This window comes from Sporomusa aerivorans, assembly GCF_041428895.1.
Classification (GTDB): Bacteria; Bacillota; Negativicutes; order Sporomusales; family Sporomusaceae; genus Sporomusa; species Sporomusa aerivorans.
The window spans coordinates 2052953-2168295 of record NZ_CP156926.1 but is presented as its reverse complement, the minus strand read 5'-3'; the positions used below and the strand labels follow the sequence as shown (position 1 = coordinate 2168295).

The window sequence follows — 115343 nt, the reverse complement described above, 5'->3', positions numbered from 1 at the left end:
GATCTGTCCTTCAAGTACTGAAATGGTTTTTCCCTTAGCTTCTCCAAGTAGTTCTCTGACAAACTCCGTGGTCGAATCAAGAAAAGCTTCTGCGGAAAAATTGTTTTTAGCGATGCGCGCAAGCTTGTCCTCCCAAATTGCCGTTATATCGGGATAAGCCAGTGATTTCGGCAATGCGTCAAACAGCTTCTCTGCAATATCCGTTGCATACAGCATGTTTTTTTCGATACGCAGGAATTTCCCCTGTACGAGTTCATCTAAAATTCCTGCCCGCGTTGCCTCTGTTCCGATACCGGAGCATTCTTTCATCTGCGCCTTTAAAGTCTCTTCCCGAACAAAATGGTGGATATTTTTCATGGCTTCAATAATGCTGGATAAATTGAACCGCTTCGGTGGCTTTGTTATTTTCTCTTGTACATTCATTTCCCGTAAGCTTACTTCATCCCCATTTTGCAGATCCGGTAAAACGGCTTCCTCATCTGGCCTTTCATTATCTGGTTCTGCCTTATACAATGTCTTCCAGCCTTCTTCCAGGACCACTTTCCCGGTCCCCTGAAAAGTATGGTTACCGATACGAATACGAAGTGTAGTCTTCGAGAAGCGATGCGACGGATAGAATTGTGCAAGATATGAACGGGCAATTAAGGCGTAAATATCTTGCTGTTCTTTAGTAAGTCTTGCCTTATCGCACAAGAGCGTCGTCGGGATAATCGCATGATGCGCCGAAACCTTTTCATCGGCCCAGGCCCGGCTTTTTCTGTTGACATCTGCGCCTGCCACTTCTGCCTGCCAGCCGGCCCATGCCAGATTATCAAAAATGACTTTTGCATCCTTGAACTGGCTTGCCGGCAAATAATCGCAGTCGGAACGCGGATAGGTCGTCAATTTTAACTCATATAGTTTTTGCGCTAGATCCAGGACCTGCTGCGGCGTATAGCCGAGTTTACCAGCTTGAATCTGCAGTGCGGATAAGCTGAGTGGAAGAAGCGGTGCCTCTGTGGATTCCTTTTTGGTCACATCTTCAATCCGAAAGGGTTCGCCATTTTTTACGAACTGGAGAATTTCCTGAGTAACATTCTCCACCAGTTCTCGTTTTAATATCCGCCCTTCACTATCGCAGCCGGGAAACTCCTCCGGTATCAGCCATACTGCCGAAAAGCATTTTCCCGTTTGTTCAAGATTCGCTTTAAGCCCGTAATGCTTGGTCGGCCGAAATGCCCGGATTTCCCGCTCGCGCTTCACGACCAGCGCCATGGTCGGCGTCTTGACCCGGCCAATCCGCATGACCTCCTCATAACCCGCTTGCCTGGCCATGGCCGTATAGGCGCGGGTTAAATTCATACCAATCAACCAATCCGCGCGACTGCGAGCGAGCGCCGATTCTTTGAGCGGCTGAAAGTCGGCATTATTTCTCAAATTCCGCAAAGCGCGGTTGATCGAGATTTCATCCAAAGCATTCAGTAAAAGCCTTTTCACCGGCCTTTTATTTTTCAAATACTCCAGCAACTCGTCCACCAGCAATTGGCCTTCCCTGTCCGGATCGCCTGCGTGCACGACTTCGTCCGCCTGTTTTAATAAATCCTTGATAGTTTGAAACTGTTCTTTTGCTTCCGCCTTAACGAACAGCTCCCATCTTTGGGGCACAATCGGCAGCAACGCAGGCGACCACGAATTATAAAGCGGATCATACATCTGCGGCGTTTTCTGTTGCAGAATATGCCCAAACACCCAGGTCACCACATCACTTGTCCCAGCAATTTCAATGTGTCCACTCTTTTGCACCCCCTTCCCTAAATATTTGGCCAGTTCTCGCCCAACACTTGGTTTTTCGGCAATCCAAACTCTCATTCGGCCTTCCTCCCAACTTCCTGGTTAAGCGGATTTTCCGGCAAGGGCGAATCTGCCGACCGCGAATATTCACCACGGTTGGCCGCCACCATTTGGGCGACCTTTTCCATATCCACCTGCCCTGGGGAGAGATTTTCCTGTGCCAAGCGCAAGCCGAAGTCTCGGCACTCGCGGGTAAACTTTGTCTCTTCCAAATCCCTGATTTTCTTTTGCAGAGTTCTCATTTCCGCAGTCGACTTTTTCAGCCGCTGCTCCGCTTTCTGCCGGCGCCGGTAAAGAATGCCAAGCCGATCTTCCATCTCTTCCATCGTTTTTGGTTTTGCCGCTGTCATCACCCATCCCCCTCTTTCTTTGCTGCTTCGCCTGTTGCAAAGTGCAGATAAAGGCGGCGATCAGTTTCAGAAATAGCACGGCATTTCAAAGCACGCAGGAATCCGATTAGCAATAAAAATTCTTCCTCGCTCCACTCCGCTTTACTCTGCCAGCCGGCCTGTTGCAACGCATCGTTGAAAATACGAACGTTATATTTATGCAGTAAGAACCGGTTGGCCTTATCCAACCGCTTTAAAGCAAGTTTCCCTTGTTCGATTTTCTTCTCAACTGCCGCTAGCCTATCCATGTTCTCCCACCGCCTTTTTTTCATTATACGAAGCCCGTAACCCCTAGAATAGACGGTGTGCGCAACTCCTACAGCAGCGTGCAACATGATTTTTTCGCAGCCATGCTACAATGAAAATGAAACAATAGACCGAAACAGAGACAGGCGCACTTATGACTTGACGATTTCGTCAAGTCGCGCCAAACCCATCTGCCGCTTGCCTTCGGCTGCGCTGAACCTGCGGTTGGCAAATTCCTCTCAGGGAGGGACACGGAGCATGGCGCTTTATCATTTTACGATCAAAGACAACAAAACACCGGGCGGACGCATCATCCTGGCCAGCGATCACGCCGAATACAATCACCGCGAGGGAAAGTATGCAAACCTTGATCAAAAGCGTGCTGGCCATATCGCGGCTACGGATCACTTCGACTATATTGCGCGGCAGGAAAAACACAGCCAAAAAGAAGGTTTTATTTGTGGTGGACACCATCTCCCCGAGTGGGCGAAGAATTCGCCGAAAGCCTTCTTTCGGGCCGCAGACGCTTATGAAACTTCTGTCCATACCTATAAGGAAATTGAATTTGCCCTGCAAAGCGAACTGACGCTGGAACAAAACCTTGTACTTGCTCAGGAATTTATCGGCAAACATTTCGGAACAGACTATTATTACTCATATGCCATCCACAACAAGCTGGCCGCTATGGGCGAAGGCGAAGAAAACCTGCACTGCCATCTTATGTTTTCACCGCGAAAACTAGATGCCTTGGAAAAGGAAAGCGAGCGCCAGCCACGCTGCTTTTTTCAAAAGGCCCGCCGGCTCTATACCCGTAAAGACGGAAGCGTCGTGGACCGGCGCCGCGAAGGTGGCTGCGCCGTTGCTCCCGTCTGGAATAAACAACTAGAAGGCCGAAACCATCTGTTATATCTGCGCGAGGATTTTGCCAAATTGACGAATACGTCGTTGGTAAAATATGGGCATGTGGAACACGTCGACCACCGCTCCTATCGCGCCCGCAGGCAGGAGGCCGCCCAGAAGGGGGATGCCTTGACGGAGAAGCTCTTTTCCCTGGAACCGGAAAAACACATCGGCCCAACGGTTGCGAATACCCCGGATCATCCGCTGGTAATTGCCATAAAAGAGCGCCGTACTCTCCGCAAAGAGCTTTGCCAATTAATTGAATCGGCCGACCGTCTGCAGAAATTACAAAACTATAAAAATGAGCGAAAATTAAAAAAGCTAACCGCGCAAGCGGATGTCCAACTATACAGCACATCTGATGAATCGCCCCTGTCTCCTCCCCTTGACCTCGCCACTGCTCAAAAAGCAACGGATCTTGCCTGCCGAAACATCCGGAATTTTGACGACTGCCTGGCTGCCGAGCGTTTTTCCGAAATGAGCCAGCAGGAAAAAGCGGTTTTTTCTACGATAAAAGAAGTACACCGCGACAGACGGTCTTTATCCATTGTCCTCGAAGCAATACAGGAAAAATGCAGTGAAGAGAAAAAACATCTATCCGGCTTACAAAAACAAGAGAATAAAACCTTGTCCCAGCAAATTGCCTACTGCGAATCAGCTCTGGCCATCTTGCAGTTTAATGAAGAGGAAACACTTCTCGGCCAGGCCCTCGAAGACTGTACGAGAAAAGCATGCCAAGCGGCCAAAGCGCTTCGTTCCATTTCCTCGCTCGCGAATAAAAAAGATCGACTAGATAGGGCTTGTCTTACCTATTTGCAACAGGCACCACAGCTTGAAGCATTTGAGCAAGCTGCCCTTATAGAGATTTCTTTGCAAAAAGAAGAACTTAAAAAGCAGGCCGCAGTTTTAGTAGATAGGGAAAAGGATCGTCTTACCTATCCACAAGCAATTCGCAAAGCCCAGGAAGACTACATTAGAGTACTCAATAATCCGGATTTTTTGTCCGCATGGCAGAAGGACACGCAGTTCTCTGAAAATCTTTTTTTCCTAAAGCGCGCTCAGAAAGATATAGAAAGCCGCCTTAAAACGGCTTCTTCGCCCAAAGAGACTACCGCACTTCATACTGAGCAAAAACGTCTGGAAAATATAGCGGAATCCAATGCGGCGGAGCGCCAAAAGCAACGCAGCACACTACAGGAACTCCGCAAAAAACTTAACACACCAAAAGCAAAATCCTATGTCACCCGCAAAGCAAATGCGATTCTGCTTACACAAAAACCGCAGCAAGACGCCTACCGTATAATGCAGGATAAGCTAAGCGAAACGACAGACCGTATCCGCCAACTCATACTTTTTCGCTTAAAACTAATTAAGGAAACAGCTCTGGTCAAAAAGCTGTCAGCCAAAGAAACACCACAAGAACAGCGCTATACCGCGCGGGAAGTTCAGGGTATTTTGCGTATCGCACTCTATTCCTTACGCGCTGAACAAAAGCGCATTACAAAAGAGATACAAGCACTGCGCCCGCTCTATATTTCCGAAAAGCGTGCCCAAACTATTGCACTCTATCGTCTGAGTGAAGGAAGAATTCAGGCGCTTCAAAAACTAAAAAAAGAGCTATCCAACTCAGAACGCGAAAAACGCAGCGCAGAAGATTCTCTCCTTTCCCGTGAATACGCATTGACCATGCTGCATAAACCGAAATGGTATGATAAAATCCTAAGCACCCAAACCCACCACCAATATCAAAATGCTCAAATAGCTGCTAAAACACAAAAGATGCAAACCCTTGCCGCAACTCATACGCATACTGCCTTAAAGGAACGCATCTCGTTTCTGGAAAAAGAAATTGAACAACTAACTGCAACGCCACAGGCTAAAGAAAAGCTATCCGCTATCACAGCCGGAATTTTAAAGAAAAACCAATCCATAGGAAAAGAAATGCAGCGCCTGACAAATCGTCAGGCCGAACTAAGAAACCAGGAAAACGAGCTGGCTCATCTTCTTGCAGCCACAGAAAAACAGGTGCTTACCGCTCAGCGGCAAAACATCCGCTACGCTGCCAAAGGCATATCCACTTCTGCTGATGCAGTTTCCCTAATTGCCCATTCCTTCGCTGCTGAACCAGCCGCTTGCGCGGCTGTTGCCAGGATTTCCGAAGAGGATAATTGCCTATTTGATTCTTCGGCCAAAACGGCAGCCGAGCGGGAAGAAAAGCAACGTAAGATTGCCTGGAAACATGATGAATTCTAAAGGCCCTGATAAAACTCATTTTCGCGAATTGCTGGTTGAGCTTCTTTTCATTGGACTGCAAACTAATTTCGAAACACTCTTGACAGTATCGAGCCGGGATACTGCACTGCTCGATCAAGTCGACCAGAATGCTGGCCGGAGATTGAGCTGCCTTTTTTGTAAATTTTTTTTTGCCGCTGGCAGACTTTTATAGAGGCCACCAGCGGCGGCGAGTAACGAAACTCCAGACCAAGCTAAGAAATTTAAGCCAGTTCCAAATTAGGATGGTGATTTCACAAATTCGTGCAATAGTATTTTTTCATACTCTTGAAATGAAACCTGCAAGTCAGGTTCTAAAATGAGAATGGTCTGCATTCAGACAACCTGCATTTGCTAAACTATGATACAGAACAGGCAAAAGATAAACAGCAGTAGCTTGCGACCTGGTTTGTTCGGTGCGATTGTATTTTGACGCCTCATAGATTAAGCCTAAAGCAAAAAGCCCAAGGCTGACCTCCAGGGAAGTTCACCTTACCTTGGACTTAGTGTCGGTAAAGAGAGTTTAGAAACGCAAAAGTTATTGGAATGGTGTTACTCATTTCTCTAAAAAATTATGATAATGCTCCCTCCAAATTTCATTGTAGGGAGCATTATCTCCAACCTTATTTAGTTCTGATACCGTTCTTTTTTTGAAATTCAAGTCCCTGTTTATTCATCATCCATGCCAAGAACTTCTACCTGTATACCCTTCTTAAGAAATTTTTCTTTTGTCCTTATCAATACCTCATCAAGTGGTGTCTCAAATTCCTGCTGTAACAGCCCCATTTCTTTACCTTTAGCGATTCCCATATTATGATAAGGCAATATATTTACTTTTTTTAAACCGTTTGCAATCATGAAATTACAAAGCTGTTCCACATTTTCCGCATCGTCATTGACATGATGAATGAAAGGCACTCGGATCGTTATTTTATTTCGGATATTCGGATCTGCTGCCAGTTTTTCTAGGTTTTTCAATATCAATTCTGTGGAAACACCTGTATACTTTTTATGCAGTTCTGAATTCATATGCTTTATATCAAAGAGAATATCATCGCATATTTCTGCTAATGCACGCAACTCTTCGTATTTACCAAAACCGCTTGTTTCAACTGCTACAGCTATGTTTCTCTTTTTCGCTACCTTTGCTACAGCGATCGCATACTCACTGTTTGCTAAAACCTCCCCTCCGCTTAAAGTGATTCCGCCGCCTGAATTATCAAAGAATTGTTTATCCTTTTCAAATTCAACGATTAAATCCTCCAAACTGTATTCATTTGACTTTGTATATAGTGCACCGGAGCAACAAAATTCAATACATTTTCTACATGCTATACATGTTTCTCTGTCGATGACAATTTCATGATCCCCTGCGGATATGGCATTTACCGGACAGACTTCTATACAGCGACCGCATAAAATACATTTGTTTTTTTTGTAGTGAAGATAAAACGATGCACTGGACAATTCCGGATTATGGCACCACGCACAAGCTAACGGACAGCCTTTAAAGAAGATGGTTGTACGGATACCCGGACCGTCTTCCGTAGAGAAACGCTGCAATCCCCCAATATAATTTGCCTTGTTCATCGCTAGCAACTAATTCGGTTCATGCGCTGTTCTCGATATGATATTATCCTGTACATCACGATCAAGTTCAGTAAAGTAAGCAAGATATCCGGCTACACGCACTAGCAAATCGCGATACTTTTCAGGTTCATTCTGCGCCGCTTTAAGGGTTTCGTTATTTACAACGTTAATTTGAATGTGTTCTCCCATATTATCAAAATATGTCTTCACTACACTTTTTAAGACTTTTCGACCTTTTATCCCTTGAACGCTCCTGGGTTCAAATCTGATATTATATAAGCAGCCATCCTGTGCATTCTTTTGATCCAATTTCGCTACCGATTTAACAGCTGCTGTCGGACCGTTCACATCTCTTCCCATTACAGGGGAACAATTATCGTTCAATGCTTCTCCAGCAAATCTTCCGTCAGCAGAAGCCAGGACACACTTGCCTTGAGATACGTTCATAGACTGAGATTCTACTACAACTACATACTTTCCGCCTCTGGAATCACGATATCTGGATAAACTCTCTCTATAATGCTTAACAATGTCAGCCGCAATCGCATCCACATAGTCATTGTCGTTTCCATATTTGGGAGCTTTATTTAAAAGCGTAAGCCGGATATCTTCTTTCCCTTCAAAGTTTGCATGCAATGCATCCATCAGCTGATTCATATCGAGTACTTTCTTCTTAAATACTAAAGTATCAATTGCTGCCAATGCATCGGTTGCATTTCCGATACCGCAAATAAATGCTCCGGATTCGGAATACCTTGCTCCTCCGTGTTGGACGGATTTTCCTTTTTCAATACAATCATTAATCGTCATGGACGCAAAAGCTACCGGTTCACGGTTTGCATGCATAGAGCCTACCACATTGAAACCTTTCAGCATGAGATCTACAAAATAATCGATTTGTGTATAAAATGCCTTTGTCAATTTTTCTAAGCTATCTAAAGTATTGAGCTCGCCTGTTTTGGGTCCAAGCTGTTCGCCATTTACCGGATTTACCCCATTGTGCAGAGCTAGTTCTATACACTTCAAGAGGTTTACATATCCTACAGTCGGACGTCCGTCAGAATATCCGGCAACACATGGTTGAACACAACCTTGAATCCCCCAGTTTCTTGCTTCTTCAATAGATACTCCCATCTTATCCATAACGATCGGCACAACCAAGTTATCATTGAAGAATGCCGGCGTAGCCAATCCATCCTGAATCATTTTCAATGATTCTTCCATCAGTTCCTCTGAAAGGGCGTCGAAGTAACGTACAGAAGCGGTAGGCTGGGAAGTCTGAACACCACGGTTAGCTTTTAAAACTAAGAAAGAAGTTTCATTGGTTGCATCCTTTCCGTCAGCTGTTTGTCCTCCGATAATAAGATTCTGCCAAATCGGATATCCGGCAAAGGACGCACTGTAGAACTTATCGCGAAGTTTGATAATATCCGTAATCTTGATGAAGAAGCATTGTAAAATTTCTATCGCTTTTTCTTCAGTGATACGGCCTTCGGCCAAATCCTTTACATAGAAATCATTTACATATTGGTCAAATCGGTGGAATGAAGTACCGTGACCGTTTGCCTCAATGCTGATGATGAGATGTATGAACCATACAAACTGCACGGCCCCCAAAAAGGTCTTTGCTGGGTTTAAAGGTACATTTTTGCACGCTTCACTGATTTCTAGCAATTCCTGCCTTCTAATCGGATCAAGTTCTTCTGCCGCTAATTTGCCCGCCAATTCACTATAACGTTTTGCGAATTCACCGGCCGCATCAATAGTGATGATAACGGAGTTCCAAAAATCTACCTTTGCCAGGGTCTCGGGAGAATCAACTTCAGTCTCTGCAATTTTCTTCTGACATTTTTCCTTATAATAATTCAAGCCGTTTCGCAAAAGATTGTAGTAATCCGGATTGAGGTGTCCCGTTCCGCACTCTCGGTTTCCGATCGTCATAACTCCGCTTTCTTCAGCGTTTTTTGCCTCCTCGGATAAATGTCTTGCAACGATTTTGTCAAAACTTCTGTCTTTCCATTTAGGCAAAATTTGCAGCAATCCTTTTTTATCTTTCTCTAACAATACAAGAGGATCACTTGGCCTGGTTTCAAAGTCATCAATTTCTTTCACAATCCATTCTGAATTATATTCAGGGAAAACCGGAGCACAGCGCGGCTTATCCGTATGATTGCCTACAATTAATTCGCCTTCCTGCATAAAAATTGTCGTATTTTTCAAAATGTGCGCTAACATATAGGCTTTTTGCAATACCGGTGGCTCCGCTGCATATTGCTCAATGGCCTCCGTAGCAAGTCTTGCCCTTTCCGAACTCAAGCTTGGCTTTACACTATTTTGCATTTGCTTTAGCTTCCTAACGCGTTCTGTCAACATAATACCATTCTCCCCTCAATTTAAAATTCAGGCTTTAGGATATTCCTATCCCATATATTCCTTTGTCATAAGATTATTAAAATTCGATCATTTAGTAAAAAGAGTCTTCTTCATATTGACTATTAGTACTTCTCATAGTATATTAATAATTTTACCATTTCCTCCTCCGTATAGCGCAACCTCTCTATTTTGACACAAAAAAATGCAACCATCGTCCGACGATAGATGTGTGTCCAGAACCAGGAGCCAAACATAAAACCTATTCATGAGAATTATGGAGGATCATCATGGTTAGGCGAATCACTAATAGCTGCACCCCATCTCATTAGTAGCGGGTTGCAGCTTTAAATATCCGTTTACTCTTACTTAGGTACTTTTACAGGGAGTTCGGAGTTCAAAATATCGCCTAAGCACAGCCCTATGGTAGCAGTTCAAAGGACAAATTCGCGCATGGCCTTCGAGCTTACCAATCTCAAATACAAATTTGGCAATCACCATTTCTGGTGTATGGGTAATGAAAGCACGGTCGACATCAATGAGATGTCAACAGAAAAAGGAAAACGTAAAAGTGGCCCTGTAATCAATGCAGAAGAAGGTATCACGCCTCTTCAGGCGCAGTTGTGATTTAACCATTTCCACTTTTTTTCAGCAAAACATCCTTGGTACATTTAATAAACCGCTCCATAGCCGGAGAAATATTTTGAAAAGAACGAACAGCCAACCCCAGTTGACGATATAAAGGAGGAAAAAGAGGTTTTGTCACCACATTGATGCTGTAATTGCGAATAATTTTCTCCAAGATCAACTCGGGCATCATACTGATTCCCAAATTATGTTCTATCATAAACACAACGCTGAAATCCGAACTACAAGAGTACTTTGATTTTAGCGGTATTCCGATTCTCTTGAAATAACTGCTTATATCCCGATCCGGCCCATCTAAGGATCTAAACATGAGAAAAGATTCTTCCACGAAAGCTTCTACCGGTACCTGCTCCTGTTTTGCCAAAGGATGCTTCGACGGCACAACCGCCAAATACGGATCTTTTTTCAAGTCAATCCATTCAAAAGTATGATAAGGCTGTTTACTGAAAAAGCATATGTCGATGAAACCTTCCTGTAGCCATTCTTCCAAGCGCCATATGCTGTTTTCCTCAAAAAGTTCAATTTGAATGCCCGGATATTTTCCCTGAAAGGTTTGAATCACTCTTGGTAGCCAGGCACAGGCCACTGTAACAAAGCTGCCAATCCGCACCTTACCGGTCTCCAATCCTTTGATTAAATCAATTTCCTGATTCAGTTTATTATTGAAGTTCACCAGTTCCCGTATTGTAGGGAGTACCTTTTTCCCTTCCGGTGTCAGCTGTACCCCTTTATTACTTCTTTGCAAAAGCGGAAACCCGATCTCATTCTCCAGGTTATTCATCATATGGGTAATGCCGGACTGAGTATATCCCAGATCCTCACAAGCCCTAAGAAAACTTCCTTTATCAATGGTATGGAGTAAAACTTCATATTTTTTAATATCCATTTGTTTCTCCTCCTCCACTGCAATTTTCACCATTTTGTAGAAATAACAACACTACACTTCCTTACTTGCTATCATCGACGCTAATGGCTTAAACTCTTCTTTTTAAACCTTCCCCCATCCCATTGGAAAACCCCGCCTGTTTTGATAATTCTAATAGTTCCTTGCGCCTTATGGCATGCGTTATTCTCCAAACTGTTCTCTTCTACTTTAAGTACGGTGTTAAGATTGATTTTAGATATTCCAATAAAAAGCACGCTACACATAACTGCCGTTCTGCTTTGCTATGCATTTATTTGCTACTCTTTTTTGATTTTTCTCTTGACTTGAGTTAGCAGGTCTTTTAGACTTGCACAGTAAAAATATACCTGTTATAATATTCCCGTGATAATAATTAATATAATAATCCAAAGCTAGCGTTGAAACTTGAGACTAATTAAGGATTTCCTAGCGCATCCAATTATGAGGAGTAATCTATGAGTAAACAAAAAAGAACAGATAAAGCGGTAAAAGAAACATCTACACTGGCTGTCAAGCGTGCCTACGACTACATAAGAGACATGTCCATTGATTTCGCCATACGTCCGGGAAAGCAAATCAACGAAGTCGACGTTGCCGATATTCTGAAAATCAGCCGGGTGCCTGTACGCGAAGCACTCAACCGTCTGGTGGTGGGTGGCTTTGCCTACTTTGACCCCGGCAAGGGCTTTTTCTGCCGCAAATTCAGCGAAACAGAGATGAGAGAGCTGTACAGTGTACGGTTTGATCTGGAATTGGGGGCTGTACGGCAGGTTTGTCAGGAAGGAACCGACAATGACATCTCTTCCATCTTGTCTGACTGGGAAAAAATTGAGGACACTTATACAAGTGTTTCACAAGAAAAGTTGATCCAGCTTGATGAATTATTCCACATGCGAATTGTTGCATTGAGCGGCAATTCGGAACGAATTGCTTTTTTACAGAATGTCTACGAAAGAATCCGGTTTGTCCGTAAAATAAATATTGAGACAGATTCGGTACGCGAGACACTGGTACACGCTCATCTTAATCTTGCCCAAGCCATTTTAAAACATGACGAGGCTCTGGCAACCAAATTGCTGGAAGATCACCTTTGGGTCAACTCGCAGGCACTGAAAGAAAACATCCGCACCGGAATGTTGCGCATTTATGCCGATGACATGAGTTAGCTTAGACTTCGGGAGTGCCCGAACCATTTGAAATGCTTCCTGTCTTTTACACGGCAATTGTGCAAAAGACAGGAAGCATTTTTTACTTAACTCATTCATTTACCAGTCACTGAATATACTGGCTCGTGAACTATCACGAAAGATGATTATTGCATATGTGAGGGGTATCGAACCCAAATTCCATCGCATTCCTATACACCATTGAGCCGGTATGTGCAACTGCTTGGTTTTCCATAGTTGCATCTCCTCTTTTTTAAATTTTCTTACTATTTCAACTTTGTCCATAGTTGAAACAGGCACATCTTATTACAGAACTGTGATGCATTCAATCTCGATCCCTGCGTCCTTGGGCAGCCTTGCAACCTGAACTAATGACCTTGCCGGTGCTTCACCTCCTTGAAAGAAGCTTGCATAGACCGCGTTGATTTTGTCAAAATCGTTCATATCCCGGACAAAAACCGTCATCTTTACGGCTTTTTCCAGGGATGTTCTCGCCGCTTGAAGAATGGCGGCCACATTTTTCAGTGAACCTCGGTCTAGACAGCGATGTCATCAGGCATCATCCCGGTTTTAAACATCAATTGGCAGCTGACCTGAGGTAAATACAAAACCCTCTGTCAGTTGGGAATAATGGCCAATGGCAGCGGTACCCAGTACTTTTCTCATGTTGATTCCTCCCATTATGATTTTGTGCGCTCCCGGCAAAACCGGAAGCATTTATAGTTCAAGGCTTTATGCCCTGGACTTTTTGTTTTTTTCTCCGAGAATTGGCTTATTCAATCGAAGCAGCCAGAAAAGACTCAATATTGGCGATGACCTTTTGCGCCAACCGCTGCTTTGCCAGCGCTGTAAGCCCGGCGGAGCGGCTGCCACAAAAGGCGTTCGGCAGAGAAGCGATTTCTTCACCCAGACCGGCTACAGTATCGCTGATGGCATAGTTGCCGGAGGTTTGCAGCCAATCCCGCAAGGCGGGTATTTCATGGGAAGGGCTGATCGAGGTGTTCATCAAGATTTTTCCGGAACCAAACAGGCCAAATTCCCGCCGTCCTAACAAAACTACATTTTTATTAAGGCAAGTAATCAGAATCTCGGTTTTGGCAAGCAGTTCATCCAGAGGGAGGTAAGTACAGTTATTGATAACTTCAAACGCCGGTTTGCGGGTGCGGCTGAAGTAGTAAACATTTGCATCAAAAAACTGGAAGGTACGGGCAAGCATACTACCAACGGTGCCTAATCCCACGATGCCAATGTTAAGGCCCGTCAATTCCGTCGGCTCATCTTTCCACATAACGCCGCCGCGTCCATGGATCAGCCTTACCAATTCGCTGACGGCATATTCCTTAACACCTTCATCGCCATAATCCCGAACGCCGGTGACAACGATCCCTTTAGCATTTGCGCTATGAATATCAACATTGGCACTTTCCGGAGCGTAGAGGCTGCAGCACATGCCAATATACCGAATTTTGGGGCAGGCATTAAGCACTACCCGGTCAATGCTTGTTGTATAGCTGAGCATAACACATTCAGCGTTGCCGATCCGCTGAATGATTTGGCTGTCGCCTTTCGGAATGTCCTGATAAAACTCTGCTGCTCTCGCATAACCAGCCAGACGCTGGTCCCATTCCGGCGGAAGTTTGGTTGGCTCGATAGCAACCATTTTTTCAAATCTATCCATTATTACAGCCCTCATTATAAATATTATTATAATAATACAATTCATAATATTTAATGTCAATATGTATCTTCAGATTAATAACTTATCTTAATAAAAAAAAGCTGCCGCAAAATTTTTTTCAAAAACGTTTTGCGGCAGCTTTGCCTAAAAATGCTATTTCTTTATTCGTTTAATAATACGTTTACCACGCTTGAAGGCTACTTTTTTTAATGATGGAGTTATAAAATGATTTTATTAACTAAATTATTATATTTATTATTATAAATCATATACACAATATCATAATAAATTCTGTCTGTCAACTACAATCTAGCAAGAGGATGCAAAATCTGCTTCGCAGCAACACTTGATTATGCCGCTAAAGGAGGATCAGGATCCGGGTGAACAACAGAAATAAAGTGTACGTCCCGACAACTCCCCCTGATTGATAATTTCTTTTTGAAATAAATCCAGAAATCCTCGTTTCGTGCTATTTCCCAATAAAACTTACCTTGCGTTTTTCCAAGAAAGCAATCATACCTTCTTTCTGATCGCTAGTGGCAAAACATAGGCCGAACACTTCTGCCTCATAAGCCACACCGAATTCCAAGTCAGAATTCAGCCCAATATTCACTGCCGTTTTGCAGCCTTGAACTGCGAGTGGCGCCTGGGACATGATCTTATGAGCCATAGCAATGGCGGCACTCATCAATTCATCAGGTGCAACCACTTTATTAACCAGTCCGATGCGGTATGCTTCAGGCGCATCAATGATTTCACCTGTAAACAGGATTTCTTTTGCTCTGCCTTTACCAACCAGTCTTGGTAACCGTTGAGTTCCGCCAAAACCCGGTATAATACCCAAAGACACTTCCGGCTGCCCAAATTTAGCCTTGTCAGAAGCGATTCGTATATCACAAGCCATAGCTAGCTCACAACCGCCACCCAGTGCAAACCCGTTAACTGCGGCAATAACTGGCTTAGGTAGGTTTTCTATCTTACTGAAAACGGCCTGCCCTAGTTGCCCCCAGGAACGTGCTTCAATCGCCGTCATAGACTGCATTTCGGTAATATCGGCTCCTGCCACGAAGGCCTTGTCCTTACCAGTGATGATGACCACTTTTACGTTTTCATTCTTAGTTAGTTCATCTGCCACTCGATCCAATTCGTATACCGTTGCAACGTTCAATGCGTTAAGAAACCTAGGCCGATTGATAGTTACGATACCAATGTTGTCGGCAACTTCTAATAAAAGGTTAGTATATTCACTCATAGTTATCATGTTCCTCCATACAGCGCGCTGCTTTCATGAAAGTCCCGCAGTATTTTTCCTCTGCTCTATTCTGACTTGAACGTTTGTTACCCCTAGTACGGCTCGTAGTGTGTTGGGAATCTTAACATCCCAGGTTCCGGCACCATAACCATTTTTCTCACTAACAAAGTCAGTCGGCATTCCCTGGGTGTTCGTACATAAAGTGGCAACCAATGCTGCACCGGTCGGCGTCACCATTTCTCTTTCTATTTCACCCGGCTCATATGGAATACCACGTAATAATTCCGCAGTAGCCGGTGCTGGTATTGGCATTACTCCATGGCTGCATTTTACGAATCCTTTACCCGTATACAGCTTAGAGGCAAAAATTTGTTCAATTCCTAGAAAGCGAAGTCCGAAAACTGTACCAACGATATCGACGATAGTATCTACAGCACCAATTTCATGAAAATGAACTTTATCAACAGCAATACCATGGACTTTTGCTTCAGCTTCAGCCAGTCTGCAAAATACATGTTTGCTTTTTACCTTTATCTGTTCATCCAACGGAGCATGATTAATTAGTTCCAAGATATCAGGTAAATACCGATATTTACGGGGAAACCAGCCTAATTTCACATTAAAGTATGTAGCCTGTATGCCCAATTTAGTAACTTTTTTAATAACCAAATCATAGCCGCCAATAGGTAATTTAGCTAATTCTTTACGTAATTGCTCTTCCGGCACCCCTAAATCTAACAGCGCTCCTACAAACATATTCCCGCTAATGCCAGCAAAACAATCCAAATAAAGTGCCCGCATATTATTCCCTTTCAATAAAGATTACTTTTCAAGTACCTGATTCATACTGCCCGCTATGTACCCGGAAAGATCCAATGTAACAAACGTAAATCCCAGTTTTTTAAGTTATCAACAATACTGCGAACTATGTCCTTATTATCCAAAATACTCATTTGCTCATCTTCTATCTCAATCCGTGCCAAATTGTCATGATATCTTACCCTTACCTGACCCGTAAAGTATTTTTTTAGTATTTCTTCGGCAACCTCAACCTGCCGCATTCGCTCAGAGGTAATCGGCAAACCGTAGGCAATCCGCGAAGACAAGCAGGCTGCACTTGGCTTGTTAAAAGTTGGTAGCCCCCATTCCTTCGAAACATCTCTTATGTCTTGTTTGCTGAATCCTAATTCCAATAAAGGACTTCTCACCGTTTCCAGTTCATGGATCGCTCTCATTCCCGGACGGTAATCGTTCACGTCATCCGCATTTGAACCTTCAAGAACCCATTTATAATTTTTGGTTATAGCCCAGTCCGCTAATGTTGAAAAGCGTTTTTTTTTTACAATAATAGCAACGGTCTGAATCATTTTTTACAAAATCGGGACTCTCTAGCTCATTGATAGGGATAAGTTTATGCTGAATCCCAATTGACCTTGCAAAGCTTTCCGCTTCGCGGGCTTCCCGTTCAGGCAGTGTTGCTGAACATGCGGTTATGGCAATTGCTTTGTTTCCTAAGACCCTTTGAGAAGCAGCTGCCAAAAAGCTACTGTCCACTCCGCCGGAAAACCCGACTACAACACTACCATCATTCGAAGCATATCGATAAGCCGGTCTAGTTTTTGCTGAAGCTCTTTCATGGCTCTCCCCCCCCCTTTTATCTAAAGCCGCATCAACGCATAGAATTAATAATACTGGCTAGCCGACCGGCCCCAAAGCCGTTATCTATATTGACAACACCAACTCCTGCCGCACAACTGTTAAGCATGGACAATAGGGCGGAAAACCCATGCAAATTAGCACCATAGCCCACACTGGTTGGAACAGCGATAACAGGCTTTGCCACCAAACCGCCAACCACACTGGCTAGAGCACCTTCCATGCCTGCAACCACAATACAGACATTCGCCTGATAAATTATCTCATGTTGGTCAAACAGCCGATGAATACCCGCCACGCCGACGTCATAAAGCCGTTTTACCTTATTGCCCATAATCTCCGCAGTAATAGCTGCCTCTTCCGCGACAGGCATATCACCGGTTCCGGCGGATATGACTACTATATACCGCTCTGGATCGGCCACCGCTTTTTGGCGCTCCACCGTAATGAATCGGGCGATTTCGGAGTAGCAGGCTTCAGGTACCCGCTCTTTAACTGCTGCAAACATTTCTGCATTTGCCCGAGTTCCTAATACATTAGGGGATACAGCTGCCAGTCTGTGCATGATCTCAGCGACCTGCGACACAGTTTTCCCCTGGCAAAATACCACTTCCGGAAACCCCTGCCGCACCGCCCGGTGATGATCAATCCTAGCATAGCCGATATCCTCGTAAGTATATGTTTTTAGTTGATTCAGTACCTCTTCCATAGTAACTTGCCCATTACGGAAAAGCTGCAGAGTATTCTTCATGTTATTAATATCCGTACCCTGTCACCTCTGACTTAATATCCGTGCAGCCGAAAAAAATCGGTTGCACTATTTTCTGCAAGTGATTATGAGCTATACGTTTCCTGATTACTGTGCTATTTTCTTCCTTAAAATACGATTACCCAGCTTTAATCTTCCTAAACTTTTCCGTCAGCACTGGGAGTACTTCGCAGAGATCGCCTACGATCCCATAGTCGGCCATTTTGAAAATCGGTGCATCGGGATCCTTATTGATGGCGATGATAATATCCGAGGATGACATGCCGGCCAAGTGCTGAATAGCTCCGGAAATACCGCATGCAATATAAATTCTGGGGCCAACCGTTTTACCTGTTTGTCCAATTTGATGCATCTGAGGTTTCCAGCCGGCGTCCACTGCTGCGCGTGATGCGCCTATTGATGCGCCCAGGACGTTTGCCAGGTCTTCCAAGTAGCAGAAGTTCTCCGGTTTGCCGACACCTCTGCCGCCGGAAACAATAATTTCCGCTTCTTCAAGATTGCAGGCCGGACCGGTGCAAACTTGAAGAAGTTTAAGAAATTCAGTTCGAATATCTTCGGCTTTTACCTTGCTGGGCACACGAATCAACTCACCGCTTTTAGCATAATCCGGAACTGGCCGCTTAAATACCGATGGTCTGACAGTTCCCATTTGCGGTCGGTGATCCGGGCAGAGAATTGTCGCCATAATATTGCCGCCAAATGCCGGTCTCGTCCAGGCAACCAATCCTGTTGCCTCGTCAATGCCAAGACCGGTGCAGTCGGCGGTCAGACCTGTCCCGACACGACAAGCCACGCGCGGTCCCAGGTCTCGTCCATCATTAGTTGCTCCCAGCAGAATAACAGACGGTTTGTATGATTTAATCAGATCAACGATAACGGCGCTATAGCCATCTGTACTATATCGTGCCAGTTCCGGGGCTTGCACCAGATACACAGTATCTGCACCTGCGGCAAAAATTTCTTTCGTTAGTCCTTCAACATTATCCCCAATAAGCACACCCGCCAGCTTCTGCCCCATTGCGTCTGCAAGCTTGCGCCCCTCTGCCAAAAGTTCCAACCCAACGTTGCGAAGTTTCCCTTCCGAAACTTCGATATAGACCCATACGTTTTTATATTCGTTTTTATCCATACTGACTGCTTTGCTTTCTCCCTGCCGGACAATGGCCTGTACCGGACAACTATCTATACAAGCACCGCACTGAGTACAGCTATCGGTAATACATGCCTTATCTTCCGGCATTTCAATAGCGCCGAATGGACATGCGGACTGGCAGGCACCGCAGCCGATACATTCTTCTGTTACTAATACAGCCATGCTCTGTTTCCCCTTTCGTTACACAATCTTGGCATCAGTAAGTTTTGCTAAGAGTTCGTCTACGGCTTCCCCCACCGTATCCTTTTGGATCACGATTCCCTGCCCCCGCTGCGGCGGGGTGAAAATCCTCCGCACTTGCGTCGGTGATCCTTTAAGCCCCAGTTGCGTCTCTGCAACACAAAGGTCTGCCGCTGTCCATACAGCTATTTCAGCCCGATTCGCTTTCATACTGCCTTTTACTGTCGGATAACGCGGCTCATAGTTAAGGGTCTTAATAACTGTAATCAGGGCTGGCAGTTTCACTGCAAGTACTTCATACCCTTCTTCGTGTTCACGCTCAACCTTGGCAGTATGGCCTTCGACTGCAATTTTAGCGACAAAGGTTACGTGCGCAATCCCTAAATGCTCGGCAATTTCCGGCCCGACTTGCGCGGTATCCCCGTCTATGGCTTGTTTTCCGCAAAGAATGATATCATATTTATCAAGCTTGCGAATTGCCGCCGCCAATGTATAGCTGGTTGCAAGCGTGTCTGCACCGCCAAACGCCCGATCACTGACCAAGATTGCTTTATCGGCTCCCATTGCCAGGCATTCTTTCAAGGCTTCCTTGGCTTGCGGCGGCCCCATTGATACTACGGTTACGTTGCCGCCATATTGTGCTTTCAATTGCAACGCCGCTTCCAGAGCGTTTTTATCAAACGGATTGACGATGCTCGGCACACCTTGGCGGATAAGCGTATTGGTGACCGGATCGATCTTTATTTCAGTAGTGTCAGGCACTTGCTTAACACAGACGATGATTTCCATTCTTGTCTTTAGCCTCCTTATCTTAACAGTGCGCTGGAGACGACCATGCGCTGTACTTGGTTCGTGCCTTCATAGATTTGAGTGATTTTGGCGTCACGCATCAAGCGTTCTACTGGATATTCCTTGCTATAGCCGTAGCCGCCGAAGATTTGTACGGCGTCGGTGGTAACTGACATGGCCGCATCGCCAGCGTACATTTTGGCCATGGCTGATTCCTTGGAATAGGGCAAACCTGCTTGCTTGAGATACGCAGCCCGGTAGGTGAGCAGTCTGGCGGCATCAACTTTGGTAGCCATGTCGGCAAGCATAAACGCAATAGCCTGATTGGCGGCGATAGGTTTGCCAAATTGCACCCGCTCTTTCGCATACTTGACGGCATGGTCAAGGGCTGCCTGGGCGATACCGAGAGCCTGGGCAGCGATGCCAATCCGGCCGCCGTCCAGTGTGGCCATGGCAACTTTAAAGCCTTCGCCTTCTTTGCCTAAGAGGTTTGCTGCCGGTACTTTGATATCCTGGAAGATAAGCTCCAGGGTCTGTGAGGAACGAATACCCATTTTGTGTTCTTCTTTACCGAAAGAGAAGCCATGCATGCCTTTCTCAAGAATGAACGCACTGATGCCTTTTACGCCCTTGGTTTTGTCAGTCATAGCAAAGATGACATAGGTTTCGGCCTCACCGCCATTGGTGATAAAGAGCTTGCTACCATTGATTATGTAGTTGTCACCATCACGGACAGCTACCGTCTGCTGTGAGGCAGCATCCGTACCGGCATTGGCCTCAGTCAGGCCAAAAGCTCCCATTGTCCGGCCTTCCACGAGCGGTACAAGGTATTTCTGTTTTTGTTCTTCGGTGCCAAAGGCATAGATTGGCCAGGCGCAGAGCGATACTGACGCTGATAAAACGGTATTCATGCCGCTGTCAGCCTTAGCAATCTCTTCAAGCACAAGCATGTAGCTAATATAGTCACCATCGGCTCCGCCGTATTTTTCCGGAAAGCAGATGCCGGTAAAACCCATTTCCCCCATGGCATTGTAAAGCGCACGCGAAGTTTGGCTCTTTTCATCCCGCTCAGCCGCGCCTGGAGCCACCTCTTTCTCAGCGAACTCCCGCGCCATTTTTTGCATTATTTTTTGCTCTTCGTTCAATTCAAATTGCATGTAGATTCCTCCTCGTTTTAAATTAATTTACTGTCACTCAGAACGCAGTGAAGCAATCTCCTAGTGCCAGGCAATGCAGGAAGAAGGTTGCTTCGTCGTGCCTCCTCGCAATGACGAGTAAAGAATGGTTATTGGGTCCATAATCGTTCTTGTTTTCTAACCGCAAAAGCACAAAGAGTACGGGTAAAAACTTATAAAAGCCCTTCTGCCCTAGCCTGACTGGTTAATAGCTCACGGAATTCCGGATGGCTGATATTGATTAAGGCTTGGACGCGCTGGCGCAAGCTCTTGCCTCTAAGCTCGGCCACACCGTACTCTGTCACCACATAATGAACATCATTGCGGGATGTCGAGACAGCAGCGCCGCGGTCAAGCTGGCAGCAAATGCGGGATATTTTGCCGCCGTTTGCTGTGGATGGCAGGGCAATAATGGACTTTCCGCCATGTGAGCGGCTTGCACCGCGAATAAAATCAACCTGTCCGCCAATACCGCTGAATTGCTTATTGCCGATCATTTCCGCATTTACTTGCCCCATTAAATCTACCTGTATTGCCGAATTGACTGATATCATCTTTTCGTGCTGACCAATGATGCAAGGGTCATTAATATAGTCAACAGGGTACATCTCTACATCTGGATTGTTATGGACAAAATCATACAGCTTGCGTGTCCCCATAAGGAAAGTGGCCAAAAGCTTCCCTGCATGAATAGTCTTTTTCCGGTTGGTAATAACACCTGCTTCCACTAAAAAGACAACTCCGTCGGAAAACATCTCCGAATGAATGCCTAAATCTTTTTTATCTTTCATAAACAACAGTGCCGCATCCGGAATTGCCCCGATGCCCAGTTGCAGTGTTGCTCCATCCGGAACAAGGTCTGCTACCGTTTCCCCAATTCTTTTTTCTATATCCCCGATGGAGGGAGGATTCAATTCAACCAGTAGTTCATCTTGCTCAACAATGAATGTCAATGCATCTAAATGAATTCTGGCACCACCGGTTCGCGGCATGTGGTTGTTGATTTGAGCAATGACCACCTTAGCACATTCAGAGGCCGCTACTGTATAGTCTGCAGATACCCCATAACTACAAAATCCCTGCTCGTCAGGCGGTGAAACCTGCAGTAAGGTTACATCCAGCGGCAGAAGCTTGGCTTTGAACAATCGTGGTATTTCAGAAAAAAAGCAGGGTGTATAGTCTGCCCGTTTCTCACCCACCGCTTTTCTGGTGGACTGGCTGACAAACAGAGAATTATTACGAAAACTGGGTTCCATACCTGGACTTATATACCCAGCATTGGGCATTGTTAACATATTAACGATTTCAACATCACGCAGTACTGATTTTCTATCAATTAATGCCTCAATCAATGCACCTGGCGCACCGCAAGCACAACCAAGCGCCACCCGGTCTCCGGAATTTACACTAAGCAAAGCCTCTTCCGGCGAAACTAATTTGGAGAGATAGAGGCTTCTCCAGTTATTCATTACTAAAACTCCTTCCTTGCCGAGTAGTCATAGAAACCGCGGCCAGATTTGCAGCCTAGCCAGCCGGCATCGACATACTTCCGGAGCAGCGGGCAGGGGCGGTATTTAGAGTCACCGTAGCCTTTATACAATACATCCATCACAGAAAGGACGGTATCAAGGCCGATCAGATCGCAAAGGGCTAAGGGCCCCATCGCGTGATTGTAGCCGAGTTTGGCGCAGGCATCAATATCTTCAATGGTGGCCACTCCCTCCATCAGGGCATAAACCGCCTCATTGATCATCGGAACCATAATGCGATTGGCGCAAAAACCGGGGTAATCTTCGATCCTGACCGGGGTTTTCTTAAGCGACAATGCTAAATCGCGGGTGGTCTCATATGTTTCCGTCGATGTCGCCATGCCCATGATGACTTCCACCAACTGCATAATAGGCACCGGGTTGAAAAAATGCATCCCGATGACTCTGTCGGGGCGCTTGGTAGCAGCGGCGATCTGAGTTATCGGTAAAGAAGAAGTATTGCTGGCAAGAATGGCACCGGCAGGAGCAGCCTGGTCAAGGGTAATGAAAATTTCTTTTTTGATGTCAAAATTTTCAGTTGCCGCTTCTACCACAAAATCGATGTCGGCAGCGGCAGCGGCCAGGTTTACTTCGCCCCATATTCGTTCCAGCGCCATTTGCTTATCACTTTCTGCTATTTTACCTTTCTCGACAAGCTTGGCAAAATTCTTTTCAATGCCCTTAAGGCCGCGATCAATGAATTCCTTTTTGATATCCTGGATGATTACTTCTATACCGGCAGCAGCGGCCACCTGGGCAATGCCGCTGCCCATCTGGCCGGCACCAATCACTAAAAGCTTTTTTACAGGCATTTTGAGACCTCCTCGACTGATCATCACTTCTTGAAATCTGCATTGGAATGAACAAGTCCGCTTATACAATGCACAAATGTACTCGAAGTAACTTATTCTAAGAGCGCTACAGCTTTTCAATGACAGCAGCAATGGCTGGCCCGCCACCCACGCACAACGAAGCAACACCGTAACGTTCACGGCGGCGGCCCATTTCATAGATGAGAGAAACAATAATCCGGGCGGCAGTACAGCCTACCGGGTGACCGAGGGCGATGCCTGAGCCGTTGGCGTTAACTTTGTCGAAAGAAATCTCCAATTCACGGTTGACGGCCAGAAACTGCGCGGCAAACGCCTCATTAATTTCGTAGTAACCGATGTCTGCTGCCGTAAGCCCGGCATATTTTATTGCTTTTGGCACCGCATATACCGGACCGATACCCATGATTTCGGGTGCTACACCGGCGCTGGCAGTGGCCAGCAGTTTGGCCAGCGGCTTAATACCCAATTCTTTAGCTTTGGCGGCGGTCATGAGAACCAGCGCGGCAGCACCGTCGTTTACCCCCGAAGCGTTACCGGCAGTAACAGTACCATCCCTTTTAAACGCCGGTTTCATGGCCGCCAGTTTTTCTAGCGCAACATCAACACGGGGATGCTCATCAGTGTCGATGACGCTCTGCCCCTTGCGGCTCTGAACAGTGACAGGCACTATTTCCTCTTTGAATGTACCTTCTTTGATCGCTTGAGTGGCTCGTTGATGGCTCATGAGAGCCAGTTCGTCCTGTTCCTGACGGGTTATGTTGTAGCGTTCAGCGAGATTCTCGGCCGTTAGGCCCATGTGGTAGCCCATCATGGCACAAACGAGGCCATCGCAGAGCATTGAGTCATATATTTCACCATTGCCCATGCGGTAGCCCTCACGCGCCCCTTTTAAAAGGTAGGGAGCCTGGGACATGCTTTCAACCCCAACCGCTACGGCAATGTCCGCTTTGCCGAGCAGGAGTGACTGACTGACCAATTCAACGGCTTTCATGCCTGAACCGCATTGCTGATCAACGGTGTAGGCGTAGCCGCTCTCAGGCATACCGCATTGAAGCTGTATCTGGCGGCCAGGATTTCCTTTGACGCCAGCCTTATAGATCATACCGCAGGCTAGTTCATTGACCTGTTCGGGCTTTACTCCGGCCTGGGCGAGGGCGGCCTGTACGACTGTGACACCCAAGTCGACAGGGCCGACGTTTTTGAAGGAGCCAAGAAAATCGCCTATCGGCGTCCGTTTAGCGCCCACAATAACTACTTCACGCATACTTAACCTCCTCTATTACAGTTTTGTGTACCTAAAGACAGTACCGCATCTTGCAATGCAACTAAGACGACATTCGGCAATTCTTCCTTTGTTACCGGCCAGTGATCGACACTTTCACTGGTGACTACGATCACTCGTCCGCCAAACAGCAGACGAGTGGCGCAGCCTATGCTGCAGCTATTCAGCACCAGTAAAATATCATATTCTCCTTTATCCCAACGGCCAAATGTCAGCCCGTCAACCTGTGCCGCCAGTTCGGTTACTAATCCCGGCATGTCATAATGCGGATTGCAATTGCCGCAGAACTTTACACCGATCTTAACTACTGCCATTAAGCTTATTTGCGTTTACTGGCAGTTACTGCTTGTAGTTCCTTGGCAACCTCAGCCGGTACACCGGCAATATCCAGGGCGCAACGTTTTTTATGCTCCAGGTTGGAAAGCTTGGAATACATTACTTTTTGCGCCTGCGGCGAGCCGGCTCCATGCATACTTTCAACAAGCGCAGTACCGCCGGTCATATTTTCAATCAGGCGGGCTATCCGCATACGGTATTCTGTGGGAACGGTAGACACGCCTTTGAAGTACTTTTCAACATATTTCCCGATCTCCGGGTTCTTTAGGTCTGATTCAGAAGGCAAGGTTGCGGTAAGTCCGCCGCCGATGTCCTGGGCAATACGATCAATATCATAAATTAAGCGGGTTACATTGTGCTTGCCCACATTGGCGAGCAGCGGGTCAACAAAGTAAGCACCTGATGCGGTAGGCCGTCCTTCAGCTGAACAAGCAATAGAGCAGGCATAGAGTGATTCTGTCAAATGGATCATTTCATTGAGTTTTTCTTTTATATGGTTAGCCTTGCCGTAGCCGCTCATATCGGCCATAACAGCTGCCGCACCGATGACAACGTCAGACACGCCGCCTTTGCAACCGCCATAATTCTGGCGGTGGTAGCAGGCAAACCGCTCTACCAACATCCCGGAAAACTCGGTCTCACCGCACATGAACACCCGGTCCCAGGGGACAAATACATCCTCCAGTACAGTGAGACATTCCCCGCCGACAATGCCGTAGCGGGCATTGCCCTGGTCGATTTCCCCTTCACTTTTCCGGTCATCATTGGTCTGACGGCCAAAGATGTGGATAATACCTGGTGCGTCAACCGGGATGGCGCAGGATACCGCATAATCGGCATCCTCGGCGGCCATGCCCATTGTCGGCATAATCAGCATTTCGTGGGAATTAACCATGCCAGTCATATGCGCCTTAGCACCCCGGAGAACAATGCCTTTATCATTTTTTTCTACTATATGCACAAAAAGATCAGGGTCTGCCTGCTGTCCCGGACGGAGGCTGCGGTCACCTTTCGGATCAGTCATGGCACCTGCTACCATCAGATCATTTTCCTGCCAGTACTCCAGGAACTTCTTTAGCCGCTCATGATACTCTGTTCCCAGTTTCTTGTCCATTTCGTAGGTTACACTATACAGTGAGTTAATGGCGTCAAAGCCGACACAGCGCTGATAGCAGGTGCCTGTTTTCTGAGAAATCATGCGCAGCATCTTTACCTTTTTCATGAGATCGTCAACACTTTGATGAATATGGGTAAACCGGTTGATCTTTTTACCGGTTAGATGAGACGTAACGGTCATCAGGTCTTCATAAGCCGGGTCATGAGCCAGATCATACGTCAAGGCGGCGGAATTGACATGACCGCGGATAAAAGGGTGGTCAATCACTTCATTGCTTTTTAACAGTTGACCTTTTACATACACTTTGATATTTCGCTGGCGCAAGCTATCCTTGTATTGTTGACCTGTCTTCATTGAATTACCTCCCTTATCGTCATATTACTTAACCCAATTTTTACGGATTTTTTCCCATTTGGCATCTCTGAGCTCACTAATAACGGCAATGTCGGTTTCTTTCAAATGAGAAAAGCGTCCTTGTTTGGCCAAATAATCCTTAGTGGACGTGAATTCTTTCGGATTGCGATTGAGGGTAAACGCCCCGGCCTCATATTCGGCTAAATACCAGAGGCCGCAATCAACTGCTTCTTTGGCAAGGGCAATAGACACCTCTGACGCAGTACCCCAGCCGGTGGGGCAAGGAGCCATAACATGCAGGAAGGATGTGCCCTGAACGTCTTTGGCCTTTTCCAGCTTGCGCAGGAAATCTTCCGGATACCCCACGCTTACTGTCGCGGCATAGGGTATATCATGGGCGGCCATGATTTCAAAGATGTTTTTCTTGGGGCGGATAGCTCCCGGAAAACGCTCTCCAGCCGGTGTCGTTGTGGTCTTGGTGCCATAGGGCGTCAGGCCGCTTTTTTGGACGCCGGTATTCATGTAAGCTTCATTATCATAGCAGATATAGATAATGCGGTCGTTCCGGTCAACCGCGCCAGATAATGCCTGCAGGCCAATATCGGCAGTCCCGCCGTCACCGGCAAACCCCACCACATGGTAATCCTTCAGCCCCAGTGCCTTGGCTCCGGCAGCAATGCCGGACATTACGGCAGCTGTCGCCCCAAAGGGTGGAATCATTCCATTCACGGTAAAGGGCATGTTCGGATAGATAAAGCCAACAGTCGACATGCAGTTGGGCGGCACTACGGCAACAGACCTTGCCCCTAACACTTTGAGCGCCAATCGTATTGCCAGGCTGCCGCCGCAGCCACCGCATGCTTTATGTCCGTAAAAATATTCTTCATTTGTTAAGGTTTGTGCATTAACGGCCATCGTCTTCACACCTCAGCTTTACAAATTCTACTACCGACTCCTCACCTTTGCCTTCGGCCTGGCGCAAAAGTTTGGCAAACATTCCGGCGATATCACTCTTGGAAATGGTTCTGCCGCCTAAGCCAGCAACAAAATTATAGGTCTTAGGCTTATTCTCAAGCCCGGTCAGTGCAGAATTCACATTGGTGAATACTACTCCCTCATAACCAAAGCTGATATCTCTCTCCAGTACCCCCGCTGCCTTGGCGGTTTTTAAGATAGCGGTAACTTCGTCCTGGGGAAAGGGGCGTATGCAGCGCAATTTCAACAAGCCGACTTTTTTACCCTGGCTCCTAAGCTCGTCTACCACAATCCTTGCCGTACCGGTAACACTGCCCAGTGTCACCAAAATAACCTCGGCATCATCACACCGATAGTCTTCTACCATTCCCCCGTAGGAGCGGCCAAACGCTTTGGCAAACTCAGTATCAATAGCCTTGACTTTTGCCGCAGCCTTCAATGTGGCGACATGCTGCTGGTAGCGAAACTCAGTATTCCAGTCCGGCCCTGCCGTAATACAGGTGCTTTTGGGATTCTCAAGCTCCATTTTATTGGGGAAGTCTTGATAGGGTATAAATTTATCTACATCAGCTTGGTTGGGAATATCAACAACTTCATAGGTGTGGGTCAAAATGAAGCCATCAATATTTACCATAACCGGCAGCATAATCTCCGGGTCTTCTGCCAGGCGATACGCCTGAATGGTAGCATCAAGCGCCTCTTGCGCATCCTCGGCATAGATCTGAATCCAACCAGATTCAAGCTGTGACAGCGAATCCCGTTGATCGCCGTAGATATTCCAGGGAACAGCTGTTGACCGGTTGGCATTCATCATGACAATCGGAAAGCGCGCCCCGCTGGCATAGTGCAGACATTCGCACATATATAATAGCCCCTGGGAAGAAGTAGCGGTAAAGGTACGCGCCCCAATGGCGCTTGCCCCCATCACCGCCGACATGGCACTATGCTCTGACTCTACATACAGATACTCACACTCTAAGCTTCCGTCTTCCACATAATCGCTCAACCGTTCCACAACAATGGTCTGGGGTGTGATTGGATAAGCCGCGATAACATGGGGTTTGGCTAACTTAACGGCAACAGCTATTGCTTCATCGCCTGATATAAACTGCTTAACGCTCACGCTTCTCCCTCCTTTTTCATCTGGATCGCCTTGGGTTTACATTCGTGGGCACAAATGCCGCAGCCCTTGCAGTAGTCATAGTCTACCTCAAGCACATCGCCAGATTTATCAATAACTCCGTCAGGGCACAAGAGAAAGCAGCGCAGGCATTTCACGCATTTTTCCGTATCAATAACCGGGCGAAAGGTTCTCATGCCTGAATTGATTTCTACCAAGTGCCCGGAACGAAACGCCGGTCCCAATGGATATTCGGATAGCTTCTTCGGTGCGGTAAAGCGCACAGGTTTCGGCCGATTCATGCTACTTCCCCCCCTTTGCATGTTCAAATGCCCGTTTTAGCAGTTGTTTGTTCTTTTCTCTGATTTTGGGCGGTAGTTGCTCATCAATGGCCATGATCATGGATTCCAAACCCGCCACCCCGGATACAGCCGCCAACGCCCCCAGCATGGGAACATTGGTTATTGGCCGCTTGAGTACCTCAAGTGCCAGAGCCGTTGCATCTAGCGTCACAACCCGAAAGCCTGAGCTTTCAAATTGATCCGCAGCTTTAGTAGAATTAATTACCATTATTCCGTCTGGCTTCAAACCGGCCGTAACAGCAGGCCCATATAAGGTATCATCTAACACAACTACATAGTCGCAGCTTTCCACTTCGCTGCGGTCAGTGATCTTCTTTTCATTAATCCGCGTAAAGGCCAATACCGGCGCACCGCGGCGTTCCGGCCCGAAGGATGGAAAGGCCTGAACATACTTATCTTCATAAATGGATACGGCATGACCCAATAGCCGGGCAGCGGTAAACGCCCCTTGGCCGCCGCGTCCATGCCAGCGAACTTCTAACATAACTGACCTCCTCATATTCAAGCATTTAGTCCAATAACAATACCAATGAAAATAAACATTATTACATGAGAAATATTGACTTCATTCGAAGCTGTCATAACTAATAGCATCACAGCAGTGAGCACCAGTATATTGCGGATAACTTTACTTGCTGCCATACATTAGCCTCCCAGCAGAAAAATCGTAAACGGCCAAAAGCATCAAAATTTATCCGATTTCTTTTGGCCGTTATCGTACCTTAATTAGATGTTTCTCAGTTTTTTCAGTTCATCAATTCTTTTCTTGGCATAAAGGTCGGCTGCATCCATCGGCGTAATATTTTTTTCTTTGGCTATTTTAAAGACTGTCTTAGTGGTGTCATACACCTTCAGTACGTTTTGAACAGCCCGTTCCTTGTTGTGTACGCCCGATACACCTAATCTGTCTGTATCAAAAATGGTTCCGCCAGCGTTGACAATGTAATCTGGTGCGAACAGGATACCTTTTTGTTTTAAGATCTCGCCATGTCTCTCTTCTTTCAATGTGTTATTGGCAGCACCGGCAATAATCGTGCATTTCAGTTTGTCGATGGTCTGGTCATTAACAGTAGCTCCCAATGCGCAAGGGGCGAAAATGTCGCACTCTGTTTCGTAAACCAGTTCAGGTTGGATAACTTGCAGCTTGTACTCATCTCTGTACTTTGCCACCAGTCTCTCGTCAGTATCAGCAATAAGGATTTTGGCCTTGGCATCGGTCAAGAGCTTAATTAAGTTGCCCCCTACCTTTCCCAAACCCTGTACGAGCACGGTTTTTCCTTCCAGCGAGTCAGAACCGTAGATTTCATTTGCACTTGCTTTAATGCCTTGGAAAGTACCTAATGCAGTATAAGGCGCAATATCACCCGCACCGCCGTAGGATTCCGGAACGGTTACGATATGAGGGGTTTCGGTGCGGATATACTCCATATCCTGCATGGTTGTCCCCACATCGGCACCAGTGATATATCTGCCGCCTAGGCGGTTAATAAATCTGCCTAATGCTCTAAACAGAGCCTCGGTCTTATCCTTATAAGGATTACCGATAATGACGGTTTTGCCGCCGCCCAGGTTAATACCGGCTGCAGCATATTTGTAGGTCATACCTCTGGCAAGTCTGAGCGCATCCTCAATGGCGTCATCCTCATGATCATAGATCCACATTCTGCAACCGCCAACCGCAGGGCCAAGAGTAGTATCATGAATAGCTATGACGGCCTTAAGCCCAGTCTCTTTCTCCTGACAAATGAACAGATTTTCGTAATCATACTTCTCCAAATAATCGAACAACTTTGCTTGCATACGATCTCCTCCAATTTAATTTTTTCTTAATTCGGGAAACACACGGGCGAAACGGCGGAATCACCCCCTTATTACTTAGATTATTATATTCATTATTATGATTATAATAATTAACTATATACAGAATATCATGACAACTTTCGTCTGTCAACCACAAAAAACAAAGAACGAATCACATAATCGCGATTCGTCCCTTACGATTTTATTTTTCTTGTTCATGATATAGATGTATCTCTGCAAGTTTCTTAACTTCGTCAATTCTCGCAAACAACGGTTTGGTTTCATTCATTGCAGTCCCAACTATCGTTCCGGTAAAGGTTTTTACAGAAACCCAATCTGTATGCTTGGCATTAATCTGCTTTTGTATCTCGGTTGCCGTGTCAGGAATAAAAGGTAGCAACAGTACCGAAGCAATCCTGATGCTTTCCATTAAGTTATACAACACCGTAGCCAATCTTGCTTTTTTGCTTTCCGTTTTCGCCAGCAGCCACGGCTCGGTTTCATCAATATACTTATTGCACCTTTTCAATAAGTTAATGACCTCATCCAAGGCTTCGGCCACCTTGCATTCGTTCATCCTTGCCTCAACTCGGGCAGGGGTTTCAAGTGCAAGTACAATAAGCTCCTCGTCTATGTCCTCCCTATGGGACGGAGCAGCGACAACACCTCCGAAATACTTGTTTACCATTGCTATTGTCCTATTTACCAAATTACCCAGCGTATTGGCTAAATCAGTGTTTATTCTGTTAATCATGCGTTCGTAGGTAATGCTGCCATCCTGGGCAAAAGGCATTTCTTTTAACAAATAGTATCTTACGGCGTCCACGCCAAAAAATTTAACAAGCTCCTCTGCATAGATTACATTACCTTTTGATTTTGACATTTTGTCCGCGTCAATCAACAGCCACGGATGCCCATATACCCGTTTAGGCAATTCCAAGCCTAATGCCATGAGCATTATCGGCCAATATATTGTGTGAAATCTGACTATATCCTTGCCGATGATTTGCAAATCAGGCGACCACAGCTTTTTGAACAAATTGCCGCTTTCACCATAAGGATTGTATGACAAAGCCGTAAGATAATTCGCCAGCGCATCTATCCAGACATACACAACATGTTTGCAGTCAAAGGTTACAGGAATTCCCCAATCAAAAGAGGTTCTTGATACGCAAAGATCCTGAAGACCCGGCTTTAAAAAATTGTTGATCATTTCATTCTTTCTAGACTCCGGCAAAATGAAGCCAGGATTATCTTCAATATGCTTTATCAACCGATCAGCATATTTGGATAATTTGAAAAAGTAGACTTCCTCACTAGCTAGTTTTACTTCACGTCCGCAATCCGGGCAATTCCCTTCCACCAGTTGCGTTTCGGTATAGAAAGATTCGCAAGGTGTACAATACCAGCCTTCATAAGCACCTTTATAGATATCTCCTTGCTCATAGAGCTTCTGGAAAATTTTTTGGACAATCTCTTTATGCTGCTTATCGGTGGTGCGAATGAACTGTGTATAGCTAACATTCATAAAATCCCAAATACGCTGTATCTCAGCAGCAATTTTATCCACATGTTCTTGCGGTTTTACACCATCTTTTTCCGCCTGTTCCTGAATCTTCTGCCCATGTTCATCAGTTCCGGTAAGAAAATAGGCATCAAATCCTGTCAACCTTTTGAATCTTGCGAGAGAATCGGCCAGTACCGCCTCATACGTATTTCCTATATGGGGAATTCTTGACGTATAAGCAATTGCTGTTGTAATAAAAAATTTATTGTCACTCATCGTATTTACCCCTTTTACAATTCTTGCAGAAACTTTTCCCACAGCACAAAAATTTTCGTAAGACCGAATAGTTATACCAAAGTCGAGAGGAGCGCTCCTCTCGACTCAGCCTCAAACCACTATAAAAACTTTAGGATTTCAGCTTAATGCCAGGTCTGTATCTGTCTGATATTTCCCATACTCAGAGATATGCAAATTAGTCATTTGCTCCTTCTTCAGTTGCATATCTTCTGCCGACTTCCAGCCTATCTCCCGCGACAGCGCTTACTACCCAGATATTATTGGGAGGACAACCCTTTACATGTGTTCCGTATTTCTCCAAATGCCTTGTACATAAGCCGACCAATATCAAATCTTCTTTCTTTACATCTTTCGGAAGTTTCTCTTCCGGCAACGGCCCGATGACAATGGTCTTGCCCTCTAGTATCCATTCTATTTTATCGTTCTTCATATCCATGATTGCACTAATCAGCGTGGTTTTGCAACCGGTACAGGCACGCTCATCTTCAAGTTTTGTAAAAGGCGGAACGCCCTCTATTTCGACCTCACTGGCGCGTTTAAAATGACGCTTTACACTGGCTATTGATTCGCCTTTTACTTCGATTTTGTCAAGGTTCAGCTCACCTAAGCCGCGTTCATGCGCTATTTTGGTTATTTTAACATCCTGCGGCTCATAGCCCATGAGTGCCGATCCAACTGCATCGGCTGCGACAACATCCTTTGAGGCGACAATTACTCCCAGCTCGACCGGTTCGCCAAATACTGGGCCAAGGCCCTCCTGGCCGATCGTCCCATCCATGATGGTCAACTTTGGTTTGAGACATTCAATGATATCTACCACACCTTCGAAAACACCAAGCGTATGGAACTTTTTCTTCTGTTTATCCTGAATCAATCCCTTTAGATTCTTAATTCCCAGCGTTACATCAGTTTGGTCATGTGTCTTCATTATGGGTACACTGACGATAACATCGGCTTTGGCAACTAATTCCCAGGAATCCAAGGTTTGAACAATTTTACCATTTTCTATCCTTATTTCCTGACGAGTTGCCTTTTTCAGATCAACTACCTGATACCCTTGTTCCCGCAACTTGTCATACTGACCAAATACGATTACCTTTTCGGTATCAACACCGGCTGCAGAAGACTCGGCAATCACAGGTTCTGCTCCCATTTCTTTGACAACATCCGCAATGGCCTTACATATTTCATAACGGGTAATGGCACCGGACAGCCGATCTTTTCCCGGAGCTACCAGATTAGGCTTAATCAAAACCAAATTACCTGGCTTTACCGTGTCAGCCAAACCACCGATCAACTCAAGGGACTTTCTTACAGCTACATCAATATCCTTTTCAGTGTTTCCAGTGGTTTTTACTATCGATACTACACTTTTAAGATTACTCATGATTTCTCTCCTCCTTGTTTAGGCATATTTATAAAATATTTAATTGAGAACCGTTAGCCATTAAAGTCTGCGTTAGTTTTACCATACTTATCTTTTAATTGTTTAACAATCATACATACTAAAAAGATAATACCTACATACCCTGAAATAGGATATAAAGTATTTACCAACACATCAAAAGGAATTACCTGTCCAAAAAGCATTCCAATCCCTGCAAGCACTGTTGAAATAATATAAAATTTTTTAGTTCGATCCTCAGCAAACTTTCTAACAGTTCCCCAAAGATAGGAAGTCGCCGTTGAGTAAATACACAAGATGATTAATACTGAAAATGTCGCCCCCAAGATCGGGGAAATTTTTTCAGCAACAACTAATGTAGGAACTTGCTTGCCGACAATGGCTTGAATATTCATCAATTCAGCTACAACGAGCATAAAAACTGAAAACATAAATCCGCTAATGCCAGTAACACCGGCAATAATTGATTCTTTTATATTTGTAGCAGATGCTCCGCAAGCGACCATAAATGGTATTGCAGTCATAACATAAAGACACGGATATATTATTCCTGCCGTCACCCAATTGGATGAAGCTTTTTTTAGTTCTAATGTTGGTATTATCTTGTCAACTTCCAAAAATGCTGCCGGAGAGGAAAACATAGCAAGGAGAGCAGGAACGCCCACTATTACTATAAATAGCACTTTAACTGGGCCAATCAGGCCTATTATGTTTATAAGCTTGTCTATTCCCAGCACCACAGTACCTAGCGTAAGAATGCCCATAGCCCAAACGCCGGCATAAATGGGAACTCCGTAATATTGATTAATTGTCGCACCCGAGCCAGTCAGCATTATCATAAACACTCCGTACATTAATGCCACAATATACCAAACAAGAATCCGACCTAAAATTTTTCCGCAATAATATTCTAAAATATCATACGGATCATTAAAATTCTGCTCCTTTGCTACCTTATAAATTACGTATGTGAAATATATAAAGAGAATCCAAGACATTGCTATTGATACAAGCCCCATGGTTCCAAGAGATGTAAAAAATTGCAAAACTTCCTGCCCTGATGTAAACCCAGCTCCCATGTAACACGCACATAAAGATCCCGCGAGAAGAAAAGTTTTTTTCCAATTAACAGATTCTGTTGTCAATTTTTCAACTCTCCTTATTTCCTGATTATTCTTGCCCATTGGGTAATGAGATTTTGATCTTAATTCTTATAGTAATCGCAAAGATATTCAACGACCTCGTAACATCTGATGTTATAGTTGCTGTTAGCGATGACCTCAAATGAATCAGGTGCACTCACTCTGCGCCATTCCTTTTCCGTTGGCAGAAGTATTTCAGCAGTCCCTGCAATCAGTCGTACAATTTCTCTGTCTCCCACGGAGAAGGTATAAGTGCCAGGTGTGATAACACCGAGGGTGAATCTTGTTCCGTCCTCTTTATAGCAACTTCTGCTCGACACGCGACCATCAAAATACACGTTTGCTTTTGAATCAACCGAAAGGTTTTTTAAAGTCTTTTCTATCATTTTAAAAATCCTCCTCTTATCAATTTCCAATCTCTTCCTATACCCGTAACCCAATATGATGGTTCACCCACTGCCACTAACAACAATCACATAAAAAGCAATCATAAATCATCAAGTCATACCGTCCATTTAACACCTCTCTTTAATTAAAAACATAAATATTCGTCATTTTAAAAATATATATTAAAATGGTACTCCGTACACACCAGAATATTTCCTTATCGACGGGGCACCATAATCAACGTTATTATTATATATATCATTATATTAATTATTATGAATTATATACAGAATATCATGACAATTTCCATCTGTCAACTACAAAAGCAAGGAGCCGTGTTGAAACGTAAAAGTTTCAGCACGGCTCCTTTCACTATTTTAGACTCTCTAATCAGTAGAAATTCGGATTGATTTCATGTCAAAAATAAAAAGCTACCACCTATGCGTTGGCGGCAGTCAATTTCCTCATATTATGAGCTATTTCCGAAGACACTTTTGACTTCAATCGGCCGTAGGCTGCGCATTTGCAAGCCATATTCACTGGTTAGATGCGCCTTTGTTCATTTCCTCGCCTGTCTCATCGCCGGCTACAAAGCCTGCTAATGCCGATTCGTTTAATGTTGGCGGATGATCAATGATGACAAAATCGACTTCTTCCAATCGATCATTTTCGAGATAATGAAACAAGATTCCCTCACTGCCCTGAAAGTCAAAATGCACAATATCTTTGCTTCCTGGAATGAGGTATAGGTTCTCTACGACTTCTAAGGAAGCATTATCCAGACTGCATTATTGCCGGAGCAGGTGAAAGTCGATTTTCTTTATCCCAATGAAACACTGGAAGTGAAGACTCTTTCTCTCCAATATCCCAATATCCCAATATCGTTTTGGAAAATGCATTTCTGCATGTTCTGCGTTACATATATTCATAAAGTGCTTTCCATTCTTTTTAAGTGCATTTGCAATTACATCAAATATCTTTAGATTTTCTTCATCATTTTCAAGATAGCCAATTGCACCATTTTTCATGAACATGGCACCTTTGTCATGTCAAAATGGAACCAAAATAGAACTCTGGCTTCACGAGCATTTCCATCTTCCAGTACATGCTATTAACATATCGCTCAAATCCATAATTTATTTGACTTGGTAGCTTATAAGAATTAGTCAATAAGGTGACCAACGACCGTTTATAAAGTAAGTGCCTATTTCCGCCAACATTCTTATTTTATAGACGATAAATTAAAAAACTTCGATAGTATTGCGCCCACTGGCTTTTGCTTTATAAAGAGCCTTATCTGCATTACTAATAAATTCGAGTACCTTATTACTTGGTGAACATTTTGTAGTTGCAACTCCCAGACTAATTGTAACATAATCAGAAACCGTAGAACCATTATGGTGAATATGTAGACGCTCAACACCTATTCGCATTTTTTCAGCAATCACTTTCGCACCTTCTATATCTGTTTCTGGCAACATACAAATAAATTCTTCCCCTCCATACCGGGCAATAATATCTGCAGGACGACAAGCACTGCCGGCTAATACTTTCGCAACTTGCTGAAGACAATTGTCCCCGCAAAGATGTCCATAATAGTCATTAAATTTCTTAAAATAATCAATATCAATCATAATAAAAGATAACATTAACCCATAACGTGATAACCGATCATACTCTAAAGACATTATTTCATCGAAATAACGCCGGTTAGCCAAATTAGTTAATCCATCTATATTACTTAATACTTCAAGTTTTTTAATCGCACTTTCCAGTTGTTCTTCGATTAGTTTTCGCGAATGAATATCAGTAAGCATGATAAATGATCCAGTATAGTAACCTTCATCATCCATCATAGCTTTTACAGAAATAATCACCCAATGCTTCGATCCATTTTTCCTCCGTAAATATCTCTCATATATTGCATCTTCTTCCCGCATTTTTTTTTGTAGTTGTACCACAAATTCACCCAAGTGTTCTTCAAATAATAATTGTTTGAAACTGTTTCCTATTAATTCTTCTATTTCATAGCCAAGCATAACCGCTAATTTATTATTAACAAATGTAATTATTAAGTCACGGTTCAAAATTAAAATTCCCTCACTGGCAGTCTCAACAATGAATCGATAAAGAGCTTCGCTCTCTTTTACTTTTTCCTCTGCTTTTTTTCGGTCAGTTATATCAGTTCCAAGAACAATAAACGAACTAACATTTCCTTTATTATCAAATTCAGGTATATAGTCCACCTTAACCCAACGCTTCCCAATTGATACATCAAAATAATGTTCATAGGTTTCAGCCTTACCCATTCTAACTTCTTCAATATATCTAATTGCATTTTGGTAGTTTTTCTCGGGAAGTATTTCATTCATATGGCTACCTATAATTTGCTCCCGCGGAATATTATATGCTCGGGCAAACGCCTTATTAACAAATTCATACTGTAAAGTACCAGCATTAATATATGTTATATAAACAGAAATGCTATCCAATATAAAATACAATTTTTTATCCAATTTCTTTTTAAGCTTTCTTCCCTTCAAAATATGTAAAATATCTTCTATCTCGCCGTCAATATTTCTATGTGAGAAACATTTTTGTGCCAAACATCTCACTCCTTACACGATTAAAGAAGCCATCGCGCCTATCTATGATTTAAGCAATTTTGTTTATATTTTTTGTTTAATATGAATGCAAGATATTAATATCTCTTAGTGATGCTAATAGTTAGCTTCCAAACCACCGCTAACATAATTTTACCCGTTAGGATACTGTTCAAATGAAAATAGCCCGAAGGCTTTCCCCTAGGGCTTCATTGATATCTTTATGATAAATACATTATCGTAATTTGTCAAATTATAGCTTTTAATAAAAACTTTGTCTAGGTTTTGCATGAACATGAACATATTCCTTTAATGTACATGACACCAGTGGCACGTACTATAGCCACAACTAAAAAATACTGGTTTATCCTCTTCTCTGGCCTTGGCAAACGCTTCTTCGCCCCACGGATACCAATCTATCGGATTATGCGCGTGCTGCAATAAATACGGACTCTTCTCATTCGCCAGGTGGTTAACGTGCTTCTCAGACATTCGCTTCACCTCGTTTTCATAGCTATCTTTTAGGATTTGCTTGAGGGTGGGTTTACATACGCAAAATAACGGATAGTCATCTATCCTCAAGTCATTATCCATCCGATCATATAAATCCGATCAATCAACAACTTAAATGCTTGATTCTCTTCATTGAGATTAATCCACACCACCATTAAAACAAGAAATCTACCTCAAACTTCCGGCAATGATTTGCCAAAAGTTCCGTAATCTTCATTTGGGTTCAATCACATTACCGATTATCTATTTGATAATGTTTACAATTAAAATTATGAATTTCCTATGCATATGGAAGCAATTAAAACGGCATAGCTTCTAATATCAAATTTAAATCATTCTTATAGTTAAATACCCCTTTATTAGTTATAAATCTAATACCATAATAGCCGCTAACATCATACCGTGTTTTAATCTCATCACCACACCATTTCTCAGCAAGTTTACGTGTTCCTATTACTTTAATTTGAGCCCACGAACCCGAGGGTATTTTAGATACTGGTGATTTAATGAAGTAACAGAATTTATATGGTGGAAAATCTGAAGTAGTTTTAGGACATTCATTACTATCCTGAGTAAAATTCCAATCATTCCCAGAATATAAATAAATGCCTTCAATATCAGGCGATGATCTATTAGAATTATTATGCATACTAATTCTAAACTCCACAGAGGCAAGAGCCCTATAATCATCAGTAACCAAAGTGCCACTCTCTTGAGTAACAAGTTTAATCTGGCTTTGTCTTATATTTTCCACTTCGGTTTTTGCCCATTCAAGAGTTTTAGCCAGTTCATCTTGAAGTTGTGTTAGAGTACTATAAACTATATGCCGCCGCTGTTTTAAGTCAAATGGTATATCGCTCGCATTATCAGTAAGAAGAATACAGATTTTCTCTTTTGCATGAGCATAACCAACTTCGTAAAAAACATTAGGGTTTTTCCCTGACATATTTGCAATAATAATATCAGCTATATCTATTTGTCTATAGATACGTTCAAGCATACCTTCATTAAATATCTGCTCGTCTAGTCGTTGTGCTTCAATCCCGACTCTTGCAGCTGCAGCTTTTATTCCTAATTGATAGATATCATTGAAACTATCCGCAAATGGCATTAATACAAAAGCAAATATTGGCTTATGAGATGACAATATATTTACCTTCTTTCCATCTACTAATCTTCTCTACTTCGCCCCGCATCTACCAAATTCCCCAATAAGTTAAAGTTGGATTAACCTAAGTAGAAACTGGATTATTCGCCTTGTTTCCTTGGCCTAAACACCTGCGTCAATCCTATTCCTCGTTCTTAAGATTCTGTTAATATTCGAGAACCTCCTGCTAAATAAATACAAATTTTAGCAGGAGGTTCTCAATTTATTACATTTGCAATTATTTATATAAAATATCCAACCTCAAACCAATATCTTCCCTATCATACACTATTTTCTCAATCAACAACTTAAATGCTCGATTTTGTTCATTAGGATTAATAGCATTAGTCCACAGTGACTTAAAATAGGAAATCTACCTCAAACCTCCGTCAATGCTTTGTCAAAGGTCCGTTATAAATTTAACTATAAAACCATATTCTGTCTACTCTACATAATCGGGTGAACTTAATTTTAAATGACTTATTAAAAAATTATCATTTAATGATATGAATTGATTTATATCATTAAATCAGCGACATTGCAATAAATCTATTAAAATCAGGTTTCTTCCAACTAAGGAAGTATTGTACTATGCCATTACCAAATATGCACAAAATTCCAAATGTCATTTAGAAGAATCCAGAATGTCACCTGGAAAAAATCCCAAATGTCTCGCATTGCTAGATTTAATTATTACTAGAACTTACTATTTCTCACTACGTTCGAAATAGTAACTGCGAGACAAGCTCGCAGTTAAATCGTGCTTCTTTTTTTAAAAAACAAACTAGCTGTTAATCACTGGACAGAAACTGGAACGAGGTGGAAGTTCTTCAGACAATACTTGTTTGGGTTTCATCATTAAAATAGCTCTTGATACAAAAAAGATATAACTTAAATGATTACTTGTAAGCAGTCAATCAAAATGCAGAGTTTTCCGCCACAAAGTGCAGAGTTTTTCAAGTAATACTTTTGCGGTGCTTTAAGCGATAACTGTCACCAGTCATATTGATAATCTCGCAGTGGTGGATTAGGCGGTCAAGAATGGCTGTTGTAATCGTTGCATCGCCAAGGAACTCAGCCCACTCGTCGAACCCTTTGTTTGATGTAATAATCATCGAAGTACGCTCGGCCATAGAAGACACAAAGCTAAAGAATAAATTAGCCTCTGCCGGGGAGAGTGGCATAAACCCAACTTCGTCAACAATCACCAGAGCAGCCTTACTTAAATATCTGAGTCGACGTTTGCTGGCTCTGGAAATTTCGGACGTTTTTAGAATCTTCATAAGGGTATCCAAGGTTTCAAACGCCACTGCATAACCCAAGTTCAGCCCCTTCACCGCCAGGGACAAAGCAAGATGGGTTTTACCAACGCCGGGAGGCCCCAACAAGCAAACATTGTATGCTTGTTCAACCCACGTCATATCACTTAGCCGCAACATCTGTTCCTTGGAAACACTGCGTTGAAAACCGAAATCAAAAGAATCCATGGTTTTCTCAGCAGGCAGGCTTGCTCTGCGGCGGCGTAGCAGATTCTGTTTTTGTACTCGAAGCCGTTGCTGTTCCAGTAAAAACAGTTCTACACTCTCCACGGGTGTTAGTGAATTTTTACCTGCAAAAAGTGCTTCAAAATCCACGGGAGTCATGCGTAAATCAGAAAGTAGTCCAGTTACCCGGTCAATTGGCCGCATCATCATCGGTCACCACTTTCCTTGGCATAGACATCAAGCGAGCGCTTTTGCGTTGTCACATGATACTTTGCATTGCTCATCGGAAGGGGCAACTCTGGCGGCTGGGGTTGTTTAAAGGCATTGTGTTCCAGATAGTCTTTTATGTAATTCGCGCTGTAAAGGTTACTGTACTGGCAAAAACCTACAGCTTCCAGGACAGCGTCTACAGCATATTGGTCGCAGAGCGTATGGATCAGCTTAAATTGATCTCTGGCATACCGGGATTTCTCTGTACGGATCGTTTGGAGAAAGTCATCCGCCTTGGCAAGAAGAAGCGTACCCAGTGCAACCTGCATCTGGTTCAGAGAGCTGGTTCTGTCGCGCTGGTGGCTTCTGCTTTGGATGAGCAGACCCCGACCGTTGGAAATGCGATGTTGGCAAATGCGATCGCCAAATACAGTCTGAATGTATAAAATGCCATCTTTGGGCACAATACAAACCTCTTTTTGCGCATTGTAAGTGCCAAGTGGAACGGAATAACGGTTGCTGTCATAAATAACGGTATTGTCCTTGCGGACAGTTCTACATAGGTGAGCGCCGTTATTTTCTGCGCAATCGACCAGCGGCCGTAAGTATTCCCGTTCTTCGGCAAATACTTCGGCAGGCACACGCTTTGTTGTTCCGTGAATTTTTGCGTTTGCGGTACGCTCCAACCAATCCAGGCAGCTGCTGTTTAGAATATCATCATCCACGTAAAGCCGGTTTTCCAGAAAATTGCCTTTCACATATTTCACGGTGCTTTCCACCTTCCCCTTGCTTTCAGGGTCAGCACCACGGCACATATAAATACTCAGTTTGCACTCCTGCCGAAGTTTTTCAAATTCATAAGTATGTATGATATCACCGGCATTTTCTGCCACGCAAACGATACTATCCTGGTCAAAAACCATCTCTTGCGGCATTCCGCCCATATACCTGAAGCATTGGTGACATACTCGCACCAAATCCGAAGCGGTGTAGGGGCGGCTCTGTAATTCGGCATATTTAAAACGGGAATGTGCCAGAACAAAAGCTGCAGCATAGACCTTGATGCGGCCACCGTCTACATTTTTCAGCCACTTCTCGCCAAAGTCTACTTGCAATTGCTGCCCCATTGGCAATTCAGGAACAGCTGCATAATCTCGTTGATTGAGTGCTTTGCGCAGATCATACTCATTCCGCAGGTTCTTTACATACCGAGAGACCGTTCGTTCGCTAAAGGTCGCGCTGTAGTGTTCTTTTAACCAATCACAAACCTGTGCTGCGCTAAGCGTAGGATAATCCCGTAGCCAGCTGATGATTGTGTCCTGGTAATCGTCTAGCAGCCTGACCTTGCAGACCGTGGCGACATTAGATTCATACTCATCCACCGTCATATTCCAGTAGCGGTCCACTGTTCTCCAGTTGATGCCAAGACTTTTCGCCACGGTATCTTTTCGGAATCCGCGTTCTTTTAGTTGATGTATTTTGCTATACACAGAATATCCCTTCATTTCTAGCAGCCTCCATACTCAGCGTGCTTCTATTGTATCAGCTGACTGGAAACTGTGTAGTTATTGGCGAAAAACTGTGTGCTTTGTGGCGAGAAAGTTTGTAGTTCTACTGGCTTAAAACTCTGTATTTTAGTTTACCATTTACATTACTATTTAAAGACATATTTTGATTTATACTGCGCTTTTATAGTTTCGTGGTAAAATTACCATTTATTCCAATTACTGCAGTTAGCTTATCTAATAATAAAGATGTTGTCGCCAATCCCGTTCCCCATAAGATACCTTCAAATAGTAACTACCCTACGGATATGACTACAGCTTCCTCGCTTTAAAAACAGCTGTTAACGGAACCATTTGCGATTTTTTCTTCAAATCGTTAAGTTCGCCTGTTAATTGCAAAGTTTCGTCATTTGTCTGCTCAATCAATTGCTCAATTACAAAACCAGCCTTCGCCAATGCGTTTACGTAAGTTGATATTCTTCGGGAGCAAAGTAAAATATTTTTCCCGTCAAGTTCCCGCTCAGACCATGTTTCATCAAAATAGCTATTTTTAAAAAAGGCTTTACCATCTTCAAATGCCACGCACATATGGATATGGTGCGACCAGCTGAATATAAACATGCCACCCTTTTTTAAATAAGATGCAACCTTATTAAATGTACCCTGTAAATCCGTTGTCCATCCAATTGCATAAATTGAATAAATATAATCAAAATAATCTATTGGTAGTCCGCATTCGTCCTCCATTGCCCCACAAATCAGCTTTGCTGCATAGCCACTTTCCGATAGACATTTCGCTGCCTTCTCAATCTGGTTTTTAGAAATATCTAAGCCCCAAAGCTCGGCGGCCTTGTTATTGCCATGATATTTAAGAGATTCACCGTTACCGCAACCAATATCTAAAAGTTTTTTGCCAGCTACGTCACCAAATAAGTTTAATTCATTTTCCGTTAAAGTATTACAACCGTAATAAGGCAGTACAATAGCTCCTAAAAAATCGTTACCATTCTCGTCCCAATAAATCTTGTTCGTGTGATGTGTATTGCTAATATCAGTTTTGTTCATATGAGATTACCTCCCACTTAATATAAGCCCGGTCTGTGTCCCCTTATATTATTTACCCCAACGCGTGAACCTCTGTCAATCGCCTGACAAAGGTTGTGTATTATCAGATTTTAAATTTCGCTTATAGCTGTCTCCAATATTTTTTTAATTCTATTTGATTTTCCAGCTTCATCCGGCGAACCATATCTAAGAAATTATTTAATAAACGCGATTTTCTTGGAATAGATGTAATCTTATCAATTTGATCTACATCTGTATATTGAAAGTCATATCCAAAGGTATTAAGAAAAGCCATTATTGTAATATGGAGAATTTGAAGTCGATCCCATCTTAATCTGTCTTCATTTGGTGATATATCATTTAGAAAATTACAAACAGGTATAATCTCATCAATGTAAGCATTAAAATTTTTACAGAAATCCGTAAAATCACAAACTCTATCTTCCGTTATAAATTTTTCAGCAAGATTCTCAAGTTGTCCCCGAAAAAAATGATCTGTAGCCATACTACGTTCATACGAATATCCTTTATATAATTCTGCATCATACAAAATTTGAGGCAATAACCTTAAAAACTTTATAAAATCCAAATCTTCCTGCAAAGCAAACGTAGTATCTAAATATACCATTTCTTTCTCAATTTTTCGTACCCATGCAAATACTGCTATAAATCGGTAAATAAAAGATACAAAATAATAATGCTCATAAACATCAATAACATCTATTTTATGCCATTTTTTTAGATAATTCTCACCATAGAAGTTCCATAGGCGATGGTTTAGCTCTTCACAAGCATTAAGCAACTGAATTTTATTTTTAGATAAAATCTTCTTTACTTCTTTTCTCTGTTCATATTCATGTTCTGATTGGAGCTTGAATAATTGGAATTGTCGATCAAAAAGCTCTTTAAGCTTAGGTGTAAATAACGCTATTATTAAAGTAATCAAGGTTGTAAATATTGATATAAAAGCCGTTACTATCCATATTGATTAAATGCCTTGAGTGCTATAATGGATGGCTTGTTAACCTCTGTGATGATAATTTGTTGTTGCATAAATATATAACCCCTTTCAGTTTTGGGGTATCTAACTGAAAGGGGTTCATTTTTTTAACTTTTATTTTTCAAATGGCACAAATAACTTAAATGCTGTTCTTCTCGATGAATTCACGCTCTGCTTTCTTCAAATAGCGAATGGATTTGTCAAATGTGTAAAAATAAGTTTTCTTTAACAACGCCAATTTCTCTATTGATTGCTCAATAATAGCCTTCTTTAAAGCAGGAATCATTTGGCTATTGCTAACTCCGTACCGACCTGGTTCAATAATATCTTCGATTTTAAGTTCACCGTTGGTTTCAGCCATTACAGGAGCTTCTGTAGCATCATCAGAAACCGTATTCTCACTCGGTTCCTGGGATTCGGGATTATCCTGCTCTGCTTTTTCTTCCTCAGTGGTTGTGTTAGCTGTTCCCTGCTCCTGCTCCTGTAATTCCTCTTGTTCGAAATCATCCATCACTTGTTTACCGACCTCCATAAAAATTGTTTGTTTGAATTGACGTTTCACGGCTAAAATAGGTTGACTATTGGCTGGCCTGCATTTGACGCATAAACCAGAACCATCCTCATCACTGGACGAATAGAGTTTTTTACATATCCCACAGCGGGGAGTGATAGGTGTTACATTCTTTTTCATGTTCTCACCTTCTTTATTATGTAAACTTATCTATTATATCGTATCCTCTTGCTCACCCTGCGTAAACGGCTGTTTTGCATCTTCATACAAAAAAATAACCTCTGTCAAATCATTGACTAAGGTTATTTCATACGCTGGTTTATGTACCTTCTAAAGATTAACTATGTAAAGCATCGCAGTATACAAATAGATACTATAATACTCCAAAGTACCTACTTGTTATTTTTATCAATACATCCTATTATTACATTATTACAACTACAAATTAATGGAAATCAGGGAGTGATACCATGGATTTGATTTATGTTGATCAAAAAAAATGTACTCAGTGTGGCATTTGTGTGGATATATGTCCACCTAGAATTATACAGATGGAGAAGAATGGTCCTATCTTATCTAATCCTGAATCATGCATAGCTTGTGGACACTGTGTTGCCATATGTCCGCATACAGCAATAAATAATGTTAAAACACCCCTATCTAATCAAATTCCTTTAGAAAAATTTCCGGTAATTGATAGCGATAGCGCTTATCAGTTCATCCGGTCTCGTCGCTCCATTCGTTGTTACAAAAATCAAAAGGTTCAACGTGATCTACTATTAAAATTAGTTGATATCGCCCGCTTTGCTCCTACTGCTAGTAATAAACAGGGAATTTCATATATTATTGTTGATGATACAGAAATACTACAAAAAACAACTCAAATGGTAATCGAATGGATGGAAGAAAATCAATCCCTTTGGTGGAGCTTTCCTATACATATTCGTGCCTATAAAGAGCATGGAATTGATGGGATTTTCCATTCCGCTCCTAACCTCATCGTAGCAACTGCACCAAAAGATTTTAAAAACGGTCGTGAAAACACAATTCTATCGTTTTCTTATTTAGAATTATTCGCTAATACCTTGGGACTTGGTTCTGCATGGGCGGGTCTCTTTGAAATGTGCGCTTTCTCAAACTATCCCCCTTTATTAGACTTATTAAAAATCCCGGAAAGTAAGTCAATAACTGGAGCAGTCATGGTCGGTTATCCAAAATATAGTTTCAAACGTCTCGTAGATAGAAATCCACTTGATGTAACTATATTAAGCAATGATCTAGTAAACAATTGAAAAGAAGCTATCCTCACCAATATAAGAATTACAGAATAAACGCATTATAAAATCACCTCTGTTAACAAAGACAAGAGGTGATTTTTTTAATATTCTCTGGCAACAGCATCATACAATATTCTCCACTATCCATAGCCCATATTAACCTTTGTCAATATTTTTTTGACAAAGGTCTCTTTATAAAGTGTCAGAATCACCCGGAACCCTTGCAGTCAACAAAAATTTTATAGTTAATGTAATATATCAATTTAGTGAATTCCGTTGCTATAATGATACGATTCTCCGTATCGAGTATAGCGGCGAAAAAGGGCTATGATTTGCCCTCATTGCCCTAAACCTATTATGATTATATCATAGGTTGAAAAACCTTCAAATGAATCAACACAAATAACTAAATAATTCAAGCCTGACCCCAATGCCCCACTCTCATACCTCTTCATCTGGCTTTTTTTCTGGTTCTATTCCTAAAAAGTCGTTTAACCCGAAAAAGAGGAAGTGTAGCATGGCAAATTTTTGCTGCTTCTCTTTCATCTGTTTTTGATTCAAGTATTTTTTTTCAGATGAACCCGTAGTGTCGTTTTTTGAATTAGATTGTTTATTTATATCTTCTTCATTGTCATCTATGACAGTGATTTCCACATCTTCATTGTCATCTATGACAGTGACTTCCACATCTTCATTGTCATCTATGACAGTGACTTTCACGTCTTCATTGTCATCTATGACAGTGACTTCCTCGTCTTCATTGTCATCTATGACAGTGACTTTCACGTCTTCATTGTCATAGATGACAGTGACTTCCTCGTCTTCATTGTCAATGTTATTACCCACGGTAATTCCTCCATTTATTATATGCCGTAAAGGGCGGGCATTAATTTAACTTGACTTTGCATAATGTCTTTAGTCTAAGTTTAATCTCTCATCGAATCGTTTTGCCAAAAATCTTTGCTCAGATAATCATATCGTCCGTATCACTATCGGATGCAAATACTAATAAAGCCAATACTGCCGCTGCTACAGTACCTCCAACGCCCACGCCAATTTTTTCTTTGGTAGTAAGGCTATTCCAAAAACCACCATCTTCCACTGAATTTAATATATCTACATATTTCTTAAATTTATTTTTCGCATATTCTTTCATGTCGCCAAAAGCAGCTTCAGAAATTTTTTTTTCATCGAAAAGAATCACGGATTTATAACCAAGCCAGCCATATCGGAATCCAAACTGATCAAATTGCCATTTCAAGATGTTTTTACTCAACATCTCGCTTTCGGGAAAGTTGCCTATGTAGATAATTTTTTGATTGACAGACTTATTTTCCGGAGGGAGTTTTGCAAATATTTTTTCAGGGTACAAAACAGCACTCATTTTACCCTCCCCTTCTTTTACTACTTCACCAATCAGCCCCAATAAAAATTCCGCGCATTGTTTTGTATTTTTATCATACACAATCGCTATATCAGTATTCGTTTTTTCACTTACCTCTGAACTATCAAAAGGTTGTTCTGCTTTGCGATTATCATCGACTGCCGAATCTTGTTCAGACGTATATTCTGGAGTGGAAAATTCCCTACACATTGCAAATTTATCTATAGCGTCACTCTGAATATCATCATAAAACTCGTCAACGTTACAATCTTCGTTTCCGGTCAAACCGCAATTTCTTAACGATATTTTTACGACATTATCTTTTATAATCTTTCGATGCGATTTTGGTTCGAAGTGGTATTTTTCAATTAAGCAACAAGCAAATTGAATAAACTTAAATTTTGTGTGGTTTTGAGCAAATAAATAAACTTGACCGATAGATTCTTCCGGCAAAGCAAGAATCTGTTCAGTGAAAGCTCCAATACTAACGGTTTGGGCAAATACAAACCCGTTTGTTTCCATTGTTTCTTTGATTCTAATCAGATCTTTATTATCAGATGTCGTTCGTTTATCAAGGAGCGAAAGGATTTCGAGTAAGCTGACAAAGTTCTTTTTAGGATCATACTTATTATTTTGAATATCGGTTATTAAATTTTGATAAGTATTTACGCTATCAATTTTCTCGTTTAACTTATTTACAAATTCATACATTATCTCTTGTAATTGCAAATGCGATGAGTATATCTCGTTCAACCGAATAGTAATGTTTGAAATAATGGCATCAGAGATGCGTTTTTCTTCAATAAACTTAGCAAAGACTTGCACAGTATATGCGGCTAATTTATCGCGATTCTGTTCCATCTCCTGTATTGTAGCTTTGTTTTTGCCTGAGACCGTAAACCACATACGTTGAAACCAATTTTGGTTTTGCATAACCAATAGTTTATCTTCATTCACATCAATAATAGAGGTCATTCCCGCAACGATTCTTGCAGTTTCAGCATAATCCCGTGATAAATAATAATTGAGGTCGTTGTTTGATGGCATAACTGAAAGCTTCATATTCTCACCTATATACTTTCTAACAAGCTATGCAACTTGTTATTATTTTTGATGTCTTGCTGTTGAAGTTGTTGATACTGTTGAGTTTGCAAAACATAAGTTTGCACCATATCTTCAAATGTCTGCCGGCTTCTTTCCATGGATGTGGTAAGCAGACGATAAATGGACGACATCTCATTCTGATATTTTGCTTGGCTTACCAAATCATAATAACTACCTCCGAGCAAATTCTCCCGGATTGTACCCAACACTATAGTAGCAACAAGTGAACCAACAACCGCGCCGACAACCGGAATGGGGATAAGGGCTTGACCAACTACTGCGCCGACACCACTAACAGCAGTATCAACCGATAACTGTTGAATATTGTAAATGAAGTCATCGGTACTGATATTACCGTTAGCAAGTTGTATTGCTTGTTTTGCTATACCAAATGTAGCGGTTACTATGCCCGCTGCCAGCGGGGCAGACATTCCCCCAACATTTGTCAAAGCATAAATGCTACCGCCTGTTACACCACCTCTCCCGATACCTATACCCGTTTCTTTAAAAATATCTCGCCAGTCATCGTCAGTAAAGTCGCTGAGTTTCTTACCTTGACGGAATTTGGATATAACGGTTGTACCAAATGACAACACCCCATCAATTGCTGCGGCAATTCCCGCAACTTTCAGCCCCTCTTTGAATGATGCTCTTGCTTTGAGTTCGTATTTTTGTCTTTCCGCTTCATCGACATCTGAAATTTCCTGCTCTTTATTATCAATTGTAATGCCGACTTTACCCAACTGTACTTCATCGTATGTAACTTGTGCCGGGTGAACGACATCCTCAAATTTTACATTATTGACTTGCTCAAATTCCTTTATTTTTCTAACAACATTACGAGCAATCTCACCGTCCTCTGAACTTGACAAGTTATTCAAGTCTCTCGGTGAAAGATTGCGCCACTCTTGTATTTTATTAAAATAATCGCATGGAATATCATATCCACCCTTAGACAAAAAATCTGGATTTTGGTTAAGATGATCGTTTATTGCATCAATAGAAAGATTTTTTTGAACAAACTTTGATTGAATCGGTTGTCCACTTTTATAGTAATCTATAGAAGAAGATAAATTAGGTTCTTTTATATGGCTTGGCACATTACCTACCATCAAGTTATCAGCATTATTAAAGCGAATTTCGATGTGTTCGGCTACAATTCCGTGTTTAGTCCTAAGATTTCCTTGGATATGTTGTGGTTGTGCAACAATATCCCTAACTTTTTGTAGTTCTTGCAACGCATTTTCAAGATTTATGTCCTGCTTAATCAGATTCTGTAACAATTCATCAGCACGAAGCTGATTAACTTCGCCGACGATAGCACCGATTCCCTGACTTGCACACATGTCAAGGATACAGGACTGCGCCACGCCACCTCTAGTTAGGTCTTTTTTCATCCTGCTCTCCTCCAGCCTCAACTTTCACATACTCCCAGTCACATGTCAATCCCACTTCCATAAATCTCTGCTGAATCGGTATAAATCCCATCCTTCTCAGCCAAAATCTTCGCCGTTGGCAGTCTATCCAACACCGCATCAATAAAGGTCCGCTGTAGGCAAACTTTACCCTGCTAGATTAGCAATTCTTTAAATTAATCTAAATTCCTGTAAGTTTTGCTGATTTTTGCTATTGCTAAACATAGAATGCAAACGGGTGAGCCTAAAATAGGTGTCAAGGGAATGGCAGACTGTTTGAAAACGACACCCTTAATCCACAAAGAATCAGGGCAATGAGGGCAGATACTACCTTTAAAAACTTCGGGAGCATAAAAAAATGACCGCAAACTCCCGCAAGAGTTAAGGTCATTTTGCACCGTTACAGATGATACGGTTCTCCCCGACTAATCTTAAGCATACATGCTACTTTAATGAACATGGCACCACTGTCATGACAAAATGGAACAAAAATAGAACTCCTTGAATTTACTGGCTCCATAGGCATTTTCATGTTCCAGTACATGCCATTAGATAGTTCCATAACGTGCCACTTTAAATTGTTGATAATTCATATGATTCCTGGCTTTACGCCCTCATAATTTTGTTCCAGAACATGCCACAATACATTTATATAAACCTTAGTCATTAATAGCGTGAATCAGAAATTTTACCTTGTCCTATTACAATGGGCACTTCCTAGTCGATTACAGATTTCCATAACCTTTAAGTTTGTGATTCATAAGCTCAATATTGAAATCCTGATATCCCTGCATTTGAGACCAGTTTATCATCTCCTTATGGTCCGGATGTTTGGGATCAGCTATTATTTCTAAAAAATCGTAATATCCCGGTTCTCCGCCTACGTCCTCGGGTGGAGCATTTCCCTCCCCTTCTACGCAAACCGAATAATTCTGTGGATATGTTTCGATTACATTACCCACTTTAATCCAATGTCGCCAATCATCACCAAAATCATAAGTATATTGTATTGTTAAATATTTAGGAATGTAATCGGATAATTTACAATCCGCTTCCTTGATCATGGGAATGTCCTTAGGATATTCAAAGGCATCTTCCCCGCACACGATATTGGTGATTGCCTTATCCTTGTCAATAACATTAAAATCATGCAAATGACAATCCTGCCAAGTAAAGAGTATCTGCAATATATGATGTAACTGCAGAAAAGTAAAATGTAGCGGAACAACCACCTTGCGCCAAACTTTATAGTCGGTAAGTTCAAGGGTAATCATTAGCTCCACTGCCTGACAGTCAAAAATTGAAGTTCCCGTAAAATTTTCCAGATCTTTATATAAGCATTCATTAGGATGTTTATAAGCCCCTTTGCCAACGCCTACAAGATGAGTACTCACCCGTCGATTAACAAAGCTTTGAATAACCATATTACTCTGTAATTCATCTGCATGCCAATATACCATTTCACAAGCTTTGTTCATTTTGGCAACACTTGACCGGTCTTTTGTTTTGGCATAAGTAACTACCGGCGAATGTTGAGTAAAATTCTCAACCAGCTCAGGTTTCATAGACTCAGCTAATAAGGTTTCCCTAATACTAAAGATTATAAGCTCATCAAGATTTTTAAAGTTTCTCGCTTTTATCCCATAGAGTACTATGACATAATGATTGCTGTCGTTCACTAATACCACTGTTTTTTTACGATTGACAGTAATTAAGTTAGCATGCCATGAAAATAATGCCGGCTCACTGCTATTTACTAGTACAGGTTCTATTTTTAATTCTTCAAGAAGTTTTTTTGTACATTGAATTAACATTCTAACCTCCATCAAATAAAGAAATAAACCCTAATCCACTAGCAAGATTAGAGCCTATTTCTTTATGTCATGTTTATCTTTCCCTTTAAAAATGCCTGTACTTGCTCTGCACTTTTAACAGCTAAATGAGCATCGGTCTCGTTTAATTCCAAGCTAAATGGATATCTTGCCTGCACTCCATAATCAGTTAAATTTAAACATTCTTCCCTGATCTGCATGAAATTTTCGTCATATTTCATGCAGGTCTTGTTTAAAGCCACTAGATCATGAACCCGCTGAATTGCTCCACCATGAAAAGCAATAAATCCTTTTAAATATTTTTCCGCACTCTGCTGACAATGATAACAAATAATTTCAACCGGAACTGGCTGCATTTCTTGCAAATAAATAGCCGAATCTAAATCCTGCTTAGCATAGCGAAACCATTCTTGCGCAACCAAATTATTGTTCATATAAAAGTACTCCCTCATGGGCAATTTTATGCTCCATGGTTGCTGCTGAAACTACGCGTTCATTGAATTCATCATCATCATATACTAGTAAATCAACCGGCATGTCTACATCCTGCATCATCGCTTTTCTTATCTTACGTAAAATATCAATTTTGCGTAAACCGGCTAAGGAAGCGACGATACATAAGTCAAGATCACTATCATCAGTATACGTATTATCTGTATAAGAACCGAATAAATATATCTTTTTCACATCTATACTATTTTGAATAACACTAATTACGCTTTCAAGATTTTCTCTGACATTGGTCTGCTTACTCACACCCGTCACTCCCTTCCATATTTATATTATAACACAGCTATAAATTGTTTATAAATTCCAATTAAAAATAATCCGGCCAGTTCTAAAATAATGCTAAACTAGTCGGATTACCTGTTACTTTTATGAACATGGCACCACTGTCACGACAAAATGGAATAAAAATTGAACCCCTTGATTTTACTGGCTTCATAGGCATTTGCTTGTTCTAGTACGTGCCATTAAATCGTTCCAGTACATGTCATTTGGGATTGCCAAGAATCCATATATTATCTAACTTTGTGGCCTCATAATATTATTCCATAACATGCCACGAAACGTTAAATAAACCTTAGTCAACCAGAGGGTGTCGCGGGGACGGGGTGTCGACACTACATTTCGAACAAGTCACAGGACTGAAGGTCGTCTTACTCACAGGCGTCAAGAGAATGTAATTACCGATAAAAAAATAAGTGTCAGCAACTCCGTCCCCTCGACACCTCCAGGCTTTAGATTATTACGTTCTATTTTTCTCTATTGCCATGTAAAAGCCCTGCAAAATTTAACTTTTTTTGTCATATTGTGATGTCGAGATGTGTCAAGGGAACGGCAGACTGTGCGAGAAGCAGGTAAAAAATAACAAAAGAAGAGAGAAAAATGATATAATATAGGCATAAAGAAAGTAAGCAGGGAGAAATATATGCCTTATAAAATAGGTAAAAATAGAAACCAAATAGTGATGTTTCCGGAACTGATAGACGATTACATCAGTGAGGAAAATGAAGTCCGTGTCATTGAGGCCTTTGTTGAAGTCCTTGACATGAAAGAACTTGGTTTTACTCGCTATGAATCAGCTACTACAGGAAGGCCCGGGTATCGCCCCCAAGAAATGCTAAAACTGTACCTGTACGGCTACTTAAACCGCATCCGTTCTTCTCGGCGCTTGGAAAAAGAATGCATCAGGAATGTTGAAGTCATGTGGTTATTAAATAAACTAACGCCTGACTACAAAACGATTGCGGATTTCCGCAGGGACAGCAGTCAGGCATTAAGGCAGGTATTTAGGGAATTTACGGTCCTATGCCGTGAGTGGGAGCTGTTTGGCAAAGAAGTTGTGGCGGTTGATGGCAGCAAATTCCGAGCTTCCAATTCCAAGAAAAATAATTATAGTGAAAAAAAGCTAACGAGACTGCTTAAATACATCAATGAGAAAATAAATGAATATCTACAAATGCTTGATACAACGGATCAAGAGGAAAGCCATGAACGCAAGTTGACTGCCACGGAAATACAAAATCGCCTAGAAAAGCTGACAAAGAGAAAATCCAACTACGAGGATATGGAGCAGCGGATAAAAGACAGCGACGAAAATGAAGTATCGACTATTGACGCAGATAGTAGACTAATGTATTCAAATAACAATGGCGTCGACGTAAGCTATAATGTACAGTCAACCGTTGACATGAAACATAACCTGGTGGTGGATATCGCAGTAACCAACAACCCTAGTGATAGCGGTCAGCTTTTGCCTATGGCCGAGAGATCAAAAGAAATATTGAAAGTAGAGAAGATCACAGTCTTAGCGGATAAAGGGTATAGCAAAAGCCATACAGACCTAATGAGCTGTGAAAAAAACGATATAACTGTATATGCTGCTATGCAAGAAAGCCGCACTCCAGCAGGTGAAGCGAGGTATAAAGCGGATAACTTTACATACCTAGCTCAAACAGATATATATATTTGTCCCGAAGGAAAGAAACTATCGTTTTGGCGAACGCGTAAGGTAAATGACCTTGAGTATCGAGAATACGCTAATTTTAAGGAGTGTAAGAGTTGTCCTGCTAAAGGAAAATGTACAAAGGCCGAAAAAGGCCGAACAATCAGCCGTAGTGAAGCAACCGGGACAATTGAGGCGATCAAAAAACGAATGGAAGAAAACCCGCAGTTATACAAACGCCGGCAAATGATGAATGAGCCAGTGTTTGGTACAATCAAGAGGGCTATGGGGTTTACTTATTTTCTAACCAGGGGCTTTGAAAGAGTCAAGGCTGAAGCCTCTTTAGTTTTCTGCGCTTATAACCTTCGCAGAGTAATAAACATTCTGGGGCCAAAAGAAATAGTGAGCAGATTACGGACGATATAATAACGAATCTCCAGATGACCTTTCCAATTTCAAGTAAACATCCAAATGAGTAGCCTGATTTTTAAAGCCAGGGTACTTTTTTTGCTTTTTGGCTATTTATAGTGCCTGTTTTCGCACAGTCTGACGGATTGCCGACATCTAAATCTATACTGACTGCCGCCCTGCCAGCAGATTAAACTGGTAAATGTTGAGTAATTATGGTAATTATGGCATAATTAGATTATTAATAATATAAGGAGTGATAGCTTATGAGGAACAAATCTCTAGTGTTTTTAGCAAGTATCCTGTTAATAGCGGTGTTTGTGATAGCGCCTGCCACGGCCAATGCCCAGCTCCGCGACTCCTATGGAGAGTTTGGTGCTGCGCAAGTCGGTAAAATCCTTGACGATTATATGCTTAAGAGCAAGTTCGTACTGGCAAAAGGGGATACAATCGAGTCTCAGAATGTTTATAAAGATGGTTCAAAAAACATCGTCATTGCCAAAACCGACCGTGTAAAATACTCTCCCGAGCTTACAATTACTACAGATGCTAATGACATCATAACCAGAATTAATTTTCAATATTTTATTAAGCAGGATATAAGTAACGATTCCCGCAAAAGATTGCATGACGCATGGAGTTACGCGGTTAAAGGCCGCTACGGCAATCCAACAGAGGAAGGCATTGATAGCAAATATGGGTTTCCCTACTCCAGATATGTTGAGATAGGCAAATACCAGTACGATGTCGTAACATGTGTGATCGATGGACGCGATCAGCCAAGCGCAGCCCGCAATGGTATAACAAGATTTAGTATCTATATTGGCACCAGGTAAACCAAATGACTCAAGAGATGGTTCTCTTGAGTCATTTTTATTCGTTCCTCACAAGCGAAGCAATAATACGCAGAGATAGATGCAAGTCTTGTGAAATTTATGATTTCTGCAATGGTGGTTGCAATCATGTTGCATATAATGAAACAGGTATTGCAAATAATGAAGGCGTAAGTTGTAAAATCCTCAAATGTGCCTATTTGTACATTAAAAATTCTATAGATAATTTAACGCCAGTTGCAGGTAAAACCTGGTATCTACAATCCGAAGTTTGAAGAAATAATAAGGAATAGCATGCAAAAATTAACTTAAAATGAGAACGAATGTTTGATTGCATTAAGCATAATACTGCATTAAATAGTCTTTATTAGTAAACCAATCACAAAAATAGGAACAGCTATTTGCATATATTGGCAAATAGCTTGTCTCCTATTTTGTGAAAATTCCGATTTAAATGCCAGAAATGAAGCTCATCGAATCCTTGTGACATCATCATCACACCATTTTTCGCCGTTACTAATGATATGGTTCCCTCCGACTATCTTCAGAAATCTGTTACTTTAATGAACATGGCACCTTTGTCATGTCAAAAGAGGAACACCTTGATTTTACTGGCCTCATAGGCATTTCCTTGTTCTAGTATATGCCATTAAATCGTTCCTGTACATGTCATCTGGGGTTGCCGAGAATCCAATATTATCTAGCTTTGTGGCCTCATAATATTATTCCATAACATGCCACGAAACGATTAGTCAATAATTTAACCAATGTCTATTTTATGCGTGCCCCTAGAGCACTTAACAATCCTATGCAAAAATATTACTTTAAATACCCCCATTTTCTATCTCCGCCATGTATATTTTATTTGGCAAATAAATCGTCTTCCTTGTTTGAATTCCAAATATATTCAATGCTTTGTGCAAGTTCTATAGCTTTTTTTATACCAAACCTATCTGATATAAAGCCTAAAGCCATATCTATTCCTGCCGATACGCCAGACGAAGTATAAAACTTTCCATCAACAACCCATCTGGCATGACTGATCCATTCAACATCGGAATTCACTGACTTAACCCACTCAAATGCTCTCTTATTTGATGTAACTTTTCGACCATTCAACAGATTTGTTTTAGCAAGCAACGCCGATCCTGTACAGACCGTAAGGCAATATTGGGATTTAAGCGCAATGTCAGATAACTTCTCAATAAACAAATTATCGTTGATCAATTGTCGTGTTCCTTGACCGCCAGGAACTAAAAGTATTCCGGAGAAATCAACATTTTCCAAAGTTTCCGTTAAAATTGCTACCCCTTGACTGCTTTTAATAATACCACCATTTGTTGAAACAAAACGCAACCGACATTTCTCAATACGGCCAAGCACTTCGACTGGCCCAAACGCATCTAATGTTTCGAAATCAGAGAACAGTAAAACATTCACATCCATAAATTATCCATTCCTTTCCTGACACTCAAAACTATTTAACACTAGCCACTATCGACTGACCGAAAGCGAATACATCGTATTTATCTAAAAGCCCATTGCCTGTTTTACAATTTCCATTTTTTCTGTGGAGGTCAGCTTCTCCAAAAGTTTAAATGCTACGCCCGGGGCGGTTTCGGGACAATAAGAGGTGATAATGTTCTTATCTACCACGATAGGCTCATTTACTACGTCAACATCAAATTCTTTCAGTTGCTTTTGACGATATGCGTCCCGCAAATGATAGGTCGTGGCTTTTCGTCCCGCTAACACCCCGCTTTTCCCCACAGGTAGCGCCGCTACGCAAATTGCGGCAATTATTTTGCCTTGTTTATCGAACTCACGGATAAGATTCAAAAATCGTTCATCATAAGCTTCTTCGTAGAATCCAAATTCCTCAAAACCACCTGGAATTGCCAATGCATCATACTCATCAACATTTATTTCATCAATTGTTTTATCGACCAGAACTGGAATATTAAAGGTGCTGGTTACCTCTTTTTGAAAGCCACAGGTAACAACTGGCACATTATACCCATAGTCGTTTCTTGCCCATCCCATGACATCGACAAAAGCACTGAATTCCATTGTTTCAAATCCTTTCACCACAAACAATAATGTTATCATCGAATCCCCCCAGTTCATAAAGGATAAATATTAAATTACAAGTTACTATAATGAATACGGCTATGTCAACAATTATTGTTTCTCCTTTAACGAACTAACTCCTGCTAGGTTTTACCATACTAGCAGGAGTTAGTTTAAGTGTTACTTTAATGTACATAGCACCTTTGTTCATGTCAAAAGCGGAACACCTTGTTTTACTGTCTTCATAGGCATTTCCTTGTTCTAGTACATGCCATTAAATCGTTCCAGTACATGTCATTTGGGGTTGCCGAGAATCCATATATTATCTAGCTTTGTGGCCTCATAATATTATTCCATAACATGCCACGAAACGATTAATAGACATTAGTTAATAATTTAACCAATGTCTATTTAATGCGTGAGTCAGAAAACCATCACCCGACTCAGTCTTACCTTTTATGCAATATTTCTTCTGTTATTAAAGCCCGAAACGCTTCAATACTCATTGTTTTAGTTTCACCTTCTTTCCGGTCTCTGACCGCAACTACATTTTCATTTTGTTCCTTATCCCCTAGTATAAGCATATATGGTATTTTCCCTAACTGGGCTTCACGAATTTTGTAACCGACTTTTTCACTCCGGTCGTCCACTTCAACCCTTATATCTTCGTTTCTTAATACCTTCAGCACTTTATTTGCATACTCATGATTTCTCTCCGATATGGCTAATATCTTTACTTGAACAGGTGCAAGCCATATAGGAAAAGCACCCGCGTAATGTTCAATCAACGTTCCAACAAAACGTTCCATCGAACCAAGCAAAGCTCTATGCAGCATAATAGGTGTATGTTCTTTACCATCAGAGCCGACATAGGTCATGCCAAACCTCTCAGGTAAATTCATGTCTAGTTGAATAGTTGTTCCCTGCCATTCGCGTCCCATAGCATCCACGGCCTTTAAATCAATTGCTGGGCCGTAAAATTTAGCACCACCAATGTCCTTTTTAAATTCAATTCCCCGATCGCTAAGAATCTTTTCAAGGGTGCTTTCTGCCAGTTGCCACACAGGTTCATTATCAATGAATTTCTCCTTATCCTGTGGATCACGCACAGAGAGATATACGTTTAGCTTGTCATAACCAAATGCCTTATTAATATCAAGTGCAAAGTCAAGAACATTATTTACCTCATCCACAAACTGATCTTCAGTACAAACAATATGGGCATCATCTTGAGTAAAACCACGTACACGTAACATACCGTGCAAAGCTCCTGATTTTTCAAAGCGGTAAACACTACCAAGTTCGCACCAGCGAATAGGCAGTTCTCTATAACTGCGTGGTCTGGTCTTATACATTCTCACGTGGAACGGACAGCTCATGGGTTTTACATAATAGTAGGTATTCTCTGTTTCATCCTTGGCTGCCATTTTCATTTTAGGATACATACCCTCAGCAAAATGATCCAGATGCCCTGAAGTTTCCCAGAGATTACTTTGTCCAATATGGGGAGTATAGATATATTCATACCCACGCCTACGGTGCTCCTTACGCCAGTACATTTCTATTTCCTCGCGCACAACAGAAAGTTTAGGATGCCAAAGGATAAGCCCCTGACCGATATATTCATCAATGGAGAATAAATCAAGTTCTTTGCCAATTTTACGGTGGTCACGTTTTTTTGCTTCTTCCTGTGCAGCCAGGTAGGAGTCTAACTCCGACTGTTTAGTAAATGCTGTCCCATAAATACGTTGGAGCATTTTGTTATTGGAATCACCTCGCCAATAGGCGCCTGTGCAGGAAATAAGCTTAACGGCCTTTATCATACCCGTATAGGGTAAATGAGGCCCCGCACAAAGATCAACAAAATCCCCTTGTCGATAAAAAGTGATTGGCTGGCCATCAGGCAATTCCCTAATCAATTCTGCTTTGTACGGCTCATTAAGCCGCTCGGCAAATTGTAATGCCTCTGACCGGTTAAGTGCAAACCGCTCCAAAGCTGAATTTTGTCTAATTATCCGCTTCATTTCGCTTTCTATTTTTTCTAAGTCATCTGATGAGACGGGAACTTCTGAGTCAAAGTCATAGTAAAATCCGTTTTCGATTGCCGGTCCAATGGCAAGTTTCACCTGAGGGTAAAGATTTTTAATAGCTTGTGCAAGAACATGGGCAGCCGTATGGTGTAGCACCTTTTTACCTGCTTCTTCGTTAAAGGTAACCACATGTAAAGAACAGTCCGCGTTGACGGTGGTCGTTATATCCACCACCTTTCCGTTAATCTCAGCAGCAAGCGCTTCTTTTGCAAGTCCTGAACTGATTTGTTTAGCAATTTCAGCACAGGTGGTAGAGAACGGCACCTCTATTGAATTTCCGTTCTTAAGCTTTACACTAATCACCCTCAACACCTCTTTCTTTATTTTTATATAATAAAAGCTCTCACCCCTGAAAAATCAGGGGTGAGAGCTTTTATTCACACGGTTCCACCCTGGTTATGCCCAATAGGAAACAATCCTTTGCACATAGCTTAAAACCTCGATAACGCAAGGTGTGCGGCTATGCTTAATTAAAAATGAAAAAACCATTTCCGTTCAGCACGCAACTCAAGAGTGGTCTTCTCTATTAACTCCGAAAGGATGCTTTCAGCCGGTGACATCCAATCTCTGCTCGGGTTCATTAACAGATACTCTCTCTATCACAGTTTTGATCTTATTAAATATGTGTGCTATTGTAGCACAAAAGAATACCATTTGTCAATTTTTTGCAGATTTATGTGTCAAGGGCAGGGGCTGTCGACACCCCTTCCTCCGTAAGATACACTTTTGGTAGACCTGATAATCAGACAGATTATCAATAGTATATACCCGCATTTTGCAAAGAGTTGGGGTTATATTTCACCGTTACCAATGATACTATTCTCCCCGACTAATCTTAAACCGAACATGTTGCTTTAATGTACATGGCACCAGTGACAAGTTCATCAATGCAAGTCGTCAGCTATACCCAATAGAAAGGAATATCGGCTTATCTTCGGCCTTTGCTTTTGCAAAGGCGTCTGAGCCCCACGGGTACCAATCCACAGGATTATAAGCGTGTTGCATTAGATAAGGCGATTTCTCGTTTACCAATCTATTGGGTATTTTCTTTTCTGATAACATGCGCGACCACCCCCTTTACCTAAAATTAATTTTTACGTAGATAGTGTTTCCCTCACGCAGGTAAACAATGCTCTCAATAACCGTCTTATACAAATCGTTACGCTGCACATTATGGTGTTTGATTTGATCTATAAAATAACGAAGGATGAAAGTGTGGCAATCGAAGTATCCAGCTGGTCGGAGGTGGCAAGTGTTGGCGATAGTTACGAAACAGACAATTTTACTGTGGAAGTGATTGGTTCGGTTTAAACGCTATACGCAAGAACAGCGCTTGACGCAAAAATAACGTCAAGCGCTGTTTTTTTCTTTAGAAACGTAAACTACCGGCTTATCCTGCCGGTAGTTATTCTATTGCAATAAATGGAGGTAAGGATATGGACATCATGGAACAGGCCATCCAAAAACTCGATGCGGAGCTGGCGACAGCAGCCGATGATCGAGGCTATCTGTTCGCCATCAATCAGATTGTGCGCGCACTGCTATTGGAAGATGATAGCTACGTGGAAAAGGTTTTGGAAGAAAAACACACGCTAGAGCGCGCCTACAAAGTCATGCGGCATCTCGCGCAAAAAAACCGCGGGGGTACTACCTGCGTATGTATTGCGCCAGACGAAGCCCAAGATATTATCGGCAGATTTTACGGCTTTTGGGGCGAACCCTTTGACTTTGATCCGGATGAAAAACCCAAACGTCCCATTCCCGCGGCGGCAAAGCGCCCGAACGCGCCTGCCGTTCCCAAAAGCACTCCCATACCGGCAGCGGCAAATAAGCCGGCTGGCCAGCTCAACCAAATCGATCTGTTTGGGGGGGAGGCTTAAGCCATGACTGCCGAACAAATCTTATCTCATTTCCGCCCAGGGCCGGTCACGAGAGATTTAAAGCAATTCGTCCGGAAAAATGCCTTCAGTAAACAGTACTTATTCATCCGGAAAAAGGGCGATACCACAGGCTATTGTTCGTTCTGCGAAAAGGATGTTCCACTCAAGGACCGTTCGTCTCTGAAGCACAATGCGAAAACAACCTGCCCGCGCTGCCGCAGGGAAGTCACCCTAAAGCATGTCTGGCGTGGGATAAAAAATATCGTCGACGAGGCGTATGTGTACCATTTTGCGCGTTCTGTGAAAAATAAGCAGATGATTACCTGCCAGACCTTCTATGTCTCTCGTTTCTTAGACAGCAATCCCGGCGCGATAAAATACTCCCCCTCCTGCTACTATGTGTTTTCCCGCCAGGGCGCTAAGATGATGTATGTCGACCCCTACTACCGCCAATATGTCTTGACCCAAAGTATCTATACCAAGCATCCGAGCGGTGGTTTATACTATGGCTGGCAAGGCAAGCTAGCTGTAAATATGGCTAGTCTCGCACGGGCGCTCCCTCACACCCCGTATCAATATAGCGCCTGGGAAGACTACACCGATATGAATGAACAAATCCTGCGTTACTTCGCCCTGTTCGCCAAACATCCGCAAGTAGAATATTAGCGCTTTGGTAAAATCTTATCTGGGCAAGCATCCGGCCGCTCGCGGTGTTTTAAATTGGAACGGCAAGTCACTCAGAAAAGTGCTGGGCTTTCAACCGACAAAGCTAGAACTCAGGCATGCCGACAAAGCGAATGTATCCGGGGGAAAACTGGTGCACTGGATTAAGCTTAGAAAAAGCGGCTGCCAGATTTTACTGCCGGACTTGGACGCCTATGGCTGGCTCACTGAAACCTTAATTCTCAAAAATTTAAGGGAATTTGTTCCCTTTGATAAACTTCTGGCTTACCAGAAACGCTTGGAAAAACGCGGTGAACTCGCTGCGTATTTTTTTCGCGATTATCTGGACTATCTGCGAGAATGCCAGCAGCTCGGCTACGATATGTCCTGCAAAGAAATTTTGTATCCAAACAAGCTAGCGGAAAAGCATCTCCAAAACCACCTGCGAATCGAGCACAGAAGAGACCGGCTGCTTGATCAAAAAATTAGCGAGCGGTATCCCCAATTAGTCGAGAAATACGAGTATGCCACGAAAAACTTTTGCGTCGTCGTTCCCCAAAATTCCGGCGACCTCATTGCCGAAGGGCGCGACCTAATCCACTGTGTCGGCGATTACATCTCCAGCTTTGCAAACGGGTTCACGGACATTGTCTTTTTACGAAAAGCGGCGGAGCCTGCTGCTTCCTATTACACCATGGAACTTTATGACGGCGAAATCTTGCAATGCCGCGGGTGGGACAACTGCGACCCTACCAAAGAGATTCATGCGTTTTTAGACGAGTTCAAGCAAAACCGCCTGACGAAAAAACGGAGAAAACGGGCGGTGTAAAGGTAACCCATTCTCAATTTAAAATAAAGGAAGGCGGCTTATGATGACGAAAAGCGATGAGCCATTTACTCTCGATTGCTCGTCCCACTCGATATTTACAAGATGGACAGGTAAGGACCCAGAAACATATGTCTTTACTGCTCAGGAAGAACGCCTTATGGCTGCCGTATCGAAAGCTCTTGATCTTGGGTTGTTCTACAATAGTGATGTAGATGAATTTGTAGCGAAGGAGCTTGAAATTACGGCCGAACAGCGGTCAGCACAGTTCCAGAAACCGGAGAATGCTGTACATGGAGGATGTTTTGGCTACGAAGTTTACCATGCGCGTAAAGTGGTGGAAGCGCGCCGTAGCATGAAAGATAACCGAGAAGCAATCGAACAGTATCGATACTTTGTCGGTCAAAAGTTAGGCCGCGTTAAACTAAACGGAAAAATAGTCTCCGGAACTGTCATTACTGCCGTTTCTCCGGATCAGATTGCTCTCACGGGAACTCTGGGGAATAGGAAATGTGCCGCTACAACTGAGCCAAGAAGATTGGCGACCGTTATCGAAGCTGGCAAAGCCCCTACGGCGGTTAACCGCTAAATCCTGCTAATTTTACAGCTAAAATGGGCGTCAAAAAGTACCGAAAACTCGGTGCTTTTTTCGTTTTCAACCCTTCAACTGAACGAGTTAGGTGTAAAGGAGGAATTTACTTTGAGAAAGAACGCGGCTGAACTTGATTACGCTTGGCATATCCTGCTCTATCGCTGCTCCCTTTATGCGCGTAATCGAAATCTAGCGCGAAAATATCGCCTGCTGGTTGAGCAGTATGGCGCGGCGCTTGCATATTCCCAAGAGGAAATCAATCGGCATATCCAGGCGGAGCAGCGCCGTGCTCTGGTCGTACGCAGACGCAGGGAAAAAACCGGCATGAAACAGCCTGTCAAGCCGGCGTAATAGCCCAAAACAAGAAAACAGAATGGAAATAAAATTAATAAAGAGGAGTGGTTTTCATGCTGGAATTTCAAAAAGAAATGTCCCGGGATGAACTTATCAGGCACCTGCAGGAAAACGGGTATACCAAAATAGATTTACCCATAGTCAATGACTGCAAGTTCTACATGCTGGAGTGTCTAACACCTAAAAACGGCGTATGGATTGGCCAACTTGGACAAGGCGTTGGTATGGCATACACTAATGGGTTACGTCTGAACGAGGTTACAATGAACAAAGTCAACTTTCCGAGTATCATTGAGCCTGGAGAAACGTTTAATTGGGCTATAAAGGAATACCTGCTGCGGAAAACAGTCAGAATACCGATATTAACGCTATCGGTATTCTGTTCTTTCTGGAGGACGCGGCAAAAGAGCTTACCGAAGGGACTGCTTCGGAAATTGACTTGTACTTTCGGCAACAAGGCGTTGATTGGCAGTATGATTACGGCAAGGTTGTTGACGCTATTCCAAAATATTACCGGTTTTCTGTAAAAATGATCTATAACCAGCAAGACCAGCATCTCACAATCTACGAAAAACCCGGCAATGTTTAGGCTGCTAGGCCCGCCAGGACGTAGTGCACAAAGCTTACAATAGCGGCAGGAGCAGTACAAACAGTGCATGAAGGACTGAAACCCTCCGTATTATTCGGAGGGTTCTGTTTCTTCCATGTCTTCAGGGCCACCCATGATCAGCGTCCAGTTTCTTTTGTTGTGTAAAATACGATGTATCTCGATAACTGGCCCGTTCCAGACCCATAGGGCTGAATAGTTTGTGTGTACCGAAAACCGTAGGTATCTCTGTTCCGCTAAAAAAGGATACGCTCTAGGCGGTAAACAGATATTGGGACTGTTCGCTAAAACATTGTTTATCCTAGCCCTTACGTCGGCGACAAATTTTCGGGCATTCGCAGGACTATCTTGAGCTATATACAGGGCTGCGTCCCGGAGGTCCTTCTGGGCCGTAGGTACGATTTTAACCTGATATTTTCCGCTCGGTTTGCCTGTCGTCATCTTCCCGCTCCCTTAATTCAGCGTCTATTTCGTCCAAGACATCGTTAACATCCCGACTTTCACCTCTACGGCTCTCGCCTGCCGCTTGAATAAGAGATTTATACAATTCATTTTCTTCTTTAAACTTTTCGAGTTCAGACATTAGATTTTCATAATTTTCGTGGCCAAGGACAACCAGCCTGCCAGTGCCTTTTTTTGTGATGTATACCGGCAGGCTTTCGGTAATACAAAAATGTTCAATTTCGTCCATCTTTTTGGCCAAATCCGTCATGGGACGAATGATCGCTTTCATATTTCTGCACCTCTTTATGTTAGAGTTCTACCTATATTATACCCGGCTAGTCAATATAAAATCAATCTAAGATCAATCTATAATCATTATATCTTGGTAAAAAATGATGTGCCCGTGGTGGTATCAAAATATCGGCTACAGTCGGCGTTGGCTTGGAAGCAAGTCGACAGGATGATCAAGCTGCATTCGCGGTACTGGTTTAGCGCTCACTTTACCACTCCCCACAGCCGAAAGCAAGGTACGCTTGCGCTTTACTCCTTGCTTTCGGCTATGGAGAATGGTTTTTTTTCGCCATAAACCAGCACCCAAAGGCAGAAAGGACGGATGAAAAAATGGCTCAATTGGCGGAAACGCGCCAAGAATTGGAAGATCAAGTACTACAGCAGATTACAGCTAACATGGCGGCTTGGAAAGCTTTTTTGGGGACAGTCGGCAGAATGTACAAATATCCGTACACCGACCAGCTCATGATCCATGCGCAGCGCCCGCAGGCCCAAGCCTGCGCCGAATTGGAGCTCTGGAATCGCCGCTTTCACCGGCGAATCAAACGCGGGGCCAAAGGCATCGCTTTATTTTTCCATGATGGACGCTGGCAGAAAATCAAGTATGTCTTTGATCTTAACGATACTTACATTCAGAAAGATGCTGATGCCCCGCTGGTTCTATTATGGACTTTGGAAGAAAGCAGTGAACAGGCGGTTTGCCAGGCGCTGAAAGACCTATATAACTGTACAGAAACCGACCTTCTGTCGTTGATTTCAGCTATCGCCGCGCAACTGCATGGCAATGTAGCCAACAAAAAGAACCTGCTTGCCATGCCGTCGGCCGACGCTCTCAACCAGGGCGATGAGCAAGAACTGGAATGCCGCCTGCGAAAGTTTATCGTTGACAGTACCTGTTACGCCATATTTGCCCGCTGTCAGATAGAACCTGCCGTATCGCTGGCCGAGTACGAAACACTGCTGCCCGCTGTTTCCACAAAGGACAGCATCTTACGTATCGCCGAAGCTGTCAGTCATTGTACGGCCAACCTGCTGCGCGCCATCGAAAGCGCCATTAAAACGCCGCCGGTGAAACCGGTTGAGGCATCACCGGTACAACTTCATGTTGTGGCGAAACCCGAAACGCCCCCGCCGGAAGCGGAAACCGGTGCGCAAACGCCAGTAGATCAGGCGAAGTCCCCGCAGCCGCGGCCAGTGGAAGTGGCTGCACCGGCACTGCCCCTGCCTGCCGCTTCCGGCGAGAATTTTGATTTAACAGTGAAAAGTTATCCGTCAGGGGCGAAGGCCCGCTATCAACGTACAGTAAGCGCCTTAACGCTCTTGAAGCAGTTGGAAGCAGCGAATCGGCAGGCAACCCGGGAAGAACAGGATATTTTAGCCGGGTACGCCGGCTGGGGCGGACTTTCCCAGGTTTTTGCGCCGGATAATCTGACCTGGAAAAAGGAATATCAGGAAGTTCATGATCTATTGACGGAAAAAGAGTACCGGTCGGCCCGCGCTTCCATTCTAACGGCGTTCTACACGCCGCTGGCGATTATCCAGGCCATGTATGACGGCGTCCGCCGGCTCGGGTTTCAAGGCGGTAAGATTCTGGAACCTTCCTGCGGCATTGGCAACTTCATCGGTGCAGTGCCAGCAGCACTGAAACAGACTTCTAGTTTTTACGGCATAGAAATCGATGAGCTTACCGCCCATATCGCCAAACAGTTGTATCCGGCGGCAGCGATTCAAACCATCGGCTTCGAAAAAGCAAAATTCCCGAATGACACTTTCGATCTAGTAATCGGAAATGTACCATTCGGGAATTTTCCTGTTTATGACCCAACCTACAAGGATAAATTGTCCATCCATGAGTATTTCTTCGCAAAATCATTGGATGTATTGAAAGACGGCGCGCTGCTGGCCCTGATCACCAGCAAATTTTTCCTGGATAAAAAAGGTTCTGCTTTCCGTGAATACCTGGCCAAGCGCGCGCAGTTGCTGAGCGCTATTCGCCTGCCGGACACGGCCTTTCTCCAGGCTGGCACCAATGTGCCCATGGATATTTTGTTTTTCCAGAAAACAGCGGCGGCTCCCGAGCCGGATTGGCTGGAGCTGGGTGAAACAGCGGACGGAATTGAAATCAACCGCTATTATCTTGATCATCCTGACCATATTTTAGGTACGCTCACCAAGAGCAACCACCGCTTTTCCGGCGGCAGCACCTGCATGCCCAAGAAAGAAGAACTGACCTTGCTGTTAGCCAACGTCATGGAAAGCTGGCAGGTCTGCCCACCCCAGAATCAAGCTATCGAAATATCTAAGCAATCCCCCGCTCCTATCCAGGACAGACCTCCGGACAGTTGCCCCGAACCTCAGACAACCTCTCTGTTTGACAGTCCGCTTATCCTTGAACCTGCAATCGAGTTGACGATGTCGGCGCCGGATAGCGTTACACCGCCCGTGAGGAAAGAAACCACTCTATCTATAGAACTGCCCTCGCAGCAGCCGGCAACTTCGGCCGACCTGTTTGATCATGAGGAGGAAGCTGTCCCTAAAACGCTGAACGCTCCGGATGACATCCGAAATTTTTCCTACATAATCCAGGACAAGCACCTGTATTACTGCGAGGATAACGAGCTTGTCTTGCAGGAGGTCTCAGACGGCGCCTACCGCCGGATCGCGGCGCTGATTACCCTGCGGGATATTGTCTATGACCTGTTATTTGTGCAGATGCACTCGCTGGATGCGGCTTTGATTCAAGCCAAGCAGGTGTTATTATCCCAACGCTATGATGCTTTTGTCCGCACCTATGGCTTGATCAACAGCCGCGCCAACAAGCTTGCTTTTGCCGAGGATAGCTCCTATTATCTGCTTTGCTCACTCGAAATACTCGACGAAGACGGCAACATGGAGCGCAAGGCGGATATTTTCACCAAGCGGACTATCGCTCCCCACCAGCCGGTGACGCAGGTGGAAACGGCCAGTGAGGCCCTCACCGTATCGATGAATGAAAAAGGCCGAGTGGATCTACACTTTATGGCATCCCTGCTTGGCAAGGAACCGAATGAAGAAGGCGACAAGGCGATCACTGACGAATTGCAGGGAACGCTTTTTTTTGACCCGACGGCGAAAAGCTGGCAGACGGCGGATGAGTATTTGTCAGGCAATGTCCGTACCAAGCTTCGCCTGGTCGAGCAGTTGGCCGAAACTGACCCGGATTACGCCTCCCATGTGGAAGCCTTACAACAGGTACAACCGAAAAAGCTCACGGCCCCGGAAATTGACGTCCGGTTAGGCGCGGTATGGATTGATATAAAGTATATCCAGGCGTTTATGTATGAAACTTTTCAAACCCCAACCAACCTCCGCCGGCTCATCCAGGTGGAATATGTAGCCTATACATCCGAATGGAACATTTCCGCTAAGACCCAAGTGTCAGGGGATGATGTCGCAGCCTATACGACGTATGGCACCAGGCGCAGCAATGCCTATCAGCTCTTGGAAGAAGCCTTGAATCTCAGAGATATACGGATCTATGACACTGTCATGGAGAACGGCCAGGAAAAGCGGGTACTAAATCAACAGGCAACTACCCTGGCCGTCCAAAAACAGGAAGCCATCAAACGTGCTTTTCGCGACTGGATTTTCCAGGATGCCGAACGGCGTCATACACTGGTTTCGTTATACAATGAACGGTTTAATTCCACACGGCCGCGCGTTTATGACGGCAGCCACCTGGTGTTTCCGGGTATGAGTCCGGCGATTACACTTCGCAAGCATCAGAAGGATGCCATTGCCCACATATTGTACGGAAATAACGTTCTGCTGGCCCATAAAGTCGGCGCCGGCAAGACCTTTACGATGGCGGTGGCGGTAATGGAATCCAAGTGGCTGGGCCTTTGTACGAAATCTATTGTCGTGGTCCCCAATCATCTGGTAGAGCAATGGGCCGTTGAATTTTTGCGGCTGTACCCGGCAGCCAATCTGCTGGTTACTCGCAAAAAAGATTTTGAAAAAGCCCACCGGAAACGGTTCTGCTCGAAGATTGCCACCGGCACCTTTGACGCGATTATCATCGGTCATTCGCAGTTCGAAAAGATTCCGATTTCCCCGGAACGCCGGGCAGAGCTGATCCAAAGCCAAATTGACGATATCACCGACAGCCTGGAAGAGTTGAAAAGCGAAAACGGCCAATCCTTTAGCATCAAGCAAATGGAAAAGATTAAAAAGCAGCTTGAAGTCCGCCTGGAAACACAACTTAAAACCGAGCGCAAGGATGATGTCGTGACCTTTGAGCAGTTGGGCGTAGATCGCTTATTTGTCGATGAGGCACACTCCTTTAAAAATCTCTTCATTTACACCAAAATGCACAATGTGGCCGGTCTTTCCACGACCGATGCGCAGAAATCTTCGGATATGTTCGCCAAATGCCGCTACATCGATGAAATCACGGATAATAAAGGCATCGTATTCGCAACCGGCACGCCGGTGTCCAACTCCATGACCGAGCTGTACACGATGAAGCGCTATCTCTTATACAGACGGCTGGAGGAAATGGGGCTGAGCCACTTCGACTCCTGGGCGGCAACTTTTGGCGAAACAGTTACGGTAATTGAGCTCGCTCCAGAGGGAAAAGGCTACCGCGCCCGCACGCGCTTTGCCAGGTTCTTTAATTTACCGGAACTTATGAACGTATTTCGGGAAGCGGCGGATATACAGACCGCCGATATGCTGAAGCTTCCTGTCCCGGAAAGCATTTACGAGACGGTTGTGGCCAAACCGAGCAGCTATCAAAAGGATATGGTCGACGCCCTTTCAAAACGCGCCGAACGAGTACACAAACAACTGGTTAAGCCCCATGAAGACAATATGCTTAAAATCACCGGCGACGGCAGAAAATTGGGACTCGATCAGCGCCTGATTAACCCGGCTCTGCCTGACGACCCTGACAGCAAAGTCAATCAGTGCATCCAGAACATCCTGAAATTCTGGCTTGACGGAAAGCCGCAAAAACTAACGCAACTGGTGTTTTGCGACCTGTCCACGCCGAAAGCGGACGGCAGCTTTAGTATTTACTGCGACATGCGGGAAAAGCTCGTCCGGCTGGGCATTCCCCGCGAGGAAATCAGCTTTATCCACGATGCGGACACTGACCAGCAGAAAAAGGACCTGTTTGCCAAAGTGCGGGCCGGCAAGGTACGCGTGCTCTTTGGCAGTACGCAAAAAATGGGCGCCGGTACGAATGTCCAGGACCGGCTGATCGCCAATCATGACCTGGATTGTCCGTGGCGCCCCGGTGACCTGGAGCAGCGGGCCGGCCGAATTGTCCGGCAGGGGAACCAAAATGAGGCAGTTCATATTTTCAGGTATGTAACAGAAGCTACCTTTGACAGTTACCTGTACCAAACTATCGAGAACAAGCAAAAATTCATTAGCCAAATCATGACCAGCAAAGCTCCCGTCCGGTCTTGTGAAGATGTTGACGATGAAGTGCTCTCCTATGCGGAAATCAAGGCACTCTGCGCGGGCAATCCACTCATAAAAGAAAAAATGAACCTGGATATCGAAGTGGCCCGCTTGCGGCTGCTGGCGGCAGATGATAAATCCAAACGGTATCAGTTGGAAGACAAGCTCTCGAAAAATTACCCGGCACAGCTCAAAAACGCGGAGGAGACCATCGCCGCCTTACAGACAACCTGGAAACGGAGCGGCAACATGCTATCGTAAAGGATTCATTCATCGGCATAGAGCTACTGGATACATTCTATACCGACAAAAACGCAGCCGGAGAAAAACTGCAACTGCTTGCCAGCGAGAAAAAAGAATGCGAACCAACCTTGATGGGACAATACCGCGGTTTTCTGCTGGCTCTGCGTTTTGACCTCTTTGACAATGAATTTAGACTCCAGTTAAAAGGGAAACGAACGCATGAATGCAGTATGGGAACGAGCGCCACCGGTAATTTCACTCGTATGGATCATTTGCTGACGGATATCTCGAAAAAATTGTCCGAAACGCAAGATAAACTCCAAGGCATCCATATGCAAATCGCCGCTGCACAAAAAGAACTCGAAAAGCCATTCCCAGAAGAACAGGAGTTAAAAGAAAAGGAAGCCCGGTTGATTGAACTGAATGCGCTGTTAAGCACAGACGCGCCGAACGAAGAACAAATTGCCTAGCTGTATAAAGTTTCTATGCCGCGCACAGTAGCGGCAAAAGAGAAGGACTGGCAAAGGGGTTATTTCTCCCTTTCCAGTCCCTTTTTCATTTTCAAGCATAAGGAGGATTCAGTATGCTCATAACCTTTCAAAAACTTGCGATTGTAAAAGAAGAAAAAAAACGGTATTTCCTAGAACCCTTCATTCAATCGCCAATCAATGCGGCCGACGCCTTTCAAGTCATTTTTGAACTTGAAAACGCTGCCGAAGAGATGTTCTGCGCTTTATTCTTAAATACGAAGAATAAAATCATCGGTGCCGCCGAAATATCGCATGGTACTCTCAACGCCTCGCTGGCCCATCCCCGTGAACTCTTTAAAAAGGCTTTGTTTCACAACGCCGCGGCTGTCATTATCGGCCACAACCATCCCAGCGGCGATCCCCAGCCAAGCCGTGAAGATGTTGAATTGCTGAAAAAGTTTAGAGAAGCCGGTGAAATACTGGGTATCAGTATTCTTGATCAGATTATTATCGGCGGCAATAACGAATTTTATAGTTTTACTACACAATCCAAAATAACTTGATGCCTGACAGCATATGCCAAATTATATTAACTTCGAATAATCCTGCGCACTGTAGAAAAAGCGCATAATGCTAACGGTTTGGGAAACTTCATTGACTTTGTATATAAGCAGGTAACTTTTAATTACTGCTTTGCGGTAACCCTCTTTTCCTAACAGGGCGTGTTCATGAAAAAATCCAAGGATTAAAGAGAACGGATTCCATATAGTCTATATCCAAAGAACAGCGATATCGTTTTCTTTGAATGGACATCATAGATTCTGTATCCAATTTTAATAAATTGACAGCCTTCGAAGTTACGACAAGTTTGCTGCCTCAAGCTGCAGACGTGTTAGCCATTGATCTTCGCGAAAGCCAACATCCAAAACCCAATGCAAGTTATTTTCGATACCCCAGTGAGACCTGGAAGCTTGAGCATATTCAAGAAACTCTCGGTGCATGGTTCCTTGATTTGCTCTGAGCCCGATAAGATAGTCAGCCTTCTTTTCTTTTACAATCTTTTTTACCAGATCTTTTTGGCATCCCATCGCGTCCATCGTAACGATGGCGCCTTTTAAGTCCAACAATTCTGGAATAGCAGTGATTTCATTGCTTTTGGCCTGAGTATTTATCTGTGCCAAAGAAATTTTGTTTTCACTACACCACGCGCCTACCATATAGATCAAGCCTTTTCTTTCTTCCTTATGATAAGTGCCCGCAAGCGCTTTCCCATCTAAGGCAACTACGCGTTTTTTACTAATTATTTCGACATTGGCCATGATTTGGGAAAACAAGGTAGCAAAAGCTTTGGGTTTGATAATTTGCAAGGCTCTAGCAAGGTCAAGCGGCTTGGAATACCCTGTTCCAATGAGAGCAATGTTTCCAACCACTGTTTTCTTGCTATAGCAAAATCGTGAATTTCCACTGCACTGTTGGCGTTGCAAGTGACTGCTAACAGGCTTATTAGTAAAATATCCGATAATTTATGTTTATCTTCCAGGCTTGCCTGGGGTCTGGCATTTTATCCAAAATAGCAATGAGATTTTCCATTATTTTCACCTCATTGCTTTAATTTTTCCCCTTTTTTCCTTCTTTTACTGTTGGATTTTCATGAACATGCCCTGTATTTTTTTGAGAAAAACGTATGCTTTTCTAATCAAAAACTCATACAACACCTGCAGACTCCCGCAAGTAAATACCGCTGTCCATATATACATATCAATGCCGCAAAGATTTCTACAATAAAAGCATCAAAAGAAGGGAGGTTTGAAAATGTCAAAAAGCTTGGAAACAGTCTATGGCGAGACTCTGATGACCACGCAGCTGTCGCCGGTCCGGTTCACCATCAACGGACTGCCTCAGAGTCTGCACATCCTGCGGGCGCACCGAAGGTGGGAAAATCGTGTCTGTGCCTCCGCATTGCCAAAGGCGAAACCATGGGAGTTCCCGGTCACACGGGGCGATGTACTCTATCTCTTTCTGGAGGACAGCTATTCCCGCATCCAGAAACGGCCGCTGAATATCACGGGCGACGCGCCAGATAATCTGATGTTGGAAAAGCTCCGCAATGGTCTTGAGCAGCAGATTGAGCGCTTCCTGGGGAGCATCCCGACACAGTTCTCATTGTTAGCTACTCTCCAGCGCATTCGCAGTGTCGTAAGCGACGTAAACCCTTACGCGAATGATTATCGTGACCTCTGCATCCTCAAGTAGCTGGCATCCTGCTTATCCACCATCTGCGGAAAATGAATGACGACGATCCCATGAACATAATCTCCGCCCATCTGTGAAGGGATTCAATTGAAATTGCCGCTGGATGATACTGTCTAATCCGTCAATTCCTCGCCGCAAATCCGTGTAACCGCAGACAATGTATATTCTGTCCGCTCCACAAAACAGAATAGGGTTGCTACCAAAACCCACAATTGATAGCAACCCCATTGTTTCGCTGTTAATATTGCTGCTGGCGTGTATTTACTATCCTACTAGCAAACCTAGAAACTTTTTCTGGCCAGCTAAAAATGGCTGAAAAGCTGTCAGCCCACATGCACATCGACATAATGGAATAGCTCGATTTTCATAAAGCTTGCGGCTTACGCCGCCAATTTGCCGATTTCTCTGAGGCAATCTCGTACGGAGATTACTGTGTATTTGCGTTGCGCTTTTGAATTAGAGAATACACAGGCAGTCCAATGAGAGTAACAAGCACACCAAAAATTGCAAAACCTGTTGTGGTTACAATAGTATTGAAGCAAATGTAAAGAGCGCCGATAATCCCTATGATCGGAACGACGGGGAATAAGGGAACTCGATACCCGTCTTCTTTCACAAGCTCAGAGTGCTTTTTGCGCATTACGAATACACCGGCTATGCCGACGGAAATGAAGCCCCAGGTTACGAAAACAAGCAAATTTGTAAGCGTATCAAAAGTTCCTGTTAGGATATAAAGCGCTGCAAGAACAATTTGAATAAAGATTGCATTGGCGGGTGAGCCATTTCCGTTGAGCTTTGAGAAGAATGACCGGAAAATAAAATTTCCCTCCATGGCCATAGAGTAGGGAAGACGTCCGCCAGCAAGGATGAAAGGACTAAGGCAGCCAAAGATAGAAACCAGAATGCCAATGGCGATGAGACGGGCACCGGCAGTACCCAGAAGAATTTCCGCCGCATCAGAGACCACCTTTTTAGATGCGAGAATGGCATCCAAAGACATGGTATTAAGCACGGCAATATTTACGCCGAGGTAGACCACGGTGATGATCAGCAGACCGAACAGAATCGCCTTGGGAAAGTTTTTGGCAGGATTCTGTATTTCACCGCCCAGATTGCACACGGCAATCCAGCCTTCGTATGCAAACAGGACACCAAGCATGGCAGCACCAAAGCCGCTGGCTGTAGTTCCAGAGGATACCATGGGTGTAAAGGTGTGAGCCTGACCCAGGGTGAGGCCTGCGACGATTATAACCGCTATCGGGATAAGCTTAGCAATGGTTACCACGGATGCAAATTTCGCCCCTACCTTGGTGGGAAGCAGGTTGATAAGGCCCAATACTACCAGCATTCCAACCGAGACAAGCTTTTGCTGAACATCGGTGAGCGGCCAGAAGGCGGTGCACTGCGACGCGAAGGCAACCGCCAGAGCGGCATCCATAGCAGGGAAGTAAATCAACACTTGCGACCATCCAAACAGAAAGCCAAGCTTTTCCCCGAACAGCCTGTTGAGATATACCATCAAACCGCCTGTTTGCGGCATGGCAGTTCCAAGCTCCGCGATGCTCAGGGCACCTGCCAGGGTAATTATGCCGCCTAGAATCCATGCTACAATGCCCAGCCCCGGCGCATTAATTCCGCCGAATACGGACGATGGCTTAAAGAACACGCCGCTTCCGATAACTACCGCTACAACCATCATCGTGGCGGGGAACAGGGAGATTTCCCTGCTCAGTTTCTGCGAGAGCTTGTTATCCATAGAAATACCTCCGTAATCTGCGTTGTTACCCCAGCGTGATGCCAAGTTCTGTCAGTGTATTTACCACGTAAGCGCGATTGCTTTGGGTCTCTTCCATCAGGAAGCGGATATCGTTTTCATTTGCGCTTGTGGCGCCCACATGCTTCACCGCATTCTTAATGCAGGAATGCCGCAGCTTATCCATATCGAAATAGCGGGCGGTAATCTGGGACGGATGCTCTGGAAGAATAATGTTCTGGCCGGGCTTGTCCTGCTTGGGATCGCCGAATTTAATCTCAATACCCATGGACCGAGCGAACGAGAGCTGTGCCAGCGGATGCTTCCCCGCGCCGGTGTACTCCGTTTCCTGCACAACAATCACCTGATCTTCATCCAGCTCTCTGGCCAGAGCAAAGGCGGCCGTCAGCGAGGTGTTCCCGGCAGGTCCGCGCTCCACGCCTTCCAGCACAGACAGAGCTTCTGTGATATAGAATACCTCTCCCTGCTGCACGATGAGGTATTTATCCATGTAGCGCAGAGCACGCGCCGCGCTGCGGGGGACATCCGAGTGATCGGGATCGGTTGCATACGGAACGCCGAAGCCGGTATGCCCAGTTGTAAAGGATTTGCGGTTGAAGTCCGTATCTGACGCCATGTGCAGTCCGCTTAAATCAACACTTGCACCATATACCTTTGTTTTATTGGCGCCTGCACAACGCAGTCCGCGTGCTGTCCCGGTGAGATTGCCGCCGCCTGCCTGTGTGGCAATCACATAGTCCGGATCGCGGCCAATCTGTTCACGGCACTGCTGCGCAATCTCGTAGCCCAGCGTTTCAATGCCGCTGACGCCAAAGGTGGAATACAGAGATGCGTTAAAAAACCCGGTTTCCTCAAGTATACGCAGGAAGGAATAGTGCAGCTCGGGCCCCACGCTCAGTTGAATTACCTCCGCACCAAGGCATTCGCACTTGCGATTCTTTTCCAGAATTTCGGGCTGTCCAATTTTGTGGGAATCATAGCATTCCTGCACAATGATGCATTTAAGATTGTACATGGCCGCCTGTGACGCGACTGCGGCGCCGTAGTTTCCGCTTGTAGCGGCAACTACGCCCTTGTATCCTAATTTTTTGGCATGATAAGCCGAAATGGCTGCGCGTCTGTCCTTAAAGCTGCCGGACGGATTGCACTGTTCATCCTTCACAAAAATTCTGGCGCCCTTTCCCTTGGGGGAGGTCTTACGTGCAAGAGCGGTCAGATTTTTCATCTCAAGAAGCGGGGTGTTGCCCACACCTGTTGCACGCTGGATTTTTACGATATCTTCAAAGCTGTATCCGCTATTCGCCATCATGCCTTCATAGTCAAACGCGATCCCGCCGGATTCATAGGCGGAATAATCCATGCCCAGAGCGCCCTTAAGGATTTCGTTGCTGCGGGAAAGCACCGCCTGGTAACCATTGTCTTTTACCATGATTTAGTCCTCTCCTCTCACTATTTTACGAAGATTTGTATCAATTTGAAGCAGTTCCGGCACGAAGGTTTCCCCAAAGCCGTGATCATACGCCGGATTTTCGGCTTCAAGGGTTCCTGTCAGCGTCCTTTGCGTTACAGTAGTGACGGCGACCTGCTCTCCAATCTCCGCGTCTTCATTCAGAAATCCCTTTACCCACATTTCCAGCGGTACTTTTCGTGTATCCTCCGGGATCTTGCCGGTTCTTTCTTCCGGACGCAGCACGATGGTGTGTATCTGTACCCATGTTCCTTTTTTGACTGCCATTATTTTGCACCTTTCCTTTCTATTGGGGTATTGTTGGAAGTTGTCACTTCCATGCTTATTAATAAGCAATTATCATGCCAACTATGGCCCCTTCTATAGAAAATCCATCTCTGTTCACAATCTTTGTAAAAATAGCAGCAAAGTGCAGTTTATTCTTTGTTGTAATGTTCAACAAACTAAACGCGGACAAAGTAAAAAACTTTGTCCGCGCAGTGAAGGAAAGAAATATATTTCCATGTGATATGAAATTTATTTCCCATCTTTAATCCAGACCATACTCAACCTTCTTATTGTAAAGCTGACGCCTTGTTATGCCAAGCATCTGGGCAGCCATTGCTTGATTCCCCTTACATTTCAAAAGAATAGAGCGAATATGCTCCCGCTCGGCCTGACTGCGGAAATCGCGAAGGTTCACTGGACCCGGGCCATGCACCAAAGAATCGGTATAGCGAGTATGAGACAGTCCCAGTGAAGTAATAACGCCGTTTTCGGAAAGCACGATTAACCGTTCTATTATGTTTTTCATTTCCCGAATATTTCCGGGGTAATCGTACTCCTTAAGAAAACGCAGCGCAGCGGGGTCAATCTCAATAATTTTCTTTTTTTGCTCCTGGGAAAATTTATTAAAGAAAAATTTGATAAAACCGTCGATGTCTTCCCGTCGCTGGGAGAGGGGCGGAATTTCCGCTACAATGTTGTTGATTCGATAAAAAAGATCCTCCCGAAAGCGTCCATGCATCACCTCGGTATACAAATTCTTGTTTGTAGCGCTGATTAACCGCATATCCACCGGAATAGAGCGGTTGCTGCCAAGACGCTCTATGGTGCGGTTTTCAAGGGTACGCAATAGCTTTACCTGCGTGCTTAAAGCAATTTCACCGATTTCATCAAGAAAAAAGGTGCCGCACTGAGCCTCCTCAAAACGTCCCACACGGCGCTCCAGGGCGCCAGTAAAAGCGCCCTTCTCATGTCCAAACAGCTCGGATTCAAGCAGTTGCTCTGAAAGGGCCTGACAGTTTACAGCAACGAAGCGTCCCTTGCTGCGAGGGCTAAGCTTATGAATATGACGCGCAATGACCTCTTTTCCCACGCCGGATGGTCCCATGAGCAGAATATTTATAGAACTGCTCGCCGCCTTTTCAAGAAGGTCAAGCATTTCCTGATACTCTGGATTGTGCGTTGTGAGCAGGTAAGGGCTCTCCTGTTGTTGCAGGAGATAAGCGTTTTCTTCGCGCAAATTCTTAAGTTCGTAAAGTTTCTGAATTTCTAATACCAGGCCTTCGATATTACTGCCTTTTATAAAATAGCTGAACGCGCCCTTTTTCATCGCTTCCACTGCGGTATCAATTGTGCCAAAACCCGTGATAATGATTACCTCTGTCGAAATTCCCTGCGAGCGCATACGAACGAGCAACTCTATCCCCGTCATACCGGGCATCATCATATCTGCGAGAATAAGGTCAAACGACCCTTTACCAAGTAATTCAAGGGCATTTGCGCCAGAGGATGCCCGTTTGCCCAGGTAGCCTTCTTCCTCTAAAATTAGCAGCAATGCCTCCTGATATTCAGGGTCATCCTCCACTACCAGGATGCGAAAATCAGATTTCTTCATGTTTGCCCTCCTCGTTTCAGTATATCCGGAAAAACTGCCCGCAATCGTACGGTGAAGGTGCTGCCTTTACCTTCGTCACTGCTCAGAGAAATGTCTCCTCCGCAGCGTTTCACCTCGTTGTATACGACATAAAGTCCAAGTCCGGTTCCCTTGCCCGGCTCGCGCGTGGTAAAAAAGGGAAAGAAGATGGTTTCAATGTTTCCTTTTGGGATGCCCACCCCGGTGTCACGTATCACAAGCTCCAGAGAATCCGCTACTTTATAACAGGATACAAATAGGTCCCCACCATCAGGCATTGCCAAAATGGCATTGGTTACTAAATTGACAATGATATGCTTGAGACTCTCAAGCTGCACTGTGCAGAGCAGACCTTTGGAACAATCCAAATGCATCGCAATGCCATCTGTTTTCATGGAAGCAAACTGCAAATCCAACATTTCGCGCAGAAAGGGCTCCAGTTCAATTCGCTCACCACCATTGGAGGAAGTGCGAGAGTAATTCAACAGCTTATCCACGATGGATGCGGCTCTGTCCACAGAGGATTCTATAGCACCGATACTTTTAAGCGTAACATCCGCAACAGTGCCAAGCTGGCGCTTGAGCAGGTATGCGTGGCTTTTGATGATACCGAGCGGATTACGGATCTCATGCGCAACACCGGCCGCCATTTGCCCGACCATCACCATCTTTTCCGCCTGTTGAAGCTGATTTTGTATAAGACTTATCTCCGTGATGTCCTTAAGCACAAACAAGGCGCGTTTCAGGTACCCTTCCTGATCCTTTATCGGAAAAATGTCCGTCTGAAACAGTCTATCTGTCTGATGTTGGTATCGAATTTCTTCATGCTTAAGTCTTTCCCATATAGAATCGAAAGAGCGTTCCCCGAAGAGCAAAGGCTTGTACGAAGCACAGGGCTTACCGATAACGGCGGACTTTTTCTGTCCGACAGCCCTGCAGAAGGCGGTATTGACATTTACAATCTCTTCTGTCTCATTAATAACAGCCATGAGGTAAGTAATACCGTCAAAGGTAGTTTGCAGGTCGTTCTGGCTGTTAAACAAATCTTCGGTGCGAACCTCCACCTCTCGATTAAGACGTCGGTTCCACAGAACAAAAAAGGTGAGAGTCATCCATAAACCTAATAGCAGCATTTCGCCCATGAAAGCGTAGTTCATGAACGCTCTGCGTGAAATTTCAGAGACGGACAGACCAAACCATTTCTGCTGAATTTTCGGAAGGAGGTCGTTTTTTTTCATTTGCAGGATTGCTTTGTTGAGTATATCCTGCAAAATGGGCTGGGATCTATTAAGCGCAAATACTACCCCGAGTTTATACAGCGGATTGTCCACAACAATCAGAGAATCCTGCGCGTCCATTCGTTCCTTGTAATACCGGACAACAGTCTCATCCCCTATAACTGCATCAACCTTGCCATCCTGAAGCAACTGGATACAATCTTGTATATTCACTTCAGTTGACCACCGCACGTTAATGCCTTGTTCACTAAAAAATTCAACGGAGTAGTCGCCTTTCGGCGTAGCTACGCGGAGCCCATTCAGGTCCTGCGCGGAATGAATGTTGCTTCTAAGATTTGCTGTGAGTATAATGCCACGGATCTCATATATTTCGTCCGTAAACAGGTAGGTCTTGGCGCGTTCTTCGCTTGGAAAGATATCAAACATTTGGCTTTTGCCTTCCTTAAGTGCCTGCAGTGCATCGTTAAAAGTGTAAGGCTGAAACTGAATGTCACATCCCAGATAAATTGATATTGCTTTTACAATATCAATTGAAATGCCACGGTACTGTCCCGTCTCTTGGTCGACAAAGCGCAGCGGTGGAGCTTGATTGTCCGCGCCAAAAATGAGCTGATTATTTTGAAGCCACTGCTTTTCTTTTTTCGTTAGCGGCATAGAACGTTCAATGTATTCCTTTATTCCTAGCCCATACTGACTTTCAACAAAGCTATTAATGGATATGGGCACAAACAGCAAAAACGCGATCAGCAAAAATGCAGGCCAATATCTTGATAGTTTCCCCCCCTTTCTTTTGTTTTCAAGCTTCATCCTGTTCCAACACCTTTCATATTATGTGCTTTACGCTTGAGATTTCTGGTGCCATTATATCATATTCATAAAACAAAGGTGGCTTTTCTTAATCTCGCTAGCCAGCAGAACGTCAATCTATCAAGTAGCTACCCAAATGGGCCACTTGCATTTCTTGCTGCTATAGTTTTTCCATGATATTAAGTAATAGTACAATCAATTTATTCGTTGTGGTGTTATATATTTTCGAGACGATAAAATGCAATGGCTTAATCTGATGTCAGAGTTAGCCGCGGCGTTGAGGGAGATGTATAGCATTGTAACTTATTAAAACCTGAGTCTGTCAACGATTAACAGTTTTACGATACCGAACGTCGCTTCTTGGATCAGCGCGTCGGCGAAGTGTCATTTGCTGAACAGATACATTTTGCTGACTGCACAGGGATAGAACAGCACGCTCCAGGCTATGCGGAAACGGCAACAAGATCGACAGTATAGACTGAGCAGAAGCAAGGTGAGGGAGCGGCCATTGTCGCTCCCTCACCTTGCACTTCAAGCTTCTTCCAGATTGTCGTTATCGATATGAATGCACTTGGCAGCTGAGTTGACTGTTCAGCCAGGAAAGATAATCGGCCTTGGCCTGTTCGTATACCTGGCGATCCGTCCAACTTTTCTTTTCCGTCTTATTCAGAGCTTCCTACGCGGAGTGGAATTGCACCCGATGCGCATAGTTTTCTTCAGAAAAATGTCGCAGCACCTCACGCGGCTTCACCACGGCTCCGCCGTCCAGGCAATTTTTGTTTCTTATCCTTGGCGATGATGCATTGGTAAGCCGCACTAACTTCTTTTTCTCCGCAGAAGCCGTCCAGATTTCGTTGCTTGCTGGCGCACGTCGGCGAGCAGTATTGCTTCGTGCTGCGCCGAGGAATGAAAACCAGCCGCAGAATTCGTCACTTTTTAATGTGCTTATCCGATAGGATCGTGCAGGTACAGCAGCTGTTATTCTTTGATAGGTGCCACGAATTCATCAGCGGTCGATTGCGGTCTATCCATGTGTACCTCCAAGATATATGCGATATTTTTTATTGTTATACCTTATCGCACTCAACCGGCGACTGCAAAAGGAAAACTTACTACACTGACGATAAAACCAAGAGTCTCATTTTAGCCTGTTATCAAGTGGTTAAATATTTTTTTGAGAAAAAGAAAAACCTTTCATAATCGAAGACCTGTAAACACCGGCAGATTCCCGCAAGAGAATACGGGTGTCATGGATTTAATGGTACTGATAGCCTGGCTTTTCTTCTATAGGGTCCTGAAAAGATGTGAACGGCAAATGAAAAATCCGGAGAAAAAGCCAGTAAAAAAGGCAGAAATCAAGGTGCCTTCACGAATGCCGTAAATTTCACCGAAGTACATCCAGGATAGGCAGGCGGCAATGAGGACAATACTTGTGTCCACATAAGTCTTTGTATTCCCAAAGGCAAAATGCCAATGGCAAGGAAATAGCATTGACAATACCTTCACCGGGAAGAACAACAACATTGCCGATGATTTCTAAAGTAACGCCCAGGGCTAATGTGTAGTTCCCAGCAGTAATGTGATAAACTGCTGATATACAATACCGGCGCCACTATACTAAGCATATACATCGTAAAATCGATAAAACAGCCAAAAACGACGGTCATTGGTATTTGTAATAATTGAATATAGGGAAATTGCCGGCGTAAGATCAAAATCTGCGCAAATAAGAATATCTTATCCAAATCTTGGTGCGCCAGCTCTGTAACAAGCAGCTTATACATTATACTTCTCTCTTATACTTTTTAACGAGGCGTCACCGTTAAGCACTTTTCCTTCCGCCAACTGCTCCTCGGCTGCAATAAGCTTACTATAAACGTCGAGCATGAACATTTTTTCTTCATACATCTTCATACTCATGATTACCATATCTCCATACCCATTTTTTGTAACAAAAATAGGTTCATTGGATGCACGACACCTTTGAGAAATCTCACTAGTATTTTTCAAATCCCGAATTGGAATAATCTGGGGCATACTATCAGCTCCTTTCACGGCTTTATTATACCATAATTATGTTCCACCTTCAAGATTTCCAAACAAGAACTCCGTCCAAAGATGCACTGTTTTCCGTTTCACCATTCATGTCCACAATACCAACCGCCGTTGATCTCTTTTATCTACAAGCTGGCACATCCCGGCGGTGTGCCTATGTTCTTCAGTTCCTGATAGAAGTTTTCCCGTGTTCCAATTTGCATAACGTTATCAAACTTTTTAAGCTCCCGTGCGGCAGGTTAAGTACGACCAATTCATACATTTTCGTTCTCTCGTTTCAAATCGGCAAGAGCCACATATTCTTTTTTGCTATATTCTTGCTCTGCCTCGGCAACCAAGTTATCCAACGCCTTATCTAGCCGTACCTGATACTCTTTGACTGTCTGCTCCGTCACTGGCTTACTGTCTTTGGCCAGGTCTGCAAGAATAAGCTCTGCATTCGTCAGCTACGCTACGAGGTTTTTAATTCCTCATGTTTCTATTTTATAACATACCGATGTATATTTTTCCGTTTCACTAGGTATAATAAAAATTAATGTTACAAATTTATAACATTTTTGTTGCCTTACTTCATAGAATATAGTAAAATATAGCCGAAAGGGAGTGTAGCCATGAATACAGCTTTGGGGAGAAGAATCCGCAGCTTAAGGGAATCCAAGGGGATTACCCAGGAACAGGTTGCCGAACAAATGGCTTGCACCAGGCAGAAATATGCAAGACTTGAGAAGGGCCTGATCGACATCTCCTATTCAAGCTTGAATATTATTGCGGGAATTCTAGGGGTTAAAATTGAAGATATTACTTCTTCAGTTAACAATGTTCCTGCTGTGCAGCCAATTTTCAGAGGCGAAAATGGTCAGCCTCAAGAAGACAAGTTTGCATTTATAACTAACATGATTGAGACTTTTTATGCCCACCGCAAATTATATAATAGCGTAAAGCTGGTTGATGCAGATGAATAAAACCCGGCAGTTAAACATAGAAAGAATAGCTGAAACTACAAGAGAAAATATTACTGACTACGGCATTCCGAACGTTTTTGAAGTGGCGGAAAAACTGGGGTATCGGGTTATTAGATATCCCATCGGGGAAGATTCATTTCTAGGGTTTTCTATGATAAGAGATGCCGAAGGAATAATTTTTTCCAATTCATCTACTATCTTATCGCGAGAAATATTTACTGTTGCCCATGAAATCGGTCACCACAAGCTGCACCTGTCTGAGCAAGAAGGCAAAACGATAATAAAAGACGAAACTCTTACCGGACATACCGAGGAAGAAATCGAAGCCAATTACTTCGCCGCTTGTTTACTAATGCCCCGTGAAAAGGTAGATAAATTTATACGATTTGAATTGCATGATAAGCCAGTTGAAAAATGGAATGGCCTCGATATTGCTCGGATACAAACTGCCTTTAGTGTAAGCTATGATATGGCTCTTATTCGCCTAAAGGAACTAGAAAAATTAAACGGAGAGCAAATAGAGCGGCTCAAACAAGACAAAGCAGAAAATACCGCTTCCAAACTATTGAATGCTATTAAGGGAAACATTAATCTTTGTATATCTTCAGATGCAAAAATAGTACCAGCTGAGTATTTGGAGTGGGCAATATCTAATTATAATGAGAAGCTAATTCCCAAGTCCAGTTTAGAGGCAGTATTAAATTATGTTGATATACCTGTAGAAGAGCTTAATCTCCCCCCTGAGAAAAGCGATAAGGATGAAAGCTTTGACGATCTGCTCAGGGGGGTTGATTAATGGATGCATCCCTTGACACGAACGTAATTATTCACCTGTACACAGCGAATCTGCAAAGTATATTGTTCAGCAGATTTAATAAGTTGATAGTGTACGAGTTCATCCGAAACCAGGAGCTAGAAAGGCATGCTAACGCGCCTGTCATCGCCGCCTTCGATCAAGATGTTGCTACAGGAAAGATAGAATTGGTTACAGACGATTCTTTAAGAAGTATCGGGATGCATAATATCTTCCAGAACCATGTTAGAGAATTACGCAGACTGTTCGACGGCAGTGACCTGGGAGAAGTATATGCAATAGCGCTTGCCAAAACTTTGGGGTGTGTTAGTTTAGTTACCGATGATATTAAGGAACGAGGTCCTCATTATACATTAATGCGAATGCAAGATTCTGATGTTATACCCTTTGCGTTTTACGAACTGCTATTTCTGGACTATTTAGAGGGAAAACTAACAGAACAAGCTGTATTGGACAACTTCAATGCAATAAATGAATTGTCTCAGTTAAATATGGGCTGCTCATCTAAGCTCAAGTCTTTCATTAGACGTTTCTGGCATGATCCATACACTGCAAGAGAAAAAGCGTGGATAACTTCCTTTTGTACTCAAAATGGTATTTCAGCAAGAAACAAGCTTCGCGCGCTTTCAACTTTTTTATCGTAGCAGGCGAAGTGAGCAACCAAATTCTAAAGTGCATTGTTGATTCCGGGAAGCATGAAGCGCCTGAACAATCAGGCGCTTTCTATGTCAGATCCTCTTAGGAATTTTCACCGAGTTTTCTTTTAGCCAGGCGGAAAATTAGGCCCCGTCAATATCTCCAGCCGCCAGCCCCAGCACGACTGCCGCCGCGTTAGCCTCCGGTGCGTCCAATTCCCAACCATTGAAGCGCGAGAAATATATAGGTGGCAAGGAAGCCGGTGAGCCGGTCGGCAACTTCTTCGGCAGAATGAGGACGATCGAATTGCCACTTTGCGTAATTCTCGCTTTCATCGCCTCGCCCCCTTTCGTTGCAACCAACGTTATAACACGCTGCGCCTATTGTCATACCCCTGCGTCAGGTTCAACATAATCTGAGAACTTAGTACACATACTATTGAGCGTATCTATTTCAGGAGGTGCTCATTTTATGTTGTACTGGGGTTCGAGAATTCTGCAACTCCTATCTCCGCTGGGTTGGATAGCTGGGGGCGTTGTACTGGCTCTATCCTTTCCGGCAGTAAGAAAAAGGTTACGATCGGCCGCCGTCGCAGCAACCGCCGGTGTCATGTCAGCAACGGATAACATCGGTGACATGGTTCGTGATAAAGAAGAGGAGGATAGCACTTACCTTCAGGATGTTCAAGGTATAGAAGTTCATTCGGAAGACGTTGATAGTGAACCCATCAAAGCTGGGCATGTTACTCGTCGTACTAGAACAAAAACCACAGGGATTTAATCCCTGCGGTATATTTTTTCTTCCTACTGCAAGCCTTTGTGTTCACGCCATTTTGGCACAAAATCCGCCCTGCCGTATTCGGCTATAATCCGGCTGCAGGTGATTAGATCCTGCTTATTCACCGCGCAGTAGGCCAGAGCTTCCTGCTCCAGGTCCAGATCATACAGGCGGCAGCCCAGTTCCGACACATAATAGTATTCTTTCTTGGGCGTTGCCTGTGTGAGAATCTGCAGTTGCCTGTCATTCAGGCCAAAAGCCCGATACAGTTTCTTAGACCGTTCCTCAAAGGCGTTTTTGTTGGGCAGGAAGATGCGCGACGGACAAGATTCAAGAATGGTAGAAAAAATCGGCGTATCTACTATATCCGCTAACGACTGTGTAGCAAAGATAACCGACGCATTGCTTTTACGCAACACTTTTAACCACTCTCTGATTTTCCCCGCAAAGGTCGGATTGTCGAAGAAGATCCAGCACTCGTCAAGATCGATCAACATGGGCTTGCCATCCAGGGCCTGCTCGATGCGGTGGAAAATATACATCAGCGCCGGCGACAAAATCGCCGGGGTATTCATCAGCGTTTCCATTTCAAAGGTCTGCCAATTCGAGAATACAAGTTTTTCTTCCGCCGAATCGAACATTTTGCCATAAGCGCCTTCGATAGTTAGCGGCACCAAGGCATCTTTCAGCAATTTATCCTGCACGGTGGTTTTCAGGGTGGAAATCGTGCGGTAGACCTCTGGCAGCGCCGCCATGGACGTTAAGGCCGTCCAGGTATGTTTCTTGATCTCCGGCGTAATCGTCACATTTTCTTGCCTTAAGAAATCATAAATCTATTCGGCCGCCCACATACGCTCTTTCTCATCAGCAATCTGCCGCAGTGGTTGAAACGAAAGCTCCGTTTCATTGCCGAGGTCAAAGAAATTACCACCGACGGCCTCTGTCAAAATACGGCTTGATGCGCCTTTGTCAAAAATAAAAATTCGGGCGTCTTTATATTTGCGAAACTGCGCCGCAATGAGGTTGAGGTGCACAGATTTTCCGGCGCCCGTCGGCCCGATGAGCATCGTATGCCCGACGTCGCCGACATGGAGGGTCAGACGGAAGGATGTGTTTTCTCCGGTTTTCGTGTAAAGCAAAACGGGGGCTTTGAAATGGTCATTGCGTTTTTTCCCCGCCCAAATATCGGTAATCGGCAACAGGTGTATCAGGTTTCCCGTTGACAGCATGGGACGGCGGAGGCCATAATACACGTTGCCCGGAATACTGCCGAAATAGGCTTCCAGGGTATGCATCCCTTCTATTTTTGCGGCGATAGATCCCTGCTCCATATTCGTAAAGAGCTGCACGATTTCCTCCGCGTTTTTTTGCAAACGAGTCTTGTCCTGGTCTGCCAGGAGCAGCATGGCGGAGTAATAGCCGCAGCCTACAGTATCGGATTCAACCAGTTGCTCCATAGCGCGGATTTCCTCGACCTTTTCCACCGCATTCTCATTTACTTCATTGCCGGCAAAACCGGTAAGCAGCTCTTTGATCGTGGCCGTAAACGGTTTTACCTTTGACCGCCACCCCCTGGCAAACGTCTTTATTTCACCAAGCGCGTCCTGTTTGTCTAAAAAATAAAAGCGAGTGATAAACCGGTAGGAGAATGGCAGCGTATTTAAGATATTGAGCATTCCAAAGCTGCTATGATCCGGATATTTTACCGGCGATACGGCCGCTAGGTATTTCGCGCCAAGACGAGGCGCCATACCTCCGTAAAGCGGGGTATCATAGATCAGCCCGTCCAATAGTATAGGGTTCTTGGGTAATTTGAGCGGAACATACGTTAAGGAGATTGTCGAGTATAGATAGGAGAGGAGGTCATCCGGCCCCAGCCATTCGGTTTCCGGCATGCCGACCACCGAGCAGGACGCAAAAAGAAGTGCTAGTTGTTTCGTATAGTCCTCGATATATTCCGCAGCATCGGCAGGCGCTTCCGTCCTCTTCGCCTCCATGCCCTCAACAAAGAAGTTCTTGAGCTTGCTGATCGTATCGGCCGGCGGCATCCAATATAGCGAAAGATAGTAGCTATTTTCAAAGTGGTGCTGCCCATTCTGGAAATTTTCCCGCCGCTCCTCGTCAATGGCCTTTGTTACCGCGTCGGGAAAATACACATCCGAATCGTAGCTGACCGATGGGGCGCGTTGCGCCTCGGCATACAGCACCCAGCCGGTCCCCAACGTTAACAAGAGGCTGTTCATCTGCCCGGTCATCCAGGCGAGCGTTTCTTGGATTGCGCTGTCGAGGTCAGGGCCGCGATAGCGCAAGGTAGAAAGAAAGGCTCCATCCTTTAATACGCATAACCCTGCGCCGTTCTCTAAATACAAGATGCGCCCAAACGGCATATAGTCCTGTAACAGCACCCGCTTTTCCCGGTATTTTTTCAAATGAATCATACTGGAGCCCCTTCTTCGCCCCAAAACAGTACTCTCAGGTCGTCAATCTGAAGCATGGGCGCGACCAGATAGGCGCGGAAATTCCCGGGAACAGCGGCAAACCACAGTTCCGGCTGGGCATGTTCGCCGTAGGCAAGCTGCCCCTGCGCTCTAAGAAACTCCTTGATCAGCATACTTTGCCGAGCGAGTTCATCCTCTTCCGTACTCCAATGCACTAAAAGATGGGCGTAAAGGCCACAGGGCTTGTTGGCTTCATAGGCTAAGAGCGGCGTGATTGTCCTGTGATTACTGCACCACCCAGCCATATAGCGTTTTGCTTCTTCGGCTGCCTCGGTCGCGGTGAGCAGTAGAAAGCGGCGCACGGAACGAAACGGAATGGCTGTTTCTCTTAAAAAGGAATACAGTCTGCCGGTGCATTCTTCCAAGAATCCGTTCAGAGCGAGTACCGTCACCCAATATCCATCCACGTTAATTTCCCGCGGCTTCAGCTTATACGTCTGTTCCAGGGACAGTAATGCATCTAAATACATCGGTATGTCAGGGAACGTGATTTGCTTTTTGATGGCAATGCTCTCAAAGAGGTATTGCAACAAACCTCCGGCGTATAAACGCTGCAGCGGCAAGTGCTCTGCCAACGTCTCCAAAACCCGGTCAAAGTGGCCGGCAGCGTCGTCACTTTGAGCCTGCGGCAGCCACGAAAACGCCACGTAACACCGGCCCTGGCGGTTATCGGACCATATTCCCCAGCCGGAACCCAACGCCTGGAGCTCCCGACACAAGCAAGCGCTATCAAAGACCGCGTCACAAGGATAAGAAAATGCGCCGACAAAAGAATGGTCTTTATTTTCCACAACGCCTGCAAGCGGCATAGCGGCCCACGGCAGCCATTCGGCCACTTTCGTTAAATCCATCTGATATTCCTGAAATGGTTTCATAATTGGTCTCCTCATACACCGTAGTAAGATTTTTTGTGCAGGTAACGCCGTAAGATATCGAAAAATTGCTCGTCTTCTTTGGTTAGGTATACTGCCGATAGGTGAATCAGCAGATTGACTGGCACAATCCACGGGATATGCAGCGCCAAAAGGAAGATGGCGGCAAGGCATATATTAAGAACAATCATGCCGCGCGGCGCTCCGGCAACCAGCAGCTGTCCGGTAAGGGCGCGAAACAGCGGCTGGACGGCGAGCGTGCCCCCCTCCGCTCTCTGCGCCATCAAAATAAAACTCCGGCCGTTACATCCGGCGTAAAGACCTGGATAACCTGCGGCGCCAAGAGGGCGATGCCCGTGCCGATGCAAATGCGCATAGCCGTGCGCGTCATTTGCCCTTCGCCAAGCATGTACATGGCACCACCAACGGCGATGGCAATCGTCCCGCCAATGAGCGGGACAGTGCCCGTAAGCTCCGTATACATCGTGGCCAATGCCCGTCTTATACGGCAGTTTCATACTGCTCGCATCAGTTGCCATGCCAGTGCCGTGGAAAAGAAAAATTCCTGCCGCTATCGCCACCAAGATTAGATACCGGCCACTCCTTCCTGCGTTTTTCGTTCGACCTTTCATTACGTTCACTCATCTCGCCTCCTCGAAATTCCATACCGGTTCCGCTTCGAGCATAATAAAAAAAAGGCGGCTACGCGCCACCCTTTTTCCGCACTTTCACAGCTTCATCACTGATACATCAACTTTGATACCTTCACGTCCCGAATGCAGAAAACCTACCCTTTTTGCCTTCCCATAGGTTCGATCCAGTTCGTTTTGAGTTACTAAAACGGTCGGCCATGGACCGAGTACCATGCAATTCTTCGGGCAATAAAAGCTGACCGTGTCCTTCGCATTGACTTCAACCATTTTTTGATCGCAAACATGGCAATGGGCGTGCCAGATCGCATCTTCCTGGGCGCTGCCAACCGCAATACGATGCAGAGTTTTTTGCAGGATTTCCGGCGCGTACGGTTTTACAATGAATGCGTCAACGCCGAAACGGACACAGGTTTTAACGATATCCTCCGAATTTCTGCAGCTGCACATGATGACTTTGGTCGCAAGCTGGGCTCGCCTCACTGCTTTCAGCACAGCAATGCCATCCACACCCTTCATGGTAATATCTAAAATGATAAGATCAAAGAATTTTTGTTTTATCTTTTCCAGGGCCGCTTCGCCACTGCCGGCTTGATGAATTTGCCTGCCGTCAAACCCCATGTCGGTCAACTCTCTGGTAATGATAAGTCGGGCAAACGCAGCATCGTCCACAACCAATATTTGCGCCTGCCCATACGCTTGCATAATTCTCTCTCTTATTTTTTCATCCACACTAAAATCCCCCATTCTAAAATACCGTCTTCCGTTCCACGAATTCGCATTAGCCTATCCGCTTTCCACTTCCCAGGGCAAGGTGGTCAAATTGACCATCTTGCCTTTACAGTTCCTGGACCAAGTATTCCTCTTTACTGGCATCCCACCCGTCTACCACCAGAATCTGTTCCACGCTCCGCTTCAACCCGCTGTAGCGCAGATACACAATAATGTCGATGGCTTCACCGATCATATACTGGTGCGCCCGGGCCTCCGCCCGGGCCGTAAGCTCCTCCAGGCGGCGCAGCGTCTGTCGCGCGCTGTTGGAATGGATGGTTGACGCCCCGCCTTTATGGCCAGTACTCCAGGCATCCAGTAAGATAAGCGCTTCCGCGCCGCGTACCTCGCCGACGATAATCCGTTCCGGTGTCAGGCGCAGGGTATCGCGCAGCAGGTCCTCCAGTGTCTTGTTTTCTGTCGTAAGCAGCCTATCCATATCCGGCGCCGCGCATTGCAGTTCCTTGGTATCTTCGAGCAGCACAACCCGGTCGCCGGTCTTGGCGATTTCGGCTAAAACGGCATTCAGGAACGTGGTTTTTCCGGACTTTGTGCCGCCGGCCGCCAGGATGTTTTTGCGGGAATAGATGGCGTCAAGCAGCACCTGGTGCTGCGCCTCGGTCATAATACCGCTGGTTACATAGTCCGCCAGGGTCAGAGCCCCGGCATTGTGTTTGCGCATGTTAAAGGCGGGCTTTTCAACCACCCGCGGCAGCAGGCCCTGAAAACGAATGCCCTGGAACTCAGCGGCAAGCGTCTCGTTCGTATCGTTACAGATTTTTCCGGTAAGGTCGGCAATCGTATAAATGACATTGGCCGCCGTCTGGGCATCCATCATTTTTCCCGTAGCCACTCTGCCGCGATCCCTGGTGTCGATCCAAATCTCATCGGAATTGGTATTGAGATACACTTCTGTAATATTGTCATCAGCCAAGTAGGCGCGGATATCTTCGCCCAGGAGATAATACAAGGTTTCTTCCGTGCGGCTTTGTTTGGTCAAATAAGCGTTCCTCCCCGTCTACTCTATAAAGCGAAACTCCTCCCTGGCTGCCGGCGCGATTTCTTCCTCGACTGTTTCACCGGCAACAGCGTCCAGCTCATCAAGCATTTTTATGGCTGCATAGGAGGCGTCCAGCCATTGGCCAAGCTCGTGCCGCTTGCAGTGTTTTCAATGCTGCGACGGCCTGCTTCTCCGCTTGGTCTTCCAACCGGTCCGCCACTTCTCGCGTCCAGTTGCCAATGTCAGTGTACGGCGTGTCCGGCAGGCTGTAGATTTCATTTAGGATGTTGGTATCACTCAAGAATTCTTCCGGTGAAATATGGGGATAGACTTTCATTTCGGCAATAATGGCTTTGTGGGGCAAAGACAAAAAGGTGGCGACTTCCATCATTGTTGGCGGCAGTTTTCCTTCCTGGTGTTTTTTGTACATCAGATGCATGATGACGGTACGCATAAGCGATGAGGCCGTAATGACCCAGTGCGCGCCGTCGCCGCTAATGTCCTTGCCGTCGGGGTTGGCAAGCATATCGGCGATAATTTGCACGTCGCCGAATTCCCGCACCGTCCGATAGCGGATTTCAACCAGCGGGTTCCACCTGGCGCCCGTCCCGTCAATGCAGCAGGGTTCAAACTTAATGACCCGGTTCTTGAGTACCTTGCGGCGGTACGGGGCGGCAAAATTCCAGTTCTCCGCTTTCACGTCCGTTACCAGCATCGAATGCTTCCAGACAAGGCATGTCGGGATAATCACGCCGACGCCCTTGCCGCTGCGCGTTGGCGCCAGCAACAGAATATGTTCCGGCCCGTCGTGAAAGAGAAATTTCTTGGTGTAGGGATTGCGGCCAAAAATGACGCCTGCTTTTACGCAGAGGCCGCTTTTCTTAACGTCGCTGCGGCCGGCCCAATCGGCACTGCCATGCGAATCCAGGGGCCTGAGCTTGGTTTCGATGTAAAAACTTAAGCCCACGCCGCTGAGCAGGCCAAGCAGCAGATATTTTCCGGCCAGGGCCGATAAATGCGGCACCACGGCTGAGAATTTCCAGCGCCAAATGAAAATGTCCCAGGGGAAATAGAACTTCGTGCCGCCCTCAACGGAAAAAGCCCAGCCTAACAGCGGATCATAGTCTAAGCGCCTGGCAAACCACTGCGTAGTCAGCCAGGAAACCAGCAACATAACCAATCCGACCGTACCCAGGAGGATCAGGATACGCCTTTTCTTTTCGCCCTCCACTTTTTAGTCGTCATACGGGCGAAGTGGCAATATATCGGCGACGCGCAGGAGAAAGGGAGTCCCCGGCTCAACGGTGATCGTCGGCATGCGGCCCATTTTTTGCTCCATGAGCTTGCCTGCCACATTGAGCAAATTGCTGGCAGCCCCCTGCGCGGCTAGATTCGAAGCGCTGTAGTTGTCCCCATTGGACGACGTATTGCCGGCGGCAATCGAACCCAGAGCGCCGAGCGCCGTTGTCACCAGCCCGGCCGAAACAACCTGGTCATCATGGTTATCCACTTTGCCCAGAATGCCCGGATAGCCGTCCATGCCGGCGGTTACAATGGTATCACCCATCTGGTACGAGGCTCCGTTTGGCAGCAGGATGCGGCTCCAGCGAATGTTAACACGGGCCTCGCCTAGCTTGGCCCCTCCCTCATAGGTGCCTACAAGCCTTGTTCCCATGGGGATTAAGAGCGTATCGCCATAAAGAGAATCATAGACGTCGGCGGTAAGCTGCGCCGTAACCTGCCCGCCATTGTCGGAGTTAATGCCGCTGATGAGCATAGCCGGCAGCATGGTGCCCGGGGCAAGCGAGTTTTTCCGTGCTGCCTTGTAGGTATTGACGTGCTGTTCCGTCGCGTCGCCTTCCTTCTTGAGCGCAAAGGCAATCGCCGAGCTCCATACTTTCTCCCGCAAAGTCTGCGTCCGCTCCGCCAAGTTCCTCTCCTCCGCTTCACGCGCCCGGATATCGCTGGATAATGTCGGCCTGATTCCAGGGTCGGCCGTCTGATATACCGTCCTGGCCGACGGTTCGTTTCCCATGCCCGTCGACGCTTGCTGTCTGCCGGCAGCGGTCGTTCCGTTCCCCGCTGGCCCCTTCGGTTTCGTGTCTTTTTGCGCGAGTCGCGAAAGGTCGCTGTAATCAGCGGCCAGCTGCGGTACTGCAAGTTTTGCGTCCGCTGCCTCGATCGATTTTTGCTTTGGCTTGGCGGCATCTCTGGAAAAAGCGAAGAAGGAGCCGATGAACGCAACCAGCAGCAGAATGCAAAGCAGGTACACTTTCTTTTTGCTTATCGTGCGGCTCTTTGCCGTTTCTGCTTTCGTGGTTACCTCTGCTTCTTTAGCGGCTGACGCCTCCGGCGGCGTTTCCCGTTTCCGCCCTGCCTTTAATAGCTTCACAAATACCTGTAAATTTTTCAGCATATCAGGCACCGCCTTTCCGGTTCGCCTGCCGGACAATATCCACTTTTTCGCCCTGCGCGCTCTGCAGCCGCGCCCGGTCCAGGATGCCATTCACGATGAAATATTCGCCTTCGCGCTTATACTGTATCGGAGCGGTCCGGCCTTTTTCCTGAAGTGCATATAGAATGGGAAGCTCTTTTTGGGTATCGCCGAGATGGATATAGGTATTCTTGCCATCGTCCCATACGTCGCGCGGCAGCCATCCGGGCGTCGATTTTCCCTGTACCCGGACCTCATAGCGGGATTTGGAATTCCGCGGTAGTGGCAGTTGCTTCTGGGCACGGTTGTCGGCCTCATATTGGGCGATTTCTTCCTCGATGCGATACTCCCAGATGATGATGGGATTATACCAGTCCGCCGCCATAAGCAGCACATGATACCGATGCCGGTCTGTGTTGACAATCAAATTCGTTTGGGCATCCGTTTTGAGCGGTTTCACGTAGATATGCGGCGTGTCCTGTGCGGTACTCGAATCTACCATCCACTGTGCCGTGTCGCCCGCCGCGATATATACCACCTGGTCACCGGCAGAAAGCGCGATTCAGAAGAAGACATGATCTTTCTTCCGCCTTCCCCTAAGAACAGGCCAGGACCAGTGGCCGAGTTATTAATCGTACTTCACCAGTTCTGTTTCTTGTATGCTGCCTTTTATATTGTCCTTATCTACCAGGATGACCCTGAATATATAATGGCTCTGTTCGTAAAGTTTGTTGCTTTTCCAAAAGCTACACATTACATGAATATCCTTCCCACAATCGAACCCGATTCTTTTTTGGGGAATTCGGATACGATAATGTTATACACAAATTTAAAAACATAAAAGAGGTGTAACAGTATGAATGAGAAAGAAGATGTCTTAGATAATGGTCCTTTTTTTCATGGTACTAAAGCAGAGCTAAAAATTGGAGATTTATTAGAACCACAACACTTATCAAATTACCAAGATAAAAAATCTAACTATATATATTTTACTGCAACATTAGATGCTGCTAAATGGGGTGCTGAATTAGCGAAATCTAAATCAAAGGAAAGAATTTATATTGTAGAACCTTTAGGTAAATTTGATAATGACCCGAACTTAACTAACAAAAGATTTTCTGGAAACCCAACACGTTCTTATAGGTCTAAATCTCCTTTGAAAATAATAGCTGAATTAGGTTCATGGGAAAGACATTCCGATGAAGAAATAAATCATATGCTTTCATCTTTAAAAAAGTTGAGTGAAGAAGGAAAAAACGTAATATACGATTAATCCATAGCCTCTTCCGTAAATAGGGTGGCTACCTATTTTCTTGGGCATATAATAAAGCACTAAAGTCAGTCACACCCTTGTCCGGCATTTTTTTGCTCAATGTTTCCCCAAAAATGAACATTACGCCCTTAAAGCGCAGCACATATCTTCCCGCTGTCGATTCCGACACGTAAAACCGCCCGGCGAGCTCGACATAGGTGAGGCATGGATCATAGCACCAACAAAGTAAAAGCTGGCGTTCTTGCGCATTCACATTTTCCAAATATTGCTCCATATATAGTCGCAACTGAACAAGAGAATCTCTTCTTGTTTCCAGTTTCCTGATATAGATAGGATCTGCATATTTCATTCCCTCTGTTAAGTAAAAATCTAAAATGGTATTAAGGTAGCTTTCAACTGCGCAGAGGGCTGGCGGGGACAGGATAAAATCCCCTACTACACCTTCCCGCAAGGCATAAAGACGTTCCAGAATTTCCGCATTCCATACGCCGGCGACTTTAGGCGAAATAAAGAGTTTGGGCGCAACAAAAACCAGCGGCAGCTTTTTCTGATAGCGGAGGCGGAAAAACTCTTGCTTTTCTTTAGGCAGCAGGGTAATCATGGCGGCGACTAAAGCAGCGTCGGTCGGCCTTTCGTCGAACAATTTCCTGGCTAAGCTTAAAAACCAGGCGCGGTTGATTAAGCTTTCCTTGCATATACTGCAAGGCACTCTCCAGGGCACGTATTTTTTCCAGTGCGTAATAATCAGCAATCATGCGTATCAACCTTCCCTTGACCAAAAATAAGTTCATCCGTCTTCCCCCTTTTTCCCTTTATCCGCCATGCGCTTATGTATTCTATCCAGTAATGCCTGAAATTCCGGTGAAAGAGGTTCCCCACGCACTTCTGGCAGCGGCGGTAGTGGCGGCGGCTGAATGATTGTGGGCTTCGGCTTCGGAAGCGGAGCATCATACTCCTGTTTTAGCGCTTGAAACAGCCAGGCGACAGGGTCACGCACCTTACTTTTTTGGGATTCCAGATATAGAAGCTGGATGTGAATCTTGTCTTCCGGATAGCGCTTGAGAAGTTTTTCAATGCTTTCTCCTGGAATGCGGCACCGGATCGCGATTTCTACAAGCTGCTCCAGTGGAACAGCTGCGCTCGCATCCTTTTCTCCTTGCCCCTTGTTTTCTTCACCAGAAAACACACCGGCATCGCTTTGTTGTGTGTGTATTTTCTCTTTTTCTTGTTTAATAGAATACGTATTTTGTAGTGGCTGATTTTCCGTTGACGGTTTAGCCGTCGGCGGTTTTTCCGTTGACGGAAAATCGGTAAATGGTTCCTTTTCCTCGGCAACAGTCATTGGCCGATTTTCGGTAAATGGTTGTTCCGCCTGTATTTGCGGCTCTTCGTAAAGGACATATTCCGTACCGGTGAATTTGCCGCTATTATCATGCAAGCGCCTGCGTATAAGATAGCCGCAAGTTTCTAATTCGTGCAGCGCCGACTGAATAGAGCTTTTTCCTTCGGCGCCAATCACTTTCACCAGCCCGCTGACGCTGTACGTCCAGTTGTCCGGCAGACTCAAGCAGTAGGTAATAAGGCCGCGCGCCTTCAGGGACAGGCGGGCATCCTGCAAGGGAACATTGCTTACGCAGGTGTATTTGTGTTGCTTTTCTACCCGGATGATACTCATGACCCCTCCCCTTTCCGCTCCAGTTGTTCTACACGTGCTTCGAGATTTTTAACCAGCAGCCGTAAATCAATCAGCTCATCATCTTCTAGGAGCTTCTTAACGTCGATCCCATAAAATTGCGCAAGCAGCGTAAGGCTGGCCAAGGTTGGCGTCGTTATTCCTTCCTCCCACCGGTAAATGCTTGTCCGGTCGACGCCTACGTGCCGGGAGAGCTTGGAAATGCTGTAGCCGTTTTTTACTCGCAAACTGCGAATTTTCTCTGCCAATGTCATGCTAAGCACCTCCTTACTTGAGCAGTTCATCAAGTTGGCGCGCACCGCTGTGCAGGCTGTGAATGATTTTTTTCAATACATTCCGTTCTTCCAGACCCACTGGAAAGTTCTCAAATTCCACCGCGATCTGTTTTAGCCGAGTCTGTAAAATCGTCAGGAAATCTGCGGCCAGTGTGTCCAGCGACTGGATACCGGAATAGGACAGGATATATCTCAGGGCCCAAACCTCTTGCTCCAGCTTCCCGGCATGAACTTTCATTTCCTGATAATCCTTCGGCTCAATAATCTGCTCAACAGTCAATACGCCGCGCTCGTTTAGCTCCGTTTCCAACACCATAATTTTCTCTTGCAGCGCGGCAATTACAATTTCTAACTCTTCCCGGCTTGTTTTCTCCACAGGAATTCCCTCCTTCAGCAGCATAAAAAAAGCGGCAGAATCTCTGCCGCCAGTAAATAACTCTTTATCCCACTATGTTCTTTTCCAAACTATCCAGATGTGAAAGTAGCTCCTTCCACACAGCGATTCTACCTACGGTCTGCTTCGAGGTATCTTTTTCTTCTACTAAAAAACGCTCGGCTGTCTGCCGCATCTGATTGCGGCAAAAATCCGCCACCCACAGGATGCTCTTCTTTTGAATCTGTACAGACAGGCTGTAAAAATCCACGATTTCGATTTGTTCCTTTGTCAGACCATCTACTTCATCTTCTTCGGAAACGGCCGCTGCAAATCGTTCCTGAAGATCAGCCGGCAGGGGTGGATTCGCATGAATAGGGGATACGCCGGCAGGTTCCTCTTGGGAAGGGCTCTGTGCCTTTGGTGAAGGGTTTTTTCTGCTTTTCTTGCTACCCTTGCTGCCAGGAATACCTGCCGCTTCCCCTCCTACAGCAAGCTCCTCCTCGCCGGCAGCTTCTTCCCGAGTAGCCGCCGAAGGCTTCTGTGCCCGGATTTCCTCTTTCACCTCAATTGCCGCCTGCACACTCCCGTCTTCTGGCAGGGCCTGTTCTGCCTCTGCCTGCTCTTCCGGCGATAAGCCGGTTAATTCATACGCTGCTGATAATTGCAGTTTTCCTTCCTTGAGACGGTTCAGGAGTGCCGGTGAAAGCTTTGATAACTCCAGCTTTCTTTTCAGCGTTGACTCGGACAATCCCAGTTGGCCTGCAAAATATGCACGGAACTTCCCGCCTGGCTTCTCTTCCTCAAACCGTCTGCGAATAATCGGCTGCAAATATTTCAGCTCATTAAGTTCATCCTCTATGGTTTTGTCGCGTTGGCAGTTGGCCGAAATGATCGCCTCTATTTCGTCTGTTTCTGATTCATAACGGCGTATGATGCAGGGGACTTTCTCCGGAACGGTTTCTCCCTGAGCTTTTAGATACTTTAGAGCGGCAAGCCGCCGATGCCCTGAAATCAGGCGATAGGTTACCCCATCCGGTTGCATCACAACTTCAAGCGGCTGACGAATCCCGTTGCGTAGAATGTCCGCTGCTAAAACCTCTATATCTGCGATACTGTAAAAGTTCTGTTTGTTCGGAGCAAGTGCAGACATATCAAGCAGGTGTATCAATTCCGGCAGAATCTTAGGACTTTGTGAGGCCCGGTTGAAATAGGCATTCATATCCAGTTTTGTTGCCATCATCGTTTCCCACTTTCTTTCGTGTAGATCAATTCTTCCATAAAAAGCTTAAAATCCCGCGAAAATCCGCAACTCGGCGAAAGTGTTTGTATGGAAATTCCACGCTCGGCTGCTTCACTCAGCCGTTTCGCTCCTGTTTTGGTTAAACGAATGGTCGTCGAGAAAATGGGCATTTTCTTCTGGATACTTTCCAAAATTGGGGCAGCATCTGGCGTATATTTATTTAGCACACAACCCCGGAAACGAAGGCGCCGGTCCGGCAACAATTCACTATATCCCTGATCCATTGCGATTCGATCATTCTTCGCCGCCTGCAGTTGTTCGTACATTAAGTCCATGCCATCGCACGCATAGCAATCCGGTGTTGCCACAAAAATAACTTCATTTGCGACCATTAACGCATTGTAGACGCTGGTATTGATGTCCGGCGGATTATCTATAATGCAAAAGTCATATTGTGTACGAACTGGCTCTAATGCCTCTTTGAGTAAAAACTTCTGATTACGATTTTTATATTTATCGGAAAGCATAATGTCAAGATTCACTGCGGCTAGACCCATATCCGCTGAAATGATATCAAGGTTTTCATATGATGTTTTTTGAATAGCCTGTGTCGCTGAAATGCTACCGTCCAAAACTTCGGATAGAGTATTTTCTGTCTGCGCTTGAAAAAAGCGGCTGGCGTTTCCTTGTTTGTCATTGTCAATGAAAAGTACTTTGACCCCTAGCTTTGCCAAGGCGCAAGCAACGTGCGTAGAAAGTGTCGTTTTTCCCACGCCTCCTTTTAAGTTCATGAAGCAGAATATAATCATACCGGTACTGTGTTCCATTGAATTGTCTCCTCCTTTTGAGATAAAAAATAGACGTCTGTTTTACTTGCAGACGTCTACTTGCATTTGTGGATTTGACACCAGTGGCACGTACTATAGCCGTAACTAAAAAATATCGGTTATCCTCTTCCTTAGCCTTCGAAAACGCTTCTTCGCCCCACGGATACCAATCTATCGGATTATGCGCGTGCTGCAATAAATACGGACTCTTCTCATTCGCCAGTGTAATTCACCAATTACATGGGACACGTGGACAGGTTCATCATCCCTATTATATCCGGCCAATTACGCTTTTTGACCTTCCCTCATGTCCCGCAGACGGCATAACAAAACACGGGGGCAGGTACCTTGTTTCAAGACCTAAGCAAAAAGAAGCACTGCCCCTCTTTTATATAGCCCCCCAATAGAAGACTACTTCGGGTTCCTGAATACTAAAAGCTCTTCCAATACCGCCTCCAGTTTTTGAAGTATGCTTGTTTGGTCGGTCACAAATTTGAAAGTCATAAAGTGGTCATCGACAGAGCTTCCCACCTGTCCACTGACCTCTAAATGTCCATGGTCAGACAGAAGACTCATGGGTACGGTACTAATGATTCGTTCGTTCTAAATTCAATAGTCCATGTCCGTCCTAGCTTAAAGCGAATCGTCGGAGCCGTCCCTGATTCTTTCTATGCCAGCTTACTCCTCGCGAGCTGTGTACGTTAGCACGAAATACTTTCTTTTTCACATCAATGAAAAAGAAAATAAGCAGAACTATCTTTTAACACTAGCTGAATTTGACAAGGTAATTCAATTAAAATCTAAAAAACCTTATTCCTATTTTGATAAGGCCGAATTATTAGCACAATCAGGAAAAAAAGACTTTTGCTTACGGCCGGTTCACCCCCAAATAAGAACCAACCTCAACAGAAAGGAACTTGCTTCATGTGCATGTCATAGTTCTGGAATTTGAACTTTTAATAATTCTAAAACCTTCCCGTCATCATAGAACGCTTTTACCGGATATATTTCAGCCACTTTCGCTTTGCCGCTTGTGAGCGCGACTGCTAAGATTGGACTTACTCTATTGTTAAAAGTAATCTGTCGTATTTCTTGCGGTTTCATAGGTTCTTTCTTAATAGATGCAACGGCATTACCAACATTAAGAACCTGATTCGTCTGTTTATCCCTATAAACTACAGCAACTTCAATTGCACTCAAGCGTTTATTAGTGTTATTACCTACTTCCGCCGAAATATTTACAGGAAGGGAGAAAGATGTTGACTTCGCCTGCCCATCCCGTACGACCCACTCAGAATCTTCTAAGGAACCACCTTCTGGAAGACTTGCTGAAAAGTCTAGCAATTTTACTGTTAATGTTGATTGAATAACATCCTTATTCGCGAGATAAGGGAATACCGCAAGAGCTTTACGGTATTTTTTTATTTTATCTATTACTGCATTAAAATCTGCTCCGCAAATAATTCTATATTTTCCGTTCTTTTCTTGAAGTTCAAAAGACACTCTCATCTTGTCACCATTGGCATCAGAATAAAAGAACGCTGTCGCCTTTGATAAATCACCTTTATTTGAAAAGACGAATGAATCAGTAATAGGTAGTTGTGTAAACGAACCAACACCCCTTTCAGCCTCCTGTTTAACCATGACCCATTCACCTACTCTTATTCTCTCCTCACCACTATCAAAGAGGCGTCCTTGCTCAACAGCATTTAAAATCTCAGCCTTTAATACCCCAGAGTCTTCTGATTGAAGAAATGAATCAAGGTCGACATACTGAGTAAAAGCATCTGGATCTCTATCTTTTAAAGCCTTGATTGCCTGCGATACCGCGTATTGCGGTATGTCGGTCCTCCAACCCATGTAGTTGACTAAGTGGGTGTTGAAGCCGAAACGATAGATTGAGAATAAAGAAATTATAAAAACGACTACTAAGACGCAGACTACTCCTCGAATACCACCTTCAGGTGATTCTCCGCTCTCAATAATTCTGGCTATTTTTTTGAAATAAGTACGTAAGGAAAACACTCCGCTTATCGCCGCTAGTAACAGAAAGATTGGAATCAATATTAATCCCATAACGTTACCCTCTATGTTTGAAAAAAGGAAAGGCGCAATGAAGATCATCACGATAAAAGGACATTGGGCGGCAAAGAACGCCTCAAGGACCTTGGTTGGCGTCACCCGTGGAGAAAAAATTCTGCTTATCGCATATGCAAATATAATCTGTACCAAGAGAGCTATCATACCGATAAAGACATACACTGAGTAGAATTCTTTAGCTAAACAGACAGCATTCGTTGAGACTGGATAATGCATTCCGAGGTAATTGGTAATAGCGAAAGAACCGAAAATGCAAATTGGATTAAGTAACGACCATAGCATAAACTTCAAACATTGCTGAATCATATTCTTCGCCCCCTTAATATTGAGACCCCACCACCTAATAAAACCCTGGCAAAAATATCTTTGCCCCTACCATTGAGATAACCCAATGGTTATAATGCTTCTCTTGTTTCCGTTAAACTAGGGCCACCAAATAAACTTCTTTGCGTAACAAGTATTTGATGTGCTGTATATTTATCATAAGTTTTCAAGACTTCGCCTCCCCATAAGAGAAACAATAAATTACCATTCTTTAATCATTATCGCTAATATTCATCTTCTTATTAAAACTAAAAGAAAAATCCTGCATTATTTGAATGAATGCAGGACCTAGACCTGTTACTTTTATGAACATGGCACCACTGTCATTTCAGAAACTGTTTACACGCTATAAGATACATCATAGAATGCTTTAGCCTTTTGGCTCAAAATATTCACAACGTCAATTTTCCGAGAAAACCAAATAAAAACTACCTGCCTAGAAGAAAAGTTTCGCCGATTTATTCTTAAATAAAAAGATAGCCGCCTGAATTGGCGGCTTCATTGAACAACTCAGCGCGAGAATCTTTCAGTTGACGCACTGTTGTTTTACTCTGTATCGATTATGTTAACTCGTCGTAATCTTACCTGCAACTACTATTTCTTTAAGCAATCCTTTTATGCCTACCCTTTTTGATTTAAGCAATTCCCCGAGAAGGCTTTCCTTTGATAATCATAGGAATTTCGCAATTTTACATCATTCTCAACCCGCCGTAAATCAGCAGCAATATGATTTTTTTCTATTCTGGCATCCTCTATGGCAGCCTCATTGTCCTTTATAACTTCCTGCAGCTTAGCTGCAACCAGCAAAATCATCTTTTTCATTTCTTCATCAGCCGCTGCAAGACTTACCGCACCGACTTTCATAATGGTTTCCCACTCTAGCAAATACTGCTCCCGCTCCCGTAAAAGCCGCAACAGCCCTTTCATTTTACGCTGCTGAATAAATTTTATTTGGTACTTGGTATTGGCGCTGATTTTTTGCAGAATCTCCAATTTCCTGGTCAACAACTCATATGCCGCGCCGTCAGCTTGCTCCGTCATTATCCATCAGCTCCGATCAAGAACTGGCAAAGGAAGAAAGAAAAGAAGCCTGGGACGCCAGCTTTTCTAGAGCCGTTTCCATATTGCTAAACTGCATATAATACCGGTTACGCAGGGTATCCAGACGTTTTTGCTCTGCCTTAATGCGGCTTGCTAGCGTCTCCATATCTTTAGCCAAAAAGCTAGACGTATCAGAAGCATCTCCTGGCGATCCCGCCTTTTCTAAAAGAAATCCTTTGCGGCCGTTTGAATCCCGGACAATGCCCAAATTGTCCTGTATGATGTCGTACAGTCTAAAGGCCAGGCCTTCTTCCTGAGTCCTGATACTTCTCTGCTTATTGTCAAGGGAACGAACGGTAAGAGTTCCGGGATAAGACTCCGACTTCTTGGTAAAAAGATCCATTACCGACTGCGGATCACTAGCAATTGCATTCTTCAGCTTATCTACTTTATCCGGATCAATGTGCAACTGCCCCTTTTCCGAATAGGCGCCAGTGGTAATTCCGATCTGAGCCAGGTTGCTCATCTGGCCTTGCACGGAAGACATCAAGGCGCTCCGCATATTATACAGCAGATTTTTCACGACGGAATCATTCTGCAATAACCCAACTTGGGCTTTTTGGTTCCAATTCTTAATATCATTTTCTAGCATAGAACCGGTTTGCTCATCGGTAAGCGGGGGATAATTCCGGTCATAGTTTTCACCAATTTTATCATTCAGTTTCTTTATCAGCGCATTATAATCTTTAATAAAATTATCGATTTTAGCATATATGCCGTCGCTGTTTTGACTCACGCCAATCGTGGCATCCGTTGTCGTTTTCTCCTTCAGATTATAGGTTATGCCGTCCTGAACAATCGAATTGGAGCTGCGGGTCAGACGCTGACCGTCAATTTCCACAATCGCATCCTGACCTTCGGTTTTGTCTGTCAGCACTTTAGATGCAAAGTTACCGGCAGTATCCACTATGTCGAGTGTCTTGCCGGCGCCGGTATTTTTAGCGGTTATGATAAACTGGTCGGTATTCTCATCATACTTCATTGTTACATTGGCATCTTTATCTTTATTGATGGTATTCATCATGTCATCCAGCGTATCATCTTTATCAAAAGTAAATTCCTTTCCATTAATCATAAAAGAAATTTCCCCTGCGGCATCAAATATAAATGGCGTCTTCAACTCCTGCCCAATGGCCGACAAAGATGCAGCCGTATTCAACCGGTTCGATAAAATGGAACCGGCTTTAAAACCAAGTGCGGCGAACGCTCCTTTGCCATCGACATCACCAACGGCAATACTGCCGGCGCCGCCGCCTTCAGTAGGAACAATCTTTAAGTAACCGTTGCCATCTTCGCTGACCGTCACTTTATTAATCGCATTGCCTTTACTGTCTGTAGTTGTGCCGATAGCCTTATTAATCGCTGCCTGCACATACTCAACGCCGGTCTGGTTAGCCGGATTATAGTCAGAATCAAAGGTCACCGCCCGGGTTGTCCCATCCACTTGGATAAGAAAACTCTTCCCTTTAAGTGCCGCGTAATCAGGCTTAGCAGACCCGGCCACGTCTTTACTCACCCCTTTGGCACTGGTTTGTATTGCGGCTTTTGCCAACTGATTGACTTTGACCTTATGGGTTCCCTTGACAGCTTTGCCCCCGGCGGTCGCCGATACGGCGCCGCTGTCACTGCTAACCGTAAATTGCTGAAAAGTTCCTTCATTCAACATACTATCCGGTGAAGCTACATTTAAATACTTATCGGTCAAAGCCTGCAGGTCACTGGTAATAGTCCGGTATTGATCCCTTCTCCACGTATCCATTTGTTGCGCTTGCTTTAATCGATTCAGTTTTCCCGACTCTGCAACCATGAGTTTTTTAACCAGTGAATCCACATCTATACCGGAGGACAAACCGCTAAACCGCGTAATTCCATTTACGGTAGTGGGACCGACCCCACCACTAGAAGAAGTAGCCATGTTTTCTCCCTCCTTTTTCGTTAGCCGAGATAATCAAGTAAGCTTTTACTAACAGCTTTGGCCGTAGCGGCGAGCGAACTTTCATAAACCACCTTGGCTGCGGCGGCGTTCATTTCTGCTTCCCCCGCATCAACTGATTCATTAGTCGCCATTAACTTGGTATAAACCGTCTTGTCATCTCCCAGCCTGTTATCGGCAATTCCTGCCGTATTCTCTCTGGCCCCTAAGCCTGCATTCACGGCCGAAATCCGGTCAAGATCAGCATCCAGGTCGCCAAGGATACTTGACAGAGTAAATGGAGTTGTTTTGACAGTGCCGCCGGCGGTTGGTGTCGTAGCACCAACAAAAGACCCTGCAGCATTGCCGCTGACAGCGACTGCGCCAGTGGCGCTGGTTGATGCCGATGTAAAGACCAGTTGATTTTTGTTGTTTAAGGATACTGTAACCTTGCCATTTAATGCGGATGCGCTGATCTCTTTATTGATGGCGGCAACCAGCGCTGACGGCGATACATAGTTTCCTGCCGGAATGGTGATATCTACCAGTGGGCCGCCATCCACTGCCAGAGTTAGCTTATCATTGGTGCCTGCCGTAACTGTAGAGCCGACGCCCGGAAGAGCAACAGACCCTGTTGACGCAGCATAGGCAATGGATTTATAACTTGTTTTCCCCTCTAACCCCAGCATCAATTTATCAAGGGTAGCAAATAAATTATGGGCCGGATCGGAACCAACGATATCCTGGCCTTCGACATTCACGGTAAGCTGATTATTAAAACCAACGTTATACTTCAGCGCCTGGCGGGCTCCCGTATCCTGATAGGCTTTTCCGGCGCTAACAGCATCCGCATCAGGCGATACCGCTCCGTTCATATTCATAATTTTACCTTTGTAGGTAATCCTCTCAACTGTAGATCCTCCTGCCGTAACAGTGGTCATGCCAAACGGCTCTTTATCCGTTTCATAACCGGCGAAGATATATCTACCGGCATAGGACGTATTCAAAATCTGAACGGCCGTCTTTTTCAGTTGTGACACTTCCTGCTTAATCGCATCCAGATTTGCAGGATTCATCGTTCCGGTATTGGAAGCCTTTACCGTTAATTCACGCATTTTCTGCACCACGTCATGCAAATCATTTAATGCGCCTTCGCTCACCTTCATCCAACCAGTAGCATCTTCGACATTCTTATGATACTGAGCTACAGAAGAGACATAATCCCGGTACTTAACCGCCTGGGTAGCCACTTCCGGGTCATCCGAAGGCAGCTGAATTTTAGACTGGGTAGCCTGCTGCTGCTGAGTCTTATCCATGCGCCGCATATTATTTCCAATATTATACAAGCTATTGGCCATCATCATATTGCTGGTAACTCTCATACTCATTCCCTCCTTTACGCATATTTAGCGCTAAATATGCACCATATCAATTGTCTTGGCGTAAATATCGCTCCAGACACTCACCATCTTGGAGTTTGCACGGTAAGCGGCCTGATATAAGGTCATACTGGCTGTCTCTTCATTGGGCTCCACTCCGGACACAGACAGCCGGCGATCGTTAATGCTCTTGACCATAGCATTGGCATTGGCCGACAAGCGCTGTGCCGTAGCGCTATCCGTTCCCAGCGTCGCAACCAGCGAACCATAAAAATCAAGCGGTGTTCCTTTATTGAACATATTGCTGTCTTTGACCAGTTTTACCAGCTTAGCTATATTTTCAGCATTATCCTGACCACCTGCACTGGAGGCTGTGGCAATGTTCTTTTCATCCTCTTCAATATCTTTCGATAAAGAAATATTGGCAGCCGTAATTTTCTGATAGACACTCTCTATGCTATTGGCCGCCATGTCTGCCTTAAGGTCAGCAGAGGAAGCCTTGTCATACGAAAAAAAGCGAATACCGGTTGTCACGCCGTTAGGCAGATAACCACCGGCATGACCAGGATATGATTTTGTTACGGCGGTTTCCCCGGCCAGAATCCCTTCGTTGAAAGCCATAGCAAAGGTTTGGGCAAACTTATTCAATTGTGCAATATAATAAGGCACACCTTGATAAGAATCGTTCATTCCGTTACCGTCACGCAAATCAAGTTCGGCTTTTAACTGGCCGCCGGTAGGTAAAAAAGTATCTTTCGTTTTCTGCCACCGAATACTATACATGCCGTCGCTGGCATTGCCTTGCACAACCTCCAGCTTATTGGTTTCATTGCCGTCAACAAGCGTAATGCCATTCATACGGATGGCAAGCCTTTTGTTCTCCGCCCCATCCGGCGACGGATTGCCGTTCATTTCTGTTACGTTAATATCTGTTAGCTTAGACAATTCATCAATAAGCACGTTCCGTTGGTCTTTAAGTTCATTGGTACTGGCGCCGCTGGCCGCTGCCTGGCTGATCTTGCCGTTTAAATCGGCAATCGCTGCGCATAAGAATTAATCTGGTCCACCATGGACTTAACCGAGTTATTCTTATCCTGCCGGATTCCATTGAGCTTTTGGGCGCTTTCATTTAAATACTGACACATGGCTCGTCCATATTCCCTGACCGTCTTCCGCTTTGAACTGTCGCCAGGACTTTTATTTAGATCTTCCAATGCATCGGAAAACTTGCTGAAAACCTTATCAAAACCGTTGCCGGCAGTTGCTGTATTAAGCACTGATTCCATTTCCGTTAACGCATTGGCCTTGGTATGCCACGCGCCAAATCGGGTGTTTTCCTGCCGGTAGCGCTCATCCAGACGGGGATCACGGAGTTGACTGACTGCTGTCAACTCCGGACCGTTGCCAAGGATGCGCCGCCCGCCGTAAACAGCCGCCGCACCAATCGTTCTCTGATTTACGATCTGTCGGCAATACCCTTTGGTATTTGCATTACTGCTATTATTCGTAACCACCGACATGGCTGCCTGGCTGGCATAAACACCCCTGCTGGCAATGTTTATGCCAGTAAACGTCGCATTCATTTTCATCCCTCCTCATTCATTGCTAGAATCGTTATCTGCCCAGTTTATTAATCAGGTCACTGACCAGACTGTCAATAGTGCTCAAAACCCGGGCGCTGGCATTATACGCATTTTGGTAAACAATCATCTTTGACATTTCTTCATCCTGAGAAACGGAGGATACCGTATCCCGCTGATTGCTGACCTGCATCAGCAACATGGCTTGTGTATCGTACTTGCTGTTTGCTGTATCGCCCAGCGTACCGCCCCAGGAAATCAACGCCTGATAAAAACCTGTGCCAGTCATCGGCAATCCATCAAAATTGAAAATCGCTTCATTCTGCAAGCCGTTAATTTTTATTGCCACCGAATAATCACTTTGCGCACCGCTAACGCCAGCAGCAATTTTATTCACATTGTTAGCAATCACCGGATTCACCTTAATATTTCCCGCTTCTAAAGGTTCATCGCTATTTATTTTAACAAACAACGCTTCTCCGGTATTGCCGTATAAATCCTTACCCGACTGCAGCAGGGAATTCACCTTGCTCACTATAGTAGTTAGCATGTGATTCAGCCCCTGTCGTAAATCTGTAAGAGTACTGCCGCCTTGCGGCGCAAAAGTATATCTTGCATCACTGCCGGTCCTACGATCGGATTCTTCCAGATTGACTTTGATCGAGCCGCTGGAGATATCAGCCGCAAGATCCAGTTCTGCCCACTTAATCGCAAAAGACCCGTCTGTTTCCTCCACCGCCAAGTTGTGAGTGATATCCCCCTGCACCAGCGCTACACCGCCAATGCGGACATCTACAGACCCGTTCGGCTGTTCAATAGCGCTTATATTCGCCAAAGAAGACATCGTATCGAGGAGCGCATCTCGCTGATCACGCAAATTACCGTTTTCTACGCCGCCAGACTCTGCCCGGACAATCTCCCGGTTCAGTGCAATCAGCTCCCGGGCGCAGCTATTCAGCATATTCACACTGTCCTTAACCCGATTGCCGGCGTCCTGCTGCATTTCCTGCAACTGCGCGTTGATTTGATTAAACGCATTCACCAGCGCCGTGGCATTCCCCACAATTGTGCTTCGCGCGCCTTCGACCCCCTTACTTAATTGGTCCCAGCTATTAAAGAAATTTTTCACCGTTTGCTGCAGACCTTTATCAGATTCGTTGGATTTATCCTTAACACCGTATTCGTTCAGCAATTTTTGCCCGTCTTCTATAAGGGCATACTTCAAATTGTAATATACCGCCCTGCCGTTCACTTGCCGGTAAGTCTGGTCAAGAAAACTGTCTCTGGCGCGGCCAATCTTTGCCACACTTGTACCGCAGCCGTAAGACGGACTGCCGCCCGCCCCGCTGCCAACTCTTTCCACACTGGCAAGTTTTTGCCGGGAGTAGCCAGGCGTCATAATGTTGGAAAGATTGTTGCTTACTACCGACAAGCCAGCCTGATTAACGTACATGCCGGTCGCTGCGATATTATATAAGTTAAATGTTGATCTCATACCCACTACTCCTTAGGCCGGTTATGCCCGGACCATATTAATAACGGTCTCCATCAACGAATCTGAAGTGGTAATCACCTTACTGTTGGCCTGATAGGACCGGGAAGCAATCATCATATCACTGAACTGCTCGGCCAAATCAACATTGGATCCTTCCAGCGCCCCTCCCTGCAGACCTCCGGTTCCTTCCGCTCCAGGCGCCACCCCGCCAGTAAATTCGCCGGAGTTAGTCGTTGTACGATATAAATTGTCGCCAATTTTCTCCAGTCCCGCCGGATTCGTAAACTTGGCCAACGCCAGCATGCCCAGCGGTTGCCTTTGATTATTGGAATACATACCGACAACCATACCATCTGCGCCAATCGCAAAATCACTCAACTTACCGGCTGCATAACCGTCGGTCCCAGCAGTTACCTTCGTATCGTCACTGTTCTTATACGTAGCAATTTGCGACATATCTAACTTCAGGTTAATCGGACCACTCTTGGTTTTCAGTGCAAGATTAGGTGTCGGATTGAATTTAGCGTCACCTGTAATCAGTTTGCCCCTACTATCAAATTTCAGATACCCATTGGAAGGAGATCCTACCGTTATATCCCCGGAAGCAGATACAGCCTGCCAAAACCAGGAAGTATTGCCGGAGCGGGTAACGCCGGGATCGCTCGTTACAGTCCCGATATAAGCGGCCAAAGCCCCCGGAGGAGTTCCATCACTTACAGCCACCGTACTGCTATCGCCTGTCGCAGTGGAGGTAAAAGAAAGCTTTCCGTCTGACGTCAATTGAGCTGCCACTTTGCCAGTTAAATCCGGGGTACCGTTAACAGCCGTATTAATTGCATTGATAAACGCTGTTGGCGACTCGTACTTACCCGGTGGAATGGTAATCTCAACTTGCGCGCCGCCATCCACAGCCAGCTTTAGCTTGTCATTCGTTCCCGCTGTAACTGTATACCCATTCTTATCCAGCGCCACACTTCCCTTTGCCGTTCCGCTGGTACTGGCATCAGTATAGCATTTACTAAATTTTACCTGTATATCATAGCTGTTACCCTGGTCGTCATAAACGGTCATGGTGGTCACCCCATCTGGCGTACCGGGGACACTGCCAATATTATCGAGAGCAGCCCCGTGCGCCTTTTTAGACGGGTCCAAATTGCCTGCCAGTTGTCCGATCGTGCTGCCTTTCGGCGGCATAACCGTATTGCCTTCATATAGGTTAATGGGTTGAATATTAGTCTGGGTATTATACGTAATCTTGCCATCGGCGTCGGTGGTATACTGCTGCCAACCGCAGACTTTCATGCCGTTGACTGTCAAGTTCCCCTCCATATCCACGCTAAAATTACCTGCACGGGTAAATTTATATTGACCGCTGTTGCCGTCCTTAATAATAAAGAATCCGTCCCCGTTAATCATGGCATCCCGGTTATCGCCGGTTGTCTGGGTTGAGCCAGTTGACATATTCGTATCTATAGAACTTACCTTGGACCCATACCCTACCTGCATGGGGTTAATGCCGCCTCGCCCGGACGATCTGCTTGGCGCAGTGGCTGAGCGCAACGTGTGGCTGAAAACATCGCTAAAAGTCGTCCGTTGGCTTTTATATCCCAACGTGTTAACATTAGCAATATTATTGCCAATAACGTTCAATCTGGTTTGTTGCGCCTTCAAACCGGATACACCGGTATACATAGCTGATGACATTGTTATAAATCCTCCCCGTATCCATTTCATCTGTCAGTCTGAAATAGGGTCAGCCTCTCACTTTAGGAGTCCAGCTGTTATATTATTTTTAGATGTTCTATTTACTTTTACCGTCTTTAGCCGTAACCGGCGCCACCATAATTACCTCACTGACCTTGACAAGCTGTCCGTTAACCAGCAGATAGGGTTGATCGCCTTTCATAATTACCGCCTGTGCCGTGCCTGTAGCGGACACCGCTTTTCCAGAGGCGTCTATCGTCTGATAGGTTACCGATTTACCAATCAAATTATAAGCGCTGTTTGTCATCATCATGTTAGTCAGACCTTGCAATTGGGACAGAGATTTCACCTGCGCCAGCTGTGAGACATATTCCGTATTCTTTACCGGGTCAGTCGGATCTTGATTTTGCAGCTCGGCCGCCATAATCTTCATAAACGTCTCGAAGTCAGTAAAATCTTTTTTCTCCTTCACATTTTTGTTATTTGTCCCAAGAGCTTCATTGCCATTATTTCCAACTTTTTGATTTTTTGCGCCGTAAGGAGCATTATTACTTGCCGGCATAGAACTGTTAATCGAATGAGTATGCATATCTAACCCCTCCTTGACATGTGTATTTTATAACAAGCCCTTTACTGGCTTACTACCTAAAAAACAAAAAGGACGATAGCCCTTGTTGCATGCTCCCGGCGTCCTGCACGGTTTCAACAAAGGTTATCGTCCTTGGTTTGTGTATTCAGTTATGCTGCGATTACGACAAGAGTTTCAGTACTTGCTGCGGCTGTTGGTTGGCCTGCGCCAACATCGCCTGCGCCGCCTGTTGCAGTACAAGGTTCTTCTGATAGCTGGCCATTTCCGCTGCCATATCCACGTGGCGGATACGCGATTCAGCGGTAGTCAGGTTTTCGGAAGAGGCCGTCAGGTTAGCAATGGTATGTTGCAGACGGTTTTCAACAGCGCCAAGCTTAGCCCTTTCGGAAGATACTTTGTCAGTTGCGGCGTCAATCGCCGTTATAGCAGCCTGTGCGCCATCTTTGGTTGAAAGGTCAAGCCCATCGATACCAAGTGTCTTGGTATCGATTTTGTTGATTGCCACCTGCATAGTTTGATTGGCGTTAGCGCCAATTTGCATGGTAAGCGCGTTATTCGTTGTTTTTATTGTTGTACCGGTAGCATCCTTCACCAGAGCTGTATCTACCGTCATTTCGAATTTAATCCCGCCGGCTTCAAAATCACTGTCCGTAATTTTCAAATCTTTAGCGCTGCTATATGTGCTAGTTCCTTGGCTATTGGTAATCGAAAAGTCACTGGCAGTCGCATAAGTAGCGTTTAAATTAAATTTCATTTCACCAGCTTGTAAAGTAGCGCCTGTTTTAATGGTAAACTTGGCGCCCCCATTACCTACAAGCTCGATGTCACCACTATTATCCTTGCCATTAACTGAAGCTACAACATTACCGTTTTTATCTTTAAGCGCAAAATCAAATTTGCCGCCGGCAGCCGATTTGACACTCAGTGTATAATTCCCCAGTTTAAGCCCGGAAATTTTTCCTGAAGTCATGTCGAATTCACTACCATCACTTTTAATACCGGTTGTATTCACTCCTGCAGTTATACCAATGGTAGCTGCATTAGCTGTTTTCACCGTATACGTATCTGCCGCCAGGTCAGAATCACTAACTTCCAACGGCTTGAAAGCAAGCGTATTAGTTCCCATTACATTAGCTGTATTGCCAACATCGCCATTTAGCAATTTCTTGGTGTTAAATTCAGCTGTGTTAGAAATGCGGTCTATTTCGGTTTTCAATTGCACGATTTCTTTTTGAATTTCTTTGCGATTGGAATCTGTCGCGGTGTCATTGGCAGATTGTACCGCAAGTTCCTGCATACGTTGTAAAATGCTGGACGTTTCATTCAGATTGCCTTCAGCCGTTTGGGTCAACGAAATCGCATTCTGGGAATTAGTTTTCGCTTGGTCCAAGCCGCGAATCTGTCCGCGCATTTTTTCGGAAATCGCTAAGCCGGCAGCATCATCGGCTGCACTGTTAATCCGCAAACCGGAAGACAGTTTTGCTAGTGATGACTGAGTAGCTTTTTCATTTCTACCCAACACATTTAACGTGTTCAGTGACGCAAGATTGTGATTGATAATCATAAGATATAAACCTCCCTGTTTTTTGAGTTTAAGCGAACTTCCTTATTCGCTGTTTGCTGTTTATTTATAATAAGCCTCATGGCCACTCGGCTTACTACCCAAGAGAAAAATGCCTAATTCAAAGTAACTTAGCGCCATAGCGCTTACTCAGACCAAGTAATGTCTTGCCATTGCCTATAAGTGCAAAATGCTCGTCCTACTTTTTTATTTAGATTTTGCCAATTGCATTTGACCCTGTCTTTCCCAAACTTCTCCCCGCACGATAACAACATCTTTAGGGGCATCAATGGCTAGACGCAAGTCACCTTCATCGCTTTTGATAACTTTGATCATGACATCCTTGCCAATCATGACATACTCACCTGGCTTTCTCCCTAAGACTAACATTCTCAAATCTCCTCCAACCAAATAAGTAGCATTACACTAGCGCGCCGCTATTTTCTAAAATAATTCACCTTTTTTTGTCTTCCCAAACAAATTATCGTCACATTTAATCAAATTACGCTTTATTACTCAGTTCTATTTCAATTTAACCAATTGTAAATTTAATATTTTTATTTAGTTTATTTATAATTAATAAAATAAATAAAAATGTAGTTTGTTTTTATTTTCAAAATGTATAGTTGACTTATCTATCAGTTACCGACTAATTCCAAAGAATCATTAAATATGTAGATTAGAACTTACTAAGATAGTCCTTCTAGCTCAGATCCGGCGATCCGTATGAAATTGCATTAACAAACACCGTCGTCGCCTCGTACTCACCGGGTGGAACGGAGCAATAGATTGAATAACCCCTGCATTTTATAACCAGCCGGCTTACTACCTAAAAAAAAACGATAACCTCTGTTGCATACTCCCAGCGTCCTGCCCGG

Annotated in this window: 110 protein-coding genes and 3 pseudogenes (1 of these 113 cut by a window edge); 22 read left to right on the top strand and 91 right to left on the bottom strand. The window is 44.6% G+C overall.

The features are described from left to right. The 3 genes in view from SATMO3_RS09910 to SATMO3_RS09900 are tightly spaced (each overlapping or abutting the next) and all read right to left on the bottom strand, a layout consistent with a single transcriptional unit that may run on beyond the window. Positions 1-1848 carry the 5' portion of a DNA topoisomerase 3 gene (locus tag SATMO3_RS09910; protein ID WP_371380504.1) on the bottom strand. The gene continues 138 nt to the left of window position 1, outside the view, so 1848 of the gene's 1986 nt are visible here — the first part of the coding sequence; the start codon lies at positions 1846-1848; the stop codon falls past the left edge of the window. Further along, on the bottom strand, positions 1845-2180 hold the full coding sequence (locus SATMO3_RS09905) for a hypothetical protein (RefSeq protein WP_371380502.1): 336 nt from the start codon (positions 2178-2180) through the stop codon (positions 1845-1847). The genes SATMO3_RS09910 and SATMO3_RS09905 overlap by 4 nt, the downstream gene beginning before the upstream one ends. Continuing rightward, complete coding sequence (locus SATMO3_RS09900; RefSeq protein WP_371380500.1) at positions 2180-2467, bottom strand: hypothetical protein; 288 nt, start codon at positions 2465-2467, stop codon at positions 2180-2182. Before SATMO3_RS09900 ends, SATMO3_RS09905 begins: the two co-directional genes overlap by 1 nt. A gap of 256 nt (positions 2468-2723) precedes the next feature. On the opposite strand from SATMO3_RS09900, the gene SATMO3_RS09895 reads away from it, so the two are divergent. Then, the gene (locus SATMO3_RS09895) at positions 2724-5618 is read left to right on the top strand and encodes a MobA/MobL family protein (protein WP_371380498.1); all 2895 of its coding nucleotides are present in this window, start codon (positions 2724-2726) and stop codon (positions 5616-5618) included. A gap of 687 nt (positions 5619-6305) precedes the next feature. Here SATMO3_RS09895 and SATMO3_RS09890 read toward each other — a convergent pair. Together SATMO3_RS09890 and SATMO3_RS09885 are read right to left on the bottom strand one after the other, a co-directional pair. Further along, entirely contained in the window at positions 6306-7226 is a 921-nt protein-coding gene (locus tag SATMO3_RS09890; RefSeq protein WP_371380496.1) for a glycyl-radical enzyme activating protein, read from the bottom strand. A 9-nt stretch (positions 7227-7235) separates the two neighbouring features. Continuing rightward, complete coding sequence (locus tag SATMO3_RS09885) at positions 7236-9599, bottom strand: formate C-acetyltransferase/glycerol dehydratase family glycyl radical enzyme (protein ID WP_371380494.1); 2364 nt, start codon at positions 9597-9599, stop codon at positions 7236-7238. Between the two features lie 450 nt (positions 9600-10049). On the opposite strand from SATMO3_RS09885, the gene SATMO3_RS09880 reads away from it, so the two are divergent. Further along, complete coding sequence (locus tag SATMO3_RS09880; RefSeq protein WP_371380493.1) at positions 10050-10223, top strand: hypothetical protein; 174 nt, start codon at positions 10050-10052, stop codon at positions 10221-10223. A 1-nt stretch (position 10224) separates the two neighbouring features. Here the strand turns inward: SATMO3_RS09880 and SATMO3_RS09875 are convergent, their stop codons facing one another. After that, positions 10225-11130, bottom strand: coding sequence for a LysR family transcriptional regulator (locus SATMO3_RS09875; RefSeq protein WP_371380491.1), 906 nt, complete (start codon positions 11128-11130; stop codon positions 10225-10227). 473 nt (positions 11131-11603) lie between these two features. Between SATMO3_RS09875 and SATMO3_RS09870 the strand changes: the two genes are divergently transcribed. Next, complete coding sequence (locus SATMO3_RS09870; RefSeq protein WP_371380489.1) at positions 11604-12314, top strand: GntR family transcriptional regulator; 711 nt, start codon at positions 11604-11606, stop codon at positions 12312-12314. A gap of 306 nt (positions 12315-12620) precedes the next feature. Here SATMO3_RS09870 and SATMO3_RS09865 read toward each other — a convergent pair whose 3' ends face one another. From SATMO3_RS09865 to SATMO3_RS09695, 35 genes are all read right to left on the bottom strand, one after another. Then, positions 12621-12830, bottom strand: a complete 210-nt coding sequence (locus SATMO3_RS09865) for a Rid family hydrolase (protein ID WP_371380487.1) — start codon at positions 12828-12830, stop codon at positions 12621-12623. A gap of 256 nt (positions 12831-13086) precedes the next feature. After that, on the bottom strand, positions 13087-13992 hold the full coding sequence (locus SATMO3_RS09860; RefSeq protein ID WP_371380485.1) for an NAD(P)-dependent oxidoreductase: 906 nt from the start codon (positions 13990-13992) through the stop codon (positions 13087-13089). Positions 13993-14461: 469 nt separating this feature from the next. Further along, complete coding sequence (locus SATMO3_RS09855; protein ID WP_371380484.1) at positions 14462-15244, bottom strand: short-chain-enoyl-CoA hydratase; 783 nt, start codon at positions 15242-15244, stop codon at positions 14462-14464. Between the two features lie 33 nt (positions 15245-15277). Continuing rightward, positions 15278-16030: a LarC family nickel insertion protein gene (locus tag SATMO3_RS09850; RefSeq protein WP_371380482.1), complete on the bottom strand. Its 753-nt coding sequence runs from the start codon at positions 16028-16030 to the stop codon at positions 15278-15280. A 68-nt stretch (positions 16031-16098) separates the two neighbouring features. Continuing rightward, positions 16099-16611 carry a hypothetical protein gene (locus tag SATMO3_RS09845; protein WP_371381834.1) on the bottom strand — a complete coding sequence of 171 codons (513 nt, stop codon included), beginning with the start codon at positions 16609-16611 and terminating at the stop codon, positions 16099-16101. Then, entirely contained in the window at positions 16532-16798 is a 267-nt protein-coding gene (locus tag SATMO3_RS09840) for a hypothetical protein (protein ID WP_371380481.1), read from the bottom strand. The genes SATMO3_RS09845 and SATMO3_RS09840 overlap by 80 nt, the downstream gene beginning before the upstream one ends. 115 nt (positions 16799-16913) lie before the next feature. Then, on the bottom strand, positions 16914-17651 hold the full coding sequence (gene larB, locus SATMO3_RS09835) for a nickel pincer cofactor biosynthesis protein LarB (RefSeq protein WP_371380479.1): 738 nt from the start codon (positions 17649-17651) through the stop codon (positions 16914-16916). A 136-nt stretch (positions 17652-17787) separates the two neighbouring features. Further along, positions 17788-18984 (bottom strand): FAD-binding protein, encoded by a 1197-nt coding sequence (locus tag SATMO3_RS09830; protein ID WP_371380477.1) that lies wholly within the window; start codon positions 18982-18984, stop codon positions 17788-17790. An 18-nt stretch (positions 18985-19002) separates the two neighbouring features. After that, positions 19003-19791 carry an electron transfer flavoprotein subunit beta gene (locus tag SATMO3_RS09825; RefSeq protein ID WP_371380475.1) on the bottom strand — a complete coding sequence of 263 codons (789 nt, stop codon included), beginning with the start codon at positions 19789-19791 and terminating at the stop codon, positions 19003-19005. A 17-nt stretch (positions 19792-19808) separates the two neighbouring features. Then, positions 19809-20948 (bottom strand): acyl-CoA dehydrogenase, encoded by a 1140-nt coding sequence (locus tag SATMO3_RS09820; RefSeq protein ID WP_371380474.1) that lies wholly within the window; start codon positions 20946-20948, stop codon positions 19809-19811. 191 nt (positions 20949-21139) lie between these two features. Beyond that, positions 21140-22435, bottom strand: a complete 1296-nt coding sequence (locus SATMO3_RS09815) for an acetyl-CoA hydrolase/transferase family protein (RefSeq protein ID WP_371380472.1) — start codon at positions 22433-22435, stop codon at positions 21140-21142. 2 nt (positions 22436-22437) lie between these two features. Further along, entirely contained in the window at positions 22438-23307 is an 870-nt protein-coding gene (locus SATMO3_RS09810) for a 3-hydroxybutyryl-CoA dehydrogenase (RefSeq protein WP_371380471.1), read from the bottom strand. Positions 23308-23413: 106 nt separating this feature from the next. Further along, positions 23414-24592 (bottom strand): acetyl-CoA C-acyltransferase, encoded by a 1179-nt coding sequence (locus SATMO3_RS09805; RefSeq protein WP_371380469.1) that lies wholly within the window; start codon positions 24590-24592, stop codon positions 23414-23416. 2 nt (positions 24593-24594) lie between these two features. After that, the gene (locus tag SATMO3_RS09800; protein ID WP_371380467.1) at positions 24595-24924 is read right to left on the bottom strand and encodes a hypothetical protein; all 330 of its coding nucleotides are present in this window, start codon (positions 24922-24924) and stop codon (positions 24595-24597) included. Between the two features lie 5 nt (positions 24925-24929). Beyond that, entirely contained in the window at positions 24930-26417 is a 1488-nt protein-coding gene (locus SATMO3_RS09795) for a 4-hydroxyphenylacetate 3-hydroxylase family protein (protein ID WP_371380465.1), read from the bottom strand. A gap of 24 nt (positions 26418-26441) precedes the next feature. Next, positions 26442-27332, bottom strand: coding sequence for a thiamine pyrophosphate-dependent enzyme (locus SATMO3_RS09790; RefSeq protein ID WP_371380464.1), 891 nt, complete (start codon positions 27330-27332; stop codon positions 26442-26444). Then, the gene (locus SATMO3_RS09785; protein WP_371380462.1) at positions 27322-28515 is read right to left on the bottom strand and encodes a transketolase C-terminal domain-containing protein; all 1194 of its coding nucleotides are present in this window, start codon (positions 28513-28515) and stop codon (positions 27322-27324) included. Before SATMO3_RS09785 ends, SATMO3_RS09790 begins: the two co-directional genes overlap by 11 nt. Beyond that, positions 28512-28814: a 4Fe-4S binding protein gene (locus tag SATMO3_RS09780; protein WP_371380460.1), complete on the bottom strand. Its 303-nt coding sequence runs from the start codon at positions 28812-28814 to the stop codon at positions 28512-28514. The genes SATMO3_RS09785 and SATMO3_RS09780 overlap by 4 nt, the downstream gene beginning before the upstream one ends. 1 nt (position 28815) lies before the next feature. Further along, complete coding sequence (locus tag SATMO3_RS09775; protein WP_371380458.1) at positions 28816-29358, bottom strand: 2-oxoacid:acceptor oxidoreductase family protein; 543 nt, start codon at positions 29356-29358, stop codon at positions 28816-28818. Between the two features lie 17 nt (positions 29359-29375). After that, positions 29376-29516 carry a hypothetical protein gene (locus tag SATMO3_RS09770; RefSeq protein WP_371380457.1) on the bottom strand — a complete coding sequence of 47 codons (141 nt, stop codon included), beginning with the start codon at positions 29514-29516 and terminating at the stop codon, positions 29376-29378. Between the two features lie 84 nt (positions 29517-29600). Continuing rightward, positions 29601-30674: a Glu/Leu/Phe/Val dehydrogenase gene (locus SATMO3_RS09765; protein WP_371380455.1), complete on the bottom strand. Its 1074-nt coding sequence runs from the start codon at positions 30672-30674 to the stop codon at positions 29601-29603. Positions 30675-30876: 202 nt separating this feature from the next. Further along, a complete protein-coding gene (gene metG / locus SATMO3_RS09760; RefSeq protein ID WP_371380454.1) occupies positions 30877-32457 on the bottom strand; it encodes a methionine--tRNA ligase in 1581 nt (526 codons plus the stop codon). 196 nt (positions 32458-32653) lie between these two features. Next, the gene (locus tag SATMO3_RS09755) at positions 32654-33865 is read right to left on the bottom strand and encodes a DUF362 domain-containing protein (protein ID WP_371380452.1); all 1212 of its coding nucleotides are present in this window, start codon (positions 33863-33865) and stop codon (positions 32654-32656) included. Between the two features lie 53 nt (positions 33866-33918). Then, on the bottom strand, positions 33919-35028 hold the full coding sequence (locus tag SATMO3_RS09750; protein WP_371380450.1) for a hypothetical protein: 1110 nt from the start codon (positions 35026-35028) through the stop codon (positions 33919-33921). 59 nt (positions 35029-35087) lie between these two features. Continuing rightward, complete coding sequence (locus SATMO3_RS09745; protein ID WP_371380449.1) at positions 35088-35411, bottom strand: pyrimidine/purine nucleoside phosphorylase; 324 nt, start codon at positions 35409-35411, stop codon at positions 35088-35090. A 537-nt stretch (positions 35412-35948) separates the two neighbouring features. Next, on the bottom strand, positions 35949-36131 hold the full coding sequence (locus SATMO3_RS09740; protein WP_371380447.1) for a hypothetical protein: 183 nt from the start codon (positions 36129-36131) through the stop codon (positions 35949-35951). A gap of 69 nt (positions 36132-36200) precedes the next feature. Further along, complete coding sequence (locus tag SATMO3_RS09735; protein WP_371380445.1) at positions 36201-36440, bottom strand: hypothetical protein; 240 nt, start codon at positions 36438-36440, stop codon at positions 36201-36203. Between the two features lie 213 nt (positions 36441-36653). After that, positions 36654-38018: a diguanylate cyclase gene (locus tag SATMO3_RS09730; protein ID WP_371380443.1), complete on the bottom strand. Its 1365-nt coding sequence runs from the start codon at positions 38016-38018 to the stop codon at positions 36654-36656. Positions 38019-38324: 306 nt separating this feature from the next. After that, a complete protein-coding gene (locus tag SATMO3_RS09725; protein WP_371380442.1) occupies positions 38325-38507 on the bottom strand; it encodes a DUF255 domain-containing protein in 183 nt (60 codons plus the stop codon). Positions 38508-38826: 319 nt separating this feature from the next. Then, positions 38827-39675 carry a hypothetical protein gene (locus tag SATMO3_RS09720; RefSeq protein WP_371380440.1) on the bottom strand — a complete coding sequence of 283 codons (849 nt, stop codon included), beginning with the start codon at positions 39673-39675 and terminating at the stop codon, positions 38827-38829. A 956-nt stretch (positions 39676-40631) separates the two neighbouring features. Then, positions 40632-41369, bottom strand: coding sequence for an IS21-like element helper ATPase IstB (gene istB / locus SATMO3_RS09715; RefSeq protein WP_371371064.1), 738 nt, complete (start codon positions 41367-41369; stop codon positions 40632-40634). Then, positions 41366-42874, bottom strand: coding sequence for an IS21 family transposase (gene istA, locus SATMO3_RS09710; RefSeq protein WP_371371065.1), 1509 nt, complete (start codon positions 42872-42874; stop codon positions 41366-41368). Before istA ends, istB begins: the two co-directional genes overlap by 4 nt. Positions 42875-43186: 312 nt before the next feature. Beyond that, positions 43187-43939 carry a class I SAM-dependent methyltransferase gene (locus SATMO3_RS09705; protein ID WP_371380439.1) on the bottom strand — a complete coding sequence of 251 codons (753 nt, stop codon included), beginning with the start codon at positions 43937-43939 and terminating at the stop codon, positions 43187-43189. 121 nt (positions 43940-44060) lie between these two features. Next, positions 44061-44885, bottom strand: coding sequence for a hypothetical protein (locus SATMO3_RS09700; protein ID WP_371380437.1), 825 nt, complete (start codon positions 44883-44885; stop codon positions 44061-44063). Between the two features lie 193 nt (positions 44886-45078). Next, the gene (locus tag SATMO3_RS09695) at positions 45079-45630 is read right to left on the bottom strand and encodes a hypothetical protein (RefSeq protein WP_371380436.1); all 552 of its coding nucleotides are present in this window, start codon (positions 45628-45630) and stop codon (positions 45079-45081) included. Positions 45631-45920: 290 nt separating this feature from the next. Here SATMO3_RS09695 and SATMO3_RS09690 point away from each other — a divergent pair, with 290 nt between their 5' ends. After that, positions 45921-46742: a nitroreductase family protein gene (locus SATMO3_RS09690; protein ID WP_371380434.1), complete on the top strand. Its 822-nt coding sequence runs from the start codon at positions 45921-45923 to the stop codon at positions 46740-46742. Between the two features lie 426 nt (positions 46743-47168). On the opposite strand, the gene SATMO3_RS09685 is transcribed toward SATMO3_RS09690, so the two are convergent. The 6 genes from SATMO3_RS09685 to SATMO3_RS09660 all read right to left on the bottom strand — a co-directional run bounded on the left by SATMO3_RS09685 (position 47169) and on the right by SATMO3_RS09660 (position 53218). After that, the gene (locus SATMO3_RS09685; RefSeq protein ID WP_371380433.1) at positions 47169-47573 is read right to left on the bottom strand and encodes a hypothetical protein; all 405 of its coding nucleotides are present in this window, start codon (positions 47571-47573) and stop codon (positions 47169-47171) included. 118 nt (positions 47574-47691) lie between these two features. Beyond that, on the bottom strand, positions 47692-49173 hold the full coding sequence (locus tag SATMO3_RS09680; RefSeq protein WP_371380431.1) for a hypothetical protein: 1482 nt from the start codon (positions 49171-49173) through the stop codon (positions 47692-47694). A gap of 8 nt (positions 49174-49181) precedes the next feature. After that, a complete protein-coding gene (locus SATMO3_RS09675; protein WP_371380430.1) occupies positions 49182-50612 on the bottom strand; it encodes a hypothetical protein in 1431 nt (476 codons plus the stop codon). A gap of 743 nt (positions 50613-51355) precedes the next feature. Beyond that, on the bottom strand, positions 51356-52444 hold the full coding sequence (locus SATMO3_RS09670; RefSeq protein ID WP_371380428.1) for a plasmid pRiA4b ORF-3 family protein: 1089 nt from the start codon (positions 52442-52444) through the stop codon (positions 51356-51358). Positions 52445-52506: 62 nt separating this feature from the next. Then, on the bottom strand, positions 52507-52896 hold the full coding sequence (locus tag SATMO3_RS09665; RefSeq protein ID WP_126309167.1) for a HEPN domain-containing protein: 390 nt from the start codon (positions 52894-52896) through the stop codon (positions 52507-52509). Beyond that, a complete protein-coding gene (locus SATMO3_RS09660) occupies positions 52886-53218 on the bottom strand; it encodes a nucleotidyltransferase domain-containing protein (RefSeq protein ID WP_091747218.1) in 333 nt (110 codons plus the stop codon). The genes SATMO3_RS09665 and SATMO3_RS09660 overlap by 11 nt, the downstream gene beginning before the upstream one ends. 676 nt (positions 53219-53894) lie before the next feature. Here SATMO3_RS09660 and SATMO3_RS09655 point away from each other — a divergent pair. From SATMO3_RS09655 to SATMO3_RS09645, 3 genes are all read left to right on the top strand, one after another. Next, complete coding sequence (locus tag SATMO3_RS09655; RefSeq protein ID WP_371380426.1) at positions 53895-55337, top strand: IS1182 family transposase; 1443 nt, start codon at positions 53895-53897, stop codon at positions 55335-55337. A gap of 248 nt (positions 55338-55585) precedes the next feature. After that, on the top strand, positions 55586-56155 hold the full coding sequence (locus SATMO3_RS09650; RefSeq protein WP_371380424.1) for a hypothetical protein: 570 nt from the start codon (positions 55586-55588) through the stop codon (positions 56153-56155). 5 nt (positions 56156-56160) lie between these two features. Then, positions 56161-56427 (top strand): SPASM domain-containing protein, encoded by a 267-nt coding sequence (locus SATMO3_RS09645; protein ID WP_371380423.1) that lies wholly within the window; start codon positions 56161-56163, stop codon positions 56425-56427. Positions 56428-57013: 586 nt separating this feature from the next. Here the strand turns inward: SATMO3_RS09645 and SATMO3_RS09640 are convergent. The 4 genes from SATMO3_RS09640 to SATMO3_RS09625 all read right to left on the bottom strand — a co-directional run bounded on the left by SATMO3_RS09640 (position 57014) and on the right by SATMO3_RS09625 (position 61374). After that, a complete protein-coding gene (locus SATMO3_RS09640; protein ID WP_371380421.1) occupies positions 57014-57598 on the bottom strand; it encodes a DJ-1/PfpI family protein in 585 nt (194 codons plus the stop codon). A gap of 84 nt (positions 57599-57682) precedes the next feature. Further along, positions 57683-58261, bottom strand: coding sequence for a DJ-1/PfpI family protein (locus tag SATMO3_RS09635; RefSeq protein ID WP_371380420.1), 579 nt, complete (start codon positions 58259-58261; stop codon positions 57683-57685). A gap of 410 nt (positions 58262-58671) precedes the next feature. Beyond that, positions 58672-60615: a threonine--tRNA ligase gene (gene thrS / locus SATMO3_RS09630; protein WP_371380419.1), complete on the bottom strand. Its 1944-nt coding sequence runs from the start codon at positions 60613-60615 to the stop codon at positions 58672-58674. Between the two features lie 594 nt (positions 60616-61209). Further along, positions 61210-61374: a DUF255 domain-containing protein gene (locus SATMO3_RS09625; protein WP_371380417.1), complete on the bottom strand. Its 165-nt coding sequence runs from the start codon at positions 61372-61374 to the stop codon at positions 61210-61212. A 374-nt stretch (positions 61375-61748) separates the two neighbouring features. Between SATMO3_RS09625 and SATMO3_RS09620 the strand changes: the two genes are divergently transcribed. The 6 genes from SATMO3_RS09620 to SATMO3_RS09595 all read left to right on the top strand — a co-directional run bounded on the left by SATMO3_RS09620 (position 61749) and on the right by SATMO3_RS09595 (position 65216). After that, on the top strand, positions 61749-62192 hold the full coding sequence (locus SATMO3_RS09620) for a hypothetical protein (protein WP_371380416.1): 444 nt from the start codon (positions 61749-61751) through the stop codon (positions 62190-62192). A gap of 3 nt (positions 62193-62195) precedes the next feature. Then, entirely contained in the window at positions 62196-62858 is a 663-nt protein-coding gene (locus tag SATMO3_RS09615) for a hypothetical protein (protein ID WP_371380415.1), read from the top strand. 4 nt (positions 62859-62862) lie between these two features. Beyond that, positions 62863-63684, top strand: coding sequence for a PcfJ domain-containing protein (locus SATMO3_RS09610; protein WP_371380413.1), 822 nt, complete (start codon positions 62863-62865; stop codon positions 63682-63684). A gap of 157 nt (positions 63685-63841) precedes the next feature. Further along, positions 63842-64270, top strand: coding sequence for a hypothetical protein (locus tag SATMO3_RS09605; protein ID WP_371380412.1), 429 nt, complete (start codon positions 63842-63844; stop codon positions 64268-64270). A 111-nt stretch (positions 64271-64381) separates the two neighbouring features. Beyond that, a complete protein-coding gene (locus tag SATMO3_RS09600) occupies positions 64382-64624 on the top strand; it encodes a hypothetical protein (RefSeq protein WP_371380410.1) in 243 nt (80 codons plus the stop codon). A gap of 316 nt (positions 64625-64940) precedes the next feature. After that, entirely contained in the window at positions 64941-65216 is a 276-nt protein-coding gene (locus SATMO3_RS09595) for a hypothetical protein (RefSeq protein ID WP_371380409.1), read from the top strand. A gap of 90 nt (positions 65217-65306) precedes the next feature. On the opposite strand, the gene SATMO3_RS09590 is transcribed toward SATMO3_RS09595, so the two are convergent. Together SATMO3_RS09590 and SATMO3_RS09585 are read right to left on the bottom strand one after the other, a co-directional pair. Next, a complete protein-coding gene (locus tag SATMO3_RS09590; RefSeq protein ID WP_371380407.1) occupies positions 65307-65675 on the bottom strand; it encodes a type II toxin-antitoxin system RelE/ParE family toxin in 369 nt (122 codons plus the stop codon). Beyond that, positions 65638-65967 (bottom strand): type II toxin-antitoxin system Phd/YefM family antitoxin, encoded by a 330-nt coding sequence (locus SATMO3_RS09585; protein WP_371380406.1) that lies wholly within the window; start codon positions 65965-65967, stop codon positions 65638-65640. Before SATMO3_RS09585 ends, SATMO3_RS09590 begins: the two co-directional genes overlap by 38 nt. A gap of 332 nt (positions 65968-66299) precedes the next feature. Between SATMO3_RS09585 and SATMO3_RS09580 the strand changes: the two genes are divergently transcribed. The 3 genes from SATMO3_RS09580 to SATMO3_RS09570 all read left to right on the top strand — a co-directional run bounded on the left by SATMO3_RS09580 (position 66300) and on the right by SATMO3_RS09570 (position 72693). After that, on the top strand, positions 66300-71678 hold the full coding sequence (locus SATMO3_RS09580) for an SNF2-related protein (protein ID WP_371380404.1): 5379 nt from the start codon (positions 66300-66302) through the stop codon (positions 71676-71678). 110 nt (positions 71679-71788) lie between these two features. Continuing rightward, the gene (locus SATMO3_RS09575; RefSeq protein ID WP_371380402.1) at positions 71789-72130 is read left to right on the top strand and encodes a hypothetical protein; all 342 of its coding nucleotides are present in this window, start codon (positions 71789-71791) and stop codon (positions 72128-72130) included. Between the two features lie 113 nt (positions 72131-72243). Further along, positions 72244-72693 carry a RadC family protein gene (locus SATMO3_RS09570; RefSeq protein WP_371380400.1) on the top strand — a complete coding sequence of 150 codons (450 nt, stop codon included), beginning with the start codon at positions 72244-72246 and terminating at the stop codon, positions 72691-72693. A 294-nt stretch (positions 72694-72987) separates the two neighbouring features. Here the strand turns inward: SATMO3_RS09570 and SATMO3_RS09565 are convergent. Together SATMO3_RS09565 and SATMO3_RS09560 are read right to left on the bottom strand one after the other, a co-directional pair. Continuing rightward, a pseudogene (locus SATMO3_RS09565) lies at positions 72988-73590 on the bottom strand (ISAs1 family transposase); the annotation flags it as partial. Continuing rightward, positions 73518-73670: pseudogene (locus SATMO3_RS09560) on the bottom strand (transposase family protein); the annotation flags it as partial. The pseudogenes SATMO3_RS09565 and SATMO3_RS09560, both read right to left, overlap by 73 nt. A gap of 272 nt (positions 73671-73942) precedes the next feature. On the opposite strand from SATMO3_RS09560, the gene SATMO3_RS09555 reads away from it, so the two are divergent. Next, positions 73943-74383, top strand: a complete 441-nt coding sequence (locus tag SATMO3_RS09555; protein WP_371380398.1) for a hypothetical protein — start codon at positions 73943-73945, stop codon at positions 74381-74383. Positions 74384-74395: 12 nt separating this feature from the next. Here the strand turns inward: SATMO3_RS09555 and tnpB are convergent, their stop codons facing one another. The 8 genes from tnpB to SATMO3_RS09515 all read right to left on the bottom strand — a co-directional run bounded on the left by tnpB (position 74396) and on the right by SATMO3_RS09515 (position 84017). After that, the gene (gene tnpB, locus SATMO3_RS09550; RefSeq protein ID WP_371380396.1) at positions 74396-74611 is read right to left on the bottom strand and encodes an IS66 family insertion sequence element accessory protein TnpB; all 216 of its coding nucleotides are present in this window, start codon (positions 74609-74611) and stop codon (positions 74396-74398) included. Between the two features lie 199 nt (positions 74612-74810). Continuing rightward, entirely contained in the window at positions 74811-76139 is a 1329-nt protein-coding gene (locus tag SATMO3_RS09545) for an APC family permease (protein WP_371380395.1), read from the bottom strand. A 25-nt stretch (positions 76140-76164) separates the two neighbouring features. Next, positions 76165-77586 (bottom strand): 2-amino-4-oxopentanoate thiolase subunit OrtB, encoded by a 1422-nt coding sequence (gene ortB / locus SATMO3_RS09540; RefSeq protein WP_371380393.1) that lies wholly within the window; start codon positions 77584-77586, stop codon positions 76165-76167. A gap of 3 nt (positions 77587-77589) precedes the next feature. After that, a complete protein-coding gene (ortA, locus tag SATMO3_RS09535; protein ID WP_371380391.1) occupies positions 77590-77892 on the bottom strand; it encodes a 2-amino-4-oxopentanoate thiolase subunit OrtA in 303 nt (100 codons plus the stop codon). 262 nt (positions 77893-78154) lie between these two features. Then, the gene (locus SATMO3_RS09530; protein WP_371380389.1) at positions 78155-79504 is read right to left on the bottom strand and encodes a sigma-54-dependent transcriptional regulator; all 1350 of its coding nucleotides are present in this window, start codon (positions 79502-79504) and stop codon (positions 78155-78157) included. Next, complete coding sequence (locus tag SATMO3_RS09525) at positions 79501-81567, bottom strand: transporter substrate-binding domain-containing protein (RefSeq protein WP_371380388.1); 2067 nt, start codon at positions 81565-81567, stop codon at positions 79501-79503. The genes SATMO3_RS09530 and SATMO3_RS09525 overlap by 4 nt, the downstream gene beginning before the upstream one ends. A 1776-nt stretch (positions 81568-83343) precedes the next feature. Then, positions 83344-83604 (bottom strand): type II toxin-antitoxin system Phd/YefM family antitoxin, encoded by a 261-nt coding sequence (locus tag SATMO3_RS09520; RefSeq protein WP_371380387.1) that lies wholly within the window; start codon positions 83602-83604, stop codon positions 83344-83346. Positions 83605-83876: 272 nt separating this feature from the next. Then, on the bottom strand, positions 83877-84017 hold the full coding sequence (locus SATMO3_RS09515; protein ID WP_371380385.1) for a hypothetical protein: 141 nt from the start codon (positions 84015-84017) through the stop codon (positions 83877-83879). A gap of 216 nt (positions 84018-84233) precedes the next feature. Between SATMO3_RS09515 and SATMO3_RS09510 the strand changes: the two genes are divergently transcribed. From SATMO3_RS09510 to SATMO3_RS09500, 3 genes are read left to right on the top strand one after another with little or no spacing between them, the layout of a single operon-like run. Beyond that, positions 84234-84584, top strand: a complete 351-nt coding sequence (locus SATMO3_RS09510; RefSeq protein ID WP_371380384.1) for a helix-turn-helix transcriptional regulator — start codon at positions 84234-84236, stop codon at positions 84582-84584. Further along, positions 84577-85380, top strand: a complete 804-nt coding sequence (locus tag SATMO3_RS09505) for an ImmA/IrrE family metallo-endopeptidase (protein ID WP_371380382.1) — start codon at positions 84577-84579, stop codon at positions 85378-85380. The genes SATMO3_RS09510 and SATMO3_RS09505 overlap by 8 nt, the downstream gene beginning before the upstream one ends. Next, complete coding sequence (locus SATMO3_RS09500) at positions 85380-86042, top strand: hypothetical protein (protein ID WP_371380380.1); 663 nt, start codon at positions 85380-85382, stop codon at positions 86040-86042. Before SATMO3_RS09505 ends, SATMO3_RS09500 begins: the two co-directional genes overlap by 1 nt. Positions 86043-86177: 135 nt before the next feature. On the opposite strand, the gene SATMO3_RS09495 is transcribed toward SATMO3_RS09500, so the two are convergent. Beyond that, complete coding sequence (locus SATMO3_RS09495) at positions 86178-86369, bottom strand: hypothetical protein (RefSeq protein ID WP_371380378.1); 192 nt, start codon at positions 86367-86369, stop codon at positions 86178-86180. 136 nt (positions 86370-86505) lie between these two features. Here SATMO3_RS09495 and SATMO3_RS09490 point away from each other — a divergent pair, with 136 nt between their 5' ends. Further along, positions 86506-86814: a hypothetical protein gene (locus SATMO3_RS09490; protein WP_371380376.1), complete on the top strand. Its 309-nt coding sequence runs from the start codon at positions 86506-86508 to the stop codon at positions 86812-86814. A 23-nt stretch (positions 86815-86837) separates the two neighbouring features. On the opposite strand, the gene SATMO3_RS09485 is transcribed toward SATMO3_RS09490, so the two are convergent. The 10 genes from SATMO3_RS09485 to SATMO3_RS09440 all read right to left on the bottom strand — a co-directional run bounded on the left by SATMO3_RS09485 (position 86838) and on the right by SATMO3_RS09440 (position 95538). Next, on the bottom strand, positions 86838-87617 hold the full coding sequence (locus SATMO3_RS09485; protein ID WP_371380374.1) for a hypothetical protein: 780 nt from the start codon (positions 87615-87617) through the stop codon (positions 86838-86840). A gap of 27 nt (positions 87618-87644) precedes the next feature. Next, positions 87645-89249, bottom strand: a complete 1605-nt coding sequence (locus tag SATMO3_RS09480; protein WP_371380372.1) for a hypothetical protein — start codon at positions 89247-89249, stop codon at positions 87645-87647. Then, positions 89246-90184, bottom strand: a complete 939-nt coding sequence (locus SATMO3_RS09475) for a hypothetical protein (RefSeq protein ID WP_371380370.1) — start codon at positions 90182-90184, stop codon at positions 89246-89248. Before SATMO3_RS09475 ends, SATMO3_RS09480 begins: the two co-directional genes overlap by 4 nt. An 11-nt stretch (positions 90185-90195) precedes the next feature. Continuing rightward, on the bottom strand, positions 90196-90465 hold the full coding sequence (locus SATMO3_RS09470; protein WP_371380368.1) for a VirB3 family type IV secretion system protein: 270 nt from the start codon (positions 90463-90465) through the stop codon (positions 90196-90198). Next, entirely contained in the window at positions 90465-90674 is a 210-nt protein-coding gene (locus SATMO3_RS09465; RefSeq protein ID WP_371380366.1) for a TrbC/VirB2 family protein, read from the bottom strand. The genes SATMO3_RS09470 and SATMO3_RS09465 overlap by 1 nt, the downstream gene beginning before the upstream one ends. A gap of 235 nt (positions 90675-90909) precedes the next feature. Next, complete coding sequence (locus SATMO3_RS09460) at positions 90910-91563, bottom strand: response regulator (protein WP_371380365.1); 654 nt, start codon at positions 91561-91563, stop codon at positions 90910-90912. Positions 91564-91669: 106 nt separating this feature from the next. Continuing rightward, positions 91670-92602: an ATPase, T2SS/T4P/T4SS family gene (locus SATMO3_RS09455; protein ID WP_371380362.1), complete on the bottom strand. Its 933-nt coding sequence runs from the start codon at positions 92600-92602 to the stop codon at positions 91670-91672. Positions 92603-92702: 100 nt separating this feature from the next. Beyond that, the gene (locus tag SATMO3_RS09450; RefSeq protein ID WP_371380359.1) at positions 92703-93833 is read right to left on the bottom strand and encodes a type IV secretory system conjugative DNA transfer family protein; all 1131 of its coding nucleotides are present in this window, start codon (positions 93831-93833) and stop codon (positions 92703-92705) included. Between the two features lie 3 nt (positions 93834-93836). After that, entirely contained in the window at positions 93837-95054 is a 1218-nt protein-coding gene (locus tag SATMO3_RS09445; protein WP_371380356.1) for a TrbI/VirB10 family protein, read from the bottom strand. Further along, positions 95020-95538, bottom strand: coding sequence for a TrbG/VirB9 family P-type conjugative transfer protein (locus SATMO3_RS09440; RefSeq protein WP_371380354.1), 519 nt, complete (start codon positions 95536-95538; stop codon positions 95020-95022). The genes SATMO3_RS09445 and SATMO3_RS09440 overlap by 35 nt, the downstream gene beginning before the upstream one ends. A 354-nt stretch (positions 95539-95892) precedes the next feature. Here SATMO3_RS09440 and arr point away from each other — a divergent pair, with 354 nt between their 5' ends. Next, the gene (arr, locus tag SATMO3_RS09435; protein ID WP_371380352.1) at positions 95893-96309 is read left to right on the top strand and encodes an NAD(+)--rifampin ADP-ribosyltransferase; all 417 of its coding nucleotides are present in this window, start codon (positions 95893-95895) and stop codon (positions 96307-96309) included. Positions 96310-96337: 28 nt separating this feature from the next. Here the strand turns inward: arr and SATMO3_RS09430 are convergent, their stop codons facing one another. The 17 genes and pseudogenes from SATMO3_RS09430 to SATMO3_RS09350 all read right to left on the bottom strand — a co-directional run bounded on the left by SATMO3_RS09430 (position 96338) and on the right by SATMO3_RS09350 (position 114855). Next, a complete protein-coding gene (locus SATMO3_RS09430; protein ID WP_371380350.1) occupies positions 96338-97060 on the bottom strand; it encodes a hypothetical protein in 723 nt (240 codons plus the stop codon). A gap of 36 nt (positions 97061-97096) precedes the next feature. Beyond that, entirely contained in the window at positions 97097-97984 is an 888-nt protein-coding gene (locus SATMO3_RS09425; protein ID WP_371380347.1) for a helix-turn-helix domain-containing protein, read from the bottom strand. Then, positions 97981-98256, bottom strand: coding sequence for a helix-turn-helix domain-containing protein (locus tag SATMO3_RS09420; RefSeq protein WP_371380344.1), 276 nt, complete (start codon positions 98254-98256; stop codon positions 97981-97983). Before SATMO3_RS09420 ends, SATMO3_RS09425 begins: the two co-directional genes overlap by 4 nt. 13 nt (positions 98257-98269) lie before the next feature. Next, positions 98270-98653 carry a hypothetical protein gene (locus SATMO3_RS09415; RefSeq protein WP_371380342.1) on the bottom strand — a complete coding sequence of 128 codons (384 nt, stop codon included), beginning with the start codon at positions 98651-98653 and terminating at the stop codon, positions 98270-98272. Between the two features lie 64 nt (positions 98654-98717). Then, positions 98718-99893, bottom strand: a complete 1176-nt coding sequence (locus tag SATMO3_RS09410; RefSeq protein WP_371380339.1) for a ParB/RepB/Spo0J family partition protein — start codon at positions 99891-99893, stop codon at positions 98718-98720. After that, a complete protein-coding gene (locus tag SATMO3_RS09405; protein ID WP_371380338.1) occupies positions 99890-100720 on the bottom strand; it encodes a ParA family protein in 831 nt (276 codons plus the stop codon). The genes SATMO3_RS09410 and SATMO3_RS09405 overlap by 4 nt, the downstream gene beginning before the upstream one ends. 933 nt (positions 100721-101653) lie before the next feature. After that, the gene (locus SATMO3_RS09400; protein ID WP_371380336.1) at positions 101654-103126 is read right to left on the bottom strand and encodes a hypothetical protein; all 1473 of its coding nucleotides are present in this window, start codon (positions 103124-103126) and stop codon (positions 101654-101656) included. A gap of 639 nt (positions 103127-103765) precedes the next feature. Then, on the bottom strand, positions 103766-104185 hold the full coding sequence (locus SATMO3_RS09395) for a hypothetical protein (protein WP_371380334.1): 420 nt from the start codon (positions 104183-104185) through the stop codon (positions 103766-103768). A gap of 16 nt (positions 104186-104201) precedes the next feature. Beyond that, the gene (gene fliD / locus SATMO3_RS09390; protein ID WP_371380332.1) at positions 104202-106160 is read right to left on the bottom strand and encodes a flagellar filament capping protein FliD; all 1959 of its coding nucleotides are present in this window, start codon (positions 106158-106160) and stop codon (positions 104202-104204) included. A 20-nt stretch (positions 106161-106180) separates the two neighbouring features. After that, entirely contained in the window at positions 106181-107539 is a 1359-nt protein-coding gene (flgL, locus tag SATMO3_RS09385; RefSeq protein WP_371380331.1) for a flagellar hook-associated protein FlgL, read from the bottom strand. A 30-nt stretch (positions 107540-107569) separates the two neighbouring features. Next, entirely contained in the window at positions 107570-107734 is a 165-nt protein-coding gene (locus SATMO3_RS09380) for a flagellar basal body rod C-terminal domain-containing protein (RefSeq protein ID WP_371381698.1), read from the bottom strand. Positions 107735-108202: 468 nt separating this feature from the next. Further along, positions 108203-108822: pseudogene (locus tag SATMO3_RS09375) on the bottom strand (hypothetical protein); the annotation flags it as partial. Between the two features lie 328 nt (positions 108823-109150). Beyond that, on the bottom strand, positions 109151-110611 hold the full coding sequence (gene flgK, locus SATMO3_RS09370) for a flagellar hook-associated protein FlgK (RefSeq protein WP_371380329.1): 1461 nt from the start codon (positions 110609-110611) through the stop codon (positions 109151-109153). A gap of 21 nt (positions 110612-110632) precedes the next feature. Further along, entirely contained in the window at positions 110633-112315 is a 1683-nt protein-coding gene (locus tag SATMO3_RS09365; RefSeq protein WP_371380327.1) for a flagellar hook protein FlgE, read from the bottom strand. 97 nt (positions 112316-112412) lie between these two features. Continuing rightward, complete coding sequence (locus SATMO3_RS09360; RefSeq protein WP_371380325.1) at positions 112413-112904, bottom strand: flagellar hook capping FlgD N-terminal domain-containing protein; 492 nt, start codon at positions 112902-112904, stop codon at positions 112413-112415. 160 nt (positions 112905-113064) lie between these two features. Beyond that, positions 113065-114468, bottom strand: coding sequence for a flagellin (locus tag SATMO3_RS09355; RefSeq protein WP_371380323.1), 1404 nt, complete (start codon positions 114466-114468; stop codon positions 113065-113067). A gap of 204 nt (positions 114469-114672) precedes the next feature. Further along, positions 114673-114855, bottom strand: a complete 183-nt coding sequence (locus SATMO3_RS09350; RefSeq protein WP_371381697.1) for a carbon storage regulator — start codon at positions 114853-114855, stop codon at positions 114673-114675. Positions 114856-115343: the final 488 nt, after the last annotated feature.

Coding starts and splice junctions, on each gene's coding strand:
- SATMO3_RS09500 (WP_371380380.1), top strand. CDS start 85,380: ATGGATGCATCCCTTGACACGAACGTAATTATTCACCTGTACACAGCG.
- SATMO3_RS09570 (WP_371380400.1), top strand. CDS start 72,244: ATGCTCATAACCTTTCAAAAACTTGCGATTGTAAAAGAAGAAAAAAAA.
- ortA (WP_371380391.1), bottom strand. CDS start 77,892: ATGGCAGTCAAAAAAGGAACATGGGTACAGATACACACCATCGTGCTG.
- SATMO3_RS09635 (WP_371380420.1), bottom strand. CDS start 58,261: ATGATAACATTATTGTTTGTGGTGAAAGGATTTGAAACAATGGAATTC.
- istB (WP_371371064.1), bottom strand. CDS start 41,369: ATGATGATGCGGCCAATTGACCGGGTAACTGGACTACTTTCTGATTTA.
- SATMO3_RS09615 (WP_371380415.1), top strand. CDS start 62,196: ATGACTGCCGAACAAATCTTATCTCATTTCCGCCCAGGGCCGGTCACG.
- ortB (WP_371380393.1), bottom strand. CDS start 77,586: ATGGTAAAAGACAATGGTTACCAGGCGGTGCTTTCCCGCAGCAACGAA.
- SATMO3_RS09855 (WP_371380484.1), bottom strand. CDS start 15,244: ATGAGTGAATATACTAACCTTTTATTAGAAGTTGCCGACAACATTGGT.
- SATMO3_RS09470 (WP_371380368.1), bottom strand. CDS start 90,465: ATGGCGCAGAGAGCGGAGGGGGGCACGCTCGCCGTCCAGCCGCTGTTT.
- SATMO3_RS09405 (WP_371380338.1), bottom strand. CDS start 100,720: ATGGAACACAGTACCGGTATGATTATATTCTGCTTCATGAACTTAAAA.
- SATMO3_RS09530 (WP_371380389.1), bottom strand. CDS start 79,504: ATGAAGAAATCTGATTTTCGCATCCTGGTAGTGGAGGATGACCCTGAA.
- SATMO3_RS09580 (WP_371380404.1), top strand. CDS start 66,300: ATGGCTCAATTGGCGGAAACGCGCCAAGAATTGGAAGATCAAGTACTA.
- SATMO3_RS09640 (WP_371380421.1), bottom strand. CDS start 57,598: ATGGATGTGAATGTTTTACTGTTCTCTGATTTCGAAACATTAGATGCG.
- SATMO3_RS09480 (WP_371380372.1), bottom strand. CDS start 89,249: ATGATTCATTTGAAAAAATACCGGGAAAAGCGGGTGCTGTTACAGGAC.
- SATMO3_RS09905 (WP_371380502.1), bottom strand. CDS start 2,180: ATGACAGCGGCAAAACCAAAAACGATGGAAGAGATGGAAGATCGGCTT.
- SATMO3_RS09510 (WP_371380384.1), top strand. CDS start 84,234: ATGAATACAGCTTTGGGGAGAAGAATCCGCAGCTTAAGGGAATCCAAG.
- SATMO3_RS09695 (WP_371380436.1), bottom strand. CDS start 45,630: ATGAAAAAGAATGTAACACCTATCACTCCCCGCTGTGGGATATGTAAA.
- SATMO3_RS09820 (WP_371380474.1), bottom strand. CDS start 20,948: ATGCAATTTGAATTGAACGAAGAGCAAAAAATAATGCAAAAAATGGCG.
- SATMO3_RS09670 (WP_371380428.1), bottom strand. CDS start 52,444: ATGTTAATTCAATGTACAAAAAAACTTCTTGAAGAATTAAAAATAGAA.
- SATMO3_RS09800 (WP_371380467.1), bottom strand. CDS start 24,924: ATGGCAGTAGTTAAGATCGGTGTAAAGTTCTGCGGCAATTGCAATCCG.
- SATMO3_RS09890 (WP_371380496.1), bottom strand. CDS start 7,226: ATGAACAAGGCAAATTATATTGGGGGATTGCAGCGTTTCTCTACGGAA.
- SATMO3_RS09895 (WP_371380498.1), top strand. CDS start 2,724: ATGGCGCTTTATCATTTTACGATCAAAGACAACAAAACACCGGGCGGA.
- SATMO3_RS09620 (WP_371380416.1), top strand. CDS start 61,749: ATGGACATCATGGAACAGGCCATCCAAAAACTCGATGCGGAGCTGGCG.
- flgK (WP_371380329.1), bottom strand. CDS start 110,611: ATGAGATCAACATTTAACTTATATAATATCGCAGCGACCGGCATGTAC.
- SATMO3_RS09590 (WP_371380407.1), bottom strand. CDS start 65,675: ATGACGACAGGCAAACCGAGCGGAAAATATCAGGTTAAAATCGTACCT.
- SATMO3_RS09395 (WP_371380334.1), bottom strand. CDS start 104,185: ATGACGGAGCAAGCTGACGGCGCGGCATATGAGTTGTTGACCAGGAAA.
- SATMO3_RS09690 (WP_371380434.1), top strand. CDS start 45,921: ATGGATTTGATTTATGTTGATCAAAAAAAATGTACTCAGTGTGGCATT.
- SATMO3_RS09755 (WP_371380452.1), bottom strand. CDS start 33,865: ATGAGTAATCTTAAAAGTGTAGTATCGATAGTAAAAACCACTGGAAAC.
- SATMO3_RS09735 (WP_371380445.1), bottom strand. CDS start 36,440: ATGAAAAATGGTGCAATTGGCTATCTTGAAAATGATGAAGAAAATCTA.
- SATMO3_RS09810 (WP_371380471.1), bottom strand. CDS start 23,307: ATGCCTGTAAAAAAGCTTTTAGTGATTGGTGCCGGCCAGATGGGCAGC.
- metG (WP_371380454.1), bottom strand. CDS start 32,457: ATGAGTGACAATAAATTTTTTATTACAACAGCAATTGCTTATACGTCA.
- SATMO3_RS09420 (WP_371380344.1), bottom strand. CDS start 98,256: ATGACATTGGCAGAGAAAATTCGCAGTTTGCGAGTAAAAAACGGCTAC.
- SATMO3_RS09885 (WP_371380494.1), bottom strand. CDS start 9,599: ATGTTGACAGAACGCGTTAGGAAGCTAAAGCAAATGCAAAATAGTGTA.
- SATMO3_RS09380 (WP_371381698.1), bottom strand. CDS start 107,734: ATGGTCAAGAGCATTAACGATCGCCGGCTGTCTGTGTCCGGAGTGGAG.
- SATMO3_RS09825 (WP_371380475.1), bottom strand. CDS start 19,791: ATGGAAATCATCGTCTGTGTTAAGCAAGTGCCTGACACTACTGAAATA.
- tnpB (WP_371380396.1), bottom strand. CDS start 74,611: ATGGGGTTGCTATCAATTGTGGGTTTTGGTAGCAACCCTATTCTGTTT.
- SATMO3_RS09355 (WP_371380323.1), bottom strand. CDS start 114,468: ATGATTATCAATCACAATCTTGCGTCACTGAACACGTTAAATGTGTTG.
- SATMO3_RS09770 (WP_371380457.1), bottom strand. CDS start 29,516: ATGGCAGCAAGTAAAGTTATCCGCAATATACTGGTGCTCACTGCTGTG.
- SATMO3_RS09870 (WP_371380489.1), top strand. CDS start 11,604: ATGAGTAAACAAAAAAGAACAGATAAAGCGGTAAAAGAAACATCTACA.
- SATMO3_RS09875 (WP_371380491.1), bottom strand. CDS start 11,130: ATGGATATTAAAAAATATGAAGTTTTACTCCATACCATTGATAAAGGA.
- fliD (WP_371380332.1), bottom strand. CDS start 106,160: ATGGCTACTTCTTCTAGTGGTGGGGTCGGTCCCACTACCGTAAATGGA.
- SATMO3_RS09845 (WP_371381834.1), bottom strand. CDS start 16,611: ATGATTCAGACCGTTGCTATTATTGTAAAAAAAAAACGCTTTTCAACA.
- SATMO3_RS09795 (WP_371380465.1), bottom strand. CDS start 26,417: ATGAAGACAGGTCAACAATACAAGGATAGCTTGCGCCAGCGAAATATC.
- SATMO3_RS09585 (WP_371380406.1), bottom strand. CDS start 65,967: ATGAAAGCGATCATTCGTCCCATGACGGATTTGGCCAAAAAGATGGAC.
- SATMO3_RS09545 (WP_371380395.1), bottom strand. CDS start 76,139: ATGGATAACAAGCTCTCGCAGAAACTGAGCAGGGAAATCTCCCTGTTC.
- SATMO3_RS09520 (WP_371380387.1), bottom strand. CDS start 83,604: ATGCCCCAGATTATTCCAATTCGGGATTTGAAAAATACTAGTGAGATT.
- SATMO3_RS09440 (WP_371380354.1), bottom strand. CDS start 95,538: ATGGTAGATTCGAGTACCGCACAGGACACGCCGCATATCTACGTGAAA.
- SATMO3_RS09425 (WP_371380347.1), bottom strand. CDS start 97,984: ATGAGTATCATCCGGGTAGAAAAGCAACACAAATACACCTGCGTAAGC.
- SATMO3_RS09475 (WP_371380370.1), bottom strand. CDS start 90,184: ATGAAACCATTTCAGGAATATCAGATGGATTTAACGAAAGTGGCCGAA.
- SATMO3_RS09655 (WP_371380426.1), top strand. CDS start 53,895: ATGCCTTATAAAATAGGTAAAAATAGAAACCAAATAGTGATGTTTCCG.
- SATMO3_RS09790 (WP_371380464.1), bottom strand. CDS start 27,332: ATGGCCGTTAATGCACAAACCTTAACAAATGAAGAATATTTTTACGGA.
- SATMO3_RS09365 (WP_371380327.1), bottom strand. CDS start 112,315: ATGTCATCAGCTATGTATACCGGTGTATCCGGTTTGAAGGCGCAACAA.
- SATMO3_RS09625 (WP_371380417.1), bottom strand. CDS start 61,374: ATGTTATCAGAAAAGAAAATACCCAATAGATTGGTAAACGAGAAATCG.
- SATMO3_RS09830 (WP_371380477.1), bottom strand. CDS start 18,984: ATGGCTGTATTAGTAACAGAAGAATGTATCGGCTGCGGTGCCTGCCAG.
- SATMO3_RS09605 (WP_371380412.1), top strand. CDS start 63,842: ATGGCTGCCGTATCGAAAGCTCTTGATCTTGGGTTGTTCTACAATAGT.
- SATMO3_RS09775 (WP_371380458.1), bottom strand. CDS start 29,358: ATGTTAGAAGTTCGCTGGCATGGACGCGGCGGCCAAGGGGCGTTTACC.
- arr (WP_371380352.1), top strand. CDS start 95,893: ATGAATGAGAAAGAAGATGTCTTAGATAATGGTCCTTTTTTTCATGGT.
- SATMO3_RS09900 (WP_371380500.1), bottom strand. CDS start 2,467: ATGGATAGGCTAGCGGCAGTTGAGAAGAAAATCGAACAAGGGAAACTT.
- SATMO3_RS09780 (WP_371380460.1), bottom strand. CDS start 28,814: ATGAATCGGCCGAAACCTGTGCGCTTTACCGCACCGAAGAAGCTATCC.
- SATMO3_RS09490 (WP_371380376.1), top strand. CDS start 86,506: ATGTTGTACTGGGGTTCGAGAATTCTGCAACTCCTATCTCCGCTGGGT.
- SATMO3_RS09360 (WP_371380325.1), bottom strand. CDS start 112,904: ATGCATACTCATTCGATTAACAGTTCTATGCCGGCAAGTAATAATGCT.
- SATMO3_RS09400 (WP_371380336.1), bottom strand. CDS start 103,126: ATGATTCAGCAATGTTTGAAGTTTATGCTATGGTCGTTACTTAATCCA.
- SATMO3_RS09505 (WP_371380382.1), top strand. CDS start 84,577: ATGAATAAAACCCGGCAGTTAAACATAGAAAGAATAGCTGAAACTACA.
- SATMO3_RS09495 (WP_371380378.1), bottom strand. CDS start 86,369: ATGAAAGCGAGAATTACGCAAAGTGGCAATTCGATCGTCCTCATTCTG.
- flgL (WP_371380331.1), bottom strand. CDS start 107,539: ATGAGAGTTACCAGCAATATGATGATGGCCAATAGCTTGTATAATATT.
- SATMO3_RS09525 (WP_371380388.1), bottom strand. CDS start 81,567: ATGAAGCTTGAAAACAAAAGAAAGGGGGGGAAACTATCAAGATATTGG.
- SATMO3_RS09645 (WP_371380423.1), top strand. CDS start 56,161: ATGACTCAAGAGATGGTTCTCTTGAGTCATTTTTATTCGTTCCTCACA.
- SATMO3_RS09675 (WP_371380430.1), bottom strand. CDS start 50,612: ATGAAAAAAGACCTAACTAGAGGTGGCGTGGCGCAGTCCTGTATCCTT.
- SATMO3_RS09880 (WP_371380493.1), top strand. CDS start 10,050: ATGGCCTTCGAGCTTACCAATCTCAAATACAAATTTGGCAATCACCAT.
- SATMO3_RS09680 (WP_371380431.1), bottom strand. CDS start 49,173: ATGAAGCTTTCAGTTATGCCATCAAACAACGACCTCAATTATTATTTA.
- SATMO3_RS09705 (WP_371380439.1), bottom strand. CDS start 43,939: ATGAACAAAACTGATATTAGCAATACACATCACACGAACAAGATTTAT.
- SATMO3_RS09765 (WP_371380455.1), bottom strand. CDS start 30,674: ATGCAAGCAAAGTTGTTCGATTATTTGGAGAAGTATGATTACGAAAAT.
- SATMO3_RS09815 (WP_371380472.1), bottom strand. CDS start 22,435: ATGAATAACTGGAGAAGCCTCTATCTCTCCAAATTAGTTTCGCCGGAA.
- SATMO3_RS09665 (WP_126309167.1), bottom strand. CDS start 52,896: ATGAACAATAATTTGGTTGCGCAAGAATGGTTTCGCTATGCTAAGCAG.
- SATMO3_RS09555 (WP_371380398.1), top strand. CDS start 73,943: ATGTCAAAAAGCTTGGAAACAGTCTATGGCGAGACTCTGATGACCACG.
- SATMO3_RS09650 (WP_371380424.1), top strand. CDS start 55,586: ATGAGGAACAAATCTCTAGTGTTTTTAGCAAGTATCCTGTTAATAGCG.
- SATMO3_RS09725 (WP_371380442.1), bottom strand. CDS start 38,507: ATGTCTGAGAAGCACGTTAACCACCTGGCGAATGAGAAGAGTCCGTAT.
- SATMO3_RS09745 (WP_371380449.1), bottom strand. CDS start 35,411: ATGATAGAAAAGACTTTAAAAAACCTTTCGGTTGATTCAAAAGCAAAC.
- SATMO3_RS09805 (WP_371380469.1), bottom strand. CDS start 24,592: ATGCGTGAAGTAGTTATTGTGGGCGCTAAACGGACGCCGATAGGCGAT.
- SATMO3_RS09410 (WP_371380339.1), bottom strand. CDS start 99,893: ATGATGGCAACAAAACTGGATATGAATGCCTATTTCAACCGGGCCTCA.
- istA (WP_371371065.1), bottom strand. CDS start 42,874: ATGAAGGGATATTCTGTGTATAGCAAAATACATCAACTAAAAGAACGC.
- SATMO3_RS09860 (WP_371380485.1), bottom strand. CDS start 13,992: ATGGATAGATTTGAAAAAATGGTTGCTATCGAGCCAACCAAACTTCCG.
- larB (WP_371380479.1), bottom strand. CDS start 17,651: ATGAAGAATACTCTGCAGCTTTTCCGTAATGGGCAAGTTACTATGGAA.
- SATMO3_RS09350 (WP_371381697.1), bottom strand. CDS start 114,855: ATGTTAGTCTTAGGGAGAAAGCCAGGTGAGTATGTCATGATTGGCAAG.